73 protein-coding genes and 1 riboswitch (1 of these 74 only partly in view) are annotated in these 89,954 nt (G+C 71.2%); of the genes, 53 read left to right on the forward strand and 20 right to left on the reverse strand.

What is annotated here, in order from left to right:
- On the reverse strand, positions 1 to 531 hold the beginning of the coding sequence (locus ACFW6B_RS08180) for a trypsin-like serine peptidase (protein ID WP_386593275.1). 654 nt of this gene lie to the left of the window's left edge; the window shows 531 of its 1,185 coding nt (coding positions 1-531); the start codon lies at positions 529 to 531; the stop codon falls past the left edge of the window.
- 119 nt (positions 532 to 650) lie between these two features.
- A complete protein-coding gene (locus tag ACFW6B_RS08185) occupies positions 651 to 1,880 on the reverse strand; it encodes a trypsin-like serine peptidase (protein ID WP_386593277.1) in 1,230 nt (409 codons plus the stop codon).
- Between the two features lie 378 nt (positions 1,881 to 2,258).
- On the opposite strand from ACFW6B_RS08185, the gene ACFW6B_RS08190 reads away from it, so the two are divergent.
- The 4 genes from ACFW6B_RS08190 to ACFW6B_RS08205 all read left to right on the forward strand — a co-directional run bounded on the left by ACFW6B_RS08190 (position 2,259) and on the right by ACFW6B_RS08205 (position 8,870).
- A complete protein-coding gene (locus tag ACFW6B_RS08190; RefSeq protein ID WP_386593279.1) occupies positions 2,259 to 3,707 on the forward strand; it encodes a diaminobutyrate--2-oxoglutarate transaminase family protein in 1,449 nt (482 codons plus the stop codon).
- Between the two features lie 132 nt (positions 3,708 to 3,839).
- Positions 3,840 to 5,855 (forward strand): IucA/IucC family protein, encoded by a 2,016-nt coding sequence (locus tag ACFW6B_RS08195; RefSeq protein WP_386593281.1) that lies wholly within the window; start codon positions 3,840 to 3,842, stop codon positions 5,853 to 5,855.
- Between the two features lie 13 nt (positions 5,856 to 5,868).
- Entirely contained in the window at positions 5,869 to 6,684 is an 816-nt protein-coding gene (locus ACFW6B_RS08200) for a GNAT family N-acetyltransferase (RefSeq protein ID WP_386593283.1), read from the forward strand.
- 182 nt (positions 6,685 to 6,866) lie between these two features.
- The gene (locus ACFW6B_RS08205; protein WP_386593285.1) at positions 6,867 to 8,870 is read left to right on the forward strand and encodes an ATP-dependent DNA helicase; all 2,004 of its coding nucleotides are present in this window, start codon (positions 6,867 to 6,869) and stop codon (positions 8,868 to 8,870) included.
- A 230-nt stretch (positions 8,871 to 9,100) separates the two neighbouring features.
- Here ACFW6B_RS08205 and lexA read toward each other — a convergent pair whose 3' ends face one another.
- The gene (gene lexA, locus ACFW6B_RS08210) at positions 9,101 to 9,877 is read right to left on the reverse strand and encodes a transcriptional repressor LexA (RefSeq protein WP_103549644.1); all 777 of its coding nucleotides are present in this window, start codon (positions 9,875 to 9,877) and stop codon (positions 9,101 to 9,103) included.
- A 508-nt stretch (positions 9,878 to 10,385) separates the two neighbouring features.
- Here lexA and nrdR point away from each other — a divergent pair.
- From nrdR to ACFW6B_RS08225, 3 genes are all read left to right on the forward strand, one after another.
- A complete protein-coding gene (gene nrdR / locus ACFW6B_RS08215) occupies positions 10,386 to 10,937 on the forward strand; it encodes a transcriptional regulator NrdR (RefSeq protein WP_386593287.1) in 552 nt (183 codons plus the stop codon).
- Positions 10,938 to 11,099: 162 nt separating this feature from the next.
- On the forward strand, positions 11,100 to 13,997 hold the full coding sequence (locus ACFW6B_RS08220) for a vitamin B12-dependent ribonucleotide reductase (RefSeq protein ID WP_386593289.1): 2,898 nt from the start codon (positions 11,100 to 11,102) through the stop codon (positions 13,995 to 13,997).
- A gap of 282 nt (positions 13,998 to 14,279) precedes the next feature.
- The gene (locus tag ACFW6B_RS08225) at positions 14,280 to 14,945 is read left to right on the forward strand and encodes a DUF6215 domain-containing protein (protein ID WP_386593291.1); all 666 of its coding nucleotides are present in this window, start codon (positions 14,280 to 14,282) and stop codon (positions 14,943 to 14,945) included.
- A gap of 69 nt (positions 14,946 to 15,014) precedes the next feature.
- On the opposite strand, the gene ACFW6B_RS08230 is transcribed toward ACFW6B_RS08225, so the two are convergent.
- Entirely contained in the window at positions 15,015 to 15,548 is a 534-nt protein-coding gene (locus ACFW6B_RS08230; RefSeq protein ID WP_386593293.1) for a TerD family protein, read from the reverse strand.
- A 154-nt stretch (positions 15,549 to 15,702) separates the two neighbouring features.
- On the opposite strand from ACFW6B_RS08230, the gene ACFW6B_RS08235 reads away from it, so the two are divergent.
- The 4 genes from ACFW6B_RS08235 to ACFW6B_RS08250 all read left to right on the forward strand — a co-directional run bounded on the left by ACFW6B_RS08235 (position 15,703) and on the right by ACFW6B_RS08250 (position 20,335).
- Positions 15,703 to 16,308 (forward strand): YdbC family protein, encoded by a 606-nt coding sequence (locus tag ACFW6B_RS08235; RefSeq protein ID WP_386593295.1) that lies wholly within the window; start codon positions 15,703 to 15,705, stop codon positions 16,306 to 16,308.
- Positions 16,309 to 16,436: 128 nt separating this feature from the next.
- Positions 16,437 to 17,120: a histidine phosphatase family protein gene (locus ACFW6B_RS08240; RefSeq protein WP_386593297.1), complete on the forward strand. Its 684-nt coding sequence runs from the start codon at positions 16,437 to 16,439 to the stop codon at positions 17,118 to 17,120.
- Positions 17,110 to 18,039 (forward strand): ADP-ribosylglycohydrolase family protein, encoded by a 930-nt coding sequence (locus tag ACFW6B_RS08245; protein WP_386593299.1) that lies wholly within the window; start codon positions 17,110 to 17,112, stop codon positions 18,037 to 18,039. The genes ACFW6B_RS08240 and ACFW6B_RS08245 overlap by 11 nt, the downstream gene beginning before the upstream one ends.
- A gap of 610 nt (positions 18,040 to 18,649) precedes the next feature.
- The gene (locus ACFW6B_RS08250; protein WP_386593301.1) at positions 18,650 to 20,335 is read left to right on the forward strand and encodes a DUF4153 domain-containing protein; all 1,686 of its coding nucleotides are present in this window, start codon (positions 18,650 to 18,652) and stop codon (positions 20,333 to 20,335) included.
- Positions 20,336 to 20,516: 181 nt separating this feature from the next.
- Here the strand turns inward: ACFW6B_RS08250 and ACFW6B_RS08255 are convergent, their stop codons facing one another.
- Positions 20,517 to 22,064: an MFS transporter gene (locus tag ACFW6B_RS08255; protein WP_386593303.1), complete on the reverse strand. Its 1,548-nt coding sequence runs from the start codon at positions 22,062 to 22,064 to the stop codon at positions 20,517 to 20,519.
- Between the two features lie 186 nt (positions 22,065 to 22,250).
- Here ACFW6B_RS08255 and ACFW6B_RS08260 point away from each other — a divergent pair, with 186 nt between their 5' ends.
- The 3 genes from ACFW6B_RS08260 to ACFW6B_RS08270 all read left to right on the forward strand — a co-directional run bounded on the left by ACFW6B_RS08260 (position 22,251) and on the right by ACFW6B_RS08270 (position 24,504).
- On the forward strand, positions 22,251 to 22,883 hold the full coding sequence (locus ACFW6B_RS08260; protein ID WP_386593305.1) for a TetR/AcrR family transcriptional regulator: 633 nt from the start codon (positions 22,251 to 22,253) through the stop codon (positions 22,881 to 22,883).
- A gap of 224 nt (positions 22,884 to 23,107) precedes the next feature.
- On the forward strand, positions 23,108 to 23,809 hold the full coding sequence (locus ACFW6B_RS08265; protein WP_386593307.1) for a ribonuclease HII: 702 nt from the start codon (positions 23,108 to 23,110) through the stop codon (positions 23,807 to 23,809).
- Between the two features lie 68 nt (positions 23,810 to 23,877).
- Positions 23,878 to 24,504, forward strand: coding sequence for a hypothetical protein (locus tag ACFW6B_RS08270; RefSeq protein ID WP_386593309.1), 627 nt, complete (start codon positions 23,878 to 23,880; stop codon positions 24,502 to 24,504).
- A 703-nt stretch (positions 24,505 to 25,207) separates the two neighbouring features.
- Here the strand turns inward: ACFW6B_RS08270 and ACFW6B_RS08275 are convergent.
- Together ACFW6B_RS08275 and ACFW6B_RS08280 are read right to left on the reverse strand one after the other, a co-directional pair.
- The gene (locus tag ACFW6B_RS08275; protein ID WP_386593311.1) at positions 25,208 to 25,840 is read right to left on the reverse strand and encodes a hypothetical protein; all 633 of its coding nucleotides are present in this window, start codon (positions 25,838 to 25,840) and stop codon (positions 25,208 to 25,210) included.
- A 224-nt stretch (positions 25,841 to 26,064) separates the two neighbouring features.
- Positions 26,065 to 28,269: a RecQ family ATP-dependent DNA helicase gene (locus tag ACFW6B_RS08280; RefSeq protein ID WP_386593313.1), complete on the reverse strand. Its 2,205-nt coding sequence runs from the start codon at positions 28,267 to 28,269 to the stop codon at positions 26,065 to 26,067.
- A 132-nt stretch (positions 28,270 to 28,401) separates the two neighbouring features.
- Between ACFW6B_RS08280 and ACFW6B_RS08285 the strand changes: the two genes are divergently transcribed.
- The 7 genes from ACFW6B_RS08285 (at position 28,402) to ACFW6B_RS08315 (ending at position 39,459) form a co-directional block, all read left to right on the forward strand.
- A complete protein-coding gene (locus ACFW6B_RS08285) occupies positions 28,402 to 30,210 on the forward strand; it encodes a DUF4192 family protein (RefSeq protein WP_386593315.1) in 1,809 nt (602 codons plus the stop codon).
- A 398-nt stretch (positions 30,211 to 30,608) separates the two neighbouring features.
- Positions 30,609 to 32,750 carry a glycogen debranching N-terminal domain-containing protein gene (locus ACFW6B_RS08290; protein ID WP_386593317.1) on the forward strand — a complete coding sequence of 714 codons (2,142 nt, stop codon included), beginning with the start codon at positions 30,609 to 30,611 and terminating at the stop codon, positions 32,748 to 32,750.
- A gap of 129 nt (positions 32,751 to 32,879) precedes the next feature.
- Entirely contained in the window at positions 32,880 to 33,638 is a 759-nt protein-coding gene (locus ACFW6B_RS08295; protein ID WP_351121542.1) for an NUDIX hydrolase, read from the forward strand.
- Between the two features lie 111 nt (positions 33,639 to 33,749).
- Positions 33,750 to 35,513 (forward strand): ATP-binding cassette domain-containing protein, encoded by a 1,764-nt coding sequence (locus tag ACFW6B_RS08300; RefSeq protein WP_386593320.1) that lies wholly within the window; start codon positions 33,750 to 33,752, stop codon positions 35,511 to 35,513.
- A gap of 163 nt (positions 35,514 to 35,676) precedes the next feature.
- Complete coding sequence (locus tag ACFW6B_RS08305; RefSeq protein WP_386593322.1) at positions 35,677 to 36,564, forward strand: FadR/GntR family transcriptional regulator; 888 nt, start codon at positions 35,677 to 35,679, stop codon at positions 36,562 to 36,564.
- A gap of 408 nt (positions 36,565 to 36,972) precedes the next feature.
- Positions 36,973 to 38,508 carry an RNA polymerase sigma factor gene (locus tag ACFW6B_RS08310; protein ID WP_386593324.1) on the forward strand — a complete coding sequence of 512 codons (1,536 nt, stop codon included), beginning with the start codon at positions 36,973 to 36,975 and terminating at the stop codon, positions 38,506 to 38,508.
- A 132-nt stretch (positions 38,509 to 38,640) separates the two neighbouring features.
- Positions 38,641 to 39,459, forward strand: a complete 819-nt coding sequence (locus ACFW6B_RS08315; RefSeq protein ID WP_386593326.1) for a S1 family peptidase — start codon at positions 38,641 to 38,643, stop codon at positions 39,457 to 39,459.
- Positions 39,460 to 39,583: 124 nt separating this feature from the next.
- Here ACFW6B_RS08315 and ACFW6B_RS08320 read toward each other — a convergent pair whose 3' ends face one another.
- The gene (locus ACFW6B_RS08320; protein ID WP_121406526.1) at positions 39,584 to 39,814 is read right to left on the reverse strand and encodes a hypothetical protein; all 231 of its coding nucleotides are present in this window, start codon (positions 39,812 to 39,814) and stop codon (positions 39,584 to 39,586) included.
- A 441-nt stretch (positions 39,815 to 40,255) separates the two neighbouring features.
- On the opposite strand from ACFW6B_RS08320, the gene ACFW6B_RS08325 reads away from it, so the two are divergent.
- The 6 genes from ACFW6B_RS08325 to ACFW6B_RS08350 all read left to right on the forward strand — a co-directional run bounded on the left by ACFW6B_RS08325 (position 40,256) and on the right by ACFW6B_RS08350 (position 47,198).
- A complete protein-coding gene (locus tag ACFW6B_RS08325) occupies positions 40,256 to 42,379 on the forward strand; it encodes a type IIA DNA topoisomerase subunit B (protein WP_386593328.1) in 2,124 nt (707 codons plus the stop codon).
- A gap of 460 nt (positions 42,380 to 42,839) precedes the next feature.
- Entirely contained in the window at positions 42,840 to 43,184 is a 345-nt protein-coding gene (locus ACFW6B_RS08330; RefSeq protein WP_386593330.1) for a hypothetical protein, read from the forward strand.
- Positions 43,181 to 44,332 (forward strand): sensor histidine kinase, encoded by a 1,152-nt coding sequence (locus tag ACFW6B_RS08335; RefSeq protein WP_386593332.1) that lies wholly within the window; start codon positions 43,181 to 43,183, stop codon positions 44,330 to 44,332. The genes ACFW6B_RS08330 and ACFW6B_RS08335 overlap by 4 nt, the downstream gene beginning before the upstream one ends.
- Positions 44,329 to 45,015 (forward strand): response regulator, encoded by a 687-nt coding sequence (locus tag ACFW6B_RS08340; RefSeq protein WP_386593334.1) that lies wholly within the window; start codon positions 44,329 to 44,331, stop codon positions 45,013 to 45,015. Before ACFW6B_RS08335 ends, ACFW6B_RS08340 begins: the two co-directional genes overlap by 4 nt.
- Positions 45,016 to 45,120: 105 nt before the next feature.
- On the forward strand, positions 45,121 to 45,609 hold the full coding sequence (locus ACFW6B_RS08345) for a DUF485 domain-containing protein (RefSeq protein ID WP_386593336.1): 489 nt from the start codon (positions 45,121 to 45,123) through the stop codon (positions 45,607 to 45,609).
- A complete protein-coding gene (locus ACFW6B_RS08350) occupies positions 45,606 to 47,198 on the forward strand; it encodes a cation acetate symporter (protein ID WP_386593338.1) in 1,593 nt (530 codons plus the stop codon). Before ACFW6B_RS08345 ends, ACFW6B_RS08350 begins: the two co-directional genes overlap by 4 nt.
- A gap of 213 nt (positions 47,199 to 47,411) precedes the next feature.
- Here ACFW6B_RS08350 and ACFW6B_RS08355 read toward each other — a convergent pair whose 3' ends face one another.
- Both ACFW6B_RS08355 and ACFW6B_RS08360 read right to left on the reverse strand, forming a co-directional pair.
- Complete coding sequence (locus ACFW6B_RS08355; protein ID WP_386593340.1) at positions 47,412 to 48,356, reverse strand: sucrase ferredoxin; 945 nt, start codon at positions 48,354 to 48,356, stop codon at positions 47,412 to 47,414.
- Between the two features lie 164 nt (positions 48,357 to 48,520).
- Positions 48,521 to 49,780, reverse strand: coding sequence for a citrate synthase (locus tag ACFW6B_RS08360; RefSeq protein WP_386593342.1), 1,260 nt, complete (start codon positions 49,778 to 49,780; stop codon positions 48,521 to 48,523).
- Positions 49,781 to 49,877: 97 nt separating this feature from the next.
- Between ACFW6B_RS08360 and ACFW6B_RS08365 the strand changes: the two genes are divergently transcribed.
- Complete coding sequence (locus ACFW6B_RS08365) at positions 49,878 to 51,056, forward strand: citrate synthase/methylcitrate synthase (protein ID WP_386593344.1); 1,179 nt, start codon at positions 49,878 to 49,880, stop codon at positions 51,054 to 51,056.
- Between the two features lie 245 nt (positions 51,057 to 51,301).
- On the opposite strand, the gene ACFW6B_RS08370 is transcribed toward ACFW6B_RS08365, so the two are convergent.
- Complete coding sequence (locus tag ACFW6B_RS08370; protein ID WP_386593346.1) at positions 51,302 to 51,538, reverse strand: hypothetical protein; 237 nt, start codon at positions 51,536 to 51,538, stop codon at positions 51,302 to 51,304.
- A 346-nt stretch (positions 51,539 to 51,884) separates the two neighbouring features.
- On the reverse strand, positions 51,885 to 52,385 hold the full coding sequence (locus ACFW6B_RS08375) for a DUF6082 family protein (RefSeq protein WP_386593348.1): 501 nt from the start codon (positions 52,383 to 52,385) through the stop codon (positions 51,885 to 51,887).
- A gap of 323 nt (positions 52,386 to 52,708) precedes the next feature.
- Here ACFW6B_RS08375 and ACFW6B_RS08380 point away from each other — a divergent pair, with 323 nt between their 5' ends.
- Positions 52,709 to 53,803: a CobW family GTP-binding protein gene (locus tag ACFW6B_RS08380; RefSeq protein WP_386593349.1), complete on the forward strand. Its 1,095-nt coding sequence runs from the start codon at positions 52,709 to 52,711 to the stop codon at positions 53,801 to 53,803.
- A gap of 7 nt (positions 53,804 to 53,810) precedes the next feature.
- Here ACFW6B_RS08380 and ACFW6B_RS08385 read toward each other — a convergent pair whose 3' ends face one another.
- Entirely contained in the window at positions 53,811 to 56,270 is a 2,460-nt protein-coding gene (locus tag ACFW6B_RS08385) for a DNA topoisomerase (ATP-hydrolyzing) subunit A (RefSeq protein WP_386593351.1), read from the reverse strand.
- A gap of 381 nt (positions 56,271 to 56,651) precedes the next feature.
- On the opposite strand from ACFW6B_RS08385, the gene ACFW6B_RS08390 reads away from it, so the two are divergent.
- From ACFW6B_RS08390 to ACFW6B_RS08405, 4 genes are all read left to right on the forward strand, one after another.
- The gene (locus tag ACFW6B_RS08390; RefSeq protein ID WP_386593354.1) at positions 56,652 to 58,013 is read left to right on the forward strand and encodes a M16 family metallopeptidase; all 1,362 of its coding nucleotides are present in this window, start codon (positions 56,652 to 56,654) and stop codon (positions 58,011 to 58,013) included.
- Positions 58,010 to 59,398, forward strand: coding sequence for a M16 family metallopeptidase (locus ACFW6B_RS08395; RefSeq protein WP_386593356.1), 1,389 nt, complete (start codon positions 58,010 to 58,012; stop codon positions 59,396 to 59,398). The genes ACFW6B_RS08390 and ACFW6B_RS08395 overlap by 4 nt, the downstream gene beginning before the upstream one ends.
- A 216-nt stretch (positions 59,399 to 59,614) precedes the next feature.
- Positions 59,615 to 59,774: riboswitch (cyclic di-AMP (ydaO/yuaA leader) on the forward strand.
- A gap of 12 nt (positions 59,775 to 59,786) precedes the next feature.
- Positions 59,787 to 60,554 carry a M23 family metallopeptidase gene (locus ACFW6B_RS08400; RefSeq protein WP_386593358.1) on the forward strand — a complete coding sequence of 256 codons (768 nt, stop codon included), beginning with the start codon at positions 59,787 to 59,789 and terminating at the stop codon, positions 60,552 to 60,554.
- Between the two features lie 196 nt (positions 60,555 to 60,750).
- The gene (locus tag ACFW6B_RS08405) at positions 60,751 to 61,443 is read left to right on the forward strand and encodes a GntR family transcriptional regulator (RefSeq protein ID WP_386593359.1); all 693 of its coding nucleotides are present in this window, start codon (positions 60,751 to 60,753) and stop codon (positions 61,441 to 61,443) included.
- Between the two features lie 224 nt (positions 61,444 to 61,667).
- Here the strand turns inward: ACFW6B_RS08405 and ACFW6B_RS08410 are convergent, their stop codons facing one another.
- Positions 61,668 to 61,949: an HPr family phosphocarrier protein gene (locus tag ACFW6B_RS08410; protein ID WP_386593361.1), complete on the reverse strand. Its 282-nt coding sequence runs from the start codon at positions 61,947 to 61,949 to the stop codon at positions 61,668 to 61,670.
- A 175-nt stretch (positions 61,950 to 62,124) separates the two neighbouring features.
- On the opposite strand from ACFW6B_RS08410, the gene ACFW6B_RS08415 reads away from it, so the two are divergent.
- From ACFW6B_RS08415 to ACFW6B_RS08430, 4 genes are all read left to right on the forward strand, one after another.
- On the forward strand, positions 62,125 to 64,953 hold the full coding sequence (locus ACFW6B_RS08415; RefSeq protein WP_386593363.1) for a GNAT family N-acetyltransferase: 2,829 nt from the start codon (positions 62,125 to 62,127) through the stop codon (positions 64,951 to 64,953).
- A gap of 232 nt (positions 64,954 to 65,185) precedes the next feature.
- Positions 65,186 to 65,773 carry a DUF5998 family protein gene (locus ACFW6B_RS08420; protein ID WP_192582336.1) on the forward strand — a complete coding sequence of 196 codons (588 nt, stop codon included), beginning with the start codon at positions 65,186 to 65,188 and terminating at the stop codon, positions 65,771 to 65,773.
- Positions 65,773 to 66,960, forward strand: coding sequence for an alkaline phosphatase family protein (locus ACFW6B_RS08425; RefSeq protein ID WP_386593366.1), 1,188 nt, complete (start codon positions 65,773 to 65,775; stop codon positions 66,958 to 66,960). Before ACFW6B_RS08420 ends, ACFW6B_RS08425 begins: the two co-directional genes overlap by 1 nt.
- A gap of 41 nt (positions 66,961 to 67,001) precedes the next feature.
- Positions 67,002 to 67,649 carry a thymidine kinase gene (locus ACFW6B_RS08430; protein ID WP_386593368.1) on the forward strand — a complete coding sequence of 216 codons (648 nt, stop codon included), beginning with the start codon at positions 67,002 to 67,004 and terminating at the stop codon, positions 67,647 to 67,649.
- A gap of 37 nt (positions 67,650 to 67,686) precedes the next feature.
- On the opposite strand, the gene ACFW6B_RS08435 is transcribed toward ACFW6B_RS08430, so the two are convergent.
- Positions 67,687 to 68,490, reverse strand: coding sequence for a VOC family protein (locus ACFW6B_RS08435; RefSeq protein WP_386593370.1), 804 nt, complete (start codon positions 68,488 to 68,490; stop codon positions 67,687 to 67,689).
- Between the two features lie 322 nt (positions 68,491 to 68,812).
- Here ACFW6B_RS08435 and ACFW6B_RS08440 point away from each other — a divergent pair, with 322 nt between their 5' ends.
- Positions 68,813 to 69,640, forward strand: coding sequence for a sulfurtransferase (locus ACFW6B_RS08440; protein WP_386593372.1), 828 nt, complete (start codon positions 68,813 to 68,815; stop codon positions 69,638 to 69,640).
- A gap of 169 nt (positions 69,641 to 69,809) precedes the next feature.
- Here the strand turns inward: ACFW6B_RS08440 and sepH are convergent, their stop codons facing one another.
- Positions 69,810 to 70,850, reverse strand: coding sequence for a septation protein SepH (gene sepH / locus ACFW6B_RS08445; protein ID WP_386593374.1), 1,041 nt, complete (start codon positions 70,848 to 70,850; stop codon positions 69,810 to 69,812).
- Between the two features lie 472 nt (positions 70,851 to 71,322).
- Between sepH and ACFW6B_RS08450 the strand changes: the two genes are divergently transcribed.
- Positions 71,323 to 72,108, forward strand: a complete 786-nt coding sequence (locus ACFW6B_RS08450; RefSeq protein ID WP_386593376.1) for a hypothetical protein — start codon at positions 71,323 to 71,325, stop codon at positions 72,106 to 72,108.
- On the opposite strand, the gene ACFW6B_RS08455 is transcribed toward ACFW6B_RS08450, so the two are convergent.
- Both ACFW6B_RS08455 and ACFW6B_RS08460 read right to left on the reverse strand, forming a co-directional pair.
- Positions 72,032 to 73,351, reverse strand: a complete 1,320-nt coding sequence (locus ACFW6B_RS08455; RefSeq protein ID WP_386593378.1) for a D-arabinono-1,4-lactone oxidase — start codon at positions 73,349 to 73,351, stop codon at positions 72,032 to 72,034. The genes ACFW6B_RS08450 and ACFW6B_RS08455 overlap by 77 nt on opposite strands.
- A complete protein-coding gene (locus tag ACFW6B_RS08460; protein ID WP_386593380.1) occupies positions 73,311 to 74,549 on the reverse strand; it encodes an MFS transporter in 1,239 nt (412 codons plus the stop codon). Before ACFW6B_RS08460 ends, ACFW6B_RS08455 begins: the two co-directional genes overlap by 41 nt.
- 244 nt (positions 74,550 to 74,793) lie before the next feature.
- Here ACFW6B_RS08460 and ACFW6B_RS08465 point away from each other — a divergent pair, with 244 nt between their 5' ends.
- Positions 74,794 to 75,921, forward strand: coding sequence for a ferrochelatase (locus ACFW6B_RS08465; RefSeq protein WP_386593382.1), 1,128 nt, complete (start codon positions 74,794 to 74,796; stop codon positions 75,919 to 75,921).
- An 8-nt stretch (positions 75,922 to 75,929) separates the two neighbouring features.
- Positions 75,930 to 76,745, forward strand: coding sequence for an inositol monophosphatase family protein (locus ACFW6B_RS08470; RefSeq protein ID WP_386593384.1), 816 nt, complete (start codon positions 75,930 to 75,932; stop codon positions 76,743 to 76,745).
- 121 nt (positions 76,746 to 76,866) lie between these two features.
- Here ACFW6B_RS08470 and ACFW6B_RS08475 read toward each other — a convergent pair whose 3' ends face one another.
- Complete coding sequence (locus ACFW6B_RS08475; protein WP_386593385.1) at positions 76,867 to 77,040, reverse strand: hypothetical protein; 174 nt, start codon at positions 77,038 to 77,040, stop codon at positions 76,867 to 76,869.
- Positions 77,041 to 77,455: 415 nt separating this feature from the next.
- On the opposite strand from ACFW6B_RS08475, the gene ACFW6B_RS08480 reads away from it, so the two are divergent.
- The 4 genes from ACFW6B_RS08480 to ACFW6B_RS08495 all read left to right on the forward strand — a co-directional run bounded on the left by ACFW6B_RS08480 (position 77,456) and on the right by ACFW6B_RS08495 (position 80,961).
- On the forward strand, positions 77,456 to 78,109 hold the full coding sequence (locus ACFW6B_RS08480; protein ID WP_386593387.1) for a response regulator transcription factor: 654 nt from the start codon (positions 77,456 to 77,458) through the stop codon (positions 78,107 to 78,109).
- Between the two features lie 6 nt (positions 78,110 to 78,115).
- Positions 78,116 to 79,345, forward strand: coding sequence for a sensor histidine kinase (locus ACFW6B_RS08485; protein ID WP_386593389.1), 1,230 nt, complete (start codon positions 78,116 to 78,118; stop codon positions 79,343 to 79,345).
- Positions 79,346 to 79,739: 394 nt separating this feature from the next.
- On the forward strand, positions 79,740 to 80,036 hold the full coding sequence (locus ACFW6B_RS08490) for a DUF4193 domain-containing protein (RefSeq protein ID WP_003997302.1): 297 nt from the start codon (positions 79,740 to 79,742) through the stop codon (positions 80,034 to 80,036).
- Positions 80,037 to 80,049: 13 nt separating this feature from the next.
- Positions 80,050 to 80,961: a hypothetical protein gene (locus tag ACFW6B_RS08495; RefSeq protein WP_386593391.1), complete on the forward strand. Its 912-nt coding sequence runs from the start codon at positions 80,050 to 80,052 to the stop codon at positions 80,959 to 80,961.
- Positions 80,962 to 81,073: 112 nt separating this feature from the next.
- Here the strand turns inward: ACFW6B_RS08495 and ACFW6B_RS08500 are convergent, their stop codons facing one another.
- Positions 81,074 to 81,562, reverse strand: a complete 489-nt coding sequence (locus ACFW6B_RS08500; RefSeq protein WP_386593393.1) for a DUF3093 domain-containing protein — start codon at positions 81,560 to 81,562, stop codon at positions 81,074 to 81,076.
- Positions 81,563 to 81,620: 58 nt separating this feature from the next.
- Here ACFW6B_RS08500 and ACFW6B_RS08505 point away from each other — a divergent pair, with 58 nt between their 5' ends.
- The 8 genes from ACFW6B_RS08505 to ACFW6B_RS08540 all read left to right on the forward strand — a co-directional run bounded on the left by ACFW6B_RS08505 (position 81,621) and on the right by ACFW6B_RS08540 (position 89,819).
- The gene (locus ACFW6B_RS08505) at positions 81,621 to 82,205 is read left to right on the forward strand and encodes a PaaI family thioesterase (RefSeq protein WP_386593395.1); all 585 of its coding nucleotides are present in this window, start codon (positions 81,621 to 81,623) and stop codon (positions 82,203 to 82,205) included.
- A 44-nt stretch (positions 82,206 to 82,249) separates the two neighbouring features.
- Entirely contained in the window at positions 82,250 to 82,741 is a 492-nt protein-coding gene (gene dut, locus ACFW6B_RS08510) for a dUTP diphosphatase (protein ID WP_151468823.1), read from the forward strand.
- 1 nt (position 82,742) lies between these two features.
- A complete protein-coding gene (locus ACFW6B_RS08515; protein ID WP_386593397.1) occupies positions 82,743 to 83,504 on the forward strand; it encodes a DUF3710 domain-containing protein in 762 nt (253 codons plus the stop codon).
- Positions 83,505 to 83,789: 285 nt separating this feature from the next.
- The gene (locus ACFW6B_RS08520) at positions 83,790 to 85,010 is read left to right on the forward strand and encodes an alginate lyase family protein (RefSeq protein ID WP_386593398.1); all 1,221 of its coding nucleotides are present in this window, start codon (positions 83,790 to 83,792) and stop codon (positions 85,008 to 85,010) included.
- Between the two features lie 256 nt (positions 85,011 to 85,266).
- Positions 85,267 to 87,810: an ATP-binding protein gene (locus tag ACFW6B_RS08525; protein ID WP_386593400.1), complete on the forward strand. Its 2,544-nt coding sequence runs from the start codon at positions 85,267 to 85,269 to the stop codon at positions 87,808 to 87,810.
- A complete protein-coding gene (locus ACFW6B_RS08530; protein WP_386593402.1) occupies positions 87,807 to 88,490 on the forward strand; it encodes a response regulator in 684 nt (227 codons plus the stop codon). Before ACFW6B_RS08525 ends, ACFW6B_RS08530 begins: the two co-directional genes overlap by 4 nt.
- 159 nt (positions 88,491 to 88,649) lie before the next feature.
- Positions 88,650 to 89,048 carry an OB-fold nucleic acid binding domain-containing protein gene (locus ACFW6B_RS08535; protein WP_386593404.1) on the forward strand — a complete coding sequence of 133 codons (399 nt, stop codon included), beginning with the start codon at positions 88,650 to 88,652 and terminating at the stop codon, positions 89,046 to 89,048.
- Between the two features lie 3 nt (positions 89,049 to 89,051).
- The gene (locus ACFW6B_RS08540; protein WP_386593406.1) at positions 89,052 to 89,819 is read left to right on the forward strand and encodes a DUF3159 domain-containing protein; all 768 of its coding nucleotides are present in this window, start codon (positions 89,052 to 89,054) and stop codon (positions 89,817 to 89,819) included.
- Positions 89,820 to 89,954 lie beyond the last annotated feature (135 nt).

The following is an 89,954-nucleotide window of genomic DNA, read 5'->3' on the forward strand; positions in this document are numbered from 1 at the left end:
GGGGTGGTTCACGTCCTTGACGACCGTGCCCGAGCAGACCATCGAGCCCTCGGGGGAGTCGAAGAAGACCTTCCCGACCGGAGCGGCGTGCTCGTGGTACGGAGTCCGCTCGGGCCGGGCCTCGACGGGGGCCGGTTCCGGGTCGCTGACCCCCTGGTCCGCCGCCGCGTCCCGCAGGGAGATCGTCTTGGCCGGGTCCTTGGCGGACCTCATCCGCTCGGGCTTCCACAGCCCGTCGATCACCGGATTGACGAAGTCCTCGGCCTCACCTGGCCACTGGTCCTCGTCCCAGTCCTTCCAGGCGCCGTCCTTCCACTCGTCGACATCGATGCCGTGCTCCTTGAGCCTGTCCTTGATGCCGTCCGGAATCTCGATCTCGTCGTCGCCGCTCGCCGGCCCCCGCGACGCGGATGCGGAGGACCCGCCGTCCGCCCGGTCGTCACCGGTGCCGCAGGCGGTCGCGGTCAGTGCCAGGGCGGCCATGAGGCCGGTGGCGGCGAGGACCCCGCGCCGCGGTCCTGAGAATCCCATTGGTTTCGTACCCCCCGGTCGAATCCTGTTCCCGCGCCGGCCGGGGGCGGGCGCCGCCCCGGGGGAGTCCCCGGACACGGCCTCCGTCGCCCGCCCGGACTTCTGTCACGCCGTGCGCGTCACCGCCCGGCGAACTTCTCGCTCACCGAGTCGTACACGCCCTTGGCCACGTCGCCCAGCCGCGGACCCGCCAGCCAGCCGAACTTGGCCGGGCCGATCGAGGTGTTGGAGACGAGGGCCGGCTTGCCGTCCGCACCCGTGGCCACCCAGCCGCCGCCCGAGGAACCGCCGGTCATCGTGCAGCCGATGCGGTACATCGTCGGTTCGGACTGCGCGACCGACAGCCGGCCCGGCTCGTCCGTGCACTGGTACAGCTTCTGGCCGTCGAACGGCGCCGCGGCCGGGTACCCGGTGGCGGTGATGCTCGGCACCTCGGGCACGGCCGGTGCGTTGAAGTTCACGGGCAGCGCCGAACCCACCGTCTCCTCCAGGGACTTGCCGCCGCTGCCCTTCTCCGGCGTCACGTGCAGCACCGCGTAGTCGTACGAGGCTCCCTGGCCGCCGGTGGAACCGCCCTGCTCGATCCACTGGTCCGAGGTCTGCGCCCAGTCGCTCCACCAGACGCCGTACGGAGCGACCTCCTCGCGCGGAGCGTCCGTGAGCTGCGCCTCGGTCCGGCCCGCGTCGTTGTACGAGGGCACGAAGGCGATGTTGCGGTACCAGCCGCCCTTCTTGCCGGCGTGCACGCAGTGGCCCGCCGTCCACACGAGGTTGGACTTGCCCGGGTGCGCGGGGTCCTGGACCACCGTCGCCGAGCAGACCATCGTGCCCTCGGGGGCGTCGAAGAACACCTTGCCCGCCTCGGGCACGTTGGAGTGGTACGACGCCTTCACGGCCTGCGCCGTCACCGGGGCCGGCTCCGGGTCGGTGACGCCCTGGTCACCGGCGAGGTCGGCCTCGTCGACGCCCTTGTCCTTGTCCGGGTCGTCGGCGTCGCGCATACGGGCCGGGTCCCAGAGGTCCTTGATGATCGGGTTGATGAACTCGTCGGCCTGGCGCAGCCACTCGTCCTTGTCCCAGTTCTTCCAGGCGCCGTCCTTCCACTTGTCGACATCGATGCCGTGCTCTTTGAGCTTGTCCTTGATGTCGTCCGGGATCTGGATCTTTCCGTCGCCGTCCTGGGACGCGGAGGCGGTCGGGTCGCCGCTCGCCGTGCTGCTGCCCGAGTCGCAGGCGGTGGCCGTCAGCGCCAGGGCCGCCGCGAGGCCGACTGCCGTCAGGGCGGGGGACGTTCTGCGGCGCGCGCTCCTGCCTCGACGGGCGGCGAAGGGCGGGCGTATGGATCGCATGGTGTGACTCCCCCTGAACGTATGGGAACTGTGCTGTGTGACTGCGGCGTTTGAGCGGCTCGTCCGGTACGGCCGAACGGCACCACAGACTATGCGGTCGCCATGCGGGTCGTTCCACGGAACGGCAACGGTTCAGCTACGGGGGACGCGCGCGCGGTGCCCGGCGGTTTCCGGCGGCAGGTCCCTGCCTCCTCGCCGGTCCTCCCGGCGAGGAGGCCGCCGGTCCTCGACGGCGAAGGACCGGCAAGGCCTGGCAAAGAACCCCGAATTCACCCGCTTCCCAAAGCGGCCGGCGTCGTTGGTACGTACGGGGGGCCTGCCGCCTGCGTCCGGACCCTCCTGCCAACTCGCCTCTGAACAGCGGGAGGACCTGAAGTCGTGGCCGTGACCGAGTCAGCGGTGGTGCCGGTGGGGGCGCCAGGGGAATCCGAGGGGGCGCGGGACTTCGGCCCCGAAGCGGCCGAGCGGGCGCGCGCCGCGCACGAGGGCATTCTGCGGCGCCAGTCGGCGCGCGAATCGGCGGCCCGTACCTACGCGCGCGCCCTCCCGATCGTTCCCGTACGGGCCCGCGGGCTGACGATCGAGGGCGCCGACGGGCGCCGCTATCTCGACTGCCTCTCCGGAGCCGGGACCCTCGCCCTCGGGCACAACCACCCCGTCGTCCTGGAAGCGGTCAGGAAGGTCCTCGACTCGGGGGCACCCCTGCATGTCCTGGACCTCGCGACACCGGTCAAGGACGCCTTCACCACCGAGCTGTTCCGTACGCTTCCGCCGCGGTTCGCCGAGCGCGCGCGGGTCCAGTTCTGCGGACCGGCCGGCACGGACGCCGTGGAGGCCGCGTTCAAACTGGTGCGCGCGGCCACCGGCCGCACCGGCACGCTCGCGTTCACCGGCGCCTACCACGGGATGACCGCGGGGGCGCTCGAAGCGTCCGGAGGCGCGACGGACGTACGTGTCACGCGCCTGCCCTATCCGCACGACTACCGCTGCCCGTTCGGCATCGGCGGCGACCGCGGCGCCGAACTCGCCGCGCGCTGGACGGAGTCCCTCCTCGACGACACCAAGTCGGGCGTTCCGCTTCCCGCCGGGATGATCCTCGAACCCGTCCAGGGCGAGGGCGGGGTCATTCCCGCGCCGGACGCCTGGACCAGGCGGATGCGCGAGATCACCGAGTCCCGGTCCATCCCGCTGATCGTGGACGAGGTCCAGACGGGCGTGGGCCGGACCGGCGCCTTCTGGGCCGTGGAGCACAGCGGGATCACCCCGGACGTGATGGTGCTGTCGAAGGCCATCGGCGGCAGCCTGCCGCTGGCCGTCGTCGTCTACCGCGACGACCTCGACGTCTGGGAGCCCGGCGCCCACGCCGGCACCTTCCGCGGCAACCAACTGGCCATGGCCGCCGGCGCGGCCACCCTGGCGTACGTCCGCGAGCACGGTCTCGCCGAACGCGCGGCGACCGTCGGGACCCGCATGCTGGAGCGGCTGCGCCCGCTCACCACGGAGTTCCCCTGCGTCGGCGACGTACGCGGCCGCGGTCTGATGATCGGCCTCGAACTCGTCGACCCGGAAGGGCCACCGCACCCCGCGCCCGACGGACCCCGCCCCGCCGCGCCCGAACTCGCCGCCGCCGTCCAGCGGGAATGCCTGCGCCGGGGCCTGATCGTGGAACTCGGGGGCCGCCGGTCGAGCGTCGTACGGCTCCTCCCTCCCCTGACGATCAGTGACGAACAGGCGTCCGCCGTGCTCGACCGGCTCGCCGACGCGGTGAGCGCGGTGAGTTCGACGGGCCCGGAGGACCGGAGATCCGGTGCCGACGGCCCCGAGTGACGACAGCGCCAAGAGCCCGACGCGTCCCGGCCGGGTCCGCAGATCCACCAGGAACGCCAAAAGCCCGACGAACCCGGGTTCCGGCCCGGTTCCGTCGCCGTACGATCCCGAACGACCCGCAAGGAACTCCTCGTGAACACCACCCCCGCACCCGACAGTCCTCCCTCCCCGTACGTGCGAGCGGCGGCCGTGGACACAACGGCCCCGGGGCTGCCCGGACCGGAGTCCGTCCCCCGGCAGACGGAGGCGGCCCGGGCGCCCGAACGGACGGGCGGGGCAGGCGCCGGCCTGCCGGACACGCTGGATCACCCCGACACCCGGACGGCCGCGCAGGCGGCGGCGGTCGAGAACCTGCTGCGCTGCTGGGTACGGGAGAACGACCTGGCCGCCCCCCACGACGGCACCCTGCGCATCGCGCTGCCGGCCAGCGGGGCGACCCTGCTCGTTCCCGTCCGCCACTGGTCCCCCTCCGGCTGGCACCGCTTCGGGCTCCCGCTCCTCGCCGGCGCTCCCGACCGGGCACCGGCAGCCGACGCGGTGACCGTGGCGGCCCTGCTCGCACGCGAGACGGCCCCCGGAACGCCGGCCGCGGACACGAGCCACCCGGCACCCTCCGAGGAACCGGCGGCGGCCGCGCCGGGCGGGTCCGACCCCCGGCACACGGACAGCCCGGCCGGTGAAGGCACCGACCTCGTCGGCCGCGTCGCCGACTCGGTCCGGCGCACCGCCGTGTTCATCAGGGACCGCAGGGAGCACCCCGCCGACCCGTCCGACCTCTTCCTCGCCGCGGAGCAGGCACTCCTCCTCGGCCATCCGCTGCACCCGACGCCGAAGGGACGCGACGGCCTCTCCGACGCGGAAGGCAGGCTGTACTCACCCGAGTCGCGCGGTTCCTTCCCCCTGCACTGGATGGCGGTCGCCCCCTCGGCACTGGCATCCGACTCGGCGTGGACGGAACGCGGCCGCCCCGTCCCGGCGGAGCAGCTCACCATGCGGCTGGCCGGCCCCGGCCTGTCCCTCCCCGAGGGCTACGCCGCCGTACTGCCCCTGCACCCCTGGCAGGCGCGGGAAGTCCGGAACCGTCCCGAGACCGCGGCCCTGCTGGACGCCGGACTGCTCCGCGACCTCGGTCCGCACGGCACGCCGTGGCACCCCACCTCCTCCGTCCGGACCGTCTACCGGTCCGGTGCCCCCGCGATGCTGAAACTGTCGCTGGGCCTGCGCATCACCAACTCCCGTCGGGAGAACCTCCGCAAGGAACTCCACCGCGGCGCCGAGGTCCACCGTCTGCTGCGGGGCGGCCTGTCCGAGCAGTGGCAGTCCGTCCACCCCGGCTTCGACATCGTCCGCGACCCGGCCTGGCTCGCCGTCGACGGCCCAGGCGGCGACCCGCTTCCCGGGCTCGACGTGATGATCCGCCACAATCCGTTCGGGCCGACGGACGACGTCGGCTGTGTCGCGGGGCTGGTCTCGCCCCGGCCGTACGCACGCCCGGGCACGCACGACCCGGCCGGGCGCGGCACCTTCACGAGCTCCCGGCTCACCGAGATCGTCACCGGGCTCGCGGGCCGGACCGGCCGCCCGCGCGGAGCCGTCGCCACCGAATGGTTCCTGCGCTACCTCGAACAGGTCGTACGCCCCGTTCTCTGGCTGGACAGCGAGGCGGGCATCGCCCTGGAGGCGCACCAGCAGAACACCCTGCTCCTGCTGGACGCCGAGGGCTGGCCCGCGGGCGGCCGCTACCGCGACAACCAGGGCTACTACTTCCGCGAGTCCCGGCGCGCGGAACTCGACCACCGGCTGCCCGGCATCGGGACGCACAGCGACACCTTCGTCTCCGACGAGGTCACCGACGAACGCTTCGCCTACTACCTGGCCGTCAACAACGTCTTCGGCCTCATCGGGGCCTTCGGCTCCCAGCGGCTCGCCGACGAGGGCTTGTTGCTCGCCGCGTTCCGGCGCTTCCTCCACGGTACGGCCACCGGCCCGGCGCGGCTGCGGACCCCGCTGCCCGCCCTGCTCCTCGACTCACCCGTCCTGCGCTGCAAGGCCAACCTGCTCACCCGGCTGCACGGCCTCGACGAACTCGTCGGTCCCGTCGACACCCAGTCCGTCTACGTCACCATCACCAACCCCCTGCACTCCTGAGAGGAGCGTCGTCGTGCCTCCCACCGATGAGAGCACCGACGCCGGCACCGCCCGCGCCGTCCCCGCCGACCGAGGACCCGCGCCCGGATCCCGTGCGGGCGGCGGATCGGGCCCCGGCGTCGGCACGGACTGCGAGGACACGCTCGACCTGCGCCTCTCCGAGGAACTGATCGCACTGTTCGCCGGGGACACAGGCTCTCGGGACGGGATCGCGGACGGCGGTCCGGGCAGATCTCCGGAGGAGCCCGCCGACGCGGACGATCTGCTCGACCGCGTCGGCGACTGGGGGCCGGTGAGGACGCCCGCGGGCGTGCTCCACCTCGTCCCGGTGCGGGCCGGCCGCGGCCTGGCCCTCGTCCACCGCTGGATGAACGACCCCGCCGTCGCGGAGTTCTGGGAGCTGGCGGGACCCGAGACCGTGGTCGAGGAGCACGTGCTCCGGCAGCTCGACGGCGACGGACGCAGCGTCCCGTGCCTCGGTGTGCTCGACGGCACCCCGATGAGCTACTGGGAGGTCTACCGCGCGGACCTCGACCCCCTGGCACGTCATTACCCCGCCCGGCCCCACGACACAGGGCTCCACCTCCTCGTCGGCGGTGTCGCCGACCGCGGGCGGGGCCTCGGCTCCACCCTGCTCAGGGCCGTCGCCGACCACGTGCTGGACAGACGCCCCTCGTGCGCCCGCGTCGTCGCGGAACCCGACCTCCGCAACACCCCCTCCGTGTCCGCGTTCCTGAGCGCGGGCTTCCGGTTCTTCGCCGAGGTCGACCTGCCCGGCAAAAGGGCGGCCCTCATGATCCGGGACCGTGCCCTGCGCGATCTGCTGTAGAGCCGTCGCTCCGTGACGTGCCGATCGCCCGATCCGGTTCCCCGCCCTGGAGTCCGTGTGCCGCATCCCTTGATCCCCAGACCCGCGCCCGGCTTGATCACGTCTTCGACCGACCTGATCACGTCTCCGGTTCCCGCCTTGATCGCCCGGTTGTCAGTGGCGCCCCGTAGGCTGGCAGCGCTATGACGAAGCCCTCACTCCCCGAACTCCTGCATGCTGCCGTCACCGCTGTCGGCGGCACGGAGCGCCCCGGCCAGGTGACGATGGCCGAAGCCGTCGCGGCGGCCATCGACGACAGCTCCCACCTGCTGATCCAGGCGGGCACCGGCACCGGAAAGTCGCTCGGCTATCTGGTTCCCGCGCTCGCGCACGGTGAGCGGGTGGTCGTGGCGACCGCCACCCTGGCGCTCCAGCGCCAGCTCGTGGAGCGGGACCTGCCGCGCACCGTCGACGCGCTGCACCCGCTGCTGCGGCGCCGCCCCGAGTTCGCGATGCTGAAGGGCCGGTCGAACTACCTGTGCCTGCACCGTCTGCACGAGGGCGTCCCGCAGGACGAGGAGGAGGGCCTCTTCGACCCGTTCGAGGCGGCCGCGCCCACCAGCAAGCTGGGACAGGACCTGCTGCGGCTGCGCGACTGGTCGGACGAGACCGAGACCGGTGACCGGGACGACCTCACACCCGGTGTCTCCGACCGGGCCTGGAGTCAGGTGTCGGTGTCCTCCAGGGAGTGCCTCGGCGCCACCAAGTGCGCCTACGGAGCGGAGTGCTTCGCCGAGATGGCCCGGGAGCGGGCCAAGCTCGCCGAGGTCGTCGTCACCAACCACGCGCTGCTCGCGATCGACGCCATCGAGGGCGCGCCGGTCCTGCCGCAGCACGAGGTGCTGATCGTCGACGAGGCCCACGAGCTCGTCTCCCGGGTCACCGGTGTCGCCACCGGAGAGCTCACACCCGGACAGGTCAACCGTGCCGTGCGCCGCTCCGCGAAGCTCGTCAACGAAAAGGCCGCCGACCAGCTCCAGACCGCGGCCGAGGGCTTCGAACGCCTGATGGAGCTGGCCCTGCCGGGCCGCCTGGAGGAGATCCCCGAGGACCTCGGATACGCGCTGATGGCGCTGCGCGACGCCGCCCGCACGGTGATCACCGCCCTCGGCTCCACCCGCGACAAGTCCGTCCAGGACGAGGACGCCGTGCGCAAGCAGGCGCTGGCGTCCGTCGAGTCCGTGCACGCCGTTGCGGAGCGCATCGCCAACGGCTCCGAGTACGACGTCGTCTGGTACGAGCGGCACGACCGCTTCGGTGCCTCGCTCCGGGTCGCTCCGATGAACGTGTCGGGGCTCCTCAGGGAGAAGCTGTTCGCCGACCGCTCGGTCGTCCTGACGTCCGCGACCCTCAAACTCGGCGGGGACTTCAACGGCGTGGGGGCGTCGATGGGCCTCGCCCCCGAAGGCGCGGAGGGCGACGATCTCCCCCAGTGGAAGGGCGTCGACGTCGGCTCGCCCTTCGACTACCCCCGGCAGGGCATCCTGTACGTCGCCCGGCATCTCTCACGCCCCGCGCGGGACGCCGACCGGGGGGACATGCTCGACGAGCTCACCGAGCTGATCCAGGCCGCCGGCGGCCGCACGCTCGGTCTGTTCTCCTCGATGCGCGCGGCCCAGCTCGCGGCGGAGGAACTGCGGTCCCGCATCCCCGAGTACCCGATCCTGCTCCAGGGCGAGGAGACGCTCGGCGAGCTGATCAAGAACTTCGCGGCCGATCCGAAGACCTGTCTGTTCGGCACGCTCTCGCTCTGGCAGGGCGTGGACGTTCCCGGTCCCAGCTGCCAGCTCGTCGTCATGGACAAGATCCCCTTCCCCCGCCCCGACGACCCGCTGATGAGCGCGCGCCAGAAGGCGGTCGAGGAGAACGGGGGCAACGGCTTCATGGCCGTCGCCGCCACCCACGCGGCCCTTCTCATGGCCCAGGGCGCCGGCCGTCTCGTCCGGGCGTCGGGTGACAAGGGTGTGGTCGCCGTGCTGGACCAGCGTCTGGCCACGGCCCGTTACGGCAGCTATCTGAAGGCCTCGCTCCCCGACTTCTGGTACACCACGGACCCGAACCAGGTCCGCAGATCCCTCGCGGCGATCGACGAGAAGGCCCGGACGGCCGAGGCGGGACAGCCCGAGGCCGAGCCGAAGGACACGTAGCGCCACCCAGGCCGACGGACAGGCACCGTCGCCGACCTGGCACCACCTGCCTGGCGCCTGGGACACCGGGTGCCAGCTCCCTGGTGTCCGTCTGGCGGTCGGGCCCCCGGGTGCCTGGTGGGTGGAGGTCAGGTCAGGGCCTCCGGCCGGAAAACGCAGGACCCCGGAACCGGCGCAGTTGGTTCCGGGGCCCGGTCAGGGGCGAGGGCGGCGGACCGCCCGTCGCGGTGTCACACCCGACGCAGTACGGCGACGACCTTTCCGAGGATGGTCGCCTCGTCGCCGGGGATCGGCTGGTACGCCGAGTTGTGCGGCAGCAGCCACACGTGTCCGTCCTCACGCTTGAAGCGCTTCACCGTGGCCTCGCCGTCCAGCATCGCGGCGACGATGTCGCCGTTCTCGGCGACCGGCTGGCGGCGGACCGTCACCCAGTCCCCGTCGCAGATGGCGGCCTCGATCATCGAGTCACCGACCACCTTCAGGACGAACAGCTCTCCGTCGCCGACCAGCTGGCGGGGGAGGGGGAAGACGTCCTCCACCGACTCCTCGGCGAGGATCGGGCCACCGGCGGCGATCCGGCCGACGAGCGGCACGTACGACGCGGCCGGCTTGCCCGCCGTGTCCGTCGGCTGCACCGACGACTGGTCGGAGCCCCGTACCTCGTACGCGCGCGGACGGTGCGGGTCTCGCCGCAGGAAGCCCTTGCGCTCCAGTGCCATCAGCTGGTGTGCGACGGAGGAGGTGCTGGAGAGGCCGACGGCCTGCCCGATCTCCCGCATCGACGGCGGGTAGCCGCGCCGCTGCACGGAGTCCCGGATCACCTCGATCACCCGGCGCTGCCGGTCGGTGAGTCCCGAGCTGTCGGCCCGGATGCCTGGAGGTCGGCCAGGCAGGGAGCGCTTTGGCCCCTCATGATTCGCGGCTTCGTTCATCACATGCACCGGCTCGAGTCGGCCCTGGGAGCGGTCCTGGGCGGTGATGGTGGCGCTGTCTGCGGTGGTGGTCACGTCGGCCCCTCTCGATGGTCTCCCTGCTGCACAACGGTAGTTGCTTTCGAAAGGTTGCGCCAAACACACGTTCGAGTGAAAAAATTCGAATTGCCTGACGTGGTCATGTGTCTGGGTGTATGGCTGTCGATGTGCCCGGCGGGCGGAAGGGCCTGCCGCTGTACCCTTCACCGCCGGAGCCGACGGCCGCCCGGGCCGGTGTCCAGTCTGCCATCCGGCGGCCGGCGGGCCGGGAAAGCGGTCTCTTTCCGTGTGCCGGGCACGCCGTCCCCCGTGTCCGGGATGGGCATGTCCGTGCGGCACGTGCCCTTACGTGTGCGACACGCGCGGCGTGGGTGGATTCACAGACCGAGCCCCACATCTAGTGGTTGGATTGCGAACGCATCCCAGAACTTGTGGTCCCCCGGCGCTCCTGCCCCTCGGGCATCGCCTATGCTTGAGGCTGCTTCGAGGGGCCCGTGAGGTCCCTCGAGGTTCCTGAGTCGTGCTGTGAAGGAGGGTTGGAGCCATGCACTGCCCCTTCTGCAGGCACCCCGACAGCCGCGTCGTCGACAGTCGTACGACCGATGACGGCACGTCGATCCGCAGGCGCCGCCAGTGCCCCGACTGCTCCCGTCGTTTCACGACCGTGGAGACGTGTTCGCTGATGGTGGTGAAGCGCTCCGGGGTGACCGAGCCCTTCAGCCGCACGAAGGTCATCAACGGCGTGCGCAAGGCATGCCAGGGACGGCCCGTCACCGAGGACGCGCTCGCCCAGCTCGGCCAGCGGGTCGAAGAGGCCGTGCGAGCCACCGGAAGCGCCGAGCTGACCACCCACGACGTGGGGCTGGCCATACTCGGACCCCTGCAGGAACTCGACCTCGTGGCGTACATGAGGTTCGCGTCCGTGTACCGGGCCTTCGACTCGCTCGACGACTTCGAGGCCGCCATCGCGGAACTCAGGAAGATGAACCGGTGCCCCGCCGCGGACGACGACGTCCCGGACGCGGTGCGCCAGGAGAGCGACCACGGGTCCGGCGGAACCGCTGAGGTTCCCGTGCCCGCCACCGCCGCGGACTGACCGCGGACCGGACCCTTCGGGACGTCCGGTCCCGCCCGCGGGCGGTGACCACAGACTTGCAGCGCACCGCCGTGCCAGCGGCGTGCGCGGCATCAGACAGAGACCGTGCCACGGGAAGTTCGCGGCACTTGAGCGCGTTTTAGCCTGTTACAGGGAGGCGGCATGACAGAGACGGCGAGCGGTCCGGCACGAGGTTCCCGCGCGAAGAGCGGAGCCAAGGCCAGCAAGGGACTGCGCATCGAGCGCATCCACACCACCCCCGGCGTGCACCCGTACGACGAGGTGGAGTGGGAGCGCCGTGACGTCGTCATGACCAACTGGCGCGACGGCTCGGTCAACTTCGAGCAGCGTGGCGTCGAGTTCCCCGGCTTCTGGTCGGTGAACGCGGTCAACATCGTCACCAGCAAGTACTTCCGCGGTGCCGTCGGCACCCCGCAGCGCGAGGTGAGCCTCAAGCAGCTCATCGACCGCATCGTGAAGACGTACCGGAAGGCCGGCGAGGACTTCAAGTACTTCTCCTCGCCCGCCGACGCCGAGATCTTCGAGCACGAGCTGGCGTACGCCCTCCTGCACCAGATCTTCAGCTTCAACAGCCCCGTCTGGTTCAACGTCGGGACCCCCCAGCCCCAGCAGGTCTCCGCCTGCTTCATCCTGGCCGTCGACGACTCCATGGAGTCGATCCTCGACTGGTACAAGGAAGAGGGCATGATCTTCAAGGGCGGCTCCGGCGCCGGCCTGAACCTCTCCCGCATCCGCTCCTCCAAGGAGCTCCTCTCCTCGGGCGGCAACGCCTCGGGTCCCGTCTCCTTCATGCGCGGTGCCGACGCCTCCGCAGGAACGATCAAGTCGGGCGGCGCGACCCGTCGCGCGGCCAAGATGGTCATCCTCGACGTCGACCACCCCGACATCGAGGACTTCATCGAGACCAAGGTCAAGGAGGAGGAGAAGATCCGCGCCCTGCGCGACGCGGGCTTCGACATGGACCTGGGCGGCGACGACATCACGTCCGTCCAGTACCAGAACGCCAACAACTCGGTCCGCGTGAACGACACGTTCATGAAGGCGGTCGAGGAGGGCGGCACCTTCGGCCTCACCTCGCGCATGACCGGTGAGGTCATCGAGAAGGTCGACGCCAAGTCCCTCTTCCGCAAGATGGCCGAGGCCGCCTGGGCCTGCGCCGACCCGGGCATCCAGTACGACGACACGATCAACCACTGGCACACGTGCCCGGAGTCCGGCCGCATCAACGGCTCGAACCCGTGCAGCGAGTACATGCACCTGGACAACACGTCCTGCAACCTCGCCTCCCTGAACCTGATGAAGTTCCTGAAGGACGACGGCCAGGGCCACCAGTCCTTCGACGTCGAGCGCTTCGCCCAGGTCGTCGAGCTGGTCATCACCGCGATGGACATCTCCATCTGCTTCGCCGACTTCCCGACCGAGAAGATCGGCGAGAACACCCGCGCCTTCCGCCAGCTCGGCATCGGCTACGCCAACCTCGGCGCCCTCCTGATGGCGACCGGCCACGCGTACGACTCCGACGGCGGCCGCGCGCTCGCCGGCGCCATCACCTCCCTGATGACGGGCACGTCGTACAAGCGCTCCGCGGAGCTCGCCGCGGTCGTCGGCCCGTACGACGGCTACGCCCGCAACGCGCAGCCGCACCAGCGCGTCATGAAGCAGCACGCCGACGCCAACACCTCGGCCGTCCGCATGGACGACCTGGACACCCCGATCTGGGCCGCCGCCACGGAGGCCTGGCAGGACGTGATCCGCCTCGGAGAGAAGAACGGCTTCCGCAACGCGCAGGCCTCCGTCATCGCCCCGACCGGCACCATCGGTCTCGCGATGTCCTGTGACACCACCGGCCTCGAACCCGACCTCGCGCTGGTCAAGTTCAAGAAGCTGGTCGGCGGCGGCTCGATGCAGATCGTCAACGGCACCGTGCCGCAGGCCCTGCGCCGCCTGGGCTACCAGGAGGAGCAGATCGAGGCGGTCGTCGCCCACATCGCCGAGCACGGCAACGTGGTCGACGCCCCCGGTCTCAAGCACGAGCACTACGAGGTCTTCGACTGCGCCATGGGCGAGCGCTCCATCTCCGCGATGGGCCACGTCCGCATGATGGCCGCGATCCAGCCGTGGATCTCCGGCGCGCTCTCCAAGACGGTCAACCTGCCGGAGACGGCGACCGTCGAGGACGTCGAAGAGGTCTACTTCGAGGCGTGGAAGATGGGCGTCAAGGCGCTCGCGATCTACCGCGACAACTGCAAGGTCGGCCAGCCCCTCTCCGCCAAGACCAAGGAGAAGGAGAAGGCCGAGGTCACGGCCAAGGCCGAGGAAACGATCCGCACCGCGGTCGAGAAGGTCGTCGAGTACCGCCCGGTCCGCAAGCGTCTGCCCAAGGGCCGTCCCGGCATCACCACGTCCTTCACGGTCGGCGGCGCCGAGGGTTACATGACCGCCAACTCCTACCCCGACGACGGTCTCGGCGAGGTCTTCCTGAAGATGTCGAAGCAGGGCTCCACCCTCGCGGGCATGATGGACGCCTTCTCGATCGCCGTCTCGGTCGGTCTGCAGTACGGCGTGCCGCTGGAGACGTACGTCTCGAAGTTCACCAACATGCGCTTCGAGCCGGCCGGCATGACGGACGACCCGGACGTGCGGATGGCGCAGTCGATCGTCGACTACATCTTCCGCCGCCTGGCGCTGGACTTCCTGCCCTTCGAGACGCGCTCCGCGCTCGGCATCCACTCCGCGGAGGAGCGCCAGCGCCACCTGGAGACGGGTTCCTACGAACCCTCCGAGGACGAGGTCGACGTCGAGGGCCTGGCCCAGTCCGCGCCCCGCGCGCAGGAGCTGAAGGCCGTCGCCGCCCCCAGGACCGAGACGGTCGTGGCCGAGCCCGCCCCGAGGCAGGTCCACACCAGCGCCGAGCTGGTGGAGATGCAGCTGGGCATCCAGGCCGACGCCCCGCTCTGCTTCTCCTGCGGCACGAAGATGCAGCGGGCCGGCTCCTGCTACATCTGCGAGGGCTGCGGTTCGACGAGCGGTTGCAGCTGATACCGGGCGTCGGTCCGGTGAGCGGTCGCGGCTGACGCCGCGGGCCCGTCGGGCGTGAACGACTGGTCAGGGCGGTGGAGCGGGCAGTTCGCTCCACCGCCCTCGGCGTTGACAGCGGGTTCCGGTTCATCCGGGGGCGGGCCCGTCGTGCGGGCTCACCGCCGGACAGACCGGGCGCCGCGGGGTTCCGGTTCCCGGATCCGGCAGAATCCGTTTTTCCTACGAAACGATCAACGGCTAGTCTCCCTCCGCGCACGGGGCGCGACGGGGAGGGCGGGGGACATGGCCGACGAGGTGGCGGGATCGAAGAGAGCCCTGAACACAGGGGTTCAGGCGGTCGCGGCGGTGGTGCTGGTCGCGGGTGTCACGGGAGGGGTATGGGGGCTGTCGGGGATCGTCCCGGACGACGACGGCACCGGTCGGCCGGCCACCTGCGCCGGCGAGCACGGCACCCCGGCGGCGAAGCGCGTCTCCGGTGCGCAGCTGTGCCGGGCGCTGAACCGCTCGGACCTGCCGGTCCTCCTCGGGACACCCGACGAGCACGCGCGGACGGCCGACGGTGACGACAACTGGATCACCCTCGACGGCGGCACCAGGATCGCCAGCCCGGAAGCGGTGGTCACGCTGGAGACGTACTGCGTGAAGCTGTCGGCTTCCGAGGACCGGTTCTCCGTCTCCCAGGGCCTCGATCTGCTGCCGAAGGCCGAGCCGAGGCAGATCCTGGGCCACCCGGCGGTCCTCTCCTCGGACCGGACGGCCGCCTCCGGCTCCGGCGGGACCGGGAGCGGCACCGCCCGCGGCCTGCTGGTCGCCAAGGACCCCGAGGGAGGCGGCGGTTCGTTCGAGATCACCGTCTGGCGCCAGGACCGCGCGGCACCCGACGACGCGGCGTTGTTCCGCGTCGCCGAGCTGGTGCTGCCGACCGTCCCGGGCTGGAGGAGCGGCTGAACCCCCGCCGCCGGGCGGCCCCGGGACCGACGGCGGGTACGGCGCGGACCCGAAGCCCCGGGCCGCGCCTCACGCCTCCTGCGGGCTGCCCATGATCCTGGCGAACGTCGCCGGATCGGTGTCGTAGCCGCGGAGGCCCGCGTGGAACGTCCATTCCCCGGAGTGGTCGCGCGCGAACTCCCCGATGGTCGCGGCCGTCGAGCCCCGGACGTCCCCGAAGTCGCCCTGCGTCAGGACCGTGTAGCCCTCACGCAGACGGAAGGCGGGGTTGAGGACATCGGCGAAGGTCCGCGCCCCCGTGCGCTGCTGGATGAGGACACCGACGACCACGCGCGCGTAACGGCTGTTCAGGCGCTCGAGTTCGAGGGTCATGACCTCGTCCCAGCCGAAGCCCTTCCCGTCCTTGCTGTCGCGGTTCAGATAGATGGTGCCGTCCGGGGAACGGCTGCCGAAATGCACCACGTAGTCCGGATCCCCGTGCGGCGCGGACGCCAGATACGTCGCCGCGACGATGTCGAGGTCGGTAGCGGACTCCCCCGTTGGGCTGGGGTCCCACTTGACCGCCAACTCGGCCTTGCGGATCCCCTTGTTGAGACCGTTCACCGGATGTCCCCTCCCCGTTCCTCACCAGTCACCGGGCCAACTCCCCTGAGAGTAGGGCCGGTTGTCCATCGTGCCATGTGCGCCGGGGTGCGCGCCCGAATCGACTCCGCCGGAGCGTGACCGGCGCCACGTTCCGGGGCCGTACGATGGCGCGGTGCTGGTCAAGTGGATTCGCTGCACCGTGGTCGACCGCCGCGGTTTCGAACGGGGGCAGCGGAAGTGGGCGGGGCTTCTGGGGGAGCCGGGATTCCGGGGACAGGGGGGAGGATGGAGTGTGGGGCGGTCCGGCGTCGCGCACGTCTTCTCGTTCTGGGAGAGCCGCGCCTTCTACGACTCCTTCATGGCCCGGTCCCATGACCGGCTCGCCGCCTCGCAGTCGGGCACGTTCAAGGACATGCAGGCCAAGCTGTTCGACTACCGCTTCGACGTGAAGACGGGCTTCGAGCCGCGCTTCACGGACTCCGACGTGGTCCGGGTCGCGCACTGCCGTGTCCACGAGGACCGCGCGGAGCACTTCGCCCTCATGCAGGAGAAGGTCTGGAACCCCGCGATGGCCGGTTCGCCCGGCATGATCCGGGGCATGTTCGGCGAGGCGCCCGGCAGCGAGTTCCTGGTCCTGTCCATGTGGCAGTCGGCCGCCGAGCACGGCAAGTACCGCGCCGAGCGGGTGGAGAGGCTGGCGCTGCGCGCCCAGCTGGAGGCCGACATAGCCGCTCTCGCGGGAGACGTCGTGCAACTCGAACCCGGCTGGATCGTCTGACGGAACCCCCCCCGTCGGGCGAACTGATGTGCGGAACGGTGTGGCCTGCGGTACGGGAACGGTGTGACCTGCGCCTTATGTGACCGTACGACCCCTCGAAGAGCGTCGGCACGATCTAGGGTTTTGGCATGGCACGACCACGGCGCATCGTCCTTGTCCGGCACGGCGAGTCGGTGGGCAATGCCGATGACACCGTGTACGAACGCGAGCCCGACCACGCTCTGGCGCTCACGGAGACGGGGTGGCAGCAGGCGGAGGACACCGGCAAGCGGCTGCGCGAGCTCTTCGGAAGGGAGCGCGTAAGCGTTTACGTATCCCCTTACCGCCGGACCCACGAGACCTTCCGGGCCTTCCACCTCGACCCCGGGCTCGTCCGGGTGCGCGAGGAACCGCGACTGCGCGAGCAGGACTGGGGAAACTGGCAGGACCGTGACGACGTACGCCTCCAGAAGGCGTATCGCGACGCGTACGGGCACTTCTTCTACCGGTTCGCGCAGGGCGAGTCCGGTGCCGACGTGTACGACAGGGTCGGCGGCTTCCTGGAGAGCCTGTACCGCAGCTTCGAGGCCCCCGACCATCCGCCGAACGTGCTCCTGGTGACCCACGGGCTGGCCATGCGGCTGTTCTGCATGCGCTGGTTCCACTGGACGGTCGCCGAGTTCGAATCGCTCTCCAACCCGGGGAACGCGGAGGTGAGGATGCTCGTTCTGGGGGAGGACGGCCGATACACCCTCGACCGTCCTTTCGAGCAGTGGCGCGATCCGGAAGTCGTTCGGAGCCACCGGATAGAGTGGCGGGGCGATGATCGCTGACACCTCTCCCGACGGGCGCTTCGAGCGCGCCCTCGCCAGCCTGCGCGGACTCGCGGTGGGAGACGCGCTGGGCTCGCAGTTCTTCGTGCCCGTGAACTACCCGCTGCTCAAGCGCCGGGAGCTGCCGCCCCGTCCCTGGCAGTGGACCGACGACACCGAGATGGCCTGTTCCGTGGTCGCGGTCCTGGCCGCCCACCACCGCGTCGACCAGGACGCGCTGGCTCACTCCTTCGCCGAGCGCCACGACTTCGACCGCGGCTACGGCCCGGCGGTCAACCGGCTGCTGCGGCTGATCCGCGAGGGCGGGGACTGGCGCGAGCTCGCGTCGGCCCTCTTCAAGGGACAGGGCTCCTGGGGCAACGGCGCCGCGATGCGGATCGCCCCCCTGGGCGCCTGGTACGCCGACGACCCGGAGCAGGCGACCCACCAGGCGGAGATCTCCGCCTATCCGACGCACCAGCACCGCGAGGCCGTGGTCGGAGCCATGGCCGTCGCCGCGGCCGCCGCGCTGGCCGCCGACCCGGCGGGCCCGCCGAGCGCCGAGGCCCTGCTGGACGGCGTCATCGCGCTCGTACCGCGCAGCGCCGTGGGGGCCGGGCTCAGACGTGCCCGCGACATGCTCGACTACGGGGACACCGCGACCGTGGCCGCCGTGCTGGGCTGCGGACGGCGTACGTCGGCACACGACACCGTTCCCTTCGCCCTGTGGTCCGCGGCGCGAGCCCTGGGTGACTACGAGGAGGGCTTCTGGGCCACCGCCCAGGTCGGCGGCGACGTGGACACGACCTGCGCCATCGTCGGCGGTGTGATCGCTTCCGGGAAGGCGGGAGCGCCCCCCGCGGCGTGGCTCGAAGCCACCGAGGCGTTGCCGGAATGGCTGCCCGGGCTCTCGACCGGGAGCACCGCGGGCGGCGTGTAGGACGTACGGCGGAGGGGCTCGACTCCGCCGAGCCGGAGACGGGGCGGCCGGGGGCGAGCCGTGCGCGGGCAGGGGGCGGTGCTCGGCCGTCTGCCGGCCTCGGGAGTCCTGCGGTTTCCCGGGGTTCCCGGAACACGTCGGGATGTCGTCGCCGCGCTGCCTCGGTGAGGTGCGCGGAGCGGGGGCGCAAAGGGGGCGTGGAGGGGCGCGCGCAGAGGAGCGCGGGGGCAGTGTCACAGCCCTGCTACAGCCCCACGACGCTGTGGTGAGCCGCTTTACCCGTGGATACCCTGTGCGCCACGCCGTCCGTTGATCATGGCGGGCGTGTGCCGACGAAGCACCGGTCGACGGCCTCTCCGCCCCAGTGGCGCGATCCGGGCTGCCCGGTGACCGGCTGGGAGGGGATCCCTTGTCCGACATACCGTCCACGCCCGAGCCCGCAGACGGGGCATCGGCGCAGCGGAAGAGTCCGGAGGCGAGCGAGGAGAATCCGGGAGCCGGGTCCCGGCTCCCGGGGGCAGGGGAGTCCCGGACCGCGGAGGCGGGAGAGCCCCGGCCCGCGGATTCCACGGGGCCGGACGGGCCCGGGGGCGCGGGTGGGTCCGGAGGCGTGCGAAAGCCCGGGGGAGCGGACGAACCCGGCGGCGAGGACGAGCCCGGAGGGGCGGGCCCGTCCGGGGACGGTGAGGGGACCGGCGTCGGGCGAAGGCCCGGCATGCGGCCCTCGCCCGAGCGGGCGGCCGGTGCCGACGGCGGGGCGCGGCCCCGGCCGCCGCGGGCGAGGACGGGCAAGGCGGACCCGCCGGACGACTTCGACCTGTGGTCGCCGAAACTGTGGGCCACGTCCCCCGCCCCGGTGGGTACGCCCACGCTGTGGGCCGTGCTCGCGACCGGCGTGCTGAGCATGCTGCTCCTCGACGGCGGTCTGGCGGTCAACCTCCTGCTGGTCGCGATCCCCGCAGCGCTCGCCGCGTACTCCGCGGGCCGGGCCGCGGGGCGCCGCACGCGCGCGTGGAGCCTCGCCTGGGGCGTCGGCGCCGTCGGTCTGCTGGCCGTGCCCGCCCTGCGGGACGCGGACTGGCCCTCGTTCCTGGCCGTCGTCGCGGCGATCGGGCTCGGCTCGCTCGCGCTGAACGGGGGCCGCACCTGGCCCGCGGTTCTGCTCGGCCCGGTAGGCGTGGCCAACTCGGTGATCACCGGAATCGCCTGGGGCTGGCGCGGGCTGCGGGAACGATTCGGCGGTGCCCGTCGCGAGGTCGGCGTAGGGCTGCGCGCGTTCGTCGTGAGCGCGGTCCTGCTGCTGGTCTTCGGGGCCCTGTTCGCCGGAGCCGACGCCGCTTTCGCCGATCTGCTCGGCAGCCTGGTACCGGACGTCTCCGTCGCCGATGGACCCTGGCGCGTAGTGCTTCTGGCGGCGGGCCTGGTCGTGGCACTGGCCGTGGCCCACACGGCGGCCGCGCCCGTGCGGCTCGACCGGGTCGTGGTGCGCCCGGGACGCGCGCGGGGCCGCGTCGAGTGGGCCCTCCCGCTGATCGTGCTCACCGTGCTCTTCGCGGCCTTCAACGCGGTCCAGCTCGTCGTCCTCTTCGGCGGTTACGACGCCGTGCTGGAGAAGACCGGTCAGACGTACTCCGAGTACGCGCGCCAGGGCTTCTGGCAGCTGCTGTTCGTCACCCTGCTGACCCTGCTCGTCGTGGTGTTCGCGCTGCGCTGGGCGCCGCGGGACGGCGCCGGCGACCGGAAGCTGGTGCGGGGCGTGCTGGGAACCCTCTGCGCGCTGACGCTCGTTGTCGTGGCATCCGCTGTGCGACGTATGGACATGTACGTGGAGGCCTACGGGCTGACGCGGCTGAGGATCTCGGTGCTGGCCGGAGAGTTGTGGCTGGGGCTGGTCATCGTGCTCATCATGGCGGCGGGTGTGTGGGGCGCCCGCTGGCTGCCCCGCGCCGTCGCGGCCGGTGCGGCGGCCGGCGTCCTCGCGTTCGGGCTGATGTCGCCCGACGGCCTGATCGCCGAGCGGAACGTCCAGCGGTACGAGGACACGGGCGAGTTCGACCTCCTGTACGCTCGCGGCCTGTCGGCCGACGCCGTACCCGCCCTCGACAAGCTCAAGGAGCCGATGCGTTCCTGCGTGCTGAGGTCGATCGCCGATGAACTGGGCCAGGACGACGCACCCTGGTACGCGACCAGTTGGGGCGAGGTCCGGGCCCGGGACGTCCTCCGAGACCACCCGCCCGCCGCGTCCGTCGACGAGGGGGTGTGCGCCTCGCTGACGGAGGTCCCCGAGTACCGCTGACGCCCGCTGCGCCGCTGGTACCCGCTTTCGGCGCTTCGGCGGAGTCCGGTACGAGCGTCACCGGCTCCGTTCCGTGGAGTCCGGCATGGGCGTCACAGGCTCCGCTCCGTGGAGGGCCGGACCGTGGTCGCCACGGGTCTTTCCGACCCGGACCGTGATCCGTCCCTCCGCGGCTCCGCTCTCAGCCCGCGACCGGTCCCGCCGTACCGGCGAGGGCGTCCAGATCGCTCTTGCGGACCTTGATCACCAGCGTGGCGGTGATCAGGGCGAGCAGGGCCATGCCCACCGCCGGCACGAAGGCGGTCGAAATGCCGTGGGCGAGCACGTCATGGCCCCAGGGGGCGGGCAGCTGGTGGGTCTTGGCGAAGGCCGCCTTCTGTTCGGCCGAGCCGTCCGCCAGGAACTTCGGCATCTGCTTCTGGGCCTCGTCGCGGCTGGCCGAGCCGAAGACCGTGGTGAGGATGGAGAGACCGAGCGAACCGCCCACCTGCTGCGTGACGTTGAGCAGGCCGGAGGCCGCACCCGCCTCGTGCTGGGCGACACCGGAGACGGCCGTCACCGTCAGCGTCACGAAGTTCAGGCCCATGCCGAAGCCGAACAGCAGCATCGGGCCGAGGACTCCGCTCGCGTACGAGTCGTCGGGACCGATGAAGGTCAGCCAGCCGAGCCCGAGGGCGACGAGCGACGAGCCGGTGACCATGAACGGCTTCGGTCCGAGCACCGGCAGGAAGCGCTGCGAAAGACCCGCGCCGACGGCGATCGCGACCGTCACCGGCAGGAAGGCCACACCGGCCGAGATCGGGGTGTACCCCAGCACGTTCTGCACGAAGAGCACGATGTAGAAGAACATGCCGAACATCGCGGCGGCGAGGCTCAGCATGATCAGGTACGTGCCCGAACGGTTGCGGTCGGCGAACATCCTCAGCGGGGTGATGGGTTCCCTCGCCCGCGTCTCGATGATCCCGAAGGCCAGCAGCAGGGCCGCGGCGGCGCCGAAGGACCCGATCGTGAGGCTGTCCCGCCAGCCGTTCTCCGCCGCGCTGATGAACCCGTAGACCAGGGACGCCATGCCGGCCGTCGAGGTGAGCGCGCCCGTGATGTCGAAGCGTCCCGGGTGGCGCTGGGACTCGTTGATGTACATCGGCGCGAGAACGGCGATCAGGATGCCGATGGGCACGTTGACGAAGAGGACCCACCGCCAGTCGAGCCACTCCGTGAGCATGCCTCCGGCGAGCAGGCCGATGGCGCCGCCGCCGGCCGAGACCGTCGCGAAGACGGCGAATGCCCGGTTCCGCTCCGGACCCTCGGGGAACGTCGTCGTGATCAGGGCCAGGGAGGTCGGCGAGGCGATCGCGCCACCCACGCCCTGCAGGGCCCGCGCCGCCAGCAACTGCCAGGGTTCCTGGGCGAGTCCGCCGAGCAGCGAGGCGAAGGTGAACAGCAGGATCCCGGTCATGAAGACCCGGCGCCGGCCGAGGATGTCACCGGCCCGTGCGCCGAGAAGCAGCAGGCCGCCGAAGGTGAGGGTGTACGAACTGACCACCCATGTCAGGTCTGTCGTCGTGAAGTCGAGGGCGTCTTGAATGTGCGGGAGCGCGATGTTCACAATCGTCGCGTCGAGTACCACCATGAGTTGGCAGGCCGCGATGACGGTGAGCGCGATACCGGGATGTCCCTCCCGGCGGGCCGCACCCGACTTGCTGTCCTTGATTAACTGAGAGGTTGTCACTGTGCTTCCCCCACAAGTGTTTTAGTGAACGCGAACGTTCACTGTCGCGTCAACGGTAGTGAGTCCCCGTCAGTGAACGCAAGCGTTCACTGAAGTCGCTGCCCGGTGACGCCGTCCTGGCCACCCGCCGGGACGAAAATCCGAACCTCCCCGAATACCGCTCCCCTGTGCGACGGAGACACACTGATGGTTACTTCGCGTTGGACGGCAGCCCCCGCTCAGGCGCCCCCCTCGCGCCGACGCGGCGCCGTGCTCGAACGCGCGATCCTGGAGGCCGCGCTGGAGCAGCTCGGCACGGTCGGCTGGAACGGCCTCACCATGGAGGGTGTGGCCGCCGGCGCGCAGACCGGCAAGGCCGCCGTCTACCGTCGCTGGCCCTCGAAGGTGGACCTCGTCGTGGACGCGCTCCAGGCCGGACTGCCGGACCTGACCCGGGCTCCCGACCTCGGCGGCGTACGGGAGGACTTGTTGGAGGTGTGCCGGCGGGTGCGCGATGCGATGTTCTCGCCGCAGGGAATCGCGCTTCGCTCGGTACTTCACGAATGTGACGCGAGGCAGGCCGAACGCTTCAATCAGGTCATCCGCGGCCGGGTCGTGGAACCCACCCTGCGGCTGCTCCGCGAGGTCGTCCATCGCGGTATCGAGCGGGGCGAGGTCCGCCCCGACGCCGCGAACTCCTACGTCTTCGACGCCGTCCCGGCGATGATGATGTACCGCGCCAAGGTGTGCGGAAGTGAATGGAGTGATCTGGATCTCCAGGAGATGATCGACCAGATGATGGTCCCGCTGCTGTGCGTACATGTCGGTCGACCGGCCTGAGTGAACCGGTCGAGGGAGGTCGGCCTGGGCGAACCGGCCGGCCGGGGCGAGTGGGCCGGCCGGAGCGCGTCGGTCGCCCGGGCTTCGAGGTCAGGTCGGACGGCCCGAGCGGGTCGGTCGGCCGGTGCGTTCCGGGCGGTTTCACCGGTGCAGGGGAACGGTTTCCGGCGCCCTGGGGACCTGAGTGTCGCGCAGGGTTCCGGGCGGCGTAGTCTGAGGTCGCCATGCCGTACGAACCCCCCACTCATACCGTCGAGCGCTCCCTCCGCGCCACGACCGGAGCGAAGGTCATCGCCGGTGTCGACGAGGTGGGGCGCGGTGCCTGGGCCGGCCCTGTCACCGTCTGCGCCGCGGTCACCGGACTGCGCCACCCGCCCGAAGGGCTCACCGACTCCAAGCTCCTGACCCTCAAGCGCCGGACAGCGCTCGCCGTGGAGTTGGAGAAATGGGTGACGGCGTACGCCCTCGGGCACGCCTCCCCGGAGGAGATCGACCGCCTGGGCATGACGGCCGCGCTGCGCCTCGCCGCCGTACGCGCCCTGGAAGCCTTGCCGGTCCGTCCCGACGCGGTCATCCTCGACGGGAAGCACGACTATCTCGGCGCTCCCTGGAAGGTCCGTACGGTGATCAAGGGCGACCAGTCCTGCATCGCCGTCGCGGCGGCCTCGGTGATCGCCAAGGTGCGGCGCGACAAAATGATGGCCGAACTGGGTATCGACCATGCAGACTTCGGCTTTGCGGCCAACGCCGGGTACCCGTCGCCGGTCCACAAAGCCGCGCTGGAGGAGCGGGGCCCCACCCCGTACCACCGGCTGTCGTGGGCGTATCTTGATGCGCTGCCCCAGTGGCGGCACCTCAAGAAGACCCGCAGCTTGACGGACGGAAACGTTCCGGAGATCGAGGGCCAGCTCGGCTTCGACTTCTGACGACTCCGTTCGCACTCATGTGCCACCCGCCGGGGCGAGTCGCACCGGCGTTTGATAGATATCAGCTCATGCCTCTCATTCCCGAGGAGCCTCAGATTCACGAGAGTGCCCAGGGTCCCCGCGTCACTCCGGCCAGTGGCCGCACCGCGCCGACCCCTCGCCCTGTACCCGGTCCCCGTCCCGCGGCCCCGCCGCGTCCCGGCCGTCCGGGTCCTGTCCGGCCGATGCCGGCGCAACGCACCCCGCGCGAGCAGGCCGTGCCCGCGCCGGGGCCGTCCGCCAAGCCGGCCGCGCCCGCGGCCGTCACCCCGCAGATCCAGCTCGTCCCGGCCTCGGCCGACGGTGCGCTGGACGCCGCGGAAGAAGCCGTCGACCTGCTGCTGGAGTCCGGCCGCGCTCCCGGTGAGGTGCTGGTGATCACCACCGGCGAACCGCACCCGTGGGCCGCTCACGAGCTCTCCTTCGGTGAGGCCGCCTACTGGGCGCAGCACGACGCGGGCGACGACGTCTTCTACGCCGACGCCGCCGTCGTGCGCCGTGCCGCTTCCCGCCCCGTGGTCGTGGTCGCGGTCAACGGTGGTTCCGGCGACGTCGCCGCGACCGCCCTGCCCCTGGCCCTCGGCCGGGCCGGCGCCCTGCTGATCGTCTGCGGCGACCCGCAGCAGATCAACTCGGTCCTGGCCGCAGGCGTCTGAGCACGTTCCGGACCCGGTCCGGAACGTGCCCGGCGGGACGCTGAGGGTGCCGCCACGGCGGCACCTGTACGGCGGTCCTTTCGGCGTACCCGCACGCAGACGCTCGGCCTGCCTGCCGCTCGTTCGGGCGGTGCGGGGCGCCCGTGCGTCGTGCCCGCTCCGCATTCGGGACCTTCCGGCCCCGGGGGTGTTGCGGAGTGGGGACCGACCACCCTCCAGGTGCGCTCTCCCGGCTCACTCGCCGCGTCGACCTACGTGTGCTGCCCCGGTATGCGGGCGTTTCGCGGTGTGCCCCTGCTTGTCAGGTATGCGCCCTCCTGGGCGCGGGGTCTTCGGCCTGAGCCCTCTCGGGCGGCCGAGGGCGGGCGTGCTCCGGACTTCCGGATCGGAGCCGCGCCGCCGCCGGGCGTGGGCGGGCTCCGACTCCGAGCCGCAGTGTTGCGGTATCGCGGAGAGGGCGCGACCCGGTTCCGAGCCGCGCCGTCGTCGAACGCCGGCGGACTCTGGATTCGAGTCCACCGTCGGCGGGCGAGGTGTGCCTCGGAAGCGAGTCGCATCGTCGCCGAGCGCGGGTGCGTCCCGGATTCGAGCCGTGCGTACCTGACGTGCCTGCGTACGAGCGGTAAGCCTTTGCTGGTCGCCTGGCCGGGCATGTGCGGCCCGCCCTCCCCGAGGCGGGCCCCTGCCTGCGCGAGCCCGCCTCTCAGCGGGCGGCCGCCCGGCGCATCACCTCGGACGCGACGCCTCCGGTTCGGGCCAGGGGCGGCAGCACCTCGCCCACGTAGAACTCCGGCGCGGACTCGGAGTTCGGGCGGCGTCCACCGCGGCCCTCGCCGAGTACCTGCCAGCCGTCACGTGTCAGCGTGATGTACGCGCCGCACCGCAGTCCGTGGAGCGTGCAGGCGTCGCGCAGTCCCCACATCCAGGCCCCGTCCTCCTCCGTCCAGCGTGCGTCGCCCTCCCGGCAGTACAGCAGGACGGCGGTGCGCGCCGGGGCGCGGCGCCGCAGGTCGTGCGGTATGACCCGGCGGAGCTGCGCGAGCAGGGCGTTGCGGAACATCCAGCCGTCGGCGGGTGCCGAACGCCGGGTGAAGGAGGCGCTCGCCATCAGCCGTTCGTCATGGTCGAGCACCGCGACGACCGCGGTCGAGGGTCTGGGCCGGTGCCGGGCGTGAAGGCCGCTGACGACCTCACGGGGATCGCGCAGAAGCGGAATTCCGGCCGAGGCCCATTCGGCAGGTTCCAGCATGCGGGTCAGTGGGTTGGTGGAAGCGGCGGACAGGTCGGGAGACGTCGACAAGGTTGCCGCCGAGGACGGAGCGAATCCGAAGGTCACGGTCCTCCCTTCGGCTACGTGCCCGGACAGCGGGCGGGGTCGGACTTGGGGGAATGGCACGCCGCAGCAGAGCCCTGCCGGACCACGGGCAAACGGTGCGGGGAGCGGACCTCAATTCTTCCTGTCGAACTGGGTTGCGGCAACGAGCAATTGATGTCACCGACCGTTTTCGGGTGATTAGTGTTCTATATACCTGCCCGATGTTTCGAATGGCGACACGCGAGTCACGCCTGTACGGCGAGGACCAGCGGCAACACTGCCTGAGCACCCGCTTTGCGAAGCATCCGAGACGCCACCGCCAGCGTCCAGCCCGTGTCCGTGGCATCGTCCACCAGCAGTACCGGACCCTCCGTTTCTCTCAGGACGTCGGCCAGCCGCGGCGGCACCGCCAGGGCCCCGTCCAGCGCTTTCAGTCGCTGGGCGCTGTTGCTCCGGGAGATCTGGGCCGTCTCGCCGACGTACTCCACGGACCCCAGCAGCGGCAGTCGGCCGACCTCCGCGATCCGCGCGCCGAGCGAGTGGATCAGCTGTGGCCGCGAGCGCGAGGCGATGGTCACCACACCGACCGGGCGCGGCTGTGCGTCGGGCTGCCCGGAGGCCCAGCCGCCGGGTCCCTTCGCCCAGTCGGCCAGGACACCGACCACGGCCTGGGCGACATCGTCCGGGACGGGCCCGTCCGGGGCCTGCGGGGCGAGCATCGGCCGCAGCCGGTTGCCCCAGCCGATGTCCGAGAGCCGTCCCAGGGCACGCCCCGGAGCGGCCTGCTCTCCGGCAGGGATACGGCCCTTCAGGTCGACGCCGATCGCGGCCAGCCCGGTCGGCCACATCTTCCGGGGCTCGACCTCGACACCCGCGCGGTCCAGCTCGCCGTTCGCCGCGTCCAGCGCGGCGGCGGACACGGACTCCTGGAACCGTCCGCCGGCGCAGCTGTCGCAGCGCCCGCACGGTGCGGCGCCCTCGTCGTCCAGCTGTCGCCGGAGGAACTCCATGCGGCAGCCGGTCGCCGACACGTAGTCCCGCATCGCCTGCTGCTCCGCCGCCCGCTGCTTGGCGACCCAGGCATAGCGCTCGGAGTCGTACGTCCAGGGCATGCCCGTGGAGATCCAGCCACCCTTGACCCGGTGCACGGCCCCGTCCACGTCGAGCACCTTGAGCATGGTCTCCAGACGGGATCTGCGCAGCTCGACCAGCGGCTCCAGCGCGGGCAGGGAGAGCGGGCGCTCGGCGCGGGCCAGCACGTCCAGAGTGCGCCGCACCTGCTCCTCCGGGGGGAAGGCGATCGAGGCGAAGTACTCCCAGATCGCCTGGTCCTCCTTGCCCGGCAGGAGGAGCACCTCCGCGTGCTCCACACCACGGCCCGCGCGTCCCACCTGCTGGTAGTAGGCGATCGGGGAGGAGGGGGAGCCCAGGTGCACCACGAAGCCCAGGTCGGGCTTGTCGAAGCCCATGCCCAGCGCCGACGTGGCGACCAGCGCCTTGACGCGGTTGGCGAGCAGGTCCTCCTCGGCCTGCTGGCGGTCGGCGTTCTCGGTCTTCCCGGTGTACGACGCCACGGTGTGCCCGCTCTGGCGCAGGAACGCGGTGACCTCCTCGGCCGCGGCCACGGTCAGTGTGTAGATGATCCCCGAGCCCGGCAGGTCGTTCAGATGCTCGGCGAGCCAGGCCATCCGGTGCGCGGCGTCCGGCAGCCGCAGCACGCCGAGGCTCAGGCTCTCCCGGTCCAGGGGGCCGCGCAGCACCAGCGCGTCGGTGCTCACGCCGGTGCCGAGCTGCTCGGCGACATCGGCCGTCACGCGCGCGTTGGCCGTCGCGGTGGTGGCCAGCACCGGGGTGTCGGGCGGGAGGTCGGCGAGCATGGTGCGCAGGCGGCGGTAGTCCGGCCGGAAGTCGTGGCCCCAGTCGGAGATGCAGTGCGCCTCGTCGACCACCAGCAGGCCGGTGGCCGCGGCCAGCTTGGGCAGTACCTGGTCGCGGAAGTCGGGATTGTTCAGCCTTTCCGGACTCACCAGGAGGACGTCGACCTCGCCCGCCGCCACCTCGGCCTGGATGGTCTCCCACTCCTCCGTGTTGGAGGAGTTGATCGTCCGCGCGCGGATTCCGGCGCGGGCCGCCGCCTCCACCTGGTTGCGCATCAGCGCGAGAAGCGGCGAGACGATCACCGTGGGACCGGCACCCAGGTCGCGCAGCAGCGCGGTCGCGACGAAGTACACCGCGGACTTGCCCCAGCCGGTGCGCTGCACGACCAGCGCTCTGCGCTTGTCGGCCACCAGCGCCTCGATGGCGCGCCACTGGTCCTCGCGCAGCCGCGCTTCGCCCGCCCGCGCACCGACCAGGCGGGCCAGGACGGCGTCGGCCGTGGCCCGGAGTTCTTCGCGGGCGGCGTCAGGGGCGTTGTCGGGGACTGTGGGTCGCGGGTCTTCGTTGGTCATGGCTCCATGCAACCGGATGGGTCCGACAAAGCGCGAACGAGCCGTCGAGCTGTGGACAACTTTTGTCGTGATCGCGATGAGAGTTATCCACAAGCGGAACCGGAATCTTGTGATCCGCGAGATGGTCACCGCATGACGAATCACGACGAATCGACCGGCTCGTCCGGCGACAGGAACATCGGCGACAAGAACATCAGCGCGGTCGGTGGACGAGGCTGGAACCCCGGGCGCGACCGATCCGGCGGCGATGACGATCGGATCGGCCGGAGCGGACCGGACGGACGCGGCGGCGAGGGGCGGGACGGTCTGGACGCGCGGTCCGGCGAGGGGCGCCTTGACGGCCGGTCCGCCGACGGACGGGACGCTCCGGCCGGGCGGACCGGACGCGAGGGCGGGGTCCGGCCGGTCCCGCCGACCGTCCCGGAGGTCCACGGCGGTGCGGTCGTTCCCGGCGGGCTGTGCCATGGAGGCGGCGCGGACCGTGCCCGCGACGACCATCACGCGGGCGGTGTGAGTCTCCCGGGCGGAGAGCATCAGGTGACCCTCCGTACCCCGGCCGAGCTGGCCGACGCCCTGCCCTATCTCCTCGGGTACCGCCCGGACGACAGCATCGTGCTGGTCGCCCTGCACGACCGGGAGCGGCGGGGCCGGTTCGGCGGCCGGGCCCGACTCGGCATCCCGGCCCACGAGGAGGACTGGCCGTCCGCCTCGGACCAGCTCGCCCAGGGACTGGTGAAGGGGAGCGAGCGTCGAGGCGCCCGCCCCGAGAGCATGGTGGCGTACCTGTGCCAGGAACCCGGGAGCGGTGAATCGGGGCGGGACGTGATGGAGCGCTTGCGCCCGCTCGCCCAGCTGCTGCGGACTGCCTGCGGACGTCTCGACGTTCCGGTGATCGAGGCTCTCTGTATCTCCGACGGCCGCTTCTGGACGTACACCTGCCCGGGACGGGGATGCTGCCCGGCCGAAGGCACGCCGATGGGGCTGCCGGGCACATCCGTCCTCGCCGCCGCCGCGACGTACGCGGGTCTTCAGGTGCGCGGATCACTGAAGGACCTGACGGCCAGGTTCCTTCCCTGGGAGTCCACCGCCGCGCTGGGCCAGGAGGTGGCGCTCGACACGGCCAGCATGGCCCTCGTCCCGAGGATCCTGGCGGACGACAGTCGAGCCGAGGTGGCCGAGGAGACCCTCGCGCTGGCAGGGAGGATCAAGGACCGGTTCGCTGCCGCCTTTCCCGTGTCGGGCACGCGCCCGGCGGACCTGCGCGACGACGGACTCCTGGAGAACGACGAGGCCGCCACGCTGATCCTCGGCCTGCAGGACCGCACGACCCGTGACCGTGCCGCACAGTGGATGGAGGGTGACGAGGCGGCCCCGGCGCTGCGCCTGTGGCGGGCGTTGGCCCGCCGCTGTGTCGGCCCCTACCGCGAGCACGCCGCGGCACCCCTCACCCTCGCGGGATGGGTCGCCTGGTCCATGGGCGACGAGCTGGAGGCACGGGAAGCACTCGCGATGGCGCTCGGCGCCGATCCCGACTATCTGTTCGCCCGTCTTCTCCACCAGGCGTGCAATGAGGGGCTGGATCCGGAATCCGTCCGGCGCTGTCTGCGCGCGGAGCGCACGGACGGCGACCCGGCCGACGCGGAACGGCCCGTCGGCTCCGGTACGCCGCTGCCCGCGGCCGGTCCGGCGACGCCCGGTTCCCCTGCGCCGGGCACCCCGCCCCCGACGTCTGCCGCTCGCCGTCGCAGGCTCCGTCCGACCGGGACCGGCGGCAGCCGGCCGGGGCGGCGGGGTTCCGGGCCCTCGAACACCCAGGGGCGCCGCCCGGCGGGCGGCGCCTCACCGGCGGGGAGCCGACCACGACGTTCAGCGGACCGGGCCGAGGTCCGGCAGCGCGGGCGGGTCGACAGTGCGCGGCACGGTGCCGGGGAGGACGCATGAGCGGCTGGGGCACGGCACGACAGGAGAGGTCCGGTACGAAGACCGGTCGGCCCGCCCGGTCGAGACGGGGCGAGATTCGAGGAGCCCGGGAGGCGGGCCGCGTCCTGGTCCTTCCACGGCCTGAGGACGCGTTCCCCGGCGGGCCGGGCCGCCCTCCGTGCGACCGGCGACCGTTTGACCAGCGTCCGTGCGATCGGCGCTCGTGCAACCGGTGGGCCACCCCACCGCCATTCGGTCGGCTTCCCCGGTACACGCGTGACCCCGGACCGGGCTGTTCCGTTCACCTGAGTGGCGGAATCCGTGGCCGGATTGCGCCGCCGCAACGCTCCCGACCCTGCGGAGCCCATGACCGGAGCCGAGCGCGCTCCAGGCGCACCGAGTGCGGAGGAAGCCACCCCATGCCCATGCCCCATCCGTCCTCGGGACCCGACGGCGGCCGTCCGTCCGAGCACGGACCCGGACACACACGGCCCGCCGGGCGTGGGGGCGCTCCGGCGGCCTCACGCCCGGACCGCGACGCCGGTGTGTCCCTCCTCCCGGCAGGGCGCGGTTCCGGCGCCCCCCGTACGTACCTTCCCCTGCCGGGCCGTCCGGCGGACCTGCCCCCGGCCCACACCACCTTGATCTGCGCGGCTCTTCCCGGGCTGGCGATCTCGACGGAGGAAGGACAGCTGACCGGCCGAGGCCTCGAAGGCTTCTACATGGCGGGCCGGCGGATTCTCTCCCGCTGCCTGGTCCGGGTCGCGGGCAGGGAACCGCTCGCGGTGCAGGCCCGGATGCTCGCCGCCGACCGCGCCCGCTTCGTGGGTACGCTGCGCGCTTCCCCTGACACAGGACCGGACCCGGACGTCGTCGTCGAAAGAACCCGCCACGCGGAGGGCATCGAGCGGATCACCCTGCGCAGCTCGGCGCTTCGGGCCCTGCGCCTGCCCGTCGAGGTCGCCCTCGGGACGGACCTCGCGGAACTGGGCGACGTCGCCTCGGGCCGGGCCGGATCCGAACTGCCCGCCAGTGTCCATGTCGCCGGCCTGCGCTGGACCTGCCCCACGGGCCACGTGACCGTCTCCGCCGACCCGCCGCCCACCGACGCCCTGGCCTCGGCGGGACTGCTGCGCTGGGAACTCGAACTGCCGCCGGGTGGCACGCTCACTGTGGAACTGCGTGTCAGACCGAACGGACACGGACCGGCCAGAGCGGAGGGCAGGGGCCCGGCCGGTCCCTTCGCCGAAGCCCGGGTAGAGAGCGACGAGCCCGCAGCCGAAGCGCTCCTGCGTACCTGCGTCGACGACCTGCGGGCCCTGCTGCTGCGCGACCCCCGGCATCCGACCGACGCACACCTCGCGGCGGGAGCGCCCTGGCGCTGCGGGCTCGCGCCGGCCGAGGCACTGGCCGCGGCCCGGATGACCCTGCCGCTCGGCACGCGGCTGGCCGCGGGCACGCTGCGCACCCTCGCCCGCACCCAGCTCGCCGGTCCGGGACCGCACTCCGGGCTGGTTCCGGGACCGCTCCGGGACAGCGGGCCACACCTGCCGCCGGGCTGCACGGCGACCGAGGCGACGTTGCTCTTCCCCGTGCTTCTCGCGGAGGCGTGGCGCTGGGGGCTGGCCGAGCGGGAGGTGGTGGAGCTGCTGCCCGCGGCCGAGCGATGTCTGGAATGGCTGCGGACCACGGCCGGCGACGGCACGTATCTGCCCGACCCGCAGCCGGGCGGACCGTTCCGCTGCGAGACGCAGGCGCACGCGCATCGCGCCGCGCTGCTCGGCGCCGATCTGCTCGACGCGCACGACCGGCCCGGGGGCACGGGGCTCCGGCACTGGGCCCAGGAGATGCGGGCGGCGTTCTGTGACGACTTCTGGGTCGATGACCCGGCCGGTGGCCGGCCGGCGGCCGCCCGCACCCAGGACGGGCGCCCCGCGCCCCAGCTCGGTTCGAGTGCGGCCCACCTCCTCGACACCGGTCTGTCGGGTTCCGGAGAACACGCCCCCGGTCTGCTGGACAAGGCGCAGACCGAACAGCTCGCGTGGCTGCTCGGTGAGCCGGCCATGGACTCGGGCTGGGGGCTGCGCAGCCTCGGGGAGAAGGAGGCGGCGTACAACCCCTTCGGCCATCGCAGCGGAGCGGTGCGCGTCCACGACACGGCCGTCGCCGTCACAGGCCTCGCCGCCGCGGGTCACGAGAAGGAAGCCGGCTCGCTGCTGAGCGGCGTACTGGCGGCGGCCCGGTCCTTCGGCGGCAGACTGCCCGAGATGTACGCGGGGGAGCAGCGCGCGAGGGGAAGCGCACCGCTTCCTCATCCGGCGGCCTCCCGGCCCGCGGCCACCTCGGCCGCCGCAGGGGTGCTGCTGCTCTGCTCCCTGGCCGGCATCCGCCCGGACGCACCCGCGGGGACGGTGACCCTGCGCCCGTTCCGGACCGCGCCCCTGGGGGAGATCGTGCTGACGGGCCTGCGGATCTCGGACGCCTCCTTCTCCGTGCGCGTCAGCAGACTCGGGCTCGCCGTGGTCGAGGAAGCGGGTGACGGACTGCAACTGGGGGTGTGACGTCGAGGGACGCGTTCCTGACCGGACGCCCCCGGCCGCGGGGTGCCGTACGGGACGGAAGTCCGATCAGCCAGGGGCCGGGCTCAGGAAGGAGGTGTTTATCGTCAGGCAGACGACTATGATCGCGGCATGCCCTACGACCCGTCAGCCTTTCCGCCCTTCGCCGTGACCGTGGACCTGGTCGTGCTGACCGTGCGCCGCCATGCCCTGTGCGCGTTGGCGGTACGGCGGGGCGAGCAGCCGTTCCAGGGGCGATGGGCGCTGCCCGGCGGCTTCGTACGGACCGACGAGGACCTCGCCCAGGCCGCGGCGCGCGAGCTGGTCGAGGAGACGGGCCTGTGCGCCCACGACCCCTCCGTGCCCGCACAGGACAACGGCGCGCACCTCGAACAGCTCGCCACCTACGGCGACCCCAAACGCGACCCCCGGATGCGTGTGGTGAGCGTCGCGCATCTCGCCCTCGCTCCCGACCTGCCCGCTCCCCGCGCGGGCGGCGACGCGAACAGCGCACGCTGGGCACCGGTCGAGGAACTGCTGCAGCAAGGCGGGTACGGGCGAGACGGGGAGCAGGCGGCACCCCTCGCCTTCGATCACGCGCAGATCCTCTCGGACGGCGTGGAGCGCGCCCGGTCCAAGATCGAGTACTCGTCGCTGGCGACCGCCTTCTGCCCGACCGAGTTCACCGTCGGCGAGCTGCGCCGCGTCTACGAAGCCGTGTGGGGCGTGGCACTCGACCCGCGCAACTTCCACCGCAAGGTGACCGGTACGCCGGGCTTCCTCGTGCCCACGGGAGGCACGACCACGCGCCAGGGCGGGCGCCCCGCCCAACTGTTCCGCGCGGGCGGCGCCACGCTGCTCAACCCGCCGATGCTGCGTCCCGAGGTCTGAGGAAGGCGGCGAACGCGGTTTCGGGCCCGGGGCCCCGGCGTGCCCGAAGCCCGCCGGAGGCGAGCCGCATGGTGCCCGGAAAATCCGAAATGTAGCGCTATCTTGCTTTGAGTGATCCAGGCCATCGGACTGACCAGCAACCCCCGCAAAGCGCGTCCGCCCGCTGTCGACGACCTGTCCTTCGAGGCGCACGCGGGCCACGTCACGGCGCTCGTCGGAGCGCCGGGTGCGGGCAAGACGACGGCACTGAGACTCATGCTCGAACTCCAACAGGGTCGCGGGATCACCTACTTCCGGGGCAGGCCGCTGCATCGGATCGCCCATCCCTCCCGTGAGGTCGGCGTACTCATGGGCGAGGTGCCGGGCCATCCGGCACGCACGGTCCGCGGCCAGCTCCGCATGTTGTGCGCCGCCGCAGGCGTACCCGCGCGCCGGGCGGACGAAGCCCTCGAAGTGGTAGGGCTCGTCAGCCTGCGGGACGAGAACCTGGGCACGCTGTCCCGCGGCATGGACCGTCGGCTCGGACTGGCCTGTGCGCTCCTGCCCGACCCGCACACCCTCGTGCTCGACGGTCCCGCAGAAGGACTGTCCGCCGTGGAAGGCCGATGGCTGCACGGGATGCTGCGCGCACACGCGGCTCAGGGCGGCACGGTGCTGTTCACCACGGACGACCCCAAGGAGGCCGCGCGAACCGCTGACCGGGTCGTCACGCTGGAGCGGGGACGCCTCGTCGCCGATCAGGAGGTCACCGAGTTCGCCCGCACCCGGCTCCGGCCGCGCGTGGCCGTCCGCAGTCCGCACGCAAGCCGGCTCGGCTCCCTCCTGGCCAAGGAGGCCCGCACGGCGAGGCGCTCCGTGGAAGTCGTGCACGAGGAGGGCAACCGGCTCTCGGTGTACGGCAGCACCTGCGCCGACGTCGGCGAGACGGCCTTCCGGCACGGCATCCTCGTACACCAACTCGCCGACGAGACGGGGGACATGGGCCCGGCGCCGACCGCGGTGCCGTCGGCGGAGACCGAGCGCCCCGCCGACGAGCCGCGCCCCGCCGGGACACCGGCCGCGGACGGCCTTCCCGTTCTTCCGCCCCCCATCGCCGTACGCCAGGCCCGAAGCCCGCTGCGTCCCCTGCGCTACGAACTGCGCAGGGCCGCCGGTGTCGGTACCGGCTATTTCACGGCGGCCGCCGTTCTCGTCACCTCGGTCCTCCTGTCCGTCCTCCTGGCCAGAATCGGCCACACTCCCCAGCCACGCCTGCTGGCCGCGTGGCCGCGGGAACTCCCGCTCCCGCCCGCCGCGCTCGGCGCCGGGCTGCTGGGTGCCGTCGCCTTCGGCGAGGAGTTCCGCCACCCCGCCCTGGCCGCGGACCGCGGCACCGTCCCGCGCCGGCTGGGACTGCTGACCGCCAAGCTCCTCGTCGCCTCGGTCACCGCGCTGGCACTCGCGTTCCTCACCGTGGGCTGCGACCTCGAAATGCTCTACCTGGTCTACGGACGGGAGCTCGCCGGAGTTCCGTCGGACTGGCTCTCGCTGAGCGCGAGTTGGTCCGGTCTCGTGGTGGGGTGCGCGTGGGCGGGCGTGCTGGCGGCCGGGATCTTCCGGTCCACCGCCGCCGGGCTCGCGGCGGTCCTCGCCGTGCCGGTCGTCGTCGTGCCGCTCGTGCAGAAGGTCTCGCAGGGGCCGTCTGTGCGGTCGGCGGCGGGATTCCCGGAGCGGCTTCGGGAACTGGTTCTCGTGCAGTGGCCGTTCGGCGGGGAGCACTACCTGGCGGCCGGTGTGCGGGTGCTCGCCCAACCCGTGGGCGGCGCACTGCTGTTGTCGCTGGCCGCACTGCTCTGTGCATATCTGCTCACGACCCTGCGGAGCCGGGCCCGATGACGATCGTCCGCGCCCTTCCGTTTCTCCACGTGCGCACAACTCCCCGAAGAACGCCCATTTCTTTCCGATAAGGCGTCAATTGCGACGGTGTGAGCGATCACCCTTTCGTGTGCTTTTCACCAAAGACCTCAAGGCAGTTGGAGTCAGAGCCGACAAAAGAGCCGTGAGTACCCTTGCGCAGACCATGATGACCGCCGCCCGCTCCTCAGACTCCGGCCTGGCCGGACCGGGCGAACTCGACCGTTACCCCTATGTCGACGCGTCCGGTGCCGACCGCGCCGGCCCCCCTGTGTGGGAGAGCGCCGAGCCGGAGCTCGGGCGCGTCGGCCGACGCGCCACCGGCAGCCGCGGACGCGGTCTGCACGGCCAACTCGTCCAGCAGCTCGGCCAGATGATCGTCTCCGGAGACCTCGGCGCGGACCGTCCGCTCGTGCCCGAGGAGATCGGCCAGCGGTTCGAGGTCTCCCGGACCGTCGTCCGCGAGTCGCTCCGAGTGCTGGAGGCCAAGGGGCTGGTCAGTGCCCGCCCGAACGTCGGCACGCGCGTGCGTCCCGTCAGCGACTGGAACCTTCTCGACCCGGACATCATCGAATGGCGGGCCTTCGGGCCGCAGCGGGACGACCAGCGGCGCGAGCTGAGCGAGCTCCGCTGGACCATCGAGCCGCTCGCCGCGCGCCTCGCTGCCGGGCACGGCCGCGAGGAGGTCCAGCAGCGGCTCGGCGACATGGTCGAGATCATGGGCCACGCCATGTCGCAGGGTGACGCCCTCACCTTCGCGCGGGCCGACACCGAGTTCCACTCGCTGCTCATCCAGCTCGCGGGCAACAGGATGCTGGAGCACCTCTCGGGAATCGTGTCGGCGGCCCTCCAGGTCTCCGGCGGCCCGGTCACTGGCTGTGACCGTCCGAACGAGGCCTCGCTCGGCCACCACGCGTGCATCGTCGACGCCCTCGCGGCGGCCGACGGCGCGGCGGCCGAGACGGCCATGCGCCAGCTCCTCACCGTCCACCCCGAGGTGGAGCGTGTCGTGCCCGCGCCGCGCGAGCACTGATCGCGCGGCGCGGATGACGCGGTCCGGGGCGCGTGCGCGTCCGCGGCGGCGTCGGACCCGTGAGTCGTCACCCGTCGGGACCTCACCGAATCCTTCGTGGACGAGGTGGGGTCCCGACGGTGCGACCAGGCGGCGGATCATGAACTAACCTGGATTGATAGGATCTGCCATCTTCTGGGCACTTACGAGGTGTGACTCGGGCCACGCAGATTGGGCGTAACGCTCTTCGGGGCAGTGCGATGACCTAAGAGGTGACAGCCGAGGAAGGAATACAGACGCCGCATGTGGCGCTGTGCATCTCCCCGGCTCCCGCCCGCGCCGTCGGCCCATCCCCAGTCGGCGGTCGTCGGTTCCTGTCCGCAGAGGACGGGGCCGGAAGCCGTTTTCCAACGTTCCGAGAGGTTGTTCGTGTCGGCCAGCACATCCCGTACGCTCCCGCCGGAGATCGCCGAGTCCGTCTCTGTCATGGCGCTCATCGAGCGGGGAAAGGCTGAGGGGCAGATCGCCGGCGACGACGTGCGTCGGGCCTTCGAAGCTGACCAGATTCCGGCCACTCAGTGGAAGAACGTACTGCGCAGCCTCAACCAGATCCTCGAGGAAGAGGGTGTGACGCTGATGGTCAGTGCCGCGGAGCCCAAGCGCACCCGAAAGAGCGTCGCAGCGAAGAGTCCGGCCAAGCGCACCGCCACCAAGACCGTGGCGGCCAAGACGGTGACGACCAAGAAGGCCACCGCCACTGCGGCTCCGGCTGCCCTTGCCGGCGATTCGGCCGAGGACGCCCCCGCGGCCAAGCCCGCCGCAGCCAAGAAGACGGCGGCCAAGAAGACCGTCGCCAAGAAGACGGTCGCCAAGAAGACGGCGGCCAAGAAGACGAGCGCCAAGAAGGACGACGCCGAGCTCGTCGACGACGAGGCGATCGAGGAGACCCCGGGCAAGCCCGGCGCGGAGGAGCCCACCGAGGACGGCGCCCAGGGCTTCGTCCTGTCCGACGAGGACGAGGACGACGCGCCCGCGCAGCAGGTCGCGGCCGCCGGTGCCACCGCCGACCCGGTCAAGGACTACCTCAAGCAGATCGGCAAGGTCCCGCTGCTCAACGCCGAGCAGGAGGTCGAGCTCGCCAAGCGCATCGAGGCCGGTCTGTTCGCCGAGGACAAGCTGGCCAACGCCGACAAGCTCGCCCCCAAGCTCAAGCGTGAGCTCGAGATCATCGCCGAGGACGGCCGCCGCGCCAAGAACCACCTCCTGGAGGCCAACCTCCGTCTGGTGGTCTCCCTGGCCAAGCGCTACACCGGTCGCGGCATGCTCTTCCTGGATCTCATCCAGGAGGGCAACCTCGGTCTGATCCGCGCGGTCGAGAAGTTCGACTACACCAAGGGCTACAAGTTCTCCACGTACGCCACCTGGTGGATCCGTCAGGCGATCACCCGCGCCATGGCCGACCAGGCCCGCACCATCCGTATCCCGGTGCACATGGTCGAGGTCATCAACAAGCTCGCGCGCGTCCAGCGCCAGATGCTCCAGGACCTGGGCCGTGAGCCCACCCCGGAGGAGCTGGCCAAGGAGCTCGACATGACCCCCGAGAAGGTCATCGAGGTCCAGAAGTACGGCCGTGAGCCCATCTCCCTGCACACCCCGCTGGGCGAGGACGGCGACAGCGAGTTCGGCGACCTCATCGAGGACTCCGAGGCCGTCGTTCCGGCCGACGCGGTCAGCTTCACGCTCCTCCAGGAGCAGCTGCACTCCGTTCTCGACACCCTGTCCGAGCGCGAGGCGGGTGTCGTCTCGATGCGCTTCGGTCTCACCGACGGTCAGCCGAAGACCCTCGACGAGATCGGCAAGGTGTACGGCGTGACCCGGGAGCGGATCCGCCAGATCGAGTCCAAGACCATGTCGAAGCTGCGTCACCCGTCGCGTTCCCAGGTGCTGCGCGACTACCTCGACTAGGCCTCGGCCGCACGTCGGCGAGGGCCCGGCCTCCTTGTGGAGGCCGGGCCCTCGCCGTGCGCGCGGAGTGCGTGCCCGCGTTCGCTGGATCACTCTGGGTGTTCCACGACCCTCCCAGTGTGAGGAGCGCGCATGCGCCGTCCCTACGCCCCGATGGTGGCCCTCGCGGTCGCCACAGCGGCGATATCCCTGACGACCCCCGCCCGGGCATCCACCGACAGCGTTGTCATAGGAAGCCGTCCCGTCCAGATCTCCGAGAGTCCGTGGACGGTCGCGCTGTCCAGCCGTGACCGGTTCGGGGGTACGCGCGCGGGACAGTTCTGCGGGGGAGTGGTCATCGGTCCGACCACGGTCCTGACCGCGGCCCACTGCCTGGGCGAGGACGTGCTGGGGGCGCCGCCCCGTGACGAGCGCGATCTGAAGGTCATCGCCGGGCGTGGGGACCTGATGTCCGACGAGGGCACGGAGATTTCCGTGCGCGACGTCTGGGTCAACCCGTCCTACGACAGTGATACGAACGCCGGGGACTTCGGCGTGCTGACGCTCGCCGAGCCCCTCCCGGCCGCCTCAGTGATCCGTATGGCCCCCTCGGGGGACCCGGCGTACGAGCCGGGCACCGCCGCCGTGGTCTACGGCTGGGGCGATCTGACGGGCGGCGGCGACTACGCGAGCACCCTGCGGGCCGCGGACGTGCACGTACTTCCCGACGCCGCGTGCGAGCGGGCCTACCCCGGCGACGAGTCCGGGACCTACGACGCGGCGTCCATGGTCTGTGCCGGAGAGCCGGCCGGCGGTCGTGACGCCTGCCAGGGGGACAGCGGAGGGCCGCTGGTCGCCCAGGGACGCCTCATCGGCCTGGTGTCCTGGGGGAGCGGCTGCGGGCGTGCGGAGAGCCCTGGTGTCTACACGAGGGTCTCGGAGGCGGTCCGGGCGCTGGGCGCGAGACGCTGAGGCCTTCGGCGGGCTGAGGGCTTCGACGATGCGATACGAGTGTGGGCGGTCACTCCCTGTGTCCAGGGTGCGACCGCCCACTCACCGGCCTGTCGCCGGTACCCGCTCGTCGTGGATGCGAAGGTCAGCGTTCTTCGTCGTTGACGCTCTCGGGAACGGACGTGAGCCGCTCCGTCTCGTCCTGTATCTCAGCGGCGATCTTCTTGAGTTCCGGCTCGAACTTGCGACCGTGGTGGGCGCAGAAGAGCAGTTCTCCGCCGCTCAGGAGGACGACGCGCAGATATGCCTGGGCGCCGCAACGGTCGCAGCGGTCAGCGGCCGTCAGCGGGCTCGCGGGGGTCAGAACAGTAGTCACGTCGCCTCTTCTCTAGCTCGACGAGCTGTCGTACCAGGGTCAACATCCAACCAGGCCGAAAACGTTCCCGCTCGCGGCTTTTCCTCGAAATTTTCTTTCGAGCCGGCTGTCTGCTGCCGGGTGGCGGCGAATGAGCCGTATTGCGTGTCTTTGTGTCTGTACGGGTTCGCGCTGTCTGTCAGGTGTCGGTCCTCCCGGCTGGATTGCCGGTTGTTCATGAGGACGTGCCCGGAGCCTAAATGGTTCATGCCTCGAAGGGAACGTGATATGTACTTCACTCCATCGAGGGATCGAACACCCATGCGATCCTGGACTAGGGTGAGTTCATGCGAGGGTGGTGCTACAACGGCTCTACCAGGCCTCGGTACCCTCTGAGCGGCGACCGAAGCCGGGCCCTTACCCAAAAGGGTCCCCCATGAAATTCAGCGAGGAGCGAACCGCGTGACCGCCGAGACGTCCGTGCCGTCCACAGCGCTGCTGACCGGAGCAGACCGGGACGGTTCCAACTACACCGCGCGGCACCTGCTCGTCCTTGAGGGGCTCGAGGCAGTGCGGAAGCGCCCGGGCATGTACATCGGGTCCACCGACAGTCGCGGCCTGATGCACTGCCTGTGGGAGATCATCGACAACTCCGTCGACGAGGCCCTCGGGGGCTACTGCGACCACATCGAGGTCATCCTGCACGACGACGCCTCCGTCGAGGTGCGGGACAACGGCCGTGGCATCCCCGTCGACGTGGAGCCCAAGACCGGCCTCTCCGGCGTCGAGGTCGTCATGACCAAGCTGCACGCCGGCGGCAAGTTCGGCGGCGGCTCGTACGCGGCCTCCGGCGGTCTGCACGGCGTGGGCGCCTCCGTGGTGAACGCGCTCTCCTCCCGCCTGGACGTCGAGGTGGACCGCGACGGCCACACCCACGCCGTGAGCTTCCGCCGCGGCACCCCTGGAGCCTTCAAGGCCGACGGGCCCGACGGCGCCTTCGACGCGACGGGCGGGCTGCGCAAGCTCAAGAGGATCCCGAAGACCCGCACCGGCACGCGCGTGCGCTACTGGGCCGACCGCCAGATCTTCCTCAAGGACGCCAAGCTCTCCCTGGAGAACCTCCACCAGCGCGCCCGTCAGACCGCCTTCCTGGTGCCGGGCCTGACCATCGTCGTCCGCGACGAGTACGGCTTGGGCGAGGGCGGCAGCAAGGGCGAGGAGTCCTTCCGCTTCGACGGCGGAATCAGCGAGTTCTGCGAGTTCCTCGCCACCGACAAGGCGGTCTGCGACGTCCTTCGCTTCTCCGGGCAGGGCACCTTCAAGGAGACCGTCCCGGTGCTCGACGAGCACGGCCAGATGACGCCCACCGAGGTCACCCGCGAGCTGGGCGTCGACGTCGCGATGCGCTGGGGCACCGGATACGACACGACCCTGAAGTCGTTCGTGAACATCATCGCCACACCCAAGGGCGGTACGCATGTCGCCGGCTTCGAGCAGGCCGTAACCAAGACGATGAACGAGGTCCTGCGGACCAAGAAGCTGCTGCGGGTCGCCGAGGACGACATCGTCAAGGACGACGCGCTGGAGGGCCTCACGGCCGTCGTCACCGTGCGTCTGGCCGAGCCGCAGTTCGAGGGGCAGACGAAGGAGGTCCTCGGCACCTCGGCCGCCCGCCGCATCGTGACGAACGTGGTGACCAAGGAGCTCAAGGCGTTCCTGACCTCCACGAAGCGGGACGAGGCCGCGCAGGCGCGGGTCGTCATGGAGAAGGCCGTCGCTGCCGCGCGCACGAGGATCGCCGCCCGCCAGCACAAGGACGCGCAGCGTCGGAAGACGGCTCTGGAGTCCTCCTCGCTGCCCGCCAAGCTCGCCGACTGCCGCAGCGACGACGTCGACCGCAGTGAGCTGTTCATCGTCGAGGGCGACTCCGCGCTGGGTACGGCGAAGCTGGCCCGGAACTCCGAGTTCCAGGCGCTGCTGCCGATCCGGGGCAAGATCCTGAACGTTCAGAAGGCGTCCGTGACGGACATGCTGAAGAACGCCGAGTGCGGTGCGATCATCCAGGTCATAGGGGCCGGCTCCGGTCGTACCTTCGACATCGACGCGGCACGCTACGGGAAGATCATTCTCCTTGTCGACGCCGATGTCGACGGAGCGCACATCCGGATCCTGCTGCTGACGCTGTTCCAGCGCTACATGCGGCCCATGGTCGAGGCGGGCCGGGTGTTCGCCGCGGTCCCGCCGCTGCACCGGATCGAGCTCAGCCAGCCCAAGAGGGGGCAGGACAAGTACGTCTACACGTACTCGGACCGTGAGCTGCGGGAGACGCTGCTGGAGATGCAGCGCAAGGGCGTGCGCTACAAGGACTCGATCCAGCGGTACAAGGGTCTCGGAGAGATGGACGCCGATCAGCTTGCCGAGACGACGATGGATCCGCGGTTCCGGACGCTGCGCAGGATCAACATCTCCGACCTGGAGGCGTCCGAGCAGGTGTTCGATCTGCTGATGGGGAACGACGTGGCGCCGCGCAAGGAGTTCATCTCCAGCTCGGCCGCGACGCTGGACCGGTCGCGGATCGACGCGTAGCCCTCCGGCAGGCCACCGGGGCGGTCCGGCTTCCGGGCGCGGGTTTCGTCGTGGGTCGGGGCCGTGCCGGTACGTCCGCCCGTCGCAGCTGGATCAGACGTGGGCTTCCGAGGGAGTCCTCGTTCGATCCGGACGTTGGCGACGGGCATGGGACGTACCGGCACGGCCCCTTCCGTGCGTTCCCGGCTGCGGATGGGGCTTTCGGCCCAGGCCGAGGAAAGATCAGCCCCGCCGGCCCTTGAGGGGCGGGGTCTGGGGGCTGGAGCCCCGGGCGCGACAGGGGCCCCTGGCCAGGGTTCGACGTGTGAGGGTGGGTCCACCCGTGGGTGGAGAGACGGGGTTCGGGGATCCACCTGTGATCCACCCCGGCGCCGATCTGCCAAGGGCGAGATGCCCGTAGCGTCGAGGGGGTCGGCAGCACTCGCTGCGGACATCCGTCATTCGCTCACGGAGGCCGCGCATGTCCGGGCTCATGAATGCCGTGGTGGTCGTCGCTGTCACCGCAGTGGTGATCGCGTGCCGGCTCGGCGCGCGCCGGATCGGTTCGGAGCGGCTCTGGTGGATCGCGCCCGCCGTTCTCGCCGTCGTGGCGATGCGCGAGCCCGGTGTGATCGACTCGCACCACCAGGCCGGGGCGTCCTTCCTGCCGGGCACGGCCGCCCTGATATTCGGCCTGGTGACCACCTTGCCGGTCCACTCGGGACTGCCGACCCGGCGGGTGCGATCCCTGCGGCCGACGGTGACGGGGCGGTTCCCGGCGTACGGTGTCGGCGTCGGCCGCGTCCTGCGGGAGGAGTGCGCGTGACGGACAACACCTGGACGCGCTGGCCCTCTCGTGAGGCACTCTCCCGCGTGGGCGTGCACAAGGGCCGCCGTCTGCCCGCCAGAGTCGCGCGCGCCGTCGTCCTCACCATGCTTGTCGCCACGACACTCACGAACCGGGACCTCGGCGCCTGGGCGCTCGCCGGAGGTGTCACGGGAATCGCGGTGTGCGTGTTCCTCGCCTGGGGCTTCTGGCGGACCACACTGGAGCACCGTCTGCTGCCCTCCCTGCCGCTGCTCGCTCTGCTGATGACGGTCGCGGTCGCCGGGCACGGTGCGGGTTTCCGGATCCCGGCGCTCGTCCTGCTGTGCGGGTGTGCTGTCACCGCCATCGAACGGCTGCCCCTCGCGGCGGCCCTGCCGGCCACGGCGGTGGCACTGGGCGCTTACGCGGCGTTCGACAACGACGCCTGGCCGACCACCGCGGCCACCACCGTGGGGCTGGCGCTCGCGGGATACGTCCTGCGCCTCGACGCGGAGGCACGGGCCGGTGCGCAGCGGCTGCTGGTCCAGGAACGTGCGGCCCGCGCGGCCGAGGCGGAGTCGGCGGCCCTCGCGGAGCGAACGCGGATAGCCAGGGAGATCCACGACGTCCTGGCCCACAGCCTGTCGGCGCAGCTCGTGCATCTGGAGGCGGCGCGACTGCTCATCGAGAGAGGGGCGGACCGGGAGATCATCCTCGAACGGGTCGTGGCGGCACGGGGAATGGCCCGTGAGGGGCTCTCCGAGACCCGGCAGGCGCTCTCCGCGCTCCGGGGCCAGATGTCTCCGCTGGAGGACTTCCTGAGCGAACTCGTGGCCACCGCCGACCGCGCCGGTGTCACGGTGACCGGCGAGCGGCAGCCGCTGCCCGCCGAGGCGTCCCAGGCGGTGCGCCGGGTCGCTCAGGAGGCGCTGACGAACGTACGCAAACATGCTCCGGGGGCCACGGTCCACATCCGGCTGGACTACGGCGAGCACGAAGTGACGCTGGATGTAAGGGATTCGGGTGGAAAACCGGGCGAACTCAGCGGTTCGGGAGCCGGGTACGGTCTGCTGGGCATGCGGGAGCGCGCGGAGCTGCTCGGCGGCTCGCTGCACACAGGACCGGGCGAGGAGGGGTTCGTGGTGACGTTGAAGGTGCCCGTATGACCGAACGGGCAGAGGGCCGGGGCCCGGCGCGGGTCGTGGTCGCGGACGATCAGATGATCGTGCGCGAGGGCATCGTGATGCTGCTGGGGCTGCTGCCCGGGATCGAGGTCGTCGGCGCGGCCGGTGACGGGGCCGAAGCGGTGAAGCTGGTGGCCGAACTCGGCCCGGACGTGGTGCTGATGGACCTGCGCATGCCGCGCTGCGACGGGATCGAGGCGACCCGGCGCATCCGTGCCGAGCATCCCGGGACCCAGGTCGTCGTGCTCACGACGTTCGCGGACGACGAGTCGGTCTTCCCCGCGCTGCGTGCCGGGGCCCGCGGCTATCTGACCAAGGACGCGGGAGGCGAAGAGATCGCGCGGGCCGTGGAGAGCGTGCTCTCCGGGGATGCGGGGCTCTCGCCGAGCATCCAGAGGCGGCTGCTGGAGCGGCTGTCGGCCCCGGAGCCAGAGCCCGGACCTCCTCCCGAGGTCCCGGACGGACTGACCTCGCGCGAGACGGAAGTGCTCCTGCTGATCGCGGAGGGACTCAACAACCACGAGATCGCCCGCAAGCTCCATGTGTCCACGGCCACCGTGAAGACCCACATCAACAATCTCTTCGCCAAGGCAGGTCTCAAGGACCGCGCTCAAGCAGTGCGTTACGCCTATGGGAAAGGTCTCATGCGGCCGCCCGTGGGATGACGTCACCTGATGGGGTGAAGAGCACGAAGACCGCAGTCGGAGAGCCCTCCGATCTGCACATCCTTGGGCACGCGGCAGAAACGGGTCGCGGACAAGGAGAGTTCGGTGGACAAGCACGACGGCGGCGACACGGGGGAGGTCCGGTTCGACGACCCCTGGTACGACGCGCTCGCTTCCGGCTGGGGCGAGTTGGACGGCACGGGTGCGCTCGCTCCCGCCGTGCCGGCCGCCCGCTCGGAGCACGAGGTTCGGACGGGCGAGGCCGCCCACGTCTACCTGGAGGTGCAGCGCAGTGCCGCCTTCCAGGAAGTGCGCGGCCGGTACCGCAGGTTCGTGATTCCGGCCGTTGCCGTCTTCTTCCCCTGGTACGTGGGTTACGTGGTGACCGCGACCACCGCGCCGGATTTCATGGCGCGGCCGGTCACCGGCGCGGTGAATGTGGCGCTGCTCGCGGGGCTGGGACAGTTCCTCACGACGTTCCTGCTCGCCTGGGCGTATGCGCGGCACGCGCGGCTGCGCAGGGACCGGGCCGCGCTCGAACTGCGCTGGGACACTCAGGAGATGGCGCGGAACGCCAGGAGCGGTGAGCGGTGAGCGGCCACCATCAGACCCTGGCGCTGCTGCTGTTCAGCGCGTTCGTCGCGGTGACGCTGGCGATCACGACATGGGTGAGCCGCAACCGGCATGGTTCGGCCGAGGAGTTCTACGCGGGCGGGCGATTGTTCTCGCCGATGGAAAACGGTTTCGCCCTCTCCGGGGACTACATGTCGGCTGCTTCCTTCCTCGGTATCACGGGGCTCATTTCCCTGTACGGCTACGACGGCCTGCTGTACGCCGTGGGATTCCTGGTGGCCTGGCTGGTCGTTCTCTTCCTCGTCGCCGAACTGGTCCGCAACTGCGGGCGGTTCACGCTCGCCGACGTCGTCGCCGCCCGGATGGACGAGCGGCCGGTGCGGATCGCGGCCGGAACGTCCTCGGTGATGGTGTCCGTTCTGTACCTGGTGGCACAGATGGTGGGAGCGGGCAGTCTGGTCTCGCTGCTGCTGGGAGGCACGAGCGACGCGGCGCGCAACTGGACGGTGATCGGTGTCGGCGCGCTCATGGTGATCTACGTGTCGATGGGCGGGATGCGGGCGACCACCTGGATCCAGATCGTCAAGGCGGTTCTGCTCATCGGCGGGGCCATCGCGCTCACCGTGCTGGTCCTGATTCGGTTCCACGGGGACATCAACGAATTGCTGCGTACGGCCGCGGAGCGCAGCGGTCACGGCAACGACTTCCTCGTGCCCGGGCTGAAGTACGGCGGTGAGTGGACGGCACGCTTCGACTTCATCAGCCTCGGCCTCGCGCTCGTGCTCGGCACTGCCGGGCTGCCGCACATCCTGTCGCGCTTCTACACCGTGCCGACCGCGCGGGCCGCCCGGCGCTCGGTGCTCTGGGCGATCGGGCTCATCGGCGGCTTCTACCTGATGACGATCGTGCTGGGCTTCGGTGCCGCCGCGGTCGTCGGTCCCGAGGCGGTGCGCGGATCGAGCGCCGCGGGGAACACCGCGGTCCCGCTGCTGGCCCTGGATCTGGGCGGCGGGGCCAACTCCACAGGGGGGACGGTCCTGTTCGCCGTCGTCGCCGCCATCGCCTTCGCCACCATTCTCGCGGTCGTCGCCGGAGTCACCCTCGCGTCCTCGGCGGCTGTGGCCCATGACCTGTACGGCTCGCTGCGTCGTCGTCGTGCGAAGCCGAACGGCGAGGTCACGGTGGCGCGCGCCGCGTCCGTCGGCATCGGTGTGATCGCCATCGCCCTGAGCCTCCTCGCCCGCGATCTCAACGTGGCCTTCCTGGTCGGGCTCGCGTTCGCCGTCGCCGCGTCCGCCAATCTGCCGGTGCTGCTGTACTCCTTGTTCTGGCGGTCCTTCACGACGCGCGGTGCCGTGTGGTCCGTCTACGGCGGCCTGGTCCCCGCGCTGTTGCTCGTGCTGCTGTCGCCGGTGGTGTCCGGCAGTCCCGAATCACTCTTCCCGGGTGTGGATTTCCAGTATTTCCCGCTTCAGAATCCGGGCCTCGTCTCGGTACCCCTGGGCTTCCTCGCCGGCTGGCTCGGCACTGTCATCTCGACGGAGCCGCCGGACGAGGCCAAACACGCCGAGATCGAGGTTCGGGCGCTCACAGGAGCCGGGGCCGTCTGAGGGCCGTGAACATCAGCTACGACCGCCCTGAGGCGGGCGTGCTCCCCCGGCATCCCGTTGCCGGGGGAGCGGGGGAAGTGCGTATCCCTTGACAATGGCTGAGGCGGCTGTGAGCCACCACAGCGCCGAGGATCCGGCGGTGAGGGGCCGCGACGGAAATGCTGATCGGTCCGTGCGACGTGCCCCGGCGCGGTCAGGCCCGCGGCCGGGCCGTCAGCAGGCCACGGCGACGGCCGTCTCCTCGAGCTGCCGCACGGCCACCACGTCCATCCGCGCGGGTGACCCGAGTGCCGAACCGCAGCTCTCGGGGCGGGGCGGCAGCGAGGTGCCGCGCGCGACGACGACCCGCCACAGACGGCCGTCGGAGTGGGCGACCGTGACCTCCCAGCGCGGCGCGGTGCCGTCCGTGCGGATCACCGCCAGGACATCGGCGGCGTGTTCCCCCGTAGCCGCCCGTACGGCCAGCTCGGCCGCCTGGCCCGGGCGTTCCCAGGCCGAGTTCCCGCGGCACCCCTCGGTGACGATCCGGCCTTCCTGGACGCCCCGCAGGACCTCCTCGACGGCGTGGACCTCGGCACGGCCGTACACGTACCCGTACGGCAGGATCAGCACGGTGGGCGAGAACCGGTGACCACCCAGATGAGTGACCTCCCAGGTGCCGTCGGCGCCGGCGGCGGTCAGTTCCGCCGCCAGGGGGCGTCCGAGCAGGGCACAGCAGCGGTCGCGCTTGCCGTTCGTGCAGACGAGGGCCAGCGGATCGCCGGTATGGGGCCGGCCCTGGAGAACCTCGTCGAAGGAGCGCGGATCACCCGCCCCGAGCCCGGCGAGGTCGAGGTCGAGCAGTCGTCCGGGATCACGCGTCATGGCGCTGTGCAGCCATGCGTTTCCCGGGGTGGTGTGGGCCACGTACACATGGCGTTCGGCGAGCGGGCCACGGTCGGCATGTCGCCCGGGGCGCCGGATCAGCGCGATCCGTACCCCCGTGTCCTGCGCGGCCGCTTCGAGGGCGCGGCCGAGCGTGGGATCCAGGTGGCTCGAAGTGAGCGCCTTGGCACCCCAGGGTCCGGGCTGCTCGATGAGCAGCCATGTCCTCGCAGTGGCCGCGGTTCCGGAAAGGGGCTCGTGGAGCTGCCGCGACGTGGTCGTGCACGTACTCACAGAGGTGAGCCTAACCTGACTTTGCCCTAAGCGACTTCCCGCCGTTTGTCAGGAGCGCGTTGGGGGTGGTCCGGTGCGCGTTGCCGGGCGTACAGAAGCACGCGTGGGGAGGCAGCGTGTTGAGGGCGCGCGCAGCGCCGTTCTCCGCGCCCAGCGTGCGCCGTCTAGCGGGGGAGGGGCCGGGGTGGCCGCTCCCCCACGTAGTGGCCGCTCGGCCGCATCCGCAGGGGGCGCTCGGCGTACTCCTCCAGGGTGTGGGCGATCCAGCCCACCGTCCGGGCGACGGCGAAGATCGTCTCGCCCGCAGAGGCCGACATGCCGGACGAGACGGTGAGGACGGCCAGCGCGAGGTCGACATTGGCGTGCAGAGGTGTGTGCCGGGCCGTGGTGGTCACCACGTCACGGGCCGCCGCCAGGGCGGGCGCCGCGCCGGGAACCTCCTCCAGGAGGGCGAACAGGGCACGCGCACGTGGATCCTCGCCGGGGTACAGCCGATGGCCCAGCCCGGGGACACGGCGCCCGGCGCGCAGCTCGTCGGCGACCACGGGAGCGGCGGTGCCCTGGTCCAGAACGTCCAGCAGCAGCCGGTGCGCGAGCCCGCTGGCCGCCCCGTGCAGCGGCCCTTCGAGGACGCCGAGGCCCGCCGACACGGCCGCGTACGCGTGGGCGCGGGCCGAGGCCGCGACCCGTACCGCCAGTGTCGAGGCGGCCAGGTCGTGGTCGACGAGCAGCCCGAGTGCCGTGTCCAGCACGCGTACCGACGCGTCGTCGGGAGTACGTCCGCTGAGACGTGCCCACAGACGACGGGCCAGCGGGCCTTCGTCGCGGTGGTCGTGCCGCACGGTGGGCAGTGCGGCGACGAGGGTGGGAATGAGGGTGCGTCCGGTCCCGAGGACGGCGCTCTCGGAGAGGTCGAAGCGCAGCGGGTCGGCGGCCGCCGCGGCGACCGCCGCGACGCGCAGCCGGTCGGTCGGGCCGCTGTGCTCGGGCAGCGCGTCGACGCTGCGCCGGGCGGCGGCCACGGACGCCTCCGGGGCCGTGAACGTGACGCCGGGGCGAAGCTCGCCGGTCCACAGCCATTCGGCGATCTCCTCGTAGGAGTACCGCGCGGCCAGTTCCGTCGCGTCGACGCCACGGAAGTAGTACCGGTCCTTGTCGATCAACGTGATGCGGGTGCGGACGGAGAGCTCACCGCTGCCGCTCGAACTTCCGCCGCCCTCACGCCTGTTGCGCCGTGCGAGGGCCTCGACCTCCTTGGTGTCGAACGTGCTCCCGCGCCCTCCCGGTTCCCGTCTGCTGCTGAGCTGCCCGCGGCTCACGTAGGCGTACACGGTCTCCGGCTTCACCCCGAGCAGTTCGGCGGTCTCTTTGGTGCTGAGCCGTCGGCCCTCGTGCGCAGGTGCTGCCGCTTCTCGATCCCTCATGAGCGCCACCGTATCCATGGATCAGCGTATTGATTGGATCAACATTGACAGTTATTGAGTCAATCATGGACAGTCAAATCAAGTCCAGGGAGGAAACATGCCGATCAACCAAGCCGCGTCCATCTCTGTCGACGTGCCTGCCGGTGTTCCGCGAGGTCTCGCCGGTGTCGTCGTCACCGACACAGAACTGGGTGACGTCAGGGGGCTGGAGGGCTTCTATCACTACCGGCAGTACTCGGCCGTGGATCTCGCGCGATCCTGCGGCTTCGAGGAGGTCTGGCATCTGCTGGTCCACGGTGAACTGCCCGACGAGGCGCGCCGTGCCGACTTCGCCGCGCGGACGGCGCGGTTGCGCCGACTGCCGGACGACGTGCGCGCCGCGCTGCCCGCGATCGCGGCGGCGACCGGGCCCTCGGGGCCGCTGGCAGGGCTGCGCACCGCGCTGTCGCTGCTCGGTGCGTCGCTGGGGTTCCGGCCCGTGTACGACATCGATGCCGGGCGTCGCCGTGACGACGGCCTCGCGGCGACGGCGGCCGTGCCGACACTGCTCACCGCGCTGTACCGGATCGGGCGGGGGCTCGATCCGATGGAGCCGCGTGAGGACCTGGGGTACGCCGCCAACTACCTGTACATGCTGACAGGTTCGGAGCCGGACGCCGCCCGTGCCCGTGCGGTTGAGCAATACCTCATCTCGACCATTGACCATGGATTCAATGCGTCAACGTTCACGGCGCGGGTGATCGCATCAACCGGCGCCGACGTGGCGGCCTGCCTCGTGGGCGCGGTCGGGGCTCTCTCCGGTCCGCTCCACGGTGGTGCCCCCAGCCGCGCCCTGGACACCCTCGATGCGATCGGGACCCCCGACCGCATCGACTCCTGGATCCGCGAACGCGTCCTCGCCGGCGAGCGCATCATGGGCTTCGGGCATCCGGTCTACCGGACGGAGGACCCGCGCTCGCGGATGCTCCGGGAGATGGCCCAGGGGTTCGGCGGCCCGCTCGTGGAGTTCGCGGTCGAAGTCGAACGACAGGTGGAGTTGATCCTGGCCGAACTCAAGCCGGGGCGTGAGCTGCACACCAACGTGGAGTTCTACGCCGGTGTGGTCATGGAACTCTGCGGGCTGCCCCGAGAGATGTTCACACCCACCTTCGCCGCCGCCCGAGTGGTCGGCTGGAGCGCGAACATCATGGAACAGGCGGAAGACTCGAAGATCATCCGCCCGGCGGCCCGCTACGTGGGGCCGGCTGCGCCGGTGGCGGTGCCGACTGCTGCCTGACACGGCGAGCGGGTTGACGGCATCCGGGTCCCGGCCGGTGCCGGATGGACGGCCGGAGTTGCGGGAATGCGCATGAAGGGCCCGGCACCGTGCTGATGCCGGGCTCCGCATCGTGGTCGTAGGGATTCTCTCAAGACGAATCGAAGCGGTATGCGGAGAATCAAGAGGGGGCGAAGGCGGAGAACCGCCTTTTCGCTGCCGCAATTAGGATTTCACCACTCCGTGAAGGATTTGCGTTCCGGGTGTCAGACGTCCGGGATGTCCTTCTTGGCACGCAGCAGGGTCTCGCGCGTGATGACCACGATCCGCTCGTAGTCGGCCCGTGCGGCGTCGGGCGGGAGCTCGGGGTCGAGTTCCTGGGTGGCCTCGCGCCCGATGACGGCGAAACTGCCGTCACTGAGCTCGAAGATGTCGGGGCACGACTGGCCAGAAGCGCTGCCGCGCTCGCGTGGAGTAGCCCCGACACGTCGCACGATCTTCACGGAGTGGTACCAACCTTATGGCTCGGAATCGCAGTGGGGATCTCTTCCGAGCGGCGTTCCCTCGGAGTGAGGCACTCCGAGCAGAGATGATCGTCGGAGGGCAGGTCTCCGAGCGCAGGGGTGTTCGGCCGGAGCGCTCAGAGGTCTGAGCAGGCGCCAACTTAGCGGTTTCTCTCGCGCATGGTGCCTGAAGCCCGCCAAGCAGTCGAGTGAATCTGAACAGCTTTGCTTGAACAGGGGTGGTATCAGGGTGATAGGTGGTAATCAGCGTACGAGGGCGTGGCAGGGGCGTGCGTGGCACGGCTCCCGCGTGCGAGGCTACCGGTCAAGCCCAGGCGCGTCAGGGTTATCCCTCATCCGGCTCCCCGACGACCCACCACTCGTCGGCGTCCGCGTCCGCCTGATCCTGAATCAGGGTGTCCATCATTCGCCCTAGTTGGGCCTCATCGGACGACTCGGGCAGGCTTTTGCGGTGATGCCCCGTCGCCGCCCAGTACTCCCTGAAGATCGGGTTCTGGCAGATGATGCGGAAGTGGCCGTGGAGCTCGGCGCGGGTAAGCGCCCCGATCCGGTGGAAGTACAGGGCGTTGATGTAGAGGGCGTTCGCGAAGAGGTACTGGCGCTGTTTCTCTGGGCCGATCTCGGTTTCGTACGTGTTGAGGACGGCGGCGAGGGCGGGATCGTCCATGGCCTTGCACAGCAGGTCGAAATGGAGGCGGTGCTGCTCGGTGAGCACGGCACGTCGGCGCTGCCGTGTGCTTCGTTCCGCCATGGCTTTCGCCGCGGCGCCGAGCCCTGCCAAGGCGGCTGAGCCGAGCCTCCGTATCGCAGAAATCTGTGTGGCCATGTCAACCCCCGAATCAGGCGACCGTCCGCCGGTCGTCGGTTGTGGGGCGACAGGGAGCGGACCGGCGAGCGGTGGGCGGCGCGCTTGCCGTCTCCCAGTGTTGCCGAGCGGCTCTGATCGGCGGGGAGGCGGAGAGGAGGCGCACGGAGGGATGTGCGGGTCGTATCCACCGGCGCCATGTCCAACGTGTGCCCCGCGAGCGCCGCTAACAATCGTTCACTTCGGGGCGTTTCCCCCACTCGTATGCTGGGTCGGCATTCATTCCCCGCGTGAGCGCCGGCCTCGTGAGCCGGTGCGCGCACAGGTTTCAGAGAGGGCGCGTGGTGAGTCGGTCGAGCACTCGGCAGATCCCGGTCATCGTTCTCGCCGGCTTCCTGGGTTCCGGCAAGACCACACTGCTCAACCATCTCCTGCACCGCAGTGGCGGCAGTCGCATCGGAGCCGTCGTCAACGACTTCGGCGCGATCGAGATCGACGCCATGGCGGTGGCCGGAGCGCTCGGCGACTCCACCGTCTCGCTCGGCAACGGGTGTCTGTGCTGTGCGGTCGACGTCAGCGAACTTGATCAATATCTGGACAGGCTCGCTCAACCCTCCGCCCGGATCGACGTCATCGTCATCGAGGCGAGCGGGCTCGCCGAGCCCCAGGAACTCGTGCGCATGGTGCTCGCCAGCGAGCACCCGGGCATCGTGTACGGAGGGCTCGTCGAGGTCGTCGACGCCGCCGAGTTCGCCGCCACGCGTGAGAGGCATCCCGAGATCGACCGGCACCTCGCCCTCGCCGATCTCGTCGTCGTCAACAAGACCGACCGGGCCGAGGACGCGGGGCGTGTGCTGGATGCCGTCCGGGAGCTCGCCGACCGTGCCGCGGTCGTCCCCGCCGCCTACGGCCGTGTCGACCCGGAGTTCCTCTTCGACTGCAGGCCCGGTGAGGAGCGCATCGGACAGCTGTCCTTCGACGATCTCCACCGGGACGACGAGAACGGCGACGAGGAGGACGGTCCGGGAAAGCGCGGCGAGGGGGAGTACGACGGTCACGGCCACCTCGGCCATCTGCACTCCGCTTACGACTCCCTCTCCTTCACCTCCGAAGTCCCGCTCGGGCCAAGGAAGTTGATGACGTTCCTCGACAGCCGGCCCGACGGGCTCTACCGGATCAAGGGGTACGTCGACTTCGGCGTCCAGGACCCCCGCAACCGGTACGCCGTGCACGCCGTCGGGCGGTTCCTGCGTTTCTACCCGGAACCCTGGCCCGACGCGGACGAGCGGCTCACCCAGCTCGTCCTCATCGGCTCCGGGATCGACACGGTGGCACTGGGCAAGGAACTGGAGGCATGCAAAGAGGACGCCCCGCATGCCGACGAACACAGCATGTGGGGCGTCCTCCGCTACGTACAGGAGCCCAGCCCGGAGGGCTGACCACGGACTACGCCGGGCCGGCCACCACCGACACCGGCTTGCCCAGCGACACGCCCGAGCCGTCACGGCGCGGGTCGATCACCGGCAGGTCGACGGGCATGCCGGTCTTCTGCGCGGCGCGCCCCGGAGTCGGGCCGGCCCAGGCCAGCGACAGACAGTCCTCGCCCTTCAGGAACCGCTGGCAGCGCACACCGCCGGTGGCGCGGCCCTTGCGGGGATACTGGTCGAACGGAGTGAGCTTGGCCGTGGTCTGGACGGAGTCGTCCAGCGTCCCGCGTGAACCCGCCACCGTGAAGACCACGGCGTCGACCGCCGGGTCGACCGCGGTGAACGAGATCACCTTCGCGCCGTCCGTCAGCTTGATGCCCGCCATGCCGCCCGCGGCACGGCCCTGCGGGCGCACCTGCGAGGCCTGGTAGCGCAGCAGCTGGGCGTCGTCCGTGATGAAGACCAGGTCCTCCTCGCCGGAACTCAGCTCGACGGCCCCGACGATCCGGTCGCCCTCCTTGAGGGTGATGACCTCCAACTCCTCCTTGTTCGAGGGATAGTCGGGCACCACACGCTTGACGACACCCTGCTCCGTGCCGATCGCGAGGCCCTGCGACGTCTCGTCGAGCGTCGTCAGACACACCACGGTCTCGTCCGCCTCCAGGGAGGACAGGAACTCCGAGACCAGAGCGCCCCCGGAGAGGTTGGGCGCCGACGCCGTCTCGGGCAGCTGCGGCAGGTCGATCACGTTCAGGCGCAGCAGACGGCCCAGGGACGTGACCGCGCCGATCTCGCCGCGCGCCGTGGCGGGCACCGCGGAGACGATCACGTCGTGCTTGGTGCGCTTGCCGTCCGGGTCCTTCCCGAAGGGGGCGGCGGTCATCGTGCGTGCCAGCAGCCCCGTGGAGGACAGCAGGACGCGGCACGGGTCGTCGGCGACCTGGAGCGGGACGGTCGCGGCGGGGGCGCCCGCAGACTCCAGGAGCACCGTGCGCCGGTCGGTGCCGAACTTCTTGGCCACCGCGGCCAGTTCGCCGGAGACCAGCTTGCGCAGCTCCGCGTCGGACTCCAGGATGCCGGTCAGCTCGTCGATCTCGCCGTTGAGGCGGTCGCGCTCCGACTCCAGCTCGATGCGGTCGAACCGGGTGAGGCGGCGCAGCGGCGTGTCGAGGATGTACTGCGTCTGGATCTCGGAGAGGGAGAAGCTCTCGATCAGCCGCTCCTTGGCCTGTGCCGAGTTGTCGCTGGAGCGGATGAGGCGGATGACCTCGTCGATGTCCAGGAGGGCGACGAGGAGACCCTCGACCAGGTGCAGACGGTCGCGCTTCTTGCCGCGGCGGAACTCGCTGCGGCGGCGCACGACGTCGAAGCGGTGGTCGAGATAGACCTCCAGCAGCTCCTTGAGGCCCAGGGTGAGCGGCTGGCCGTCGACCAGTGCCACGTTGTTGATGCCGAAGGACTCCTCCATCGGCGTCAGCTTGTAGAGCTGCTCGAGGACCGCCTCCGGCACGAAGCCGTTCTTGATCTCGATGACCAGGCGCAGGCCGTGCGCACGGTCGGTGAGGTCCTTGACGTCGGCGATGCCCTGGAGCTTCTTCGAGCCGACCAGGTCCTTGATCTTGGAGATCACCTTTTCCGGGCCGACGGTGAAGGGCAGCTCGGTGACGACGAGACCCTTGCGGCGCGCCGTGACGTCCTCCACCGACACCGTGGCGCGGATCTTGAAGGTGCCGCGGCCGGACTCGTACGCGTCCCTGATCCCGGAGAGGCCGACGATCCGGCCGCCGGTGGGCAGGTCGGGTCCCGGGACGTGCTTCATCAGCGTCTCGAGGTCGGCGCCCGGGTAGCGGATGAGGTGCCGGGCGGCGGCGATGACCTCGCCGAGGTTGTGCGGCGGCATGTTCGTGGCCATGCCGACCGCGATGCCGGACGAGCCGTTGACCAGCAGGTTCGGGAAGGCGGCCGGGAGGGCCACCGGCTCCTGCTCCTGGCCGTCGTAGTTGGGTGTGAAGTCGACGGTGTCCTCGTCGATCGACTCCGTCATCAGCGACGTCGCGTCGGCCATCCGGGCCTCGGTGTACCGCATCGCGGCCGGCGGGTCGTCGTTGCCGAGCGAACCGAAGTTCCCGTGGCCGTCGACCAGGGGCAGACGCATGGAGAAGGGCTGCGCCAGACGCACCAGGGCGTCGTAGATCGACGCGTCGCCGTGCGGGTGCAGCTTACCCATGACCTCGCCGACGACACGGGCACACTTCACGTAGCCGCGGTCGGGGCGCAGGCCCATCTCGTTCATCTGGTAGACGATGCGGCGGTGAACCGGCTTGAGGCCGTCGCGGGCGTCCGGCAGGGCTCGCGAGTAGATGACCGAGTACGCGTATTCGAGGAAGGAGCCCTGCATCTCGTCCACGACGTCGATGTCGAGGATCTTCTCCTCGTACGAGTCGTCGGGCGGCGGGGTCTTCGTGCTGCGGCGGGCCATCGCTGCTGCGGCTCCTTCACAGTCTCTGCCGGGGCATGAACGGGTTCTGACGCGCACCATTGTGGACCGCCCCACTGACAGTGCCGACCGCGACCCGTCCGTAGCGCCCTCGCGGCGGGTGCCGCGGGCGTCGCCGTGACCTCTTCCGGGCGACTGTCCGAGCCGGGCGTACGGGCGGTCCGCGAACCGGTCCGGCCGGTGCCCGGCGGCCTCCGAGCGCGTTCGCGACGGTTCCCGGAGGACTTCCCCGGGTGCGCCGGGGCCACGCACGAGTCTCGCTCTCGGCGTACGAGGTGCGGGAACTTCGCCAGCCGTCCGCGCGCTTGCATACAGTGGCAGGACCGACAGGAATGACGTAGTTCCGCGATCGAAGGGACGTACATGCCCATGGGTCACACGGCCACAGCTGAGGCAGGCTCCGGCGGCCTGACAGCGACCGAGCACCGCCTGGCGAACGGCCTGCGCGTGGTGCTCTCCGAGGACCATCTGACCCCGGTCGCAGCGGTGTGCCTCTGGTACGACGTCGGCTCGCGCCACGAGGTCAAGGGCCGGACCGGACTCGCCCACCTCTTCGAGCACCTGATGTTCCAGGGATCCAAGCAGGTCCACGGCAACGGCCACTTCGAACTCGTCCAGGGAGCCGGCGGCTCGCTCAACGGCACGACGAGCTTCGAGCGCACCAACTACTTCGAGACCATGCCCGCCCACCAGCTCGAGCTCGCCCTCTGGCTGGAGGCCGACCGCATGGGCTCGCTGCTCGAGGCGCTGGACGACGAGTCCATGGAGAACCAGCGCGACGTCGTGAAGAACGAGCGCCGCCAGCGGTACGACAACGTTCCGTACGGAACCGCTTTCGAGAAGCTCACCGCGCTCTCGTACCCCGAGGGCCACCCGTACCACCACACCCCGATCGGGTCGATGGCGGACCTGGACGCGGCCACCCTGGAGGACGCCCGCGCGTTCTTCCGCACCAACTACGCCCCCAACAACGCGGTCCTGTCGGTCGTCGGGGACATCGACCCGGAGCAGACGCTCGCCTGGGTCGAGAAGTACTTCGGCTCCATCCCCGGGCACGACGGCAAGCCCGAGCCGCGGGACGGCTCGCTGCCCGACACCATCGGGGAGCAGCTGCGCGAGGTCGTCGAGGAGGAGGTCCCGGCGCGTGCCCTGATGGCCGCCTACCGCCTTCCGGAGGACGGCACGCGCGCGTGCGACGCGGCCGACCTGGCGCTCACCGTCCTCGGCGGCGGCGAGTCCTCCCGGCTCTACAACCGGCTCGTACGCCGTGACCGCACCGCCGTCGCCGCCGGGTTCGGCCTGCTGCGGCTCGCCGGAGCACCCTCCCTGGGGTGGCTGGACGTGAAGGCGTCCGGCGACGTCGAGATCCCGGTCATCGAGGCCGCCGTCGACGAAGAGCTCGCCCGGTTCGCCGAGGAAGGCCCCACGACCGAGGAAATGGAGCGCGCCCAGGCCCAGTTGGAGCGCGAATGGCTCGACCGGCTCGGCACCGTCGCGGGCCGCGCCGACGAACTGTGCCGGTACGCCGTCCTGTTCGGCGACCCGCAGCTCGCCCTGACCGCCGTGCAGCGCGTCCTCGACGTCACGGCGGACGAGGTCCGGGAGGCCGCCAAGGCCCGCCTGCGCCCCGACAACCGCGCGGTGCTCGTCTACGAGCCGACCACCACCGAAGCCGCCGACGCGGCTGACCTTGCCGACGAGACCGACGAGGAGGCGGCGAAGTGACCGAGCTCGCCACCATGGACTTCCACCCGCAGCCCCAGGCCGGCCAGCCGAAGCCGTGGGCCTTCCCCGCCCCCGAGCGCGGCACCCTGGGCAACGGTCTGACCGTGCTGCACTGCCATCGCCCCGGCCAGCAGGTCGTCGCCGTCGAGGTGATCCTCGCCGCGCCGCTGGACGCCGAGCCCGCAGGCCTGGACGGCATCGCCACGGTCATGGCCCGCGCCTTCTCCGAGGGCACGGACAAGCACTCGGCCGAGGACTTCGCCGCCGAGCTGGAGCGCTGCGGCGCCACGCTCGACGCGCACGCCGACCACCCCGGTGTACGTCTGTCCCTCGAAGTGCCGGTCTCGCGCCTGGCCAAGGCCCTCGGCCTGCTCGCCGACGCCCTGCGGGCCCCCGCGTTCGCGGACAGCGAGGTCGAGCGGCTGGTGACCAACCGGCTGGACGAGATCCCGCACGAGACGGCCAATCCGGCCCGCCGTGCCGCCAAGGAACTCTCCAAGGAGCTGTTCCCGGCGAGCGCGCGCATGGCGCGCCCGCGCCAGGGCACCGAGGAGACCGTCCGGAACATCGACTCGGCGGGCGTCCGCGCCTTCTACGAGAAGCACGTGCGCCCCGCCACGGCCACCGCGGTCGTCGTCGGCGACCTGACCGGTGTCGATCTCGACGAACTGCTCGCCGACACGCTCGGCTCCTGGACCGGCTCGGCCGCCGAGCCGCTTCCCGTGCCGCCGGTGAGCGCCGACGACACCGGCCGGGTGATCATCGTCGACCGCCCCGGCGCCGTCCAGACCCAGCTGCTCATCGGCCGTGTCGGCGCCGACCGGCACGACCGCGTGTGGCCCGCCCAGATCCTCGGCACCTACTGCCTCGGCGGCACCCTCACCTCGCGCCTGGACCGCGTCCTGCGCGAGGAGAAGGGCTACACCTACGGGGTACGGGCCTTCGGACAGGTCCTGCGCTCCGCGCCGGACGGCACGGGCGCCGCGATGCTCGCCATCAGCGGCTCGGTCGACACGCCGAACACCGGCCCGGCGCTCGACGACCTGTGGAAGGTGCTGCGCACCCTCGCGGCCGAGGGCCTGACCGACGCGGAGCGCGACGTCGCCGTGCAGAACCTGGTGGGTGTCGCGCCCCTGAAGTTCGAGACGGCGGCGGCCGTCGCGAGCACGCTCGCGGACCAGGTCGAACAGCACCTGCCGGACGGCTACCAGGCGACGCTCTACAGGCAACTGGCCGCCACCGGCACCGTGGAGGCCACCGCGGCGGCCGTGAGCGCCTTCCCGACGGACCGTCTGGTGACCGTCCTCGTGGGCGACGCGGCGCAGATCGCGGACCCCGTCAGAGCCCTCGGGATCGGTGAAGTCACCGTGGTGGCAGCCGAGTAGAACCCGTGCGACGGAGGAAGGGCCCTGACGGCTGAAGAGCCGTCAGGGCCCTTCCTCGTCCCGACGCCGCCCTCAAGATGTCCGTATTCGTATGGCGGTTGCCCTTCTGCCCTGTGGGATGCGTTACAAAAATCGTGATCCGTTTGTTGTTCGAAAGACGCCCCGTCTAGCGTCGGTCCGGCTGTTCGTCACGCAGAGCGCCGCACCCGCGGCACCGGACAGTCATCGCCGAGTCCCCCATGACGCGAGTCAGGGGAGCCGGGGACCCACGCGCAGTCCCTGGGGTGAATCGGACGCCCTCTTCGGAGGGGGCCCGTAGGAGACCTTCCTGCTCCGAACCCGTCAGCTAACCCGGTAGGCGAGAGGGAAGGAAAGGACGAGCCCCTACATGGCGTTCACCTGTGGCACCGGCAAGCATCGTCGTACGAGCCGCGTGCACAGCACGACCACGACCGCCGTCGGGGTCGCGGCGCTCACCACCACCACCGGTGTGATCGGAACCCTGGCCGCCCCCGCGTTCGCCGCGGAAGCCTCCGTCGAGCAGACCGGGCTGACCCAGGCCATCACCCTCGGCGACACGGTCGCCGACCAGATCGACGCGCAGGCCTTCGCGCAGCTGCGCGCCGCCGACGAGGCCGCCGCGCGCAAGCAGGCCGAGCAGACCGCGCGCAAGCAGGCCGCCGAGCAGGCCGTGAAGCTCCGCGAGGCCAAGGAGCGCGCCGCCCGGGAGGCCGAGCGCAAGCGGCTGAACACGTTCGTCATGCCGATCGCCGGTTCGTACGTCTCCACCGGCTACCAGGCCAGCAGCGCCCTCTGGTCGTCCGGCAGCCACACCGGCGTCGACTTCCACGCCGCGACCGGCACGTCGGTCCGCTCCGTCGGCGCCGGCACGGTCGTCACGGCCGGAGACGGTGGCGCCTACGGCAATCAAGTCGTGATCAAGATGCACGACGGCACGTACACCATGTACGGCCACCTGTCGTCCATCGGGGTGTCCGTGGGACAGACGGTCACTCCGGGGCAGCAGATCGGCCTCTCCGGGGACACCGGCAACACCACGGGACCGCACCTCCACTTCGAGGCCCGTACGACGGCGGAGTACGGCTCGGACCTGGACCCGGTCGCGTACCTGCGTTCGCACGGCGTCAACCTCTGACCACCGCTTCGCGGCTTCTTCCCCGTTTTCGATGCCCCGGCTCACCGAGCCGGGGCATCGTCGTTTCCACAGGGCGTCTGTCCAAAAAATATCCATGGATTCAGGCCCGCCGTCGGAAATTCAGGCTTCCTGCAATAGAGTCACTGAACAAGCGTCAATCGGCGGCGTTTCACGGGGATTAAAGCGGAGGTCGGTCATGCGTATTCCGGCGCACTCGGTGTGCACGGCGATCCGTGACGACATCGTCGCGGGTGTCTACGAGCGCGGCGGCCGCCTCACCGAGGAACTGCTCGCGCGCCGCTACGGCGTCTCGCGCGTCCCCGTGCGCGAGGCGCTGCGCACGCTGGAGGCCGAGGGCTTCGTGGTCACCCGCCGGCACGCGGGCGCGTGCGTCGCGGAACCCACCGAGCAGGAGGCCGCGGACCTCCTGGAGATGCGCATGCTGCTGGAACCCCTGGGGGCCGCGCGGGCCGCGCAGCGGCGCACGGAGGCCCACCTCAAGGTGCTGCGGGGTCTGGTCAGGCTGGGGCAGGAGCGTTCCAGGCGAGGCCACAGCGAGGATCTGCGCTCCCTGGGAGGCTGGTTCCACGAGACGCTCGCCCAGGCGTCCGGCAGCCCCGCGCTGACCTCGACGCTCGCCCAGCTGCGTCACAAGATCGCCTGGATGTACTCGGTCGAGGTCCCGGCGGACCCCGCGGAGTCCTGGGCGGAGCACGGCGGCATCGTGGACGCGGTGGCCCGCGGGGACAGCGAGCGGGCCCGCGCGATCACGACCCTGCACACCGAGCGCGCCACGGCCGCGCACCGGCTCCGATTTCCCGGCGGTGACCGGTCGGACCGTGTGAGAAGTTCGCAACATCCCGTAAACACGACGGGTCCGCATCTTTAACACGGGTGTCGTATACAAAGAGGATATTCAGCGGGGGCTTATTTTTCATGCCCTTTTATGAGCGTGTCCGGAATTTCTCCGCGTGCCATTCCCGCAGCCGCTGCGCGAGCCCGTGAGGGGCGCCAGGGAATTCCCGGGCGTGGGTACGGAAAACGGCTGAGCCGCGCCACCCGGTGAAGGTGGACGCGGCTCGGCCGTGTGTGTCCGGGTACCCTGTACGGGTCTCAGACGGTCTCGGGGAGCTCGTCGAGCCCCTCGGCGACCAGCTTCGCCAGACGGTCGAGCGCGGCGTCCGCACCCTCGGCGTCCGAGGTGAGGACGATCTCCTCGCCGCCCTCGGCGCCCAGGCCGAGGACCGCGAGCATGGAGGCGGCGTTGACGGGGTCGCCGCCGACCTTGGCGATCGTCACGGGGATGCCGGAAGCCGTGGTGGCCCGGACGAAGATGGAGGCGGGCCGGGCGTGGAGGCCCTCGGTCCAGCCGACGTTGACGCGGCGCTCAGCCATGTGATGCTGCCCTTCGGGTGTTCAGGGTTGTCTAGACCATTGTTCCATATCGCGAGGCGTGCCCGGACTGTCCCGGGTCCCGCCCGCCGCGGTGTCGGTCGAAGACCCGCTCCGACGCCCGTCACCCTCAGACTGCCTCGCGCCGTTGTCGTACGCGAGCCGTACTCTGGGGCCCATGCAGACCTCGTCGGACCGGCACGAGTACCCAGACCACTGGGAGGCCGACGTGGTGCTGCGCGACGGCGGCACCGCACGCATCAGGCCCATCACCGTCGACGACGCCGAGCGCCTGGTCAGTTTCTACGAGCAGGTGTCGGACGAGTCGAAGTACTACCGCTTCTTCGCGCCCTACCCGCGGCTGTCCGCCAAGGACGTCCACCGCTTCACCCACCACGACTTCGTGGACCGGGTGGGCCTCGCCGCCACGGTGGGCGGCGAGTTCATCGCCACCGTGCGCTACGACCGGATCAACGGGGACGGCATGCCCGCCTCCGCCCCCGCAGACGAGGCCGAGGTCGCCTTCCTCGTGCAGGACGCCCACCAGGGCCGGGGTGTCGCCTCCGCACTGCTCGAGCACATCGCCGCGGTGGCCCGCGAGCGCGCCATCCGCCGCTTCGCCGCCGAGGTGCTGCCCGCCAACAACAAGATGATCAAGGTCTTCACCGACGCCGGATACACCCAGAAGCGCAGCTTCGAGGACGGTGTCGTACGCCTGGAGTTCGATCTCGAACCCACCGACCGGTCCCTCGCCGTGCAGCGCGCGCGGGAACAGCGCGCCGAGGCCCGCTCCGTCCAGCGGCTGCTCGCGCCCGGCTCGGTCGCCGTCATCGGCGCGGGCCGCACCCCCGGCGGGGTCGGCCGCAGCGTCCTCGACAACCTCCGGCAGGCCGGGTTCACCGGCCGCCTGTACGCCGTGAACACGGCACTCCAGGAGAAACAGCTCGACGGAGTCCCGGCCCACCGTTCCGTCCGGGACATCGCCGACCCCGTCGACCTCGCCGTCGTCGCCGTGCCCACCGAACACGTCCCCGGGATCGTGACGGAATGCGGCGAACACGGCGTGCAGGGGCTGGTGGTGGTCTCCGCCGGCTACGCGGAGAGCGGCCCCGAGGGACGCGAACGCCAGCGCGAACTCGTGCGGCACGCGCGCACGTACGGGATGCGCATCATCGGCCCCAACGCCTTCGGGGTCATCAACACGGCGCCCGCGGTGCGTCTGAACGCCTCGCTCGCCCCCCAGATGCCCCGCCCCGGACGCATAGGCCTGTTCGCCCAGTCCGGCGCCATCGGCATCGCCCTGCTGTCCCGGCTGCACCGGCGTGGCGGCGGCGTCACGGGCGTGACCGGCGTGTCGACCTTCGTCTCCTCCGGGAACCGCGCGGACGTCTCCGGCAACGACGTCCTGCAGTACTGGTACGACGACCCGGACACCGACGTCGCCCTGATGTACCTCGAATCCATCGGCAACCCGCGCAAGTTCACCCGCCTCGCGCGGCGGACGGCGGCCGCGAAGCCGCTGGTCGTGGTCCAGGGGGCACGGCACGGCGGGGCCGCTCCCCAGGGGCACGCCGTACGGGCCACCCGGCTGCCGCACGCCACGGTGTCCGCGCTGCTGCGCCAGGCCGGAGTGATCCGGGTGGACACGATCACCGAACTCGTCGACGCGGGCCTGCTGCTGGCCCGCCAGCCGCTTCCCCGGGGGCCCCGCGTGGCGATCCTCGGGAACTCCGAGTCGCTGGGGCTGCTGACGTACGACGCGTGTCTCGCCGAAGGACTCAGGCCGCTGCCGCCCCGGGACCTGACCACGGCGGCGTCGGCGGAGGACTTCCACAAGGCCCTGTCGCAGGCGCTCGCCGACGACGGCTGCGACGCCGTCGTCGTGACGGCCATACCGGCGGTGGGGGAGACCTCGGCCGCCGACGAGGCGCTCGCCGAGGCGCTCCGGTCCTCCGCCCTGGAGGCCCCGGCGAAACCCGTGCTCGTGGTGCACGTCGAGCTGGGCGGACTCGCCGAGGCCCTGTCCGCCGCCGCGAGCACCGCCCCGCAGGCCCCGGAGGGGGCACCCGGAGCGTCGCCCGGCGCCCGCTTCCACCCCTCGGACCGGTCGCCCGCGGCGCCGCCCGCCGAGCCCGCGCCGGACATCCGGCTCATCCCCGCCTACCCCGCCGCCGAGCGTGCCGTCCGCGCCCTCGCCGAAGCCGTGAAGTACGCCCAGTGGCGCACGGACGCCCGAGAGCCCGGCAAGGTGCCCGAGTACGAGGACATCGACGAGAAGGGGGCCGCCCGGCTGATCGACGACCTCCTCGCGCGCGGGGAGGGCCTGACCCTGGGCGGCGAACAGACGGCGGCGCTGCTCGGGCGCTACGGCATCGACGTGCACCAGGCGCTGCCCGCCCCCACTCCGGACGAGGCAGTAGCGGCCGCGCGTGCCATCGGCTACCCCGTCGCCCTCAAGACCACCGCCCCCCACCTCCGGCACCGCGCGGACCTCGGGGGCGTACGCCTGGACGTGGCGGACGAGGAGCAGTTGCGCCGGGCGTACGCGGAGCTGACCGAACTGTTCGGGCCGCCGACGGTGCTGCGCCCGGTCGTGCAGGGGATGGCGCCGCGCGGTGTCGACACGGTCGTCCACGCGGTGATCGACCCGGCGGCCGGGGCGGTGCTCTCCTTCGGGCTCTCCGGCGCCGCTTCCGAGCTGCTCGGGGACACCGCCCACCGGCTGATCCCGGTCACCGACAGGGACGCGGCCTCGCTGGTCCGGTCGATCAGGACGGCACCGCTCCTGTTCGGCTGGCGGGGCTCCGCCCCGGTCGACACGGCGGCCCTCGAAGAGCTCATGCTGCGGGTCTCCCGGCTGGTCGACGACCACCCGGAGGTCGTCGCGGTCTCGCTGGAGCCGGTGGTGGTCGCCCCGGCCGGCCTGAGCGTCCTGGGCGCCACGGTACGGCTGGCCCGCGCCCCGCTCCGGGACGACCTCGGCCCCCGGACACTGCCGGTCGTGTGAGGCGTCCGGGCCGCAGGGCTGCCCGGAGTGTCCGGGCGGCCAGGGCCGTCCGGGCGCCGGAGGGGGAGCGCCATGACGGCGGGCGGCCCGTCCGGCGTCCGGAGGCATTCCGCCCGGGCGCCTTCCCTGCCCGCGTCCCACCGGTCACCCTGCGCGATCCGGCCCGCTCCGTCCACGACGGACCCGCGCGAGCGGTGCCTCGCAGTCAGTGGGCCCCCGTAGGATGGACGGCATGGCCAAGACCAGTACGACGACCCAGGGGCTGCGAGCGGCGATCGAGCGCAGCGGCTACTACCCGGCCCTCGTGGCCGAGGCGGTGGAGGCCGCGATCGGCGGCGAGACCATCCGGTCGTACCTGGTCCACCAGGAGACGACGTTCGACGCGAACGAGGTGCGGCGGCACGTCACCGTGCTGGTCCTCACCGGCAACCGTTTCATCGTGAGCCACACGGACGAACAGAACGCGGACACCACGTCTCCGACGCCGTACGCCACGACCTCGACGGAATCGGTCAAGCTCGGCCGGATCTCCTCGGTCGTGGTCAGCCGCGTCGTCGCGAACCCCGAGTCCTACACCCCCGGCACGCTGCCCCGCGAAGTGGTCCTGACCATCGGCTGGGGCGCCGTCTCCCGCATCGACCTGGAGCCGGCCGCCTGCGGCGACCCCAACTGCGAGGCCGACCACGGCTACACCGGCAACTCGACCGCGGACGACCTGAGCCTGCGGGTCAGCGAGGCGGGAGACGGTCCGGAGACGGTCCGTCAGGCCCTCGCCTTCGCGCAGTCCCTCTCCGAGGCGACCGCGGACGTCGCCCGCTGATGGCCCTGCCCACCTGGGACCACCCGGAACCGCTCGCCGTCGGTTCCGCGCCCGTCCCCGAGTACGGCGCCGGTTCGCTCGCCGACCTGCTCCCCACGCTCGCCGCCGGCATGTCCGTGCCCGGCGTGACCGCCGCCATACCCGAACTGACCGCCGTCGACCGGAACTGCGTGTTCCTGATCGACGGTCTCGGCTGGGAGCAGCTCAGGGCCCACCCGGACGAGGCACCCTTCATGACGTCGCTCCTGGCGTCCTCGCGCGGCGGCACCGGACGTCCGATCACCGCGGGCTACCCGGCCACCACCGCGACCTCCCTCGCCTCCGTGGGCACCGGCCTGCCCCCGGGCGCCCACGGCCTGCCCGGCTACACCGCGCGCAATCCCGCCACCGGCGAGCTGATGAACCAGCTCCGCTGGAACCCGTGGACCGAGCCGCGCGCCTGGCAGCCCTACCCCACGGTCTTCCAGATGGCCGACGCGGCCGGTGTGCACACCGCCCAGGTCTCCTCGCCGACTTTCCAGAACACACCGCTGACGAAGATCGCGCTGAGCGGCGGGACGTTCCACGGCCGGCTCTCCGGCGAGGAGCGCGTGGACCTCGCCGCCGAGCAACTGGCCGCCGGTGACCGCTCCCTGGTCTACACGTACTACGCGGAGGTGGACGGCAAGGGCCACCGCTTCGGCGTCGACTCCGACCCCTGGCGCGGCCAGCTCATGTACGTCGACCGGCTGGTCCAGCGCCTCGCGGAGCAGCTGCCGCCGCGCTCGGCGCTGTACGTCACGGCCGACCACGGCATGATCGACATCCCGTTCGACGAGCAGCACCGCATCGACTTCGACGAGGACTGGGAGCTGCGCGCCGGGGTCGCCCTGCTGGGCGGCGAGGGCCGTGCCCGCCATGTGTACGCGGTCCCGGGCGCCGAGGCGGACGTGCTGACCTGCTGGCGCGAGGTCCTGGGCGAGCAGTTCTGGGTCGCCTCCCGGGACGAGGCGATCGACGCGGGCTGGTTCGGCCCGCAGGTCGACGAGCGGGTGTACGCCAGGCTGGGGGACGTCATCGCCGCCGCCCGGGACGACGTCCTGATCATCGCCTCCGAGCGGGAGCCGAAGGAGTCGCTGATGGTCGGCAACCACGGCTCGATGACCCCGGCCGAGCAACTGGTGCCCCTCCTTCAAGTACGCTCCTGAAGCCCTCCCCTTCCCTGTCGCCGAAAGGTTCTCAACTCCCCATGCCCGAGCTGGTGTTCTTCTCCGGAACGATGGACTGCGGGAAGTCCACGCTGGCTCTCCAGATCGAGCACAACCGCTCGGCGCGGGGTCTGCAGGGCATGATCTTCACGCGTGACGACCGCGCGGGCGAGGGCAAGCTCTCCTCGCGCCTCGGACTGGTCACCGACGCGGTCGAGGTGGAGGACGACCAGGACCTGTACGCCTATCTGGTGGACCACCTCTCGCAGGGCGGCCGGGCCGACTACGTGATCGCGGACGAGGCGCAGTTCCTGGCCCCCGCGCAGATCGACCAACTGGCCCGTGTGGTGGACGACCTGGACGTCGACGTCTTCGCCTTCGGGATCACCACCGACTTCCGGTCCAAGCTCTTCCCCGGCTCCCAGCGCCTCGTCGAACTGGCCGACCGGGTCGAGGTCCTCCAGGTCGAGGCCCTGTGCTGGTGCGGCGCCCGCGCCACGCACAACGCCCGCACCGTGGGCGGCGAGATGGTCGTCGAGGGTGCCCAGGTCGTCGTGGGTGATGTCAACCAGCACGAGAGCATCGGTTACGAGGTCCTGTGCCGTCGGCACCACCGGCGCCGCATGACGGCCGCCACGGCCCGCGCGGGCGCACTGTCCCCCGACGTCCTGCCGATCGCCTCGGTCTGAGGCCCCTCCCGCAGCCCGCCCCCGCGGTCCCGCCGGATCAGGTGACGGCATGGATCAGGGAGAACACCGCGCCCTCCGGATCCGCCACCGTCGCCACGCGACCGTACGGGGAGTCGTGGGCCGCCACCAGGACACGCCCGCCGAGTTCCGTCACGAGGCGGACGGCGTCGTCCGGTTCGGCGGCCTCGAAGTACGTCAGCCAGTGCGGGCCCCGGTCGCGCGTCAGGGCGTTGCCGACGCCGTGGACACCGGCCACCGGCCGGCCGTCGACGTACAGGGTCACGCGGTCGAAGTCTGCCGAGGCGGCCGGCCGCAGTTCGTAGCCGAAGACGCCCTTGTAGAACTTGACGACGCTCTCGGTGTCGCGCGTCACGAGCTCGTTCCACGCGGGGGTGCCCGGCACGCCGGTGATCTCCGTCCCGGGGTGGGCCACCCCCTGCCAGATCCCGAAGACGGCCCCCGACGGGTCGGAGGCGATCGCCAGACGTCCGGCCTCGGCGGCGTCCAGCGGACCCACGCCCACGGTTCCGCCGCTGTGCCGCACGATCTCGGCGGTCCGGTCCACGTCGGCCGATGCGAAGTACGGCGTCCAGGCGACCGGCAGGTGCCGGTCGGGCGGCAGCTGGCCGATCCCGGCCACCTCGTGGCCGTCGAGCAGCGCCCGCGCGTAGGGACCGAGCTGCGGGGGGCCGGGCTCGAACTCCCAGCCGAACAGTGCCGCGTAGAAGTCCTGGGTCGCGGCCGTCTCGTGTGCCATCAGGCTCACCCAGCCGGGTGACCCGGGTGCGTGCCGAGCGTGCGTGGTGCTTTTCGGGTCGGCCGATTCCCGTGCCTCGGTCATCGTCACTCTCTTCTCGGCCCCTCGCGGTGGCCGGTCACCTTCCGCCTGCGGACACGCGCATCCCTCGCGTGCGTGCACGCCCCGTGCCGATGTCGCACCACCACGCGGGCCGGACGTCCCTCCCGCGCCGCCGTCCGGCGGAGCGGGAACGGAAGGACGCCCGGTCGGCCGTCCCCCGTCCGCCCGGACGGGATCGCCGTGTGGTGTCCATCGGTTGTACAGCATGTGCCCGATCCCGTACGCCCGGTGATCGGAACCTGCCCGGCGGAGCAGAGTAGCCGTACACGGACGAACCGGCCACCCCGTGCGCAAGGATGGGGTCATGAACGCCATCATCACGGCATCCGAACTCGCGAGTGACCTGGCGGGACCGAACCCGCCGGTCCTCCTCGACGTCCGCTGGCAGCTGGGCGGACCCCATCTGCGCTCCGAGTACGAGAACGCGCACATCCCCGGTGCCGTCTTCGTCGATCTGGATTCCGAACTCGCTGGTCCGGCCGGTGCGGCGGGCCGGCATCCGCTTCCCGACCCCGAGGTCTTCGGCGCGGCGATGCGGGCCGCGGGAGTGTCCGCGGACCGCGACGTCGTCGTGTACGACGGAGGGCAGGGCTGGGCCGCCGCGCGTGCCTGGTGGCTGCTGGGCCATTCGGGTCATCCGTCGGTACGCGTCCTCGACGGCGGGTTCGCCGCCTGGACCGGCGAGGTGTCCTCGGAGGTCCCCTCGCCGGCGGCCGGAACGTTCGTGCCGACGGCCGGTGACCGGCCGTCGCTCGACGCGGACGGTGCGGCCGCGCTCGCCCGCACCGGGGTGCTGCTGGACGCCCGTGCGGGGGAGCGGTACCGGGGCGAGGTCGAGCCGATCGACCGGGTCGGCGGCCACATCCCGGGTGCCGTCTCCGCGCCCACCGTCGAGAACGTCGCGGAGGACGGACGGTTCCTGCCGGCGGCCGAACTCGCGGACCGCTTCAAGTCCTTCGGGGTGACACAGGCGTCGGAGGTCGGCGTCTACTGCGGCTCCGGGGTCTCGGGCGCCCACGAGGTGCTGGCGCTCGCCGTGGCAGGCATTCCCGCGGCGCTGTACGTGGGTTCGTGGTCGGAGTGGTCCCAGGACGCGGACCGTCCCGTCGCGGTGGGCCCCGACCCGCAGTGACCGCGGTGACCCCGGGGCGCCGTCCGCGGCGGGGTGAGGGTCTTCCCCGGTGACACCGGGGATCGCCCGAGGCCGCCGCGCGGGCGTGGCCCTCGGTTCCCGCCCGTGCACGGCGAGGGGCCCGCACCGGATCGGTGCGGGCCCCTCGCCGTGGTCCTGACTGTTCCTGCTAATCCTGCTTCTTCCGGCGGGTGCCGAAGACGATCTCGTCCCAGCTCGGGACCGCCGCTCTGCGGCCGGGACGGACACCGTCGGCCTCGGCCTGGCGGTCCGTCGCGCCGACGAGCCGGTCGCGATGGCTGCCCACGGAGCGGGGCATGAGCACGTCCGCGTACGCGGAACCGGCACCCGCAGAGGCGGCGGGAGCCGGAGGCTCCTCCTCCTCGGACTCGGGGACGGGCTCCTCGTCGGCGGGCCGCTCGGCGGGGGCGGGCCGCTCGGGCACCACCATGTCGCCCCGGAAGCTGGGCACCGCCTCCAGAAGACTGGTCAGCGAGTCCCGCTCCTCGGCCTCTTCGACGGGTTCCGGCGACGCCGGGGGCAGACTCGGCCGCTCCGCCTGCCGGTCCAGCGAACGCTCACGGGGCAGCCGGGCGATCCGCGGCACGAACGGGAAGCTCGGCTCGGGCGCCGCGAGGTCGTCGGACTCGCCGATCAGCGACCGCGCCTCGTCGTCGACGGCCTGCACGAGCCGTCGGGGCGGATCGTAGGTCCAGCTCGCGGCGTGCGGTTCGCCCGCGACGCGGTACACCAGCAGGACTTCCCAGGTGCCGTCGTCGCGGCGCCACGAGTCCCACTGGACGCTGTCCTTCTCGGCGCCCCGGATCAGCAGTCGCTCCTGGACGGCCTCACCGAGCTGGGGACCGGCGTTCTCCCCGGGGCGGCGGACGGGAGTCTTCCTGGCACGCTCGGCCATGAAGGCGCGCTCGGCCAGGACGGGTCCCTCGAAACGGCGCACGCGGTCGACGGGGATGCCGGCGAGCTGGGCGACTTCCTCCGCGGAGGCACCGGCACGTATGCGCGCCTGGATGTCACGGGGGCGGAGATGGCTCTCCACCTCGATCTCGATCTGGCCGAGGCGGGGACGGTCACCGCGTACGGCGGCGCGCAGCCGCTCGTCAATCGGAAGCGTGTATTCCGTACTGTCCGCAGCCTTCAGCACCAGCCGTGTGCCGTCGTTAGAGACGGCCACGACACGCAGTTCGGGCATGGGGACCTCCCGGGTGGTGCCTGCCGACGTCACGTGCGTCGCTGCTTCCGCTAGTCGAGTGTGGCCTGCCCGGGTGCAGCCTGCCACAACCTTGCCGAGTTGCCCGGCGTGTCGGGTGCGGACCCGGGGCCGCCGTTATGGCACGGTTACCTGTTTCGCAACGCTAAGTGACGAACCTCATCACCCTGTGCAACGAGCCCCCTCCCGGCGGTCCTGCAAGGCCCCGGACGCCCTGGCGGAGTCCGGACCCAGGGCTCGCAACAGTACTCCATTCGGGCCACTTGCGTGGATCGGCACGCCACTCAACTTCGAGCGGGGGGCGCTAGTTGGCCGATCCCCGCGCGCGTTCGACGGTCGGCGGACGTGGCGCACTTCACGCAATCGGCAGAAACGGAACTTATCGTTTCGCCCGTACGTCCCTTTCTCGTGCGATAGGTCGATCAAGTACGGGAAAGGCGGGCTGGGTCCGGGGATGCGTGAGAAGCCGGAAGTCGGCGGCGAGCAGCCGGGTGCCGACGTGGAACCGAGGAAGAGGCGGCTGGACCTGAGCGTCCCCCAGGTGGCGGGGAGCGCGGTCGCCGCGGTGGTGGCGGCGAAGCTCGCGTCCTACTTCGGCGTCTACGGGACGATCCTGGGCGCCGGACTGGTCAGCATCGTCGCCACCTGCGGAGGAACGCTCTTCCAGCACTTCTTCAAGCGCACCGGTGAACAGATCCGTGACGCGAAGGTGCAGCCGAGACCGAAGCCCCGGCCGCTGCCCGCTCCCCCCGGGGAGTTCACCGAAGGGACCGTCTACCGCGCGCGGGTCACGAGCTGGAAGAGACCGCTGGTCGCGACCGCCCTCGTCTTCGGCGTCACGATGGCCGGAATCACCGCGTACGAGACGGTCTCGGGGCGGAGCTTCAGCGGCGACGGCACGAGCACGACGGTCGGCGACGCCTTCAAGGGGCACACCGCCGGCTCGGGGGACCGGGAGCCGGACACGGCACCGTCGGCCGGGTCTTCGCCGTCCTCGCCGAAGGCTTCCCCGAAGGCCGCGGCGCCGTCCGCCGACAGCACCGGATCGGGTGACACGGGCGGCGACGTGGGCAATGCGTCCGCCGTGCCGGTCCCGGAGGACGGCGCCTCGTCGGAACCGGAGGCCGGGGACGGTACGTCCGCCCCCGCGCCCGGCGCGACCGCTACGACCCCAGAACCCTCCGCAGATAGTCGTTCGCAAAGCGCCGGTCCGGATCGAGCCGGTCCCGCAGAGCGGTGAACTCGCCGAAGCGCGGATAGGCCCGGGAGAAGTACTCCGCGTCGCGGGTGTGCACCTTGCCCCAGTGCGGCCGGCCCTCGTGCGCGGTGAAGATCCGCTCGGCCGCGGTGAAGTACGCCTGGTAGGGGGTGCCCCGGAACATGTGGACGGCGATGTACGCGCTCTCCCGGCCGGACGCCGTGGAGAGGGGGATGTCGTCGGCGGGTGCCGTGCGCACCTCCACGGGGAAGCTCACCCGCAGGTCCGAGCCGTCGACCATCGCCTTCAGCTCGCGCAGCGTCTCCACCAGGGCCTCGCGGGGCACCGCGTACTCCATCTCCACGAACCGCACGCGGCGCGGAGAGGTGAAGACCTTGTACGGGATGTCGGTGTAGGTCCGCGCGGACAGCGCGCGGCTGGAGACCCCGGCGATCGACGGGATGGCGGCGGGAACGGCCCGGCCGAGCAGGTTGGCCACCTGGAAGACGCCGTTGGAGAGGAACTCGTCCTCGATCCAGCCGCGGACGGGGCTCACCGGGTTCTCGGGGCCCGCGCTGCGGTTGTTGCGCTTGGTGTTGCAGTTTCCGGTGTGCGGGAACCAGTAGAACTCGAAGTGCTCGTTCTCGGCGAAGAGTTCGTCGAAGCCGGCGGTGACCTTGTCGAAGGTCATCGGCTCCTCGCGGGCCGTGAGCAGGAAGACGGGCTCCACCGCGAAGGTGATCGCGGTGACGATTCCCAGGGCGCCGATGCCTATCCGGGCCGACGCGAAGATCTCCGGGTTCTCGCTCCGGGAACAGGTCAGCACCGAGCCGTCCGCCGTCACCAGCTCGAGGGCCGTGATCTGGGCGGCGATCGAGGCGGAGTCGCGCCCGGTGCCGTGCGTTCCGGTGCTGGTCGCCCCCGAGACCGTCTGCTCCATGATGTCGCCCATGTTGGTGAGCGAGAGCCCCTCACGCGCCAGGGCCATGTTGAGTCTCTTGAGCGGGGTGCCGGCCTCGACCGTGACCGTCATGGCCGTACGGTCGATCTTGCGGATGCCGGTCAACAGTTGAGGGCGGATCAATACGCCGTCGGTCGCGGCGGCGGCCGTGAAGGAGTGCCCGGTGCCGACGGCCTTCACCGTCAGACCGTCCTCGGCCGCCTGACGCACGGCGGCGGAGAGCTCGTCCACCGAGGCGGGGGTGACCTCCCGTACGGGAAGGGCGGTGACGTTCCCCGCCCAGTTACGCCACGTGCCGCTCTTCTCGCTCACTGCGGTGCTCATGAGACCCTCCCCGCTGCAGAACCGGCCTGCTGAGCCGGCGGTACCCGAGGAAACCGACCGCGACCGCGACGGCCCCGGACACCGCCGGAACCCCGTACCCGGCTTCCGCGCCGGCGGAGTCGACCACCCAGCCGGCCACGGAGGAACCGAGCGCGATCCCGACGGCGAGTCCTGTGCCCACCCAGGTCATGCCTTCGGTCAGTTTCGCGCGAGGTACGTGCTGGTCGATGAGGGACATCGTCGTGATCATCGTGGGAGCGATGGACAGACCCGCAACGAACAGCGCCACGGCCAGGAACGGCAAGTTTCCGACCAGTAGGAGGGGGATCATACTCACGGCCATCGCACATACGCCCAGCAGCCACCTGCCTTCCATCGTCCCCTTCGGGCGCAGCAGCCCGAAGACGATCCCCGCGAGGCAGGAGCCCGCCGCGTAGAGGGCCAGAACGATGCTCGCGGCGCCCTTGTGGCCCTGCTCCTCGGCGAAGGCGACGGTGACCACGTCGACGGCTCCGAAGATCGTCCCGGTCGCCACGAACGTGGCCACGAGGACCTGGAGCCCGGCCGAGCGGAGCGCCGAGCCGCCGCTGTGCTGTCCGCGCGGATGCGGCCGGGGCTCGGTCGCGCGCTGGGCGGTCAGCCAGAAGACACCGGCCGCCAGGAAGCAGCCGGCGAGCAGCGGTCCGGCTTCCGGGAACCACACCGTGGACAGGCCGATGGAGATGATCGGCCCGAAGATGAAGCAGACCTCGTCCACCACGGACTCCAGGGAGTACGCGGTGTGCAGCTGCGGGGTGTCTCCGTAGAGGGCCGCCCAGCGGGCCCGGACCATCGCGCCCAGGCTCGGGACGCAGCCGATGCCCGCCGCGCAAACGAACAGGACCCAGTCCGGCCACCCGTAGTGCGCGGCGACCAGCAGTCCGCCGGCCGCCGTGAGCGCGAAGAGCGCCGCCGGGCGCAGGACCCGCCGCTGGCCGTGCAGGTCCACCAGGCGCGAGACCTGCGGACCCATCGCCGCGGCCGCCAGCGCGATGGTCGCCGACAGAGCGCCCGCCAGGCCGTAGCGCCCCGTGAGCTGGGAGATCATCGTGACGACGCCTATGCCCATCATGGACAGCGGCATCCGGCCGAGCAGGCCCGCGGCGGAGAAGCTCTTGGAGCCGGGGGCGGCGAACAGGGCGCGGTACGGGCTGGGCACGAGAGTCTCCGTCGGATCGGCTCGGCCCCTCCCGGTCACCGGGCGGCCCGAAGTGCGGTAAGGCGTGAAGCTGGCCGATACAGCTTACTAGTTAGGTAACCCTAATGCAGCCCCCGTGTGTGTCCGACCTTTTGTGCGGGGGCGCCCGTCCGGGCGTGCGCTCCCCCCGTCCGCCCCGCCGCTGTCGCCCGCCCGCGGCCCCGCCGGTTATCGCCCGTCAGTGACGGGTGGCAGGATCGGACCCATGCCAGACGTGCTCGATGCCACCCCCTACGACGCCCTGCTCCTGCTCTCGTTCGGCGGCCCGGAGGGCCCGGACGACGTGGTCCCGTTCCTGGAGAACGTGACGCGGGGCAGGGGCATCCCCAAGGAACGCCTCAAGGAGGTCGGGCAGCACTACTTCCTGTTCGACGGGATCAGCCCCATCAACGACCAGAACCGCGCGCTGCTCGACGGGCTGCGCAAGGACTTCGCCGAACACGGGCTGGACCTGCCGGTCTACTGGGGCAACCGCAACTGGGCGCCGTACCTGACCGACACGCTGCGCGAGATGGCCGCCGACGGGCGGCGCCGGATCCTGGTGCTGGCCACCAGCGCGTACGCCTCGTACTCGGGCTGCCGGCAGTACCGCGAGGACCTGGCCGGGGCCCTGGCCGTCCTCGCGGAGGAGGGGCTGGAGCCGCCCGAGGTCGACAAGCTGCGGCACTACTTCAACCACCCCGGGTTCGTGGAACCGATGACCGAGGGCGTCCTCAGGTCGCTCGCCGACCTGCCGGAGGAGGTCCGGCCGGGCGCGCACCTCGTGTTCACCACGCATTCGATCCCGATCGCCGCGGCGGACACCTCCGGCCCGGCCGAGGGACACGGCGACGGCGGCGCCTACCTCCGGCAGCACCTGGACGTGGCCCGGCTGATCGCGGAGGCGGTGCGCGAGGAGACCGGGACCGACCGCCCGTGGAAGCTCGTGTACCAGTCGCGCTCCGGAGCCCCGCACATCCCGTGGCTGGAGCCGGATATCTGTGACCACCTGGAGGAGCTGCACGCGGCGGGAGCCCCGGCGGCGGTGATGGTGCCGATCGGGTTCGTGTCGGACCACATGGAGGTCCTGTACGACCTGGACACCGAGGCACGGGCGAAGGCGCAGGAGCTGGGGCTGCCGGTGCGCCGTTCGGCCACGGTGGGCTCCGACCCCCGCTTCGCCGCGGCGATCCGCGACCTGGTGCTGGAGCGTGCCGCGGCCGAGAGCGGCCGGCAGGTGACGCGGTGCGCGCTGGGCGCTCTCGGCGCGAGTCACGACCTGTGCCCGGTGGGCTGCTGCCCGGCCCGCACGCCCAAGCCCGCGGCCGCGGGCGCCGACAGCCCCTACGCGTGAGGAGCGACGTGACCGACCTCCTGCACACCGAACTCCTCCAGCTCGCGCACGAGGCCGCCCGCCGCGCGGGTGAGCTGCTGCGCGACGGCCGCCCGGCGGACCTCGCGGTCGCCGCCACGAAGTCCAGCCCGATCGACGTCGTCACCGAGATGGACATCGCCGCCGAGAAGCTGATCACCACGCTCATCGCCGAGCGCCGCCCCGACGACGGCTTCCTCGGCGAGGAGGGCGCCGCCACCGCGGGCACCAGCGGGATCCGCTGGATCGTCGACCCGCTCGACGGCACGGTCAACTACCTGTACGGGCTGCCGACGTGGGCGGTGTCCATCGCGGCCGAGCAGGACGGCGAGACCGTCGTTGGCGTCGTCGCGGCACCCATGCGCGGCGAGACCTACCACGCGGTCCGCGGCCGGGGAGCCCGTGCCTCCGGGGCCTGGGCCGGCGAACGCCGGCTGTCCTGCCGCCCGTCCCCGCCGCTCGACCAGGCCCTCGTCTCGACCGGCTTCAACTACGTGACCGAGGTCAAGACCCATCAGGCCGACGTGGCCCAGCGGCTCATCCCGCTGGTGCGCGACATCCGGCGTTCCGGCTCGGCGGCGGTCGACCTGTGCGACGTCGCAGCCGGCCGCCTCGACGGCTACTACGAACGTGGTCTGCACCCCTGGGACCTCGCCGCGGGGGACCTGATCGCCAGGGAGGCGGGAGCGGTGACCGGTGGGCGCCCCGGAGAGGGCCCCACGGGCGATCTCGCGGTGGCGGCCTCCCCGGGCGTCTTCGAGCCCCTCCAGCGGCTCCTGGAGGACTTCGGGGCCTGGCACGACTGACCCGCCCGCCCGGCGGCGGACACGCGCCCGTCCGCCGGGTGCGGGAAACGGCCGGGCGCGAGAACGGAAGCGGGGCCCCGGTACTGGATCGATACCGGGGCCCCGCTCTCGTACGTGCTGATCAGACGCGTGTGGCGCCGACCTCCACACCGTGCTCGGCGGCAAGGCGGTGCAGGTCGTCCAGCTCGGCCTGTTCGACCTCCGCGAGGAAGTCGTCGCCCGTCTCGCGAGCTCGGGTCAGGTCGGACTCGGTCGCCCTTATGCGCTGCAGAAGTCCTGTGGTGAATGCGTCCATGCTGCGCCCCCTCGTCCTGGGTCGTGGGTCGGGTGGCACGGGGGTGTGCCGATGGAAAGGGGCGATCACGTCTCCGAATGGGGTGCCCAGCGCTGCCCGGGCTGGGCGGCGACGGTGCCGGACACCCACGCCAGCTCTGCGGAAGCGGTTGGACCTACCACAATGTGGCTTGCCACATGCAGAGCGTGATCGCGGGGTGTAAAGCCGTCCTCCCCCCGCTCTCTTCCACGGAAACCTCGACCCGACGAGAAAATCTCACCATTCCGGTCTCCCGGACGCGGCTCCCTGGCGCCTCCCCCGTCTTACAGCCGGTTTATGGCCGAAACGGGCAGGATGGAGCTCTCATCCGTGACGGACCCGCCCGCGTGGTGCGCTGGAACGTGCCCCGCCGGCGGACAGAGGAAGGACAAGCGACGTGCGCGTACTCGTCGTCGAGGACGAGCAGCTGCTCGCCGATGCGGTGGCCACCGGACTGCGCCGGGAGGCCATGGCCGTCGACGTCGTGTACGACGGCGCGGCCGCGCTGGAGCGCATCGGGGTCAACGACTACGACGTGGTCGTCCTCGACCGGGACCTCCCCCTCGTGCACGGCGACGACGTCTGCCGGAAGATCGTCGAGCTCGGCATCCCCACGCGCGTGCTGATGCTGACCGCGTCCGGCGACGTCAGCGACCGTGTCGAGGGCCTGGAGATCGGGGCCGACGACTACCTCCCCAAGCCGTTCGCGTTCAGTGAGCTGACCGCACGCGTGCGTGCCCTCGGACGCCGTACGAGCGTGCCGCTGCCGCCGGTCCTGGAACGTGCCGGGATCAAGCTCGACCCCAACCGCCGCGAGGTCTTCCGCGAGGGCAAGGAGGTCCAGCTCGCCCCCAAGGAGTTCGCCGTCCTGGAGGTGCTCCTGCGCAGCGAGGGCGCCGTCGTCTCAGCGGAGCAGCTCCTGGAGAAGGCCTGGGACGAGAACACGGACCCGTTCACCAACGTCGTGCGCGTGACCGTCATGACGCTGCGGCGCAAGCTCGGCGAGCCCGCTGTGATCGTCACCGTGCCGGGCTCCGGGTACAGGATCTGATCCATCGTGGCCACCACCCCCGCGCCGCCCGCGGCGCCGCCGAAACCCTGGGATCCCAGACGAGCGGAGCCGCCCTTCCCGTGGCTGCGCCCCACGATCCGCATACGTCTCACGCTGCTGTACGGCGGCATGTTCCTGATCGCCGGCATCGTGCTGCTGTCGATCATCTACCTGCTCGCGGCACAGGCGCTGAACGTCGGCAGTGAACTCCCCTTCAAGATCATCTCCGGGGAGGTCGGCAGCAGCACCTGCAACCTCCCGTCGGCACCCCTGGCGGAGGAGCTCAACCGCGCGATGGCCGACTGCGTGAACCAGCAGCGCCAGCACGCCCTCGACGACCTGCTCAGCCGCTCCCTGCTGGCCCTGCTCGGCCTCGCGGTCATCGCCTTCGCGTTCGGCTACGCGATGGCGGGCCGTGTCCTCTCGCCGCTCGGCCACATCACCCGCACCGCGCGCGCGGTGGCCGGCTCCGACCTGTCCCGGCGGATCGAGCTGGACGGCCCGGACGACGAGCTGAAGGAGCTCGCGGATACCTTCGACGACATGCTGGAGCGGCTGCAGCGGGCCTTCACCGCCCAGCAGCGGTTCGTCGGGAACGCCTCCCACGAACTGCGCACGCCCCTCGCGATCAACCGCACGCTCCTCGAGGTGCACCTCTCGGGACCCGGGGTGCCGACGGAGATGCAGCAGCTCGGCAAGACGCTGCTCGCCACGAACGAGCGCAGCGAACAGCTCGTCGAGGGCCTGCTGCTGCTCGCCCGCAGCGACAACCAGATCATCGAGCGCAAGCCGGTGGACCTCGCGGAGGTCGCCTCGCAGGCCGTCGACCAGGTGCACGCCGAGGCGGAGGCCAAGGGCGTGGAGATCCGCGGGCTGCGCGCTCCGGTGGTCGTCCAGGGCAACGGAGTCCTCCTGGAGAGGATCGCCCTGAACCTCGTCCAGAACGCCGTTCGGTACAACGTGCCGCAGGACGGCTGGGTCGAGGTCGCGACCGCCATGGAGCACGGCAGGGCGGTCCTGGAGGTGTCGAACACGGGGCCGGTCGTTCCCGCGTACGAGATCGACAATCTTTTCGAACCCTTCCGGCGGCTGCGCACGGAGCGCACGGGCAGCGACAAGGGCGTGGGCCTCGGCCTGTCGATCGTCCGGTCGGTGGCCCGCGCGCACGGGGGCCACATCGTCGCCCGGCCCCGGGAAGGGGGCGGGCTCGTGATGCGCGTCACGCTTCCTGTCTGAGACCATGTCGCGGACACATGGCGGTGTTCGCTGTGCGCGGAATTCCCGGGTCACCCACCCGGGTGACCCGTGTGTGATCGATCACAAGGACGATTTTTGGCTCATCTACTCTCTGTGATCATGTGAGCTGCTGGAAGGCCGGGAAAATCCGGGTTTTCGGGGGTCCCGATCACGGGAAGTACACGGTGGGGCGCCTTTGAAGTGCGACCCCGGGACCGTGTACGGTCCGCATCGCCATCCAAGCCGATCACTCTTGATGAGTCCGGTTGGGTGTCGATTGAGTAACAGACCTTGATGTGAGGCAAAATCTCCGCCTCGGGTCGGGCACAAGTCCGGCCTCTCACGCGTTACGTGCGCTGGAGACACCGCAGACACCCAGAGGGGGAGAGCGACAATGGCAACGGATTACGACACCCCGCGCAAGACCGACGACGACGTCGACTCGGACAGCCTTGAAGAACTGAAGGCCCGCCGGAACGACAAGTCGACCTCGTCCGTCGACGTAGATGAGTTCGAGGCCGCGGAAGGCCTGGAGCTGCCCGGTGCGGACCTCTCGAACGAGGAGCTGGCCGTCCGGGTGCTGCCCAAGCAGCAGGACGAGTTCACCTGCATGAGCTGCTTCCTGGTGCACCACCGCAGCCAGCTGGCCCGCGAGAAGAACGGTCAGCCGATCTGCCGCGACTGCGACTGAGGCAGGGTCGGCCGTGACCGGCTCGACCCCGCCTTGGAAGCGCCGTCTCCCCTCCGGGGCGGCGGACGAGGGGCCCTCCAGGGGCCCTGACGGCGTGCGTGACGACGAGCGGGGCTCTTCCGGACAGGGATCAGCCTCGCTCGACCGGGCGGGCGCCACAGGCGGCCTGACGGCCCCCACGGACGCTCCCTCGCCCGTCGCGAGGCGTCGCGTGGAGGCTGTCCGGAAGGGCCTCAGGAGGGGCGTCACGAGAAGCGGCGTCCGGGCCAGGGCGGGCCTCGCGTACGTCACCGAGCGGATCATCGACATCGCCCCGAGGGTTCCCGTGAGGGACCTGGCCACCCTCCGCAGACAGTTCCCGGGTCTCGGCCCGGAGGAGATCGCGGACAAGCTCGTCGCGGGCGCCGCCGCCGCGACGTCCACCGTCGGTGCCGGGGTCGGCGCCGCCGCGATGCTGCCGGTGCCGCCCGCCATGCCCACGGAGCTGGCCGCCGAGATCACCGCCGTCGCCGCGATCGAGCTGAAGCTGATCGCCGAACTCCACGAGGTCTACGGCCTGCGCCCCCGGGGCAACCTCAAGCAGCGCAGCATGGCTTATCTGCAGTCCTGGTCGGGCGAGCGCGGTATCGACGTGGCCAAGCCCATGACGATCAACGCCGCGCTGGGCGGCCAGATGAAGCGCGAACTGCGCCAGCAGATCATGAAGCGGACGGTCCGGGACCTGCCCAACCTGATGCCGTTCATGGTCGGAGCGGCCGTGGGCGCGGTGATGAACCGCCGTGACACCAGGCGCGTGGCGGGTCACATCCGCAAGGACCTGCGCAAGATGCAGGTGCCCTGGGACGCGCTCCCGCAGCTGCCGCCGCTGGAGAAGCCGACGGATCCGGTGCGCATCGGGGAGATCCCCACCGACCTGGGCGGCTGAGGCCGTCCGCGAGACGACCGCCGACGGCCCTTCCCACGGGCGTGGCGGACCGTTCCCGTCACCGGCTCACCGGCTCACCGGCCGGGTCCGGCAGTGGCCGTCTCGGCTCCGCTCAGCTCTGCGCGGGACGGGCCGGATCCTGGACCGAATCCCGGGCCGCCTCCAGGGCGGCCGCCAGGCGCTCCGGCTCCCGCGTCGACAGGTACAGGTAGGGCGTCGGGTCCGCCGGGTCCGTGACCTGGACGCGCAGCGCCGTGGGGATGTACGAGCGCAGGAGCATGAAGGCGCGGGTGTCGGCCTTGTGGGTGCGCCAGGCGCGCGCTTCCTCCGCGTCCATGATCTCCGCGTCGCCGAGGGCCGGGACCGGGATCCTGGCATCGCCGGCGATCAGCGCGTCACCGACCACGCGGATGCGGACCGACCCGTACGCACTGGCCGCGACCGCCGCCACCGCGGTGCCGCCGACGAGCGCTCCGAGCATCGGCAGGGTGCCGAACGGCAGGAAGACCAGGGCCAGCGCGAGCCCGACCAGGAAGCTGATCACCCACCACGACCGGGGTGCGGTGAGGCGTTCTTCGTACGGGGAGGCGGAGAGCTGCATGACGCCAAGCTTGGCACGGTGCGAAGACTTGGTGGACGCGCGGGTAAGGTCTGCGGCTGTGAGTGGTACTTCCGCAGCTCTGACGCCTCCCGCCGACGCCGTCGCGCCGGTGCGGCACCCTGACGCGCCCGCCCCCGGAGAGCTCCTCGGAGCACACTACGAACACTGTTTCGGGTGCGGTGGAGCGCAGCCCCACGGACTCCATCTGGAGGCCCGCGCGGGCGACGGCGTGAGGATCACGGCCGAGTTCACCGTGCGGCCCGTCCACCAGGGCGCCCCGGGCCTCGCGCACGGCGGTGTCCTCGCCACCGCGCTCGACGAGACGCTCGGCTCGCTGAACTGGCTGCTGCGGACGATCGCCGTGACAGGACGCCTGGAGACCGACTTCCGCCGCCCCGTGCCCGTCGGCACCGTGCTGTACCTGGAGGCCGAGGTCACCGCGGTGGCCGGGCGGAAGATCTACTGCACCGCCACCGGGCGGACCGGCGGCCCCGAGGGGCCCGTCGCCGTCCGCGCGGACGCCCTCTTCGTCGAGGTGAAGGTCGACCACTTCATCGACAACGGCCGCCCGGAGGAGATCCGCGCGGCGATGAGCGACCCGGACCAGATCCGGCGAGCCCGTGCCTTCGAGGTGAACCCGTGACCCGTGGCCCCGGGGCCGGCGAGCCCCGTCCGGAAGTCGCCGTCATGATCAGGCGCGTCGATCCGGAAGTCCCGCTCCCCGAGTACGCGCACCCCGGTGACGCGGGAGCCGATCTGCGCACCACGGAGAGCCGCGAGCTGAAGCCCGGCGAACGGGCCGTGCTGCCGACGGGAGTGTCCATCGCCCTGCCCGAGGGGTACGCGGCCTTCGTGCACCCGCGCTCGGGCCTCGCCGCCCGCTGCGGCGTCGCCCTCGTGAATGCCCCGGGGACGGTTGATGCCGGGTACCGTGGGGAGATCAAGGTGATCGTGGTGAATCTCGATCCGCGCGAGTCGGTGCGGTTCGAGCGCTTCGACCGGATTGCTCAACTGGTCGTCCAGCAGGTCGAGAAGGTTCGCTTCCAGGAGGTCGCGGAACTTCCCGACTCGGCGCGGGCCGCAGGGGGCTTCGGGTCCACCGGCGGTCATGCCGCCGTGGACAGCACAACGGGTGGGAATCGATACGCTTCGGTCGTATCCGACCGGGAAGGACAGTGACGTGTTCGGACGTCGCAAGAAGGGCAGTGCCGCCGAGGACGCGGCGGGCGAGGCCGAGCAGGTCGTCGACGGCGTCGACACTGAGGCGGACGAGTACGGGGAGCGCGAGCGCGTGAGGCTCGAGCCCGAGCCGCGCCCCGACGGGCCCTGGGACAGCACGGAGGTCCGTGAGCCGGCCGAGGGCCGGGTCGACCTCGGAGGCCTGTTCGTGCCCGGGGTCGACGGGATGGAGCTGCGGGTCGAGGTCGCGGGCGACGCGATCGTCGCGGCGACCGTCGTCGTCAACGACAGCGCCGTGCAGCTCCAGGCCTTCGCCGCTCCCAAGCGCGAGGGCATCTGGGGCGAGGTGCGCGAGGAGATCGCCTCCGGGATCACCCAGCAGGGCGGTGTCATCGACGAGGTCGAGGGCCCGCTGGGCTGGGAGCTGCGGGCGCAGGTACCGGTCCAGCTGCCGGACGGCACGGGCGGTTTCCAGGTCGTGCGGTTCGTCGGGGTGGACGGTCCCCGCTGGTTCCTGCGCGGAGTGATCTCCGGGCAGGGCGCGGTGCAGCCGCAGGCCGCGGGTCTGCTGGAACAGATCTTCCGGGACACGGTCGTCGTCCGCGGCGACGGCCCGATGGCCCCGCGCGACCCGATCGTCCTGAAGCTGCCGAACGACGCGCAGATGGTTCCCGAGGGCGTTCAGCAGGAGGACCAGGGCTCCCGCTTCTCCGGCGGCATGGGACAGCTGCAGCGCGGACCGGAGATCACCGAGGTCCGCTAGGGATTCAGGGACAGACGAAGAACCCGGCAACAGGAGGGCCGCATCCCCAGGGGTGCGGCCCTTTGCCGTGCCCGGGTTCCTACGGGCGTCCGTCCGGATCTCCGCAGAAGGCTCGCGCCCGCCCGAGTTCCTGAGCGCGCCTGAGTTCTTGTACGTGAACGACGACTGAACAGCTGGTCTTTCCTCAGGCCTTGACGGAAGCCTGGTCCGTACCTATGGTCACCGGCCAGCGCACCATGTTCAGCATCCCGTGTGCAGTTCACATACAAGAATGGATGGCTCTGCATGTCCGACACCCCCACTCGGCATCGCCGCAGCCGGCGCCCGGCCTTCCTCGTCACCGTCGCCGCAGCGACCGCCGCACTGGTCGGCACCCTCCTGTCCTGGCCCGGCGCGCACCCGGCCGACGCGGCGCCCGCGGCCTTCGTCCACCCCGGAGTCACCGTCTCCAGGGGACAGCTGGACTTCGCCCGAACCCAGGTCCTGGCCGGCGCCCAGCCCTGGAAGGGCGCCTACGACCAGATGGCGGCGAGCAAGTACGCCTCTCTCACGCGCACCCCCGCGCCCCGCGCGACCGTCGAGTGCGGCTCGTACTCCAACCCCAATCACGGCTGCACGGACGAGCGCGAGGACGCGATCGCCGCGTACACCGACGCCCTCGTCTGGTACGTCACGCGCGACGACCGGTACGCCAGGAAGGCCATCGAGCTGATGGACGCCTGGTCCGCGGTGATCAAGTCCCACACCAACAGCAACGCGCCCCTGCAGACCGGCTGGGCGGGCTCCTCCTGGCCCAGGGCCGCCGAGATCATCAAGCACACGTACACCGGCTCATGGCCCAACTCCGGCCGCTTCGCCACCATGCTGCGCGACGTCTACCTGCCCGGGATCATCAACGGCTCCAATTCCAACGGGAACTGGGAGCTGTCGATGATGGAGGCCGCAGTCGGCATCTCCGTGTTCCTGGAGGACAAGACCTCGTACGACAAGGCCATGGCGAAGTTCCGGACGCGCACCGCGGCGTACGTCTACCTCTCCACCGACGGCGCCGTGCCGAAGACCGTGCCGAGCCAGAACCTCGACACCACCGCGAAGATCGTCGGCTACTGGCAGGGGCAGTCCACCTTCGTCACCGGGCTCACCCAGGAGACCTGCCGGGACCTCACCCACACCGGCTACGGCATCTCGGCCATCTCCCACGTCGCCGAGACCAGCCGTATCCAGAGGCAGGACCTGTACGGCACCGACGTCGGCGAACGGCTGCGCCAGGCGCTCGGCTTCCAGTCGAAGTACCAGCTCGGCACGGCCGTGCCGAGCTGGCTGTGCGGCGGCTCGCTGAACCTCGGGCTCGGCCCGGTCACCGAGGTCGGCTACAACGCCCTGCACAACCGCCTGGGCATCGCGATGACCAACACCCAGGCGCTCACCCGGCAGAACCGCCCGGCCGGCAGCAACAACCTCTTCGTCGCGTGGGAGACGCTGACGCACGGCGACAATCCCGCGTGAACCGAATCCGGGGTCCCGTCCGATGAGGAGATGAAGGACCGGGCGTCCGGCCGGAACACCGGCGCCCGGTCCACCGGGAACCACGGGAAGCGAGCGGACATGTACCGGACCGTCACAGTCACCACCACTGCCACCACCCGCGGCATCAGGGTTGCGTCAAGGACGTTCCCGCGCGGGCCGCTCGTCCCGTTCGCCGGGAATCGTGGCCGTAAGGTCGACGCTGCGTACGCGGTGGTGACAGGAAGACAATGGGCTCATGGGACGCGGCAGGCTTCGGATCTACCTCGGTGCGGCACCGGGCGTGGGCAAGACCTACGCGATGCTGTCCGAGGCGCACCGCCGCGTCGAGCGCGGGACGGACTGCGTGGTGGCGTTCGTCGAGCACCATCACCGGCCCCGCACCGAGGTGATGCTGCACGGACTGGAGCAGGTGCCGCGCAGGGAGCTGGACCACCGGGGCGGCGTCTTCACCGAGATGGACGTCGAGGCCGTGCTCCGGCGCGCCCCGGCCGTCGCCCTGGTGGACGAACTCGCCCACACGAACGTGCCCGGGTCCCGTAACGCCAAGCGCTGGCAGGACGTGGAGGAACTGCTGACCGCCGGCATCGACGTCGTCTCCACCGTCAACATCCAGCACCTGGAGTCACTGGGCGACGTCGTCGAGTCGATAACGGGTGTGCGCCAGCGCGAGACCGTGCCGGACGAGGTGGTGCGGCGGGCGGACCAGATCGAGCTGGTCGACATGTCGCCGCCCGCGCTGCGCCGCCGGATGGCGCACGGCAACATCTACAAACCCGACAAGGTCGACGCGGCCCTGTCCAACTACTTCCGTCCGGGCAACCTCACCGCCCTGCGCGAGCTCGCGCTGCTGTGGGTGGCCGACCGGGCCGACGAATACCTGACCGAGTACCGCAGCGAACACCGGGTCTCCAAGATCTGGGGATCCCGGGAGCGGATCGTGGTCGGGCTGACCGGCGGCCCGGAGGGGCGGACGCTGATCCGGCGCGCCGTGCGGCTGGCCGAGAAGGGGGCGGGCGGCGAGGTCATGGCCGTCTACATCGCCCGCAGCGACGGTCTCACCTCCGCCTCGCCCAAGGAGCTGGCCGTCCAGCGCACCCTGGTCGAGGACCTCGGCGGCACCTTCCACCACGTGGTCGGCGACGACATCCCCGCCTCCCTGCTGGACTTCGCGCGCGGGGCCAACGCCACCCAGGTCGTGCTCGGCTCCTCCCGGCGCAAGACCTGGCAGTACGTCTTCGGGCCCGGCGTCGGCACCACGGTCGCCCGGGAGTCCGGACCCGACCTGGACGTCCACATCGTCACCCACGACGAGGTCGCCAAGGGGCGCGGTCTGCCGGTGGCGCGCGGAGCACGGCTCGGGCGCTCCCGGATCATCTGGGGCTGGGCGGTCGGCGTCGGCGGCCCCGTGGCCATGGCCCTGCTGCTCAACACCATCGACCTCGGCCTCGCCAACGACATGCTGCTGTTCCTGGCGGTCACGGTCGCGGCCGCCCTGCTCGGCGGACTGCTCCCGGCCCTCGTCTCGGCGGCCTTCGGCTCACTGCTGCTGAACTACTTCTACACACCTCCGCTGCACCGGATGACCGTCGCCAACCCGAAGAACATCGTCGCCATCGTGGTCTTCGTGGGCGTCGCCGTCGCCGTGGCGTCGGTGGTGGACCTGGCGGCCCGCCGTACCCACCAGGCGGCGCGGCTCCGGGCCGAGTCGGAGATCCTCTCCTTCCTGGCGGGCAGCGTCCTGCGCGGCGAGACCAGCCTGGAAGCCCTGCTGGAGCGCGTCCGGCAGACCTTCGGGATGGAGTCGGTCGCCCTCCTGGAGCGCGCGGGCGGCATCGACCCGTGGACGTGCGCGGGCAGTGCCGGACCGGCGCCCGCGACCCGGCCCGAGGGCGCGGACGTCGACATGCCGGTCGGCGACCACATGGCGCTCGCCCTGTCCGGACGGGTGCTGCCCGCCTCCGACCGGCGGGTGCTGGCCGCCTTCGCCGCGCAGGCCGTGGTGGTCCTGGACCGCCAGCGCCTCCAGCACGAGGCGGACCGGGCCAAGGAACTGGCCGAAGGCAACCGCATCCGCACCGCCCTGCTGGCCGCGGTGAGCCACGACCTGCGCACCCCGCTCGCCGGGATCAAGGCGGCGGTGTCGTCGCTGCGCTCCGACGACGTGGCCTGGTCGGAGGAGGACCGGGCCGAACTCCTCGAGGGCATCGAGGACGGCGCCGACCGCCTCGACCACCTCGTGGGCAACCTGCTGGACATGTCCCGGCTCCAGACCGGCACGGTCGCTCCGCTGATCCGGGAGATCGACCTCGACGAGGTCGTCCCGATGGCGCTCGGCGGCGTCCCCGAGGACAGCGTGGTCCTGGACGTCCCCGAGAGCCTGCCGATGGTCGCCGTCGACGCCGGACTCCTGGAGCGCGCCGTCGCCAACCTCGTCGAGAACGCCGTCAAGTACAGCCCCGCCGGCGAACGGGTCCTGGTCGCCGCGAGCGCCCTGGCCGACCGCGTGGAGGTACGCGTGGTGGACCGCGGCCCCGGCGTCCCGGAAGACGCCAAGGACCGGATATTCGCGCCCTTCCAGCGCTACGGTGACGCCCCGCGCGGCACCGGGGTGGGCCTCGGCCTCGCGGTGGCCCGCGGCTTCGCCGAGGCGATGGGCGGCACTCTCAACGCCGAGGACACCCCCGGCGGCGGACTCACCATGGTGCTCACGGTCCGTGCGGTGGACCACGGTCCCGGACCGGCCGCCCGATCAGCAGTCGCAGAAAGGCAGGTTTCATGACCCGGGTCCTCGTGGTCGACGACGAGCCTCAGATCACCCGAGCCCTCGTGATCAACCTGAAGGCACGCAGGTACGAGGTCGACGCGGCCCCCGACGGAGCGACCGCGCTCCAGCTCGCCGCCGCCCGCCACCCCGACGTCGTCGTGCTCGACCTCGGCCTGCCCGACATGGACGGCGTCGAGGTGATCAAGGGCCTGCGCGGCTGGACCCGGGTGCCGATCCTGGTGCTGTCCGCCCGGCACTCCTCGGACGAGAAGGTCGAGGCCCTCGACGCGGGCGCCGACGACTACGTCACCAAGCCCTTCGGCATGGACGAACTGCTCGCCAGGCTGCGTGCCGCCGTCCGCCGCGCGGAGCCCACCGGGGGCGGTGAGGACGACGTGATCGTGGAGGCGGCCGGGTTCACCGTCGACCTGGCGGCGAAGAAGGTGCACCGCGACGGGCGGGACGTCCGGCTCACTCCCACGGAGTGGCACCTGCTGGACGTGCTGGTCCGCAACACGGGCCGGCTCGTCGGCCAGAAGCAGCTGCTCCAGGAGGTCTGGGGCCCGTCCTACGGGACGGAGACGAACTATCTGCGGGTCTACATGGCGCAGCTCCGCCGCAAGCTGGAGGTCGACCCCTCGCACCCGAAGCACTTCATCACCGAGCCGGGGATGGGATACAGGTTCGAACGGTGACGCGGTCACGCCCCGTCGATCGTCCGAGTCGCCCGTGCGAGCGAGGGCGGTCGCCCGGTCGGGCGGAGGCCACGGCCGGTTCCGGGCCGGCTCCGCGGCCGGTTGGGGCGGCGGTGCCGTGGGTACGAAGCTGTCGGTGCCCCCCGGTACGCTTTCGGTATGAGTGCTGTTCCTCGTTCCGAAAAGCCGGCGGGCCGCTTCCGGCGCATGATGGACCGCCTCTCCTCGTCCCAGCAGGACCTGGAGTCCGAGGAGCTGCGGGAGGACACGGCGACCGTGGGCTGTACCCGTATCGGTGACTGCCACGACCGGCAGGTGGTCACGGTTGCTGGTACCTTGCGCACGGTCACTCTGCGACCGAGAGCCGGTGTCCCGGCCCTGGAGGCCGAGCTGTTCGACGGCTCGGCCGCCCTGGACGTGGTCTGGCTCGGCCGCCGTTCCATCGTCGGCATCGAGCCCGGACGCAAGCTGATCGCCTCGGGCCGTATCTCGATGAGCCGCGGCCGTAGGGTGTTGTTCAATCCGAAGTACGAACTCAGACCCCTCGGACGGGAGTAGCCGGTGACGTCGCTCGACAAGCCGACCGAAGACGCCCAGGACGCCCAGCAGGATGCGCGGGCGGTGACCGAGGCCGCACTCTTCGAGGCGTTCGGCGGCGTGCGCGGCATGGTCGAGACCGTGATGCCGGGCCTGCTCTTCGTCACCATCTTCACGATCAACAAGGACCTGCACTGGTCGGCGATCGCCGCCCTCACGGTGTCCCTGCTGCTCGTCGCCGTCCGCCTGGTGCGGCGCGACACCGTGAAGCACGCCTTCAGCGGTGTCTTCGGCGTCGCCTTCGGCGTGGTCTTCGCGATGATGACGGGCAACGCGAAGGACTTCTACCTGCCGGGCATGCTCTACACGCTCGGTCTCGCCGTCGCCTACATCGTGACCGCCCTCGCCGGCGTCCCGCTGATCGGCCTGATCCTCGGACCGGTCTTCAAGGAGAACCTCTCCTGGCGCACCCGCAACCCCGGCCGCAAGAAGGCGTACACGAAGGCCAGTTGGGCCTGGGGTCTGATCCTGCTCGCCAAGTGCGCGGTGCTCTTCCCGCTCTACTGGTGGGCCGACACCACCCAGTTCGGCTGGGTCCTGATCGCCCTGAAGATCCCGCCGTTCCTGCTCGCCGTCTGGCTCACCTGGGTCTTCCTGGCCAAGGCGCCGCCGCCCATCGACGTGTTCGCGGAGATGGAGGCCGAGGAGCAGGCGGAGAAGGAGCGCAAGGCCGCCCTCGCCGAGGAGCGCGGTGACGCCCCGGCCCCGGCCCGGCACCGCCGCCAGGCATGAGTCCGGCGGGGCCGAGAACACCTTCGGGTGACTGAGCCCGAACCGCGGTACGACGATGGGGGCGGCCCGCGGAAAAGCCCGGGGGCCCCCCCCAGGGACCCCCGCGGGTTTTCGGGGGTGGGGGCGCCAGCCCGA

Source organism: Streptomyces sp. NPDC058751, from assembly GCF_042746485.1.
Lineage (GTDB): Bacteria > Actinomycetota > Actinomycetes > Streptomycetales > Streptomycetaceae > Streptomyces.

What these genes read in the sequence shown, in the direction of transcription:
- ACFW6B_RS08185 (WP_386593277.1), bottom strand. Translation starts at nt 1,880, where the DNA reads ATGCGATCCATACGCCCGCCCTTCGCCGCCCGTCGAGGCAGGAGCGCG.
- ACFW6B_RS08205 (WP_386593285.1), top strand. Translation starts at nt 6,867, where the DNA reads ATGACGAAGCCCTCACTCCCCGAACTCCTGCATGCTGCCGTCACCGCT.
- nrdR (WP_386593287.1), top strand. Translation starts at nt 10,386, where the DNA reads ATGCACTGCCCCTTCTGCAGGCACCCCGACAGCCGCGTCGTCGACAGT.
- ACFW6B_RS08220 (WP_386593289.1), top strand. Translation starts at nt 11,100, where the DNA reads ATGACAGAGACGGCGAGCGGTCCGGCACGAGGTTCCCGCGCGAAGAGC.
- ACFW6B_RS08225 (WP_386593291.1), top strand. Translation starts at nt 14,280, where the DNA reads ATGGCCGACGAGGTGGCGGGATCGAAGAGAGCCCTGAACACAGGGGTT.
- ACFW6B_RS08240 (WP_386593297.1), top strand. Translation starts at nt 16,437, where the DNA reads ATGGCACGACCACGGCGCATCGTCCTTGTCCGGCACGGCGAGTCGGTG.
- ACFW6B_RS08245 (WP_386593299.1), top strand. Translation starts at nt 17,110, where the DNA reads ATGATCGCTGACACCTCTCCCGACGGGCGCTTCGAGCGCGCCCTCGCC.
- ACFW6B_RS08260 (WP_386593305.1), top strand. Translation starts at nt 22,251, where the DNA reads ATGGTTACTTCGCGTTGGACGGCAGCCCCCGCTCAGGCGCCCCCCTCG.
- ACFW6B_RS08265 (WP_386593307.1), top strand. Translation starts at nt 23,108, where the DNA reads ATGCCGTACGAACCCCCCACTCATACCGTCGAGCGCTCCCTCCGCGCC.
- ACFW6B_RS08270 (WP_386593309.1), top strand. Translation starts at nt 23,878, where the DNA reads ATGCCTCTCATTCCCGAGGAGCCTCAGATTCACGAGAGTGCCCAGGGT.
- ACFW6B_RS08280 (WP_386593313.1), bottom strand. Translation starts at nt 28,269, where the DNA reads ATGACCAACGAAGACCCGCGACCCACAGTCCCCGACAACGCCCCTGAC.
- ACFW6B_RS08285 (WP_386593315.1), top strand. Translation starts at nt 28,402, where the DNA reads ATGACGAATCACGACGAATCGACCGGCTCGTCCGGCGACAGGAACATC.
- ACFW6B_RS08290 (WP_386593317.1), top strand. Translation starts at nt 30,609, where the DNA reads ATGCCCATGCCCCATCCGTCCTCGGGACCCGACGGCGGCCGTCCGTCC.
- ACFW6B_RS08295 (WP_351121542.1), top strand. Translation starts at nt 32,880, where the DNA reads ATGCCCTACGACCCGTCAGCCTTTCCGCCCTTCGCCGTGACCGTGGAC.
- ACFW6B_RS08315 (WP_386593326.1), top strand. Translation starts at nt 38,641, where the DNA reads ATGCGCCGTCCCTACGCCCCGATGGTGGCCCTCGCGGTCGCCACAGCG.
- ACFW6B_RS08330 (WP_386593330.1), top strand. Translation starts at nt 42,840, where the DNA reads ATGTCCGGGCTCATGAATGCCGTGGTGGTCGTCGCTGTCACCGCAGTG.
- ACFW6B_RS08340 (WP_386593334.1), top strand. Translation starts at nt 44,329, where the DNA reads ATGACCGAACGGGCAGAGGGCCGGGGCCCGGCGCGGGTCGTGGTCGCG.
- ACFW6B_RS08360 (WP_386593342.1), bottom strand. Translation starts at nt 49,780, where the DNA reads ATGAGGGATCGAGAAGCGGCAGCACCTGCGCACGAGGGCCGACGGCTC.
- ACFW6B_RS08365 (WP_386593344.1), top strand. Translation starts at nt 49,878, where the DNA reads ATGCCGATCAACCAAGCCGCGTCCATCTCTGTCGACGTGCCTGCCGGT.
- ACFW6B_RS08375 (WP_386593348.1), bottom strand. Translation starts at nt 52,385, where the DNA reads ATGGCCACACAGATTTCTGCGATACGGAGGCTCGGCTCAGCCGCCTTG.
- ACFW6B_RS08385 (WP_386593351.1), bottom strand. Translation starts at nt 56,270, where the DNA reads ATGGCCCGCCGCAGCACGAAGACCCCGCCGCCCGACGACTCGTACGAG.
- ACFW6B_RS08390 (WP_386593354.1), top strand. Translation starts at nt 56,652, where the DNA reads ATGCCCATGGGTCACACGGCCACAGCTGAGGCAGGCTCCGGCGGCCTG.
- ACFW6B_RS08400 (WP_386593358.1), top strand. Translation starts at nt 59,787, where the DNA reads ATGGCGTTCACCTGTGGCACCGGCAAGCATCGTCGTACGAGCCGCGTG.
- ACFW6B_RS08405 (WP_386593359.1), top strand. Translation starts at nt 60,751, where the DNA reads ATGCGTATTCCGGCGCACTCGGTGTGCACGGCGATCCGTGACGACATC.
- ACFW6B_RS08410 (WP_386593361.1), bottom strand. Translation starts at nt 61,949, where the DNA reads ATGGCTGAGCGCCGCGTCAACGTCGGCTGGACCGAGGGCCTCCACGCC.
- ACFW6B_RS08415 (WP_386593363.1), top strand. Translation starts at nt 62,125, where the DNA reads ATGCAGACCTCGTCGGACCGGCACGAGTACCCAGACCACTGGGAGGCC.
- ACFW6B_RS08420 (WP_192582336.1), top strand. Translation starts at nt 65,186, where the DNA reads ATGGCCAAGACCAGTACGACGACCCAGGGGCTGCGAGCGGCGATCGAG.
- ACFW6B_RS08425 (WP_386593366.1), top strand. Translation starts at nt 65,773, where the DNA reads ATGGCCCTGCCCACCTGGGACCACCCGGAACCGCTCGCCGTCGGTTCC.
- ACFW6B_RS08430 (WP_386593368.1), top strand. Translation starts at nt 67,002, where the DNA reads ATGCCCGAGCTGGTGTTCTTCTCCGGAACGATGGACTGCGGGAAGTCC.
- ACFW6B_RS08435 (WP_386593370.1), bottom strand. Translation starts at nt 68,490, where the DNA reads ATGACCGAGGCACGGGAATCGGCCGACCCGAAAAGCACCACGCACGCT.
- ACFW6B_RS08440 (WP_386593372.1), top strand. Translation starts at nt 68,813, where the DNA reads ATGAACGCCATCATCACGGCATCCGAACTCGCGAGTGACCTGGCGGGA.
- sepH (WP_386593374.1), bottom strand. Translation starts at nt 70,850, where the DNA reads ATGCCCGAACTGCGTGTCGTGGCCGTCTCTAACGACGGCACACGGCTG.
- ACFW6B_RS08450 (WP_386593376.1), top strand. Translation starts at nt 71,323, where the DNA reads ATGCGTGAGAAGCCGGAAGTCGGCGGCGAGCAGCCGGGTGCCGACGTG.
- ACFW6B_RS08455 (WP_386593378.1), bottom strand. Translation starts at nt 73,351, where the DNA reads ATGAGCACCGCAGTGAGCGAGAAGAGCGGCACGTGGCGTAACTGGGCG.
- ACFW6B_RS08465 (WP_386593382.1), top strand. Translation starts at nt 74,794, where the DNA reads ATGCCAGACGTGCTCGATGCCACCCCCTACGACGCCCTGCTCCTGCTC.
- ACFW6B_RS08475 (WP_386593385.1), bottom strand. Translation starts at nt 77,040, where the DNA reads ATGGACGCATTCACCACAGGACTTCTGCAGCGCATAAGGGCGACCGAG.
- ACFW6B_RS08490 (WP_003997302.1), top strand. Translation starts at nt 79,740, where the DNA reads ATGGCAACGGATTACGACACCCCGCGCAAGACCGACGACGACGTCGAC.
- ACFW6B_RS08500 (WP_386593393.1), bottom strand. Translation starts at nt 81,562, where the DNA reads ATGCAGCTCTCCGCCTCCCCGTACGAAGAACGCCTCACCGCACCCCGG.
- dut (WP_151468823.1), top strand. Translation starts at nt 82,250, where the DNA reads ATGATCAGGCGCGTCGATCCGGAAGTCCCGCTCCCCGAGTACGCGCAC.
- ACFW6B_RS08520 (WP_386593398.1), top strand. Translation starts at nt 83,790, where the DNA reads ATGTCCGACACCCCCACTCGGCATCGCCGCAGCCGGCGCCCGGCCTTC.
- ACFW6B_RS08525 (WP_386593400.1), top strand. Translation starts at nt 85,267, where the DNA reads ATGGGACGCGGCAGGCTTCGGATCTACCTCGGTGCGGCACCGGGCGTG.
- ACFW6B_RS08530 (WP_386593402.1), top strand. Translation starts at nt 87,807, where the DNA reads ATGACCCGGGTCCTCGTGGTCGACGACGAGCCTCAGATCACCCGAGCC.
- ACFW6B_RS08535 (WP_386593404.1), top strand. Translation starts at nt 88,650, where the DNA reads ATGAGTGCTGTTCCTCGTTCCGAAAAGCCGGCGGGCCGCTTCCGGCGC.